Origin of the sequence: Nocardioides salarius (assembly GCF_016907435.1) — a bacterium.
GTDB classification, from domain to species: Bacteria; Actinomycetota; Actinomycetes; order Propionibacteriales; family Nocardioidaceae; genus Nocardioides; species Nocardioides salarius.
In genome coordinates this window covers 3100372-3215714 of record NZ_JAFBBZ010000001.1, presented here as the reverse complement: position 1 = coordinate 3215714, position 115343 = coordinate 3100372, and the positions used below count along the sequence as shown (strand labels likewise).

Sequence of the window (115343 nt, the reverse complement as noted above, 5' to 3'; positions counted from 1 at the left end):
CCAGCCCAGCTCCTGGGCGTCTGAGGCGCCGCGGTCGTGCACGGCGGTCGCGTCGACGACCACGCCGAGCACGCCGCGCTCGGCGGCGAGACGGGCCACGGCGACCAGGTCGTCGGCCGGGGCGGTGGCGCCGACCCCGAGGTTGGTGCCGGCGGGCAGGTCGGTGTCGCCGACGTGGGCCACGAACGCCTCGGCGACCGCGAGCGGGGCCGTCGGCGCGTCGAGGACGACGGGGGCCAGGTCGACCAGCACCCCGTCGAGCAGCACCCCCAGGTCGGTGTCGGCGTCGGCCTCGACCCACACCGAGGTGACCCCGCCCTCGAGGTCGACCAGCAGCGCCTCGTTGCCGGCCTTCTCCGGTCCGGCGGCCAGGTGGGCGCGCACGTCCCAGTCGCCGGCGCGGGCGGGCCGCCCGGCGGTGAGCAGGTCGTCGAGCAGCGAGGCGGTGCCCAGCGGGGTGACGGGGATGTCGTCGAGCGTGGTGCGCGTCAGCTTCTCCCAGACCAGCGAGTCGGGGTCCTCCTCGCGCATCCGGCGCGACTTGCGCAGCACCGCCGCCGCCGCCTGCTCCCAGTCGGCCGGTCGCCAGTCGTCGTCGGGTCCGAGCAGCTCCAGCGAGCCCTGCTCCGGCTCCAGGCCGGTGGGCTCGTCGAGTCCGCCCTCCACGGCACCTTCGGGTGAGGTCATGAGCCGAACCCTAGGAGCCCGGCGTGGCGTCGGCCACAGAGTGTGATGTTTTCCGCGCCGGCAGTCCACCGAGTGGTTGCGCCAGAGGCAGCTGGCCTCGCAGTGGTCACAGACGACATCCCAGGAGCACCGGTCATGGTCGTCCGTGACCACTCGGCTACACCAGCGTGCCCCCACCACCCGGTGAGCCACCATTTCTCCACGTACGCGCGGCGCGACCGGTCGATCCCCAGCGACAGGACCCGGGAAGGCGCCCGTCGTCGTTGCCGGGCAGCGTCAGGGCATGGACGAGGTGGTCGAGGTGCGCTTGGGCAGGACGCGGTCCAAGGAGTGGCAGCGGGTGGGCCAGGGGGTGCACCGTCGCGTCGCGAGCACGGCGCCGTACGCCGACCTGCACGCCTGGCAGCAGGTCCTCCCGTCGTCGGCCGTCTTCAGCCACCTCAGTGCCGCGCAGGTCCACGGCTGGTGGTTGCCTCCCCTTCCGGACGAGCTCCCGGTCTTCGTCGCCATGCCACGGTCTGCCCCCCGCGTTCGGCGCCCGGAGCTGGTGGTGACCCGCCACCCGGCACCTCCGACCTCGGTCACCATCGACGCTCTCCGGGTGACGTCGCCCGCTGAGACGCTGGCGTCCTGCGCCCGGGACCTCGGCGTGCTCGATCTCGTGGTCCTTCTCGACGCGGCGCTGCGAGCCGGCACGACCAGGGAGGAGATCCTCGCCGCAGCCCGGCGCCGGCGTGGCTCCCCCCGCCTCCTGCGGGCCCTCGATCTCGCAGACCCGGCGTCGGAGTCAGCGTGGGAGAGCTTGCTGCGAGTCCTGCACGTCGTGTGCGAGGTCCCTGTGGTCAGCCAGCACGAGGTGCGCGACGAGCACGGCGGGTTCGTCGCCCGCGGCGACCTCTGGGTGGTGGGCAGCCGCAGCCTGCAGGAGTACGACGGCGGCGTCCACCTCGAGGCGGGGCAGTACGCCGACGACCGACGCCGCGAGCGAAGGCTGGCTGACGTGGGCTGGCGGCGCAACGGCTACACGTCGGGCGACGTCCTGCACCGCGCCGTCAGCATCCTGCGCGCGGCGGACGAGGCGCTCGGACGTCAGCACGACCCCGAGCGGATCCGGGCCTGGCACGACCTGTTGAAGTGCTCCCTCTTCAGCGCGGCGGGCACTCGAGCGCTGGTCAAGACCTGGCGACCCGACCTCAGCTGACGCAGTGGTCACGAACGACAGTTCCGGGCCGGGCTCCCCTGTCGTTCGTGACCACTCGGACGCCACCGGCCACGTGGCGTTCGTCTGGTCGTCACCGCGGTGTGGCCGGGGGGCCCGGCGGGGGGTGGAGGGTGGCGGCGTGCGGATCCTGCTGGTGACCGAGACCTTCTTCCCGGCGAGCGACGCGACCACCACGACCGTCAAGGCGCTGGCCGACCGGTTGATCGACCGCGGCCACGAGGTGCGGTTCGTGGCGCCCGCGCCGGGGCTGCGCTGCTACCGGGGCAGCGCGGTGGTGCGGGTCAGCCCGCTGGCTCAGCCCGGCGCCCAGGTGCGCGCCGCCGTCGACGGCTTCGGTCCCGACGTCGTGGTCGCCACCAGCCCCGCCACCACCCCCGGTGGCCTGGGCCGCAAGGCGCTCAAGCACGCCCGCGCCGCGGGGGTGCGCACCGTGGTCCTGCAGCAGCAGCCGGTGCCCGACCTGGCGTGGGACTACTGGCGCACCCGGGTCGCCGACCGCGCCGACACAGTGGTGGTGACCGCGTCGTGGATGTCGGCGCGGCTGGAGTCGTTGGGCGTGCGCACGACCACCTGGCTCCCCGGCGTCGACACCGACGCGTTCACCCCGGCCCTGCGCGACGAGTGGCTGCACCGGCACTGGTCGCGGGCGTCGTCGAAGGACGGCCCGCTGGTGGTGGTCGGCTTCGTGGGCAGCCTGCACAAGCGTCACGGCGTACGACGGCTCGCGGCGCTGGCGCAGGTGCCCGGCATCCGGCCGGTCGTCATCGGCGATGGCCCGCAGCGCGAGTGGCTGCGCGGCCGGCTGCCCGGCGCCAAGCTCACCGGCACCCTGCCCACCGGCGACCTCGCGGTGGCGCTGGCCAGCACCGACCTGGTGGTCCACCCCGGCGAGGCGCAGACCTGCGCGCACGTGCTGCGCGAGGCCGCCGCCAGCGGGGTGCCGGTCGTGGCGCCGCGCGCCGGCGGTGCCCTCGAGGTGGTGCGCCACCTCGAGACGGGCCTGCTGCACGAGCCCGGCGACGCCCACGCCCTGGCCCGGGCGGTCGCGGCCGTGGCCGCCGACCCGCACCGCTCCCTGCTCGGCGCACGCGCCCGGGAGCTGGCCACGCAGCGCACCTGGGCGGTCGCCGTCGACGAGCTCGAGACGCTGCTCCGGCCCGGGGCCGGGGCCAGGACGGCGGGTTAGGGTACCCTCACCCAGCAGGGCGCAAGCCCCGAAGGGGCATTTGTCACACTCCCGGCGACCGAACGTCCGTGCGCCGAGAGGTAACGTGACCGCCGTGGCAACCTCGACTCTCGTCAGAGGAGCGCGCGCTTCGCGCTCGACGATCACCCTGAAGATCATGATGGCTGGCAGCGGAGCGCTGTTCATCCTCTACGTGCTCGCGCACATGTACGGCAACCTGAAGGCGTTCTCGGGAGAGAGCGCCTTCAACGAGTACGCCGAGCACCTGCGCGAGCTGGGCGAGCCGATGCTCCCCTACTCCGGCTTCCTGTGGCTGTTCCGCGCTGCGCTGATCATCGCGCTCGTGGTGCACGTCTACGCCGCGGTCGTGCTGTGGAAGCGCGCCCAGGCGGCCCGGCCGGTCAAGTACGAGGTGAGCAAGCGCCGCAACTCCTCCCTCTCCTCGCGCACCATGCGCTGGGGCGGGCTGACGCTGCTGCTCTTCCTGGTCTGGCACCTGCTGAACTTCACGATCGTCAAGGTCAACCCGACCGGTGGGGAGACCAACAACCCCTACCAGCTGATGGTCGACACCTTCGGCGTGTGGTGGATGACGCTGATCTACCTCGCCGCGATGGCCGCCCTCGGCCTGCACCTGCACCACGGCACCTTCAGCGCCGCCCAGACGCTCGGCTGGACCAACACCGCCGCGTCCCGCACCCGCGCCCGCACCGCCGGCTGGGTGCTCGCGGTCGTGGTCGCCGGCGGCTTCTCGCTGGTGCCCCTCTTCACGCTCTTCGGCGTCATCGACTAAGGGAGATCGACTCATGGCATCCACCGCAGACGTCAGCGGCCTGACCGTCCTCAACGGCCCTCCCGAGCAGCGCTCCGACGACGCCCACGGCTACTACACGCCGGCGCCCGAGAAGCTCGTCGACGCGAAGGCGCCCACCGGCCTGATCAAGGACCGCTGGACCACCCGCAAGATGGACAACCGGCTGGTCAACCCGGCCAACCGCCGCAAGCTCGACATCATCATCGTCGGCACCGGCCTGGCCGGCGGCGCCGCCGCGGCCACCCTCGGCGAGGCCGGCTACAACGTGAAGTCCTTCTGCTACCAGGACTCCCCGCGCCGGGCGCACTCGATCGCCGCCCAGGGCGGCATCAACGCGGCCAAGAACTACAAGGAGGACGGCGACTCCACCTACCGCCTCTTCTACGACACCGTGAAGGGCGGCGACTACCGCTCGCGGGAGTCGAACGTCTACCGCCTGGCCGAGGTCAGCGCCAACATCATCGACCAGTGCGTCGCCCAGGGCGTCCCCTTCGCCCGCGACTACGGCGGCCTGCTCGACAACCGCTCCTTCGGCGGCGTGCAGGTCTCGCGCACCTTCTACGCCCGCGGGCAGACCGGCCAGCAGCTGCTGATCGGCGCCTACCAGGCCATGGAGCGCCAGGTCGCGGCCGGCACCGTCACCCAGTACACCCGCCACGAGATGCTCGAGGTCATCGTCGTCGACGGCAAGGCGCGCGGGATCATCGCCCGCGACCTGGTCACCGGCGAGATCGAGACCCACCTGGCCGACGTGGTCGTGCTGGCCTCCGGCGGCTACGGCAACGTCTTCTACCTCTCCACCAACGCGATGGGCTCCAACGTCACCGCGTCGTGGCGCGCGCACCGCAAGGGCGCCTACATGGCCAACCCCTGCTACACGCAGATCCACCCCACGTGCATCCCGGTCTCCGGCGACCACCAGTCGAAGCTGACGCTGATGTCGGAGTCGCTGCGCAACGACGGCCGGATCTGGGTGCCGAAGAACAAGGAGGACTGCACCAAGGACCCGCGCGACATCCCCGAGGAGGACCGCGACTACTACCTGGAGCGGATCTACCCCTCGTTCGGCAACCTGGTGCCCCGCGACATCGCCTCGCGCCAGGCCAAGAACATGTGCGACGAGGGTCGCGGCGTGGGCCCGATGGTCGGCGACTTCCGTCGCGGCGTCTACCTCGACTTCGCCGACGCGATCGCCCGCCTGGGCGAGGACGCGGTGCGCGAGAAGTACGACAACCTCTTCGACATGTACGAGCGGATCACGGGTGAGAACCCCTACCAGGTCCCGATGCGGATCTACCCCGCCGTGCACTACGTCATGGGCGGCCTGTGGGTCGACTACGACCTGCAGTCCAACATCCCGGGCCTCTTCGTGACCGGCGAGGCGAACTTCTCCGACCACGGCGCCAACCGCCTCGGCGCCTCGGCGCTGATGCAGGGCCTGGCCGACGGCTACTTCGTGCTGCCGAACACCATCCGCGACTACCTCGCCGACGGCCCGTTCGAGCAGGTCGACGAGTCGCACCCGGCCGTGGTCGAGGCGCGCACCTCGGTGGAGGAGCGCATCGACAAGTTCCTCTCGATCGGCGGCTCCCGCTCGGCCGACTCCTTCCACAAGGAGCTCGGCAACATCATGTGGGAGTACTGCGGCATGGAGCGCTCCGAGGACGGTCTGCGCAAGGCCATCGACATGATCCGCGAGCTCAAGGCGGAGTTCTGGAGCAACCTGAAGGTGCTCGGCACCGCCGACTCCCTCAACCAGAGCCTCGAGAAGGCCGGTCGCGTCATCGACTTCATCGAGCTCGGTGAGCTGATGTGCATCGACGCGCTGAACCGCCGCGAGTCGTGCGGTGGCCACTTCCGCGCGGAGTCGCAGACCGAGGACGGCGAGGCGCTGCGCCACGACGAGGAGTTCGCCTACGTCGCGGCCTGGGAGTTCGGCGGCGAGGGCGGCCAGCCCGTGCTGCACAAGGAAGACCTGATCTACACCGCCATCGAGATGAAGCAGCGGAGCTACAAGTGAACCTCACTCTCAAGATCTGGCGTCAGAAGGACGCCCAGTCGTCCGGCTCGATGCAGTCGTACGCCGTCGAGGGCATCTCGGAGGACATGTCGTTCCTGGAGATGCTCGACACGCTCAACGAGCAGCTCAACGAGCGCGGCGAGGAGCCGGTCGCCTTCGACCACGACTGCCGCGAGGGCATCTGCGGGTCCTGTGACCTGATGATCAACGGCCAGGCGCACGGCCCGGAGGTCACCACGACCTGCCAGCTGCACATGCGCTCGTTCTCCGACGGCCAGACGATCACGATCGAGCCGTGGCGCGCGGGTGCGTTCCCGGTCGTCAAGGACCTGATCGTCGACCGCTCGGCCTTCGACCGGATCATCCAGTCCGGCGGCTACATCTCGGTCAACACCGGCTCGGCCCCCGAGGCCAACTCGGTGCCGGCCCCGCGTGACAAGGCCATGCGCGCCTTCAACGTCGCCACCTGCATCGGCTGCGGCGCCTGCGTCGCGGCCTGTCCCAACGGCTCGGCCTCGCTGTTCCTGGGTGCGAAGATCACCCACCTCGGCGAGCTCCCGCAGGGCCAGCCCGAGCGGATGGGCCGGGTGGCCAGCATGGTCGCCCAGCACGACGCCGAGGGCTTCGGCGGCTGCACCAACATCGGCGAGTGCACCGCCGCCTGCCCCAAGGAGATCCCGCTCGACGTGATCTCGCAGCTCAACAAGGACCTGCGCGACGCCCTGCGCGCGGGGTACTGAGCAGCAGCGCTACTCCTGACGCCCCGTCTGCCCGGCCTCGGCCGGGGAGGCGGGGCGTTCGGCGTCGCGGACCGCGCGCAGCACCCGCAGGCCCCACACGGTGAAGACGACGGCGAGCGCCACGTTGACCACGATCAGGCCGGTGTGGGCCACCCAGTAGCCGCCTGGGCGCTCCTCCCCCGCCGACCACGCGTTCCACAGGTTCCGCGCGAACATGGCCCAGCTGTAGTAGCCCCAGCCCGCGACGGCCAGCAGGAACCAGCCGTGCTTGCGCTCGAACCGCACGCTCAGCCCCTCCCGCGACCGCGAGGACGCCGCAGCAGCCCCCGCCGAGGACCTCGATGCGGATGCGCCGGGGCCGTGCTCGCGACCAGCACGGCCATCGCGTCCGGGCCGCTGGGCAGCGCCGGACCCTGCACGGGGGCGGGCTCGTCGTCTGGACGCAGCGCGCGGGCCTCGGGCGAGGTGTGCGCGAAGGCCGCGGCGTAGAGCACCACCCGGCTGAAGTAGTTGATCCACACCACCAGCACCAGCGCGATGCCGAAGGCCTGGAAGGCGGGCTGGCCCTGCGTGGCGGCGATCAGCTTGCTCGAGAGCTGCTTGAGCACCTCGAAGAGCACGGCGCCGAGCAGCGAGGCCCTGACGAGCGAGATCCGCGGGGCCCGCGGCTGCCCCAGCAGCCGGAACATGGTGAAGAACAGCAGCGCGTTGGCCATCAGGCCCAGCACCACGGTGATCAGCACGACGAGCCAGGCCAGCTCCTCGCCGAGCCCGACCCAGCCGAGGATCTCCTCGGAGAACGAGGCGACCAGCCCCGTCACCGCGACCGCCACCAGCAGCGTCAGCCCGATCACGGCCAGGGTCAGCAGGTCGCGCAGCTTGCCCATCACGAAGTTGGGGATCGCCTGCTCGGGCGGCTCGAAGACCGCGAAGAGCGCCAGGCGCAAGGCCGAGATCCAGCCCAGGCCCGAGTAGAGGACACCCAGGAAGCCGGCCACACCGGCGAGGCCGGTGAAGGTGCGGAAGTCCGCGAGCTCGAGCTGGCCCTCCGCGGTGCCGATGATGCCCGGGAAGAGGGACTGGATCGCCTCCACGAGCGTCTGGTTGGCATCGGGCCAGACCTCGGAGACCACGCCGACGACGAAGAAGGACAGCGCGAGGATCGGGAAGAACGACAGGAACGCGAAGTAGGTGATCGCGCCGGCGTGCTGGCTGGCCCGGGCCTCGCCGTAGTGCGCCTGCATCCGCACCAGGTGGTCGACGAGCGGGCGTTGCTCACGGACGTCGCTGGCCCGCTCCTTGAGGGAGGTCACGGCTCACTCCTGCCCGTGGGGGCTCTCGGCGAGCGGGAACTCACGTGTCGGCTGCCAGCCGTGGTGGTGGTCGTGGACGTAGAGGTGGAAGGCGTCGACGTCGAAGCGGCACTCGAAGCGGGCGAGGTCCTCGAAGACCTCGTCGAGCACCGGGTCGTCGAGCTCGTGGGCCACCGTCACGTGCGGGTGGTAGGGGAAGGAGAGCTCGATGTCGAGCGGGCCGCGGCGTACGGCGCCGGCCAGCTGCTCGCAGCCGGCGATGCCCTCGGCGACGGCCACGAAGACCACCGGCGAGACCGGGCGGAAGGTGCCGGTGCCGCGCAGCCGGACCACGAACGGGTCGACCACGGCCGCGGCCTGCGCCAGGTGCTGCTCGACGTCGGGCACCGCCTCGGCGTCGACCTCGGTCGGCGGGACGAGCGTGATGTGGGTCGGGATCTGGGTGGCGGTGGTGTCACCGATGGCGGTGCGGTAGTCCTGCAGCTCGCTCCCCCAGGGTTCGGGGATGGCGACGGCGACTCCGATCGTGACCACGCCTGCGACCCTAGCGGTCACGAGGTGCGGCTCGGTGCCACGAACCCGACGCGCTGGTAGACGTCGCGCAGGGTCGCCTCGGCGACCGCGCCGGCCTGCTCGGCGCCACGGCGCAGCACCTCGCTGAGGTGGGCCTGGTCGTCGAGCAGCTCGAGGGTCTTGTCGCGGAACGGCGTCACCACGTCGACCACCACCTCGGCGAGGTCCTTCTTGAGGTCGCCGTAGCCGCGGCCGGCGTACTGCTCGACGAGGTCGGCCACACCCTCGCCGGTCAGGGCCGAGTAGATGGTGAGCAGGTTGCTCACGCCCGGCTTGGCCTCGCGGTCGAAGCGGATCTCGTTGTCGGAGTCGGTGACGGCGGAGCGGATCTTCTTCGCGCTGACCGACGGCTGGTCGAGCAGGTCGATGATGCCGGCGGCCGACGAGGCCGACTTGGACATCTTGGCCGTGGGCTCCTGCAGGTCGGCGATCTTGGCGGTCGCCTTGAGGATGTAGGGCTCGGGCAGCCGGAAGGTCTTCTTGTAGCGGTGGTTGAAGCGCTGCGCGAGGTCGCGGGTCAGCTCGAGGTGCTGGCGCTGGTCCTCGCCCACCGGCACGAAGTGCGGGCGGTAGAGCAGGATGTCGGCGGCCTGGAGGACGGGGTAGGTGAACAGCCCGACGCTGGCCGCGCCCTCGCCGCCCTTGGCGGACTTGTCCTTGAACTGGGTCATCCGGCGCGCCTCGCCGAAGCCGGTCAGGCACTGCAGCACCCAGCCGAGCTGGGCGTGGGCCGGCACCTGGCTCTGCACGAAGATCGCGGAGCGCTCGGGGTCGATGCCCATGGCCAGCAGCTGGGCGGCCGCACGCAGGGTCCGCTCGCGCAGCACCTTGGGGTCCTGCTCGACGGTGATCGCGTGCAGGTCGGCGATGAAGAAGAACGGCTGGTGGTCGTGCTGCAGTCCCACCCACTGGCGCAGGGCGCCCAGGTAGTTGCCGAAGTGGAAGGAGTCGGCCGTCGGCTGGATGCCCGAGAGCACCCGCGGTCGGGCACCCGAGGGCGGTGCTGCCGGCACGGACACCTCGGGCTGGGTGGTGGCTGCCATGGCGCCATTCTCCCCGACTGCCGCCACACCCGCGGGGCCGGGGTCGACGCCCCGGGCGGCTGGTCGTGGGGGCTAGTCGGCGAGCAGGTGGGCGCGGCGCGCCAGGACCAGCACGACCAGGCCGGCGAGCGCGAGCCCGGCGCCCACGACCAGCGGGGCGCGCAGGCCGTAGCCGGCCGCGATCACCAGGCCGCCGAGCCAGGCGCCGAGGGCGTTGCCGATGTTGAGGCTGGCGTGGCTCATCGCCGCACCCAGGGTCTGCGCGTGCTCGGCGGCGTCCATCAGCCGGGCCATGAAGCCCAGCGCCAGCACCGAGCCGATGACGGTGACCAGGAAGCCGGCCAGCACCGCCCACCACCCGGTGGGGGCGAGCACGAAGTAGAGCATCAGCGCCAGCGCCAGGCCCACGGCAGCACCGCGCAGCGACTTCTCGATCGACCAGTCGACGAGCCGGCCGGCGACCACGTTGCCCACGACCATGCCGACGCCCAGGACGAGCAGGAAGACCGCGACGGCCGACTCGGGCAGGCCGCCGACGTCGGTGGTGATCGGCGCGATGTAGGAGACCAGGGCGAAGAGGCCGCCGAAGCCGATCGCGCCGGCCCCGACGGCGTACCAGAGCTGGGGGTGGCGCAGCGCGGCCAGCTCGCGCCGACCGGTGGCGCTCGCGTCACCGGGGGTGCTGGGCACGAAGGCCAGGATCAGCACGACGGTGAGCACCGAGACCAGCCCGACCGCGACGTACGCCGCGCGCCAGCCGTAGGCCTGGCCGAGCAGGGTCGCGGCGGGGACGCCCGCCAGGTTGGCGACCGGGATGCCCATCATCACCAGCGCCAGGGCGCGCCCGCGCCGCTCGGGGCTGACCATGCCGGAGGCCACCAGTGCCGAGACGCCGAAGTAGGCGCCGTGCGGCAGGCCGTCGAGGAAGCGCACGAAGGCCAGCAGGCCGTAGTGGGAGACGGCCGCGCTGAGCAGGTTGAGCACCGCGTAGGCGACCATCAGCCACACCAGCAGGGCGCGCCGGGGCAGCCGCGCCCCCAGGGCCGCCAGGGTCGGCGCCCCGACGACCACGCCGAGGGCGTAGGCGGAGATCAGGTGGCCGGCCTGCGGGATGGTGACCCCGATGCCGCCGGCGATCTGGGGCAGCAGGCCCATCGTGACGAACTCGGTGGTGCCGATGGCGAAGCCACCGGTGGCCAGGGCCACCACGGCCAGCACGAAGCGGGCGCGGGTCACCGGCTCGGCGGCCGGGGCGGCCTGGGCGAGAGCAGTCATGCGAGGGACTTCCGAGACGTGGGAGGGCGGGTCACCATGGTCCAACACCGCTATGGTTTACCGCTATTCCACGACGAGCCCCGGACCGTGGACGGTCCGGGGCTCGTGCGGGTGGTGCTGGGTCGGCTCAGAGCGAGGCGAGCGCCTCGTTGAGCGTGCTCGAGGGACGCATCACCTTGTCGGCCTTCTCGTCGACGGGCTGGTAGTAGCCGCCGACGTCGGCCGGGCTGCCCTGCACGCCGTTGAGCTCGGAGACGATGGTCTCCTCCGCGGCGGCCAGCTTCTCGGCCAGCGGCTTGAACGCGGCCGCCAGGTCGGCGTCGACGTCCTGCTTCGCCAGCTCCTGGGCCCAGTAGAGCGCCAGGTAGAAGTGCGAGCCGCGGTTGTCGATGCCACCGATCTTGCGGGTCGGGGACTTGTCCTCCTCCAGGAACGTCGCGGTCGCGGCGTCGAGGGTGTCGGCCAGGACCTGCGCGCCGCGGTTGTCGGCGTACCCGGCGAGGTGCTCGAAGGAGGCGGCCAGCGCGAAGAACTCGCCCAGGCTGTCCCAGCGCAGGTAGTTCTCCTCGATGAGCTGCTGCACGTGCTTGGGCGCCGAGCCACCGGCACCGGTCTCGAAGAGGCCGCCACCGTTCATCAGCGGGACGATCGAGAGCATCTTCGCCGACGTGCCGACCTCGAGGATCGGGAACAGGTCGGTGTTGTAGTCGCGCAGCACGTTGCCGGTCACCGAGATGGTGTCCTCGCCGCGGCGGATGCGCTCGACGGAGTACGTCGTCGCCTCGGCCGGGGCCATCACCTCGATGGTCAGCCCGTCGGTGTCGTGGTCCTGGAGGTAGGTGCGGACCTTCTCGATGAGGTTCGCGTCGTGGGCGCGGGTCTCGTCGAGCCAGAACACGGCCGGCGAGCCGCTGGCGCGGGCCCGGGTCACGGCCAGCTTGACCCAGTCACGGATCGGCTCGTCCTTGGTCTGGCAGGCACGCCAGATGTCGCCCGGCTCGACCACGTGGGAGGTGAGGACCTCGCCGGCGCCGCTGCGCACCTCGACGGTGCCCGCGGCCGGGATCTCGAAGGTCTTGTCGTGCGAGCCGTACTCCTCGGCCTTGCGGGCCATCAGGCCCACGTTGGGCACCGAGCCCATGGTCGAGGGGTCGTAGGCGCCGTTGGCCTTGCAGTCCTCGATCACCGCGGCGTAGACCCCGGCGTAGGAGGAGTCGGGGATGACCGCCAGGCAGTCGTCCTCCTGGCCGTCGGGACCCCACATGTGGCCGCCGATGCGGATCATCGCCGGCATCGAGGCGTCGATGATGACGTCGGAGGGCACGTGCAGGTTGGTGATGCCCTTGCGGTCGTCGACCATGGCCATCCGCGGGCCCTCGGCCAGGCCCTGCTCGACGGAGGCCTTGATCGCCTCGCCGTCGGCCAGCTGGTCGAGCGAGGACATCAGGGCGCCGAGGCCGTCGTTGGGCGAGATGCCCGCGGCGGCCAGCTGCTCGCCGTACTGCTCGAAGAGGGTGGGGAAGAACGCCTGCACGGCGTGGCCGAAGACGATCGGGTCGGAGACCTTCATCATCGTGGCCTTGAGGTGCACCGAGAAGAGCACGTCGTCGGCCTTGGCGCGGGCGATCTGCTCGGTCAGGAAGCGGCGCAGCGCGGCGACGCTCATGAAGGTGGAGTCGACGACCTCGCCGGCCTCGACGGGCAGGGCGTCCTTGAGCACGGTCTCGGTGCCGTCGGCGCCGACGTGCACGATCGAGAGGGTGTCGGGCGACTCGATGACCACCGACTGCTCGTTGGAGCGGAAGTCACCGCCGTCCATGGTGGCCACGGCGGTCTTGGAGTCGCTCTTCCACTCGCCCATGCGGTGGGGGTACTTCTTGGCGTAGCCCTTGACCGCGGCGGGCGCGCGGCGGTCGGAGTTGCCCTCGCGCAGGACCGGGTTGACCGCGGAGCCCTTGACCTTGTCGTACTTGGCCCGGGCGTCCTTCTCCTCGTCGCTCTGCGGGTTCTCGGGGTAGGCCGGCAGGTCGTAGCCCTTCTCCTGCAGCTCCTTGATCGCGGCCTTGAGCTGCGGGGTGGAGGCGGAGATGTTGGGCAGCTTGATGATGTTGGCCTCGGGCTTGGTGGCCAGCTCGCCGAGCTCGGCGAGGTGGTCGCCGATGCGCTGCTCCTCGGTGAGGCGCTCGGGGAACTGCGCGAGGATGCGGCCGGCCAGCGAGATGTCGCGGGTCTCGACCTCGACGCCCGCCTTCGCGGCGTACGCCTGGATGATCGGCAGGAAGGAGTAGGTCGCCAGCAGCGGCGCCTCGTCCGTGTGGGTGTAGATGATGGTGGCCATGGTGCGGGGCGACTCCTCGGCGATCGAGTGCAAGTGATTTCTTGACGTCAAGATACCTGACCGCGCGCCGCGCGATCCGTCCCCACCCTCGCAGCCGGGGGCTCACCCGGCAACGCCCCTCGGGGCGACCTCCGCGGCACTAGTCTCCTGCCCATGAGCGAGCTCGGCGCCACCCCCACCACCGCACAGAAGGCCGCGGCCGAGGCCATCGGGACGTTCGTCCTGGTGCTCCTCGGCTGCGGCTCGATCGTCTACGCCCGCGAGGTGGGCGCGATCAGCACGACCACCACCATCGCCCTGGCCTTCGGGCTGGCGATGGTGGTGATGGTCCACGCCTTCGGGCGCGTCTCCGGCGGCCACTTCAACCCGGCCACCACCCTGGCGACGGCGCTGAGCGGGCGGCTCGCCTGGCGCGAGGTGCCGGCGTACGTCGGTGCGCAGCTGGCCGGCGCCGTCGCCGGCGCCGCGGTGCTGCTGGGGCTGGCGCAGGGGTTCGCGGGCTTCGAGGCCGGCAGCGGGCTGGCCCAGAACTCGTTCGGCGACCAGGGCAGCGGGTACGCCGCCTGGGCGGCCTTCACGCTCGAGATGCTGCTGACCGCGGTCGTGGTCGGGGTGGTGCTGGCCGCCACCGACGCACGCCAGGAGCACCGCGCGCTCGCGCCGGTGGTGATCGGGCTGAGCCTGGCGGCCGGCTACTTCGTCGCGCTGCCGGCCACCGGCGCCTCGCTCAACCCGGCCCGCTCGATCGGCCCGGGCCTGCTCTCGGGGACCGACGCGGTGCTCCAGCTGTGGCTCTTCGTGCTGGCCCCGCTGCTCGGGGCGGCGGTGGCCGGGCTGGCCTACCCGATGGTCTTCGGGCACGGCGCCGAGCCGGTCGCCGGGTCGGGCGTGCCGCGGCGCGCGCCGCGGGCGGTCGAGCCGGCGCCGGAGGCGGGCCAGGCCGGTCAGGCGGGCCAGCAGGCGCCGATCATCCAGGACGGCTGGCAGTGGGACCCGGTGGCCCACCAGTGGCGCCCGCTCGACCAGGCGCCGCCCGCGCGTCGCGCCGGCGACGACGACGGGCGCACCCAGATCCGCCCCTGACCCGCTACTGCTGCAGCCCGCGGCGCAGCTCGTCGAGCGCGGAGGCGAGGTCGACGCGCGGGGTCCAGCCCCAGGCGCGCGCCCGCTCGGCGCGGACCCCTCCGGCCCAGACCGGCTCGTCGTGCCACTGCGGTGCCACGCCCAGCGCCGCGGTGACGGTCTCGTGGTAGTCGCGCAGCCGGGCCGGCTCCCCCGCCACGTTCACCGGGGTGCAGCCACCGGCGACGGGGCCCTGCCCGGGGTCGTCGGAGGCCGCGATGCGACCGGTCGCCACGTCGGCGAGCAGCGCCGCGAGGTCGTCGAGGTGCACCCAGGCGAAGGACTGGTCGGGGTTGGCCCGCCGCTTGTCCGGGTCGTCGCGCATCGCGGCGGGCCGCAGCGTGTTCCACACCGAGCTCTCCCCCGGCCCCAGGATCGCCGGCGGGCGCACCAGCACCCGCGTCAGGCCCTCGACCCGTCCCAGCGCGGCGTCGGCGTCGCGCTTGGTGACCGGGTAGTCGCCGCCGTCCTCGCCGACCAGCGCCGCCGACTCGTCGACGTCGCCGGTCTCCGGCGAGCGGTCGTAGACCGCGGCGGTCGAGACGTGCACGAACCGGTCGACCCCGGCGTCCGCGGCCGCGCGCGCCAGCAGCGGGGTGCCCTCGACGCCGATGCGGTGCTGGGTCTCGCGGTCACTGCCCATCGGGTGCACCGTGCTGACGACCGCGTCGGCCCCCGCGACCACGCTGGTGGCCACGTCGGGGTCGTGGAAGTCGCCGACGTGCTCCTCGACGCCGGGCAGCCCCGGGGCCGTGCCCGCGCGTCGTACGACGGCTCGCACGTGGGCGCCGCGCTCGACCAGGGCGGCGCAGGTCGCGGCGCCGACGAGTCCGTTGGCGCCGGTGACGACGACGGTCGGGGTGCTGGTGCTGGTCTGGCTCATGTCGTCCAGACAAGCACGCGCGGCCTCACCCGGAGGTGTCCCGCGGGGCGCCCACCCCGGTTGCGCTGCTAGCGTCGGACGCACCCAGACCATTGCTAGGAGATCCGCGTGAGCACTACCCCGTTGAAGGTGGCCGTCACCGGCGCCGCCGGTCAGATCGGCTACAGCCTGCTGTTCCGCCTCGCGAGCGGCGCGCTGACCGGTGGTCAGCCCATCGAGCTGCGCCTGCTCGAGATCACCCCCGCCCTCAAGGCCCTCGAGGGCGTCGTCATGGAGCTCGACGACTGCGCCTTCCCCGGGCTGGCCGGCGTCGAGATCGGCGACGACGCCGAGAGGATCTTCGACGGCGTCAACTTGGCCCTGCTCGTCGGCGCCCGCCCGCGCGGGCCCGGCATGGAGCGCGGCGACCTGCTCTCGGCCAACGGTGCGATCTTCACCGCCCAGGGCAAGGCCCTCAACAAGGTGGCCGCCTCCGACGTGCGCGTCGGCGTGACCGGCAACCCGGCCAACACCAACGCGCTGATCGCGATGACCAACGCCCCCGACATCCCGCAGGAGCGGTTCTCGGCGCTGACGCGTCTCGACCACAACCGCGCGATCTCGCAGCTGGCCGCCAAGACCGGCGCGCCCGTCACCGACATCACCAAGATGACGATCTGGGGCAACCACTCCGCGACCCAGTACCCCGACCTGTTCAACGCCCAGGTGGCCGGCAAGAACGCCGCCGAGACCGTCGGTGACCAGGACTGGCTCGAGAACACCTTCATCCCCACCGTCGCCAAGCGTGGCGCGGCGATCATCGAGGCCCGTGGCTCGTCCTCGGCCGCCTCCGCCGCCTCGGCCACCATCGACGCGGCCCGCGACTGGCTCTACGGCTCCGCCGAGGGCGACTGGGTCTCGATGGCGGTGCGCTCCAACGGCGAGTACGGCGTCCCCGAGGGCCTCATCTCCTCCTTCCCCGTCACCACCTCCGGTGGCGACTGGAGCATCGTCGAGGGCCTCGAGGTCAACGACTTCTCCCGCGCCAAGATCGACGCCTCGACCGCCGAGCTCGCCGAGGAGCGCGACGCGGTCACCGAGCTCGGCCTCATCTGACGCACGAGCAGTCACTTTCGCACCACCGAGCGGTCGCTCCCGCACCACTGACCAGTCAGTTCTGCACCCGCTCGTCCGTCGCCCCCGGTCTGTTGTCCACAGGCCGGGGGCGACGTCGTTCGCGGACGCGGCCGAAGGGGCAGCCTGCCGCCATGGACGTCTGCCCTCCCACCCTCCTCGAGCCCACCACCCTCGCGCGCGCCGAAGGGCTCGGCTGGACCCGGCGCCGCCTGCAGCGCGCCGTCGACGACGGCCGGGTACGACGCGTGCTGCGGGGCGTGTACGTCGACGCCGGCGTGCCCGACAGCATCGACCTCCGGACCGCCGCGGCCGGGCTGGTGCTGCCACCCACCATGGTGGTGTGCGACCGCAGCGCGGCCTGGTTGCACGGCGTCGACCACTGGGAGCCCAGCGCGCTCGACGTGCCGCCGGACCTCGAGGTGGTGGCCCGCAGCGGGACCCGCACCCGGCTCTCGGGCACACACGGGGCGTTGCGCACGCTGACCGCTGACGACGTCATGGAGCTGGTCGGCGTCGCGGTGACCACGCCGCTGCGCACGGCAGCCGACCTGGCCTGCTTGCGCGGGCGCCTGGGTGCCGCCGCCGTGCTCGACCAGTTCGCCCGGGCCCACGGGGTCACCCCTGAGGAGCTGCGCGGCATCACAGCGCGCTTCGCCGGGCGCCGGGGCGTGACCCAGCTGCGCGAGCTGGGGCCCGACGCCTGCGGCCTGCTCGAGTCACCGGGCGAGTCGTGGGTCCGCCGGCTGATGATGGACCACCAGCTGCCGAGCCCGACGCCGCAGGTCGTCGTCCAGCTGCCCGAGGGCCAGTTCCGTCTCGACCTGGCCTATCCCCGCCTGCGCATCGCCGTCGAGTACGACGGGGAGGGGCACCACTCGAGTCCCGAGGACCGTGAGCGCGACCGGCTGCGCCGCGAGGCACTGGCACGGGCGGGGTGGATCGTGGTCGTCGTACGCAAGGACCAGCTGAGCGGTCCCGGCCTCGACCAGTGGATCCGTCAGCTCCGCGCCGCCGTGGCCGAGCGTGTCGGGCCGACCACTCGCCGGCACGCGCGCGGCGAGGGGTCCCGGCGCTTCACCCGGGTGCAGAGCTGACCGGTGGACGGTGCGAATGTGACTGGTCGGTGGTGCGAAAGTGACCGCTCGGCGGTCAGAGGCCGGGCTGGTTGGGGATGGTGCGGGCGAGGAAGAGCAGGATGCCGCCGACCCCGCCGAGGAGCAGGACGTCGACCAGGCGGTGGCGTACGGCGAGCATGCCGGCGTCGCGGGCGGGCAGGACCAGGCGCATGGTCGCGGCCGCGACCATCGCGCCGGCCAGCACGCTGACCCCGACCCGCCAGTCGCCGAGGACGGCCAGGGCGATGCCGACCGCGCCGGCGGCGAGCACCCCCAGGTAGAGCAGGCCGCCGAGGGTCGAGGGGTAGCGGCGCCCCTCCTCCTCGGCGATCTCGTCGGCGATCTCGTCGACCGAGGGCACGTGCTCCTCGTCGGGGTCGACCGGCGGCTCCGGGGGTTCGGCGCCGGCCGCCGGATCGTTCACCAGGACCACGCTCAGGCCGTGGCCTTCTCGGCCATGCCCACGATGTTGGACAGCAGCATCGCGCGGGTCATCGGCCCCACCCCACCGGGGTTCGGCGAGACCCAGCCCGCGACGTCCCACACGTCGGCGGCCACGTCGCCCGCGATCTTGCCGTCGACGCGCGAGACGCCCACGTCGAGCACCGCCGCGCCCGGCTTGACCATGTCGGCGGTGATGATGCCGGGCACGCCCGCGGCGGCCACGACGATGTCGGCCTCGCGCACGTGCTTGGCCAGGTCTCGGGTGCCGGTGTGGCACAGCGTGACCGTGGCGTTCTCGGAGCGACGGGTCAGCAGCAGCCCCAGCGGGCGACCCACGGTCAGCCCACGACCGACCACGACGACCTCGGCACCGGCGATCTCGATGCCGTGGCGGCGCACGAGCTCGATGCAGCCCACCGGGGTGCAGGGCAGCGAGCCCTCGACGTTGAGCGCGAGGCGGCCCAGGCTGACCGGGTGCAGGCCGTCGACGTCCTTGTCGGGGTCGACGCGCGAGAGCAGGGCGTACTCGTCGAGACCGGTCGGCTGCTGCACCAGGAACCCGGTGCAGCCGGGGTCGGCGTTGAGCCGGTCGATCTCGGCCTCGACCTCGGCCTGCGTGGCGCTCGCCGGGAGGTCGACGCGGATGGACTCGATGCCGATCTCGGCGCAGTCCTTGTGCTTGGCCCCGACGTACCAGTGCGACCCGGGGTCGTCGCCGACCAGCACCGTGCCCAGCCCGGGCACCACGCCGCGTTCCTTGAGCGCCGCCACCCGCTCGGCGAGCTCGGCCTTGATCGCGCGCAGCGTCGCGCTTCCGTCCAGCTTCTGTGCGGTCATCGTGCTCATCCTGTCATCTGGGGCTGTCCTGGCGCCGGGCCGGCGCCACTTCCCGTACGTCGGACGTGGTGGCGGTCGGCGGGCATGTCACCGGGTCTCGACACGCGCGTCGCGGCCTCGTACCTCGGCCGCGGCGCTCGCTCGACCTTTCCACCTACGGCCCGGAGCAAGCTCCGTGCCTAGTGGAAAAAGTGCCTCGTGCCGGTGAAGTACATGGTCACGCCGGCGGCCCTGCAGGCCTCGACGGTCAGCTCGTCGCGCACCGAGCCGCCGGGCTGGACGATGGCGGTGACGCCGGCGTCGATGAGGATCTGCGGGCCGTCCTCGAAGGGGAAGAAGGCGTCGGAGGCCGCCACCGAGCCGGCGGCCCGGTCGTCGGCGCGGGTGACCGCGAGCCGGCAGGAGTCGACCCGGTTGACCTGGCCCATCCCGATGCCGACGGCGGCGCCGTCCTTGGCGAGCAGGATCGCGTTGGACTTCGCGGCCCGGCAGGCCTTCCACGCGAAGGCGAGGTCGGCGAGCACGTCGTCGCCCGCGGCCTCGCCGGTGACCAGGGTCCACGACGAGGCGTCGTCGCCGCCGGTCTCGGTGGCGGCGTCGACGGCGTCGCGCTGCTGCACGAGCAGGCCGCCGGAGACCGGGCGGGTCTCGACGCCGCCGCGCTCGAGCGGCTCGCAGACGAGGATGCGGATGTTCTTCTTGCGGGCCAGCACCTCGACGGCGCCGTCCTCGTAGGCCGGCGCGACGATGACCTCGGTGAAGACCTCGGCCACCTGCTCGGCCATCGCGACCGAGACCGGGCGGTTGGCGGCGATCACGCCGCCGAAGGCCGAGACGGGGTCGCAGGCGTGGGCGCGGCGGTGCGCCTCGGCGACGTCGCCGCCGACCGCGATGCCGCAGGGGTTGGCGTGCTTGATGACGGCCACGGCCGGCTCGTCGAAGTCGTACGCCGCGCGGCGGGCCGCGTCGGTGTCGACGTAGTTGTTGTAGGACATCTCCTTGCCGTGCAGCTGCTCGGCGCCGGCCAGCCCCGCTGGCCCGTGGCCGGTGCGGTAGATCGCGGCCGACTGGTGCGGGTTCTCGCCGTAGCGCAGCACGGCCTGGCGCTCCCAGGTCCCGCCCATCCACGCCGGCAAGCCGGCGCCGTCGCTGGTGTCGGTCAGCACGTTGCCCATCCACGACGCGACCGCCACGTCGTACGACGCGGTGTGCACGAACGCCTCGGCGGCCAGGCGCTTGCGCTCCTCGAGCGTGAAGCCGCCGGCGGCGACGGCGCCCAGCACGTCGGCGTACCGCTCGGGGCTGGTCACGATGGCGACCGAGGGGTGGTTCTTGGCGGCCGCGCGCACCATCGAGGGGCCGCCGATGTCGATCTGCTCGACGCACTCGTCGGGCGAGGCGCCCGACTCGACGGTCTGGGTGAAGGGGTAGAGGTTCGAGACGACCAGGTCGAAGGGCTCGACCTCGAGCTCGGCCAGCTGCTGCACGTGGCTCTCGAGGCGGCGGTCGGCCAGGATGCCGGCGTGCACCCGCGGGTGCAGGGTCTTGACCCGGCCGTCGAGGCACTCGGGGAAGCCGGTGAGGTCCTCGACCTTGGTGACCGGCAGGCCCAGGCCCTCGATCAGCTTGGCGGAGCCACCGGTGGAGACCAGGGTGACGCCGGCGTCGTGCAGCCCGCGGACGAGCTCCTCGAGGCCGGACTTGTCGTAGACGGAGACCAGGGCACGCCTGATCGGGACACGGTTCTCGCTCACGAGCACTCCTGCGGGCTGTGGAAACGGCGGAAGGAGGGCACCCAGGCGGACGATGCCCCGACATGTCACTCCCCGGTGGTCACCCACCTGCGCCAGTCGTGTGCCCGCAGCCTAGCGGCCCGCGGCGCCCCCGGCTCAACTCCCCGGGAGGGGGCCCAGCCGCACCCGGCGGCCCTCGACGCTGAAGCCGTCGCGCGCCATCACCCCGACCGCGTCGACCAGCATCGCCCTCTCGGCGGTCTTGATGCGCTCGTGCAGCGACGCGACGTCGTCGTCGTCCTCGACGGGCACGGCCACCTGGGCCACGATCTGGCCGGTGTCGACGCCCTCGTCGACGACGAAGAGGGTGCAGCCGGTGACCTTGACGCCGTACGCCAGCGCGTCGGCGGGCCCGCTCATGCCGGGGAACGACGGCGAGAGGGCGGGGTGGGTGTTGACGGTGCGCCCGCCGAAGCGGCCCAGGAAGGCCGGGCCGACGAGCTTCATGAACCCCGCGAGCACCACCAGGTCGGGCTCGTGGGCGGCCACCGCCTCGCTGAGCGCGGCGTCCCAGGTGGCGCGGTCGTCGTGGTCGCCGACGCGCTCGACGAAGGTCGGCACCCCGGCGCGCTCGGCCCGGGCCAGGCCCTCGATGCCGTCGCGGTCGGCGCCGACCGCGACCACCTCGGCGCCGTACGCCGGGTCGGTGCAGGCGTCGAGCAGGGCCTGCAGGTTGGTGCCGGAGCCGGAGACGAGGACGACGAGACGCGCTGGCACGGCGCCGACTCTAGTGCCGACCAGGACGGGGCTCGCGCCTACCCGGCGTCGGCGTCCCGCAGCGCGCGGCGCTGCCACAGGGTCACGGCCACGCCGCCGACGAGGCCGCCGAGCCCGAACGAGACGATCGAGTGCACCATCACCTCGCCGGCCAGGGGCGAGACGTCGCGCATCCGCCCCGGGCCCACCGCTCCCCCGGCGAGCGCCGCGAGCACCGTGAAGCCGACCCCGGCCAGGGCGCCGCCGACGCAGCCGCGCAGGGCGCCCTCGTCGAGGCGCAGCGTGGGGGTGCGGCGCATCGCGCGGGCCGCCACCACCGCGGCCACCACGGGCGGCAGCGCCACCAGGGCGGTGGTCCACACCGGCGGGGTGCCGTTGTCGGGCAGCGCCGCGAGCAGCGGGAACATCGGCAGCGGGCCGAGCACCACCGCCGAGGGCGCCACCAGCGTGCCGGCGCCGACGGTGAAGCCGGGCCCGAGCAGGTAGGAGCCGGCGAAGGCGACCGCGTTGGGGGCCAGCACCAGGCTGACCGCGGTCACCACCACGACGTCACCGGCACCCGTGTGCAGCTGCGACATCACGTTGGCGGCGGTGCCGACGTCGACGAGCAGGGCTCCCAGCAGCGCCAGCGTCGAGAGGACCAGCCAGGCCACCAGCAGCCGGCGGGCGATCCCGGCGGCGGCGACCAGCGCCGGCGGCAGGTACGACGACCAGATGGCGGCCCGCCCCGAGCCCACCGCCAGCGCGGGGAGCCCCACGAGCAGGCACAGACCGACCGACCAGGCGACCGCCCCCGTGGTGGAGGGGGCGCTCTGCGCGGTGCCGGCCACCGCCACGGTCAGGACCACCACCACGACGTAGCCCAGGGCCAGGAAGGCGCCGGCGAGCGGGACGGTCCAGTCGCGCTCGCCGTCGCTGATCGCGTCGGCGTCGGGGCCGTGCTGCGAGACGGCCTCGCCCACCCGGCGCGCGGCACGCCACAGCGCCCAGCCGGCGACCAGCGTGATGCCGAGCGGCACGGCGGTGACGGCGACGCCGTCGACCTGCACCCCCGAGCCGTGCGCCATCAACCACGACAGGGCGCCGACCCGCATGCCGTCGCTGGGGACGCCGTGGGCGCCGGCGTCGGTGAGGAACCAGCCGGTGACCCCCAGCGCGAGGCACACCAGCAGCGGCCCGAGCGCCGCCGCGAGACCGCCCAGGAAGGAGAGCAGGGCCAGCGGCCAGCGGTGCGGTGCGCCCGAGCGGGCGGCCCCGCCGGGGGCGGTGCGGGAGGCGGACGAGCCGGGCAGCAGCGAAGTCATGACCACCCCATCCTCGCGCGGTCCGCACGCCCCCCGGCGCTGCCACGCCGACTCGCTGCGCCCTGTGGCGACCCCGTATCGTCGACCCGCCATGAAGGATCCCGAGGAGTTCGACGCGTTCTACAAGGACGCCCGCGCCCGGCTGCTGCTGCAGGCCTACGCGCTGACCGGCGACCTCCCCGCCGCCCGCTCCTCGGTGCGCGACGGCTTCGTGCTCGCCTGGCACCACTGGCGCAAGGTGGCCCGCACCGGGTCGGCCGAGGCGTGGGTGCGCCCGCACGTGTGGCAGCACGCGCACCGGCGCCACACCGCCCGGGTCTGGCACCGGGAGAAGGGCCTCGACCCCGAGCTGCACGCGACCCTCGAGGCCCTGGGCCAGCTGAGCACCACCCAGCGCCGGGTGCTGGTGCTGGCACACCTGGCCAGCACCAGCATGCCCGACCTGGCTCGCGAGGTCGGGATGACCGACGAGGCCGCGGCCCGCGCGCTGCAGCACGCCACCGCCCAGTTCTCCCTGCACCGGGCCGCGCCCAGCACCCAGACCGCGCTGCTGCTGCGCCGTCTCGCGAGCGTCACCGACGAGGTGCGCTGGCCACGCGCGAGCATCGTGCGGCGCGCGGGCACGACCCGTCGTCGTACGCACACCCTCGTCGGCGCGGTCGCCGCCGTCGCGGCCGTCGGGGTCGCCGGCGCGCTGCTGACCGAGCCCGCCGGGCTGCGACCGACCCTCGACCGGGCCGCGCTCGCGGTGCCCAGCGCCCCGCCCACCTCCACGGCCCCCAGCGAGGGCGCGCTGGCCCCGGCGCCGGAGGCCGAGCCGCTGCCGGAGTCGGCGATGGTGCCGGCGGGCGCGGTCGCCGCGCAGGTGCCCGGCCAGGGCTGGAGCACCCTGGAGACCTCCGACAACACCGCCGGCGACGGCCTGCTGATGCCGTGCCGCGCCAGCCGGTACGCCGACCCGCAGGTCGTCGACGCGCTCGTGCGCGAGTTCAGCGTGGCCACGCCCCCGGGCAGCGGCCCGAAGGCGCAGCCCAAGCGGCTGGCCTGGCAGGCCACCGAGGTCTCCCGCAGCCGCAAGGCCGCCAAGGACGGGTTCCGCACCGTCGAGGGCTGGTACTCCGGCTGCACCCAGGGCCGCACCCAGCTGCTGCGCACCAGCACCGTCGAGGGCGTGGGCGACGAGGCGGTGCAGATGGTGCTGCGCGACTGGGCCGACCCGGTGCGCACCTACGTGCTCGGCGTCGCCCGGTCGGGGCGCTACGTGACGACCACGCTCACCTCGGTGCTGGGCAGCAACGTCGAGAACCCGCCCGGCAACGCCGCGCTGCTGGGCCGGGCCGTCGACGCGCTGTGCGACCTGGCCCCGGGCGGCGCCTGCACCACCGGCCCGACCCGCCTGGCGCCGCGCGACGCCGAACCCGTGGGGGCCTCCCCCCGGCTGCTGGTCGAGACCGACCTGCCGCCGGTCACCACCGTCGACCGGCCCTGGGTGGCCACCCGCGCCACCCGGCCCCGCGGCGGCAACCCCGCCGCCACGCGCTGCGACCAGACGGTCTTCACCGGCAAGGTCGGCGGGCAGCCGGTCCGCGACGCCTCGACCCGCACCTACCTGGTGCCGGGCGCCAAGCTGCCCGTCGAGTTCGGCCTCAGCGAGACCGTCGGGGCCCTCCCGCCGCGCCAGGCCGGCGGCTTCGTCGACACGGTGCGCCGCCGGATGGCCAGCTGCGAGGACCGCGAGCTCGGCTCCGAGGTGGTCTCGACCCTCTCGCGCAGCACCGGCGACACCGAGCTGCACGCGTGGCGCGTCAGCATCGAGGTCTCCGACGACACCGTGGTGCGCTACGACATGGCCGTGGGCCGGGTCGGCGGGCGCCTGATGCAGGTGGCGTTCGTGCCCACCCCGCGGGTGCAGATGGCCGACGGCGCCTTCGCCGCGCTCGCCGGGCGGGCCCTCGAGCGGCTGCGCGCCGCGCCCTGAGGCGCCGCCGGCGAATCCGCGCGACTTTCTCGGCTCCGGGTGCAACCGTGAGGGACCCCGAGGCGTACTCCTGGGTGTCAGCACCATGAGGAGAATGAGGTCGAGTCGATGGACGAACGCGAGTTCGACGACTTCTACGCCGCCTCGTACCCGCGCGTCGTGGCCCAGCTCTACGCCATGATCGGCAACCGGGACGAGGCCGAGGAGTGCGTGCAGGAGGCGTTCGTGCGCGCCTGGTCGCACCGGCGCAAGCTCGAGCGCACCGAGCATCCCGAGGCCTGGGTGCGCACCACCGCGCACCGGCTCGCGGTGAGCCGGTGGCGGCGTACGCGGCTGGCGAAGCGGGCCACGGACCGCGCGGTCGGCGCCCGCACCACGACCGCCCCGCCCAGCGAGGCGCACGTGGCGCTGGTGCGGGCCCTCGAGCGGCTGCCCGAGGCCCAGCGCCACACGCTGGTGCTGCACCACATCGCCGACCTGCCCGTCCACGAGGTGGCGCGCGAGCTGGGGGTGCCCGAGGGCACCGTGAAGGCCCGGCTCTCCCGCGGGCGCGCCGCGCTGGCGGCCCTCCTCACCGACGACGACGGACTCCAGGAGGGAGCCAGCCATGCCTGAGCACGACGACCTCTTCGCCACCTTCACCCACCAGGGGATGCCCGTGGATCCGTTGCCCGCCTCCGAGGTACGCCGCCGCGGCGACCGGCTGCGCCGCCGGCGCACCGCCCTCGTGGCGCTCGGCAGCGTCGCCGCGGTCGGCGTGCTCGTGGCCACCCCGCTGGCCCTGGTGGCCGGTGGCGCCGACTCGACGCGGCCGCTCGACCCCGCCGGGCCCGGCCCGGCCACCCGGTCGGCCTCCACCGAGGGGGTCGAGTGGCGCCCCAGCGTGCCCCCTGCGTTCCCGCTGGTCGACGAGATGCCCGAGGGCGCCGAGCGCTCCCCCGACTACGAGCAGCAGGCGCCCGGGCCCTGCGGGGGCGACGGCTTCACCGCGGCGGGCGCGCTCGACACGGAGGACGCCATCTGGACCGACGCCGAGGAGGCCTCCGAGCAGCGTGCGGTCGCGGTCTACGCCGACGACGCCGACGCGACGGCCGCGATCGACGAGGTGCGCGACCAGCTGGCCGCCTGCGCGCAGCCGACCCCGCGGGGCATCTCGATCTGGGCCGTCGAGCAGGCCTCCGACCTGGGCGAGCAGTCCTACGTCTTCGTCAACAGCTGGTACTCCGACGGCGAGCAGACCGGTGACGCCCACGTGCACCAGCTGGTGCGCGTCGGCAACGCCGTGCTCTACGACACGGCCAGCTTCGGCGGCGCCGGCGACCCGGAGGTCGTCGACCTGACCGTCGAGCAGGTGCGCGAGGACTCGGCGTACGCCGTGTCGTCGATGTGCGTCTTCGCCGCCGACCCCTGCGACGAGCCGCCGGCGAAGCCGCGGCCCGTCGAGCCGGCCTCCGTCGGCGCCGAGATCCCCACGGGCTTCGCGCTCGACGCCGGCCTCGTGGTCGACGGCGACGGCGAGGCCATCGGGCCCGCACCCGACGGCGACGGGGTCGACCTGTCGGCGATGTGCTCGACGCTGCGCGACACGTGGCCCGCCGACCCGGTCGACCGGCTCGCCTACGCCCTGGCGGGCCCGGAGACGCTGCGGGTGCGCGAGCTGGCGACGTACGCCTCGGTGGCCGCCGCCGAGCAGGTGCTCGCGGGGGTGCGCGACGCCGTCGGCGCCTGCTCCTCGGTCGGCGGCACCCGCGGCGACCGGGTGACCTGGTCGGAGCTGGCTCCCGCGGACGCGCCGGCCGACTCGGTGACGTTCGCGATGACCATGAGCGACGGGGGCCTCGGCGGCACCCTCTTCCAGCTCACGCGCGTGGGCAACGCGGTGCTGGCCACCAGCTGGGGCGCGGAGTGGTCGAGCGCCACCGTCGAGGCCGGCGTCGACGACCTCACCGACGAGACGACCCCGGTGCTCGAGGCCGTGCGGGCGGCCTTCGGCTGAGCGCCGCCACCGCCCGCAGACGGCGACAGGGGAGGATCTCCGGCACCTGGTGCCGGAGATCCTCCCCTGTCGGTCGTGCTGGGTGGTGCTGGGTGGTGCTGGGTGGTGCTGGGGCTCAGAGCCCCTTGAGGATCTCGCGCATCAGGTCGGCGGTCTCGGACGGCGTCTTGCCGACCTTCACGCCGGCCGCCTCGAGGGCGTCCTTCTTGCCCTGCGCGGTGCCCGCACCGGAGGAGACGATGGCGCCGGCGTGGCCCATGGTCTTGCCCTCGGGGGCGGTGAAGCCCGCCACGTAGCCGACGACCGGCTTGGTGACGTGCTCCTTGATGTAGGCCGCGGCCCGCTCCTCGGCGTCGCCACCGATCTCGCCGATCATCACGATCGCCTTGGTCTCGGGGTCCGCCTCGAACGCCTCGAGGGCGTCGATGTGGGTGGTGCCGATGACCGGGTCTCCGCCGATGCCGATGGCGGTCGAGAAGCCGAAGTCACGCAGCTCGAACATCATCTGGTAGGTCAGCGTGCCCGACTTGGAGACCAGGCCCACGGGGCCCTTGCCGGCGATGGTGGCCGGGGTGATGCCGGCCAGCGCCTCGCCCGGCGTGATGATGCCGGGGCAGTTCGGCCCGATCATCCGGGTCTTCTTGCCGTCGAGGTAGGCGAAGACCTCGGCGGAGTCCTGCACGGGGACGCCCTCGGTGATGACCACGAGCAGGCCGATGCCGGCGTCGATGGCCTCGATGCAGGCGTCCTTGGTGAAGGCGGGGGGCACGAACGCCACGGAGACGTCGGCGCCGGTCTCGGCCATCGCCTCGGCGACGCTGGCGAAGACGGGCAGCTCGACGTCGTTGCCGTCGGCGTCCTGGTGGGTCACCGTGGTGCCGGCCTTGCGGGCGTTGACGCCGCCCACGACCTGCGTGCCGGACTTCATCATCAGGCGGGTGTGCTTGGTGCCCTCACCGCCGGTGATGCCCTGGACGATGACCTTCGAGTCCTTGTTGAGGTAGATCGACATAGTTCTAGGTTCCTCGTCCTTCTCAGGCGTTCGCCAGCTCGGCGGCCTTGTCGGCCGCGCCGTCCATCGTCTCGACCAGCGTCACCAGCGGGTGGTTCTTCTCCCCGAGGATGCGGCGGCCCTCCTCGACGTTGTTGCCGTCGAGGCGCACGACGAGGGGCTTGGTGGCCTCGTCGCCCAGGATGTCGAGCGCGCCCACGATGCCGTCGGCGACGGCGTCGCAGGAGGTGATGCCGCCGAAGACGTTGACGAAGACGCTCTTGACCTGCGGGTCGTTGAGGATCACGTCGAGGCCGTTGGCCATCACGGTCGCGGACGCGCCGCCGCCGATGTCGAGGAAGTTGGCGGGCTTGACGCCGCCGTGCTTCTCGCCGGCGTAGGCGACCACGTCGAGGGTCGACATGACCAGGCCCGCGCCGTTGCCGATGATGCCGACCTCGCCGTCGAGCTTGACGTAGTTGAGGCCCATGGCCTTGGCCTTGGCCTCGAGCGGGTCGGCGGCCTCCTTGTCCTCGAACTCGGCGTGGTCCTCGTGACGGAACTCGGCGTTCTCGTCGAGGGAGACCTTGCCGTCGAGGGCCTCGAGCTTGTCACCGGCCAGGCGGGCCAGCGGGTTGACCTCGACGAGGGTGGCGTCCTCCTCGACGAAGGTCTTCCACAGCCCGAGCACGGTCTGCACGGCCTGGTCGGTCAGCGCCTCGGGGAAGCCGGCCTCGGCGACGATCTCGCGCGCCTTCGCCTCGTCGACGCCGGTGCCCGGGTCGATGGCGATCTGCTTGACGGCGTCGGGGTTGGTCTTGGCGACCTCCTCGATCTCCACACCGCCCTCGACGGAGGCGATGCACAGGTAGCTGCGGTTCGCGCGGTCGAGCAGGAAGGAGAAGTAGTACTCCTCCTCGATGCTCGCGGCCGGCGCGATCAGCACCCGGTGGACCGTCAGGTCCTTGATCGTCATCCCCAGGATGTTCGACGCGTGCTCGAAGGCCTCGTCGGGCGTCTTGGCGAGCTTGACGCCGCCCGCCTTGCCTCGACCGCCGGCCTTGACCTGTGCCTTGACGACGACGACACCGAGCTTCTCGGCTGCCGCCCTCGCCTCCTCGGGGGTCTGGGCGACGATGCCCTCGGTCACCGGGACGTCGTGCTTGGCGAAGAGCTTCTTCGCCTGGAACTCCATCAGGTCCACTGATCCACCAGTTCTCTAGTCATGGCTAGTCATCGATTGCACTCACCGGTGCAGTCGGACACCTGCACCCTGGTCGTCTCCGCGGCACACTAGACCTCTTGCCCCGCCCGGCACGAGGTCCGGCCCCGTCGACGTGACGGACGTCATGCACCACACCGGTCCAGACCGCTTTGCCGCGCCGGGCCGGGGCCGTGACCCTGCAGGGCCCGCCTGGTTGTCCCCAGGACGACGGATCCGGTTTCGCCCGCCGTCACCGATCCGTTACAGTTCACGACCGTTGCGCCCGATCACCCTTTCGGGTCGCAGATCCCCTCATTCCGACAGATGCGGAGCTTGCACGCATGGGTCACCACCGAGCAGAGAGCCACGACTCCGGTCGCGGCCAGGCCGGGACCCTGCTGAGCGCCGAGCCCTACGTCGGACGCCGCCGCGCCGTCCTCACCGAGCCGGTCGCGCCGGTCGAGACGACCCCCGCGACGCCGTACGTCGGCCGCCGCCGCGCCGCCTCGCCGGTCGTCGACACGGCCACGACCGACACGAGCACCATCGACACCGGCACGATCGAGCGGGTCCTCGCCGACCTCGAGCCGGTCGACCACACCACGTCCTTCGAGACCGAGCAGACGATGTCGCTGCCGCTCGCGGCGCTGCGTGCCTCCGACATCCCCTCCCCCGCGCCGGCCGGCAAGCGCCGCGCCGTGCGCACCGCCCGCCCCTCCACGCTGCGCCGCCTGCCCTCGGCTCCCGTGCTGCTCGGTGTGGCCGCGCTGGCCGTCTCCGTCGGCGGGGTGCTGAGCACCACCGGCGGCGGCGACACCGAGCTGGCCGCCGCGGCCCCGGCCAAGGTCGCCCAGGCGGGCGCGCTGAGCGGCTCGCTGGGCCAGGAGAGCGTCATCCTGGGCCGCGACTCGGTCGTGACCCGCGACTCCTCGCGCGACGCCCTCGAGGACGCCGCCGGCGGCAAGCTGGCCGCCAAGGTCGAGCAGCAGGCCGAGCAGCGCAACGCCGAGCTCTCCAACCTCGCCGCCGCCGCCGAGAAGCACGCCAAGGTGCTCGAGAAGAACCTGTGGCAGCTGCCGGTCGCGGGCTACCGCCTGACCGCACGGTTCGGGGAGACCGGCCTCTGGGCGACGTACCACACCGGCCTTGACCTTGCCGCCCCCGCCGGCACCCCCCTGGTCGCCATCGCCAACGCCACGGTGACCTCCGCCGGCTACGACGGCGCGTACGGCAACAAGACCGTGCTGACCCTCGAGGACGGCACCGAGCTCTGGTACGCCCACCAGACCTCCATCTCCGTCTCGGCCGGTGAGACCGTGACTGCCGGCGAGACGATCGGCACCGTGGGCTCGACCGGCAACGTCACCGGGCCCCACCTGCACCTCGAGGTCCGCCCTGGTGGCGGTGACCCGGTGGACCCCTACGCGGCGCTCGTCGCCCGCGGCATCACCCCCTGACCCACGCTCCCGCAGGTCGAGCAGCGAGAGCCACGCCGTAGGTCGAGCAGCGAGGGCCACGCCGTTGGTCGAGCAGCGAGGGCCGAAGGCTCGAGCGACGCCGAGACCCAGTGAGTCCCTGGCGTACGGCGAATGGTCACGGACGACATCCCACGGGCCCCCTCACCTGTCGGGAACGACCACTCCGCGCCCAACGGCGTACGACACCGCGAGTCGGCCGGTTCGAACCAGCCGACTCGGCGCACACAGCCGTTGGTCGAGCAGCGAGGGCCGAAGGCTCGAGCGACGCCGAGACCCAGTGAGTCCATGGCGTACGGCGAGTGGTCACGGACGACATCCTCCGGGCCCCCTCACGTGTCGAGAATGACCACTCCGCGCCAACGGCGTACGACACCGCGAGCCGGCCGGTTCGAACCAGCCGACTCGGCGCACACAGCCGTTGGTCGAGCAGCGAGGGCCGAAGGCTCGAGCGACGCCGAGACCCCGCAACCGCACGGCGTACGGCGAGTGGTCACGGACGACATCCCCCGGGCCCCCTCACCTGTCGAAAAAGACCGCTCCGCACCAACGGCGTACGACACCGCGAGCCGGCCGGTTCGAACCAGCCGACTCGGCGCACACAGCCGTTGGTCGAGCAGCGAGGGCCGAAGGCTCGAGCGACGCCGAGACCCCGCAACCGCACGGCGTACGGCGAGTGGTCACGGACGACATCCCCCGGGCCCCCTCACCTGTCGAAAAAGACCGCTCCGCACCAACGGCGTAGGAAACCGCGAGTCGGCCGGTTCGAACCAGCCGACTCGGCGCACACAGCCGTTGGTCGAGCAGCGAGGGCCGAAGGCTCGAGCGACGCCGAGACCCAGTGAGTCCATGGCGTACGGCGAGTGGTCACGGAGGACATCCTCCGGGCCCCCTCACGTGTCGAGAATGACCACTCCGCGCCAACGGCGTACGACACCGCGAGCCGGCCGGTTCGAACCAGCCGACTCGGCGAGCGGGTCACTCACGGGGTCTCGGCGACGCTCCTCGCTGGCGCTCGTCACTGCTCGACCAACGAGGGGTCAGAGCTTCTCGACGGGGGCGTAGCGCAGCAGGAGGCGCTTGACGCCCTCGGAGCCGAAGTCGATGGAGGCGACGGACTTGTCGCCGGCACCCTCGACGGACACGACGCTGCCCATGCCGAAGGAGTCGTGCAGCACCCGGTCGCCGGGCTCGAGGCTGGGGATCTCCTTGGCGGGCTTCTTGGCCTTGGAGGCGGCGTCGGCGCGGGCTGCGGCGGAGGAGAAGTTGCGGCGGCCGGCGGCGGTGGGTGCGCCGGTGCTGCCGCGCTGTCCCCCGCCCCACGAGCCGCTGACGTCGGGGCGCGACCAGCGGGTCTGCGCGGCCTCGGTGCGCTCCCAGTCGATCAGGTCGACCGGCAGCTCGTCGATGAAGCGCGAGGGCGGGTTGTGCGAGGGCGCGCCCCACGCCGAGCGGACCAGGGCCCGCGACAGGTGCAGCCGCTCGCGGGCGCGGGTGATGCCGACGTACGCGAGCCGGCGCTCCTCCTCGAGCTCGCTCTGGTCGCCCAGGGCGCGCGAGTGCGGGAAGACGCCGTCCTCGAGGCCGGTCAGGAAGACGACGGGGAACTCCAGGCCCTTGGCGGTGTGCAGGGTCATCAGGGTGACCACGCCGGTGCTGTCGGGGTCGTCGTCGGGGATCTGGTCGGCGTCGGCGACCAGCGCGACCCGTTCGAGGAAGTCGCCGAGACCCACGGCCACGACCCCCTCCTCGATGTCGGCCGGGTCGACCGACGGCCCGGGCTGGGGGTCCTCGGCGAACTCGCGGGCCACGGCGACGAGCTCGGCGAGGTTCTCGAGCCGGGTGGCGTCCTGCGGGTCGTCGGAGTCCTCCAGCGCGGTCAGGTAGCCCGAGCGGGCCAGCACCGACTCCAGCACCACATCGGGGCGCTCCCCCGCGTCGACCATCGACTGCAGCTCCTCGACCATGTCGACGAAGCCGCGGATCTGGGTCAGCGAACGGGTCGCCAGCCCCGGCGCGTGCTCGGCGCGACGCAGCGCCTCCCAGAACGTCAGGCCCTCCCCCTCGGCCAGGGCGTTGACGCAGGCCACGGCACGGTCGCCAATGCCGCGCTTGGGGGTGTTGAGGATGCGGCGCAGCGAGACCTGGTCGGCCGGGTTGGCCAGCATCCGCAGGTAGGCCAGGGCGTCACGCACCTCGCGGCGCTCGTAGAAGCGCACCCCGCCCACGACCTTGTAGGGCTGGCCGGTGCGCATGAACACCTCCTCCAGCACCCGCGACTGGGCGTTGGTGCGGTAGAAGACCGCCACGTCGCCCGCGCGCACACCGGCGTCGGTGAGCTTGTCGATGCGCTCGGAGATGAAGCGCGCCTCGTCGTGCTCGTCGTCGGCGACGTAGCCCACGATCCGCTCGCCCTCGCCGGCATCGGACCACAGCCGCTTGGGCTTGCGCCCGCGGTTGTTGCCGATCACGGCGTTGGCGGCGGTGAGGATCGTCTGGGTGGAGCGGTAGTTCTGCTCGAGCAGCACCGAGCTCGCGTCGGGGAAGTCCTGCTCGAAGTCGAGGATGTTGCGGATGTTGGCACCGCGGAAGGCGTAGATCGACTGGTCGGCGTCGCCGACGACCATCAGCTCGGCGGGCTCGACCCGCTCGGGAGCACCGCCACCGGCCAGCGGCTCCTCGAGCTGCTCGGCGCACAGCTGGTGGATCAGCGCGTACTGCGCGTGGTTGGTGTCCTGGTACTCGTCGACCAGCACGTGGCGGAAGCGGCGCCGGTAGGTCTCGCGCACGTCGGGGAAGGTCTGGAAGAGCCGCACCGTCGACATGATCAGGTCGTCGAAGTCGAGCGCGTTGGCCTCGCGCAGGCGGCGCTGGTAGAGCGCGTAGACCGACGCGTAGGTCTCCTCGAGCTTGTTGCGGGTCTCGGCGGCGACCTGCTCGGGGTCGCGCAGCTCGTTCTTCTGGTCAGAGACCCAGTGCAGCAGCGCGCCCGGCTGGTAGCGCTTGGGGTCGAGGTCGAGGTCGTTGCACACCAGCGACATCAGCCGCTTCTGGTCCGCGGCGTCGTAGATCGAGAAGTTCGACTTCCAGCCCAGCTTGTCGGCCTCCTTGCGCAGGATGCGCACGCAGGCGGAGTGGAAGGTCGAGACCCACATGATGCGGGCACGGCGGCCCACGAGGTCCTCGACGCGCTCCTTCATCTCGGCCGCGGCCTTGTTGGTGAAGGTGATGGCCAGCACCGAGCCGGGGTGCGCGCCGCGCTCGGAGATCAGCCAGGCGATGCGCCGGGTCAGCACCCGGGTCTTGCCCGAGCCGGCGCCGGCGACGACCAGCAGAGGGGCGCCCTCGTGCACCACGGCGGCGCGCTGGGGCTCGTTGAGCCCCTCCAGCAGCTGCTCGCGCGACGGGCCGCGGCGGGGGGTGCGGATCTCGGGTGCGGGCGCGGCGAACCCGAAGAGGTCGAGGGCGGGGTCGGAACCAGACGACGTACTCATGCTGGGTCCCACCCTACGAGCGAGCACCCCCGCCCTCGCAGTCCTCACCCGGCTCGACGAGCAGCCGCACCCCGGGGGCCAGCCGGTAGGGGCCGGTGAGCACCAGGGCACCCACCACGCGTCGCAGCCGCGAGACCTCGGCGCGCACCGTGACCTGGTGCTCGGCGTCGCCGTAGAGGACTCCGCTCAGCGCCGGTGCAGTGGTCCCCTGGGCGCCGGCGCGCGCCAGCGCGACCAGCAGGTCGGCGTGGCGCGGCGTGAGGACGGTGCGCCACCCGGCTCCCGCGCCACCGACCTCGAGCAGCGGGCGCCGTCCACGGACCAGGCGCGCCTCCAGACGGCGTACGTCGCCGCCGGGGCGCACCAGCCAGCCGTCACCGAGCCGCTCGGGCAGGCAGATGCCCAGCCCGGGCACCGCCACCGGGCGGTCGGCGCGGGGTGCCTCGATGCGGTCGCGCCCGCCCATGCCGGCGTGGTGGGCCACCCAGCCGTCTTCGTCGACCACCAGGAACGGCCCGGGCTCGCCCTGCAGGAGCGGAGCGCTGCTGCGACGCAGGCGCTCGAGGTCGTCGTGGTGACGCCGCCACAGGCGGCTCTCCCCCAGCTTCACCGCGGTCTCCACGAGCGCGCCGATGGCGGGGTGCAGGGTCAGAGCCGGGCCGCTGACGTCGACGACGCCGAGCAGCGCGCCGGTGCGCGGGTCGTGGACGGGCGCGGCCGTGCAGTACCAGGGGTGCTGCTGGGGCTCGAAGTGCTCTGCGGAGAAGAGCTGCACCGGTGCGTCCTCGGCCAGCGCCGTGCCGATCGCGTTGGTGCCGACGGCGGCCTCGGTCCACAGCGCCCCTTCGCTGAAGCCCAGCGAGTCGGCGCGCCGCCGCACTCCGGCCGCACCCTCGCGCCACAGGATCACGCCGTCGGCGTCGGTGACGACGATCAGGAAGTGCGAGGCGTCGGCGATGCTCCCGAGCACGGCACGCAGCTCGTCGACGACCAGGGCCAACCGGCTGCTGCGGCGCCGCCGCTCGACCTCGGCGAACGGCAGCGGGCTGCGAGCGTTCCGGCCGGCCGGGTCGAGGCCGGCATCGAGGACCCGCCGCCAGGACCGGGCCACCAGTGGCCGTGGCCGCTGCGGAGGGCGACCCCCGCCGATCACGGCGTCGTGGATGCGCAGCAGCTCGCGGGCCCGCACCCCGAGGTCCGTCCCCGGGGCGATCGCCTCGAAGCCCGACATGGCGTCAGCCTAGGTCGCGGACGTGACGCGCACCACAGCGCGCAGTCGGTCGCGGCCGTGCAACACGCTGCAACGGTGGCGTCACCGGACCCGGGAGGAGTGTGGTGGAGGTCACAGTCCGCCACAGCGGCGGCGGCACGGAAGGACGACGATGACGCAGACCCTGGAGCACCCCACCGGCACGCCCGGCCCGGGCCCCGCCCCGGCCGACCGGCGCGCGCGAGCCTGGTTCGCCGCGTTCGAGGACGCCCTGACCCAGCGCGACACCCACCGCGCCGCGGGCATGTTCGCGGCCACCAGCTTCTGGCGCGACCTGGTCGCGTTCACCTGGAACATCACCACCGTCGAGGACCCTGCCGGCGTCGAGGACCTGCTGGAGTCGACGGTGGCCGGCGTCGACCCGAGCCGCTTCGAGCTGGCCGAGCCCGCCGAGGAGGCAGACGGCGTGGTGACCGCCTGGTTCACCTTCGAGACCGCCGTGGGCCGGGGCCGCGGTCTCGCCCGGCTGCGTGAGGAGGACGGCCAGGACCGTGCCTGGACGTTCCTGACCGCCCTGCACGAGCTCAAGGGCCACGAGGAGCCGCGGGGCACCCGTCGCGCCATGGGAGCCGAGCACGGAGCGGACCCCGACCGCACCACCTGGCTCGAGGCTCGCCGAGCCGAGGACGAGGCGATGGGCACGACGCTGCAGCCCTACGTGCTCGTCGTCGGCGGCGGCCAGGGCGGCATCGCGCTGGGCGCGCGGCTGCGCCAGCTGGGTGTGCCGGCCCTGGTGATCGACAAGCACGAGCGCCCCGGCGACCAGTGGCGCCACCGCTACAAGTCGCTGTGCCTGCACGACCCGGTCTGGTACGACCACCTGCCCTACCTGAAGTTCCCCGACAACTGGCCGGTCTTCGCCCCCAAGGACAAGATCGGCGACTGGCTGGAGATGTACACCCGGGTGATGGAGGTGCCGTACTGGTCCTCCACCACGGCCACCTCCGCGTCGTACGACGAGCAGGCCGGCGGGTGGAGCGTCGAGATCGAGCGCGACGGCAGCCCGGTCACGCTGCGGCCCACGCACCTGGTGATGGCCACCGGCATGTCCGGCAAGCCCAACGTCCCCGTGGTCCCGGGCCAGGACGTCTTCCGCGGCGAGCAGCACCACTCCTCGGCGCACCCCGGCCCCGACGCGTACGCCGGCAAGCGGTGCGTGGTGATCGGCTCCAACAACTCGGCCTTCGACATCTGCGGCGCGCTGTGGGAGCACGGTGCCGACGTCACCATGGTGCAACGCTCCTCGACCCACATCGTCAAGAGCGCCAGCCTGATGGAGCACGGGCTGGGCGACCTCTACTCCGAGCGGGCCCTGGAGGCCGGGATGACCACGGAGAAGGCCGACCTGGTCTTCGCCTCGCTGCCCTACCGGATCATGCACGAGTTCCAGATCCCGGCCTACGAGAAGATGGCCGAGGTCGACGCCGACTTCTACGAGCGGCTCGAGAAGGCCGGCTTCCGGCACGACTGGGGCGACGACGGCTCGGGCCTGTTCATGAAGTACCTGCGCCGCGGCTCGGGCTACTACATCGACGTGGGCTCGGCCGAGCTGGTCGCCGACGGCGAGGTGAAGCTGGCGCACGGCCAGGTCGACCACCTCACCGAGGACACCGTGGTGCTCGAGGACGGCACCGAGCTGCCGGCCGACCTGGTGGTCTACGCCACCGGCTACGGCTCGATGAACGGCTGGGCCGCCGATCTGATCAGCCAGGAGGTCGCCGACCGGGTCGGCAAGGTGTGGGGGCTGGGCTCCGACACCACGAAGGACCCCGGCCCGTGGGAGGGCGAGCAGCGCAACATGTGGAAGCCCACGCAGCAGCCGCACCTGTGGTTCCACGGCGGCAACCTGCACCAGTCACGGCACTACTCGCTCTACCTGGCCCTGCAGCTCAAGGCCCGGCATGCCGGGCTCGACACCCCGACCTACCACCTGCAGGAGGTGCACCACCTCTGCTGATCGGCCCGGCACCGTCGCCCCCGGACCCGAGGTCCGGGGGCGACGGTGCGCGAGGCCGTCGCGGCGGCTACAGACCGGCGCCGTCGGCACGGCGCAGGAACTCCAGGTGCCGCTCGTACTGGTCGAGCACGTCGTCGATGAGCTGGGTCTGGGTGTAGCCCATCACGTCGTAGTCCTGGCCACCGTCGCGCAGGTGCACCTCGAGCCGGCAGTAGACCTCGTTGCCGCGCGGCGCCCAGCCGCCGTACGCCGGGATCGGCACCGTGCGCCGCTGCACCTTGTAGTGGAACGCCAGCTCGGCGCCCACGTCGGCGACCAGCTCGATCGCGCCCTCGCCGTGCTCGTCGACGACCGAGACCACCTCGGCGCCCACGCCCTGCTCGCGCAGCTCCCCGGCGACCTCCTCGAGGGCCGGCACCACCACCGAGGAGACGAACTCCTCGACGCGCTCGCCGCTCGGGAAGGTCATCACCCTGCGCATCCGGGCCTGCCAGGGCACGTGGCGACGCGGGTCGGGGGCGGTGGTGCGGCTCGACAGCGCGCCCGGCAGGGCCGAGCGCCGGCTGTCGACCATGTGGCCCTCGACGGCCAGGGCCCGGTAGAGCCCCCACATGACCACGATCATCACGAACGCGAAGGGCAGCCCGACGATGACGGTGGCGTACTGCAGGGCGTAGATGTTGCCCGCGGCCAGGATGGCCAGCGTGAGCGCGCCGGTCACGACCGCCCAGAAGACCCGCAGGCCCGAGGTGGCGTCGTCGTTGACGGTGCGCAGCCGCGAGGTCAGGTTGCCCATCACCAGGGCGCCCGAGTCGGCCGAGGTCACGTAGAAGAGCAGCCCGACGAGGATCGCCAGCGAGGCGACCACCGGGAAGGCGGGGTACTCCTGCAGCAGCGACCACAGGCCCTCCGAGGGGTCGACGGCCTCGGCCGCCGCCTCGGCGAAGTCGGTGTTGCCGCTGCGGATCTCGCCGATCGCGGCGTTGCCGAAGATCGCCACCCACATCAGGATGTAGCTGAACGGGATGATCATGGTGCCGGCCACGAACTCCTTGATGGTGCGACCGCGCGAGATCCGGGCCAGGAAGAGCCCGACGAAGGCGGCCCAGGCGATCCACCAGGCCCAGAAGAAGAGCGTCCAGAAGCTCATCCAGTCGCCGGTGTCCTCGTAGGCGAAGGTCTGCATCGTCATGTCGGGGAAGAGCCGGACGTAGTCGCCCACGTTGAGCACCAGCGCGTTGAGCAGGTACGCCGTGCGGCCGGTGACCAGCACGTAGACCGCGAGCAGGATCGCCAGCATGACGTTGAGCTGGGAGATCCGCTTGATGCCCTTCTCGATGCCGCTGACGGCCGAGACGGTGGCGATCGCGACCGCCAGCACGATCAGGGCGCTCTGGGTGGCCAGGCCCTGCGGCACGCCGAAGACCACGTCGAGGCCGACGTTGAGGCTGACCACGCCGATGCCCAGGGAGGTCGCGACACCGAAGATGGTGCCGATCACCGCGGCGGTGTCGACGGCGTGCCCGATCGGCCCGTCGACCTTCTTGCCGATCAGCGGGAACAGCGCCGAGCGCACCGCCAGCGGCAGGTGCATCCGGTAGGCGAAGTAGGCCAGGGCCATGCCCATCAGCGCGTACATGCCCCACCCGGAGATGCCGTAGTGGAACAGCGTCCACACGGTCGCCTCGCGGGCCGCGGTCACGGTGCTGCCCTCGATGGAGGGCGGGGTGAGGTACTGGGTGACCGGCTCGTAGACGGCGAAGAACATCAGGTCGGTGCCGATGCCGGCGGCGAAGAGCATCGCGGCCCACGCCCCGGTGGAGAACTCCGGCTTGGAGTGCTCGGGGCCCAGCCGCACGGAGCCGTAGCGCGACAGCCCGAGGTAGATGACGAAGACCAGCACCGCGGTGGTCAAGGCGATGTAGAACCAGCCGAACCACGTCGAGACCCAGGCCACGACGCTCTCGAGGGTGCTCAGCGCGTGGTCGGGCGTCGCGACGCACCACACGGTCACCGCGAGCGCGACGACGGCCGAGGGCACGAAGACCGGCAGGTTGATGCGGGCCGCGGGCTCGCCCGGCGGGACGGGGTCGAGCTGTCCGGCGGGGCCGGCGGTGTCGGTGCTCATCGCTGGCCCCCCATGGTCCCGGCGGGCTGGCTGCTGCCCTTGACGGTGCCGGGCGCCGCGTCGTTGCGCGGGTCGCCCTCGGGGTAGAGCGGCATGCCCGCCCCGTGCTTGTAGTAGGGCACCTCGAGCGGGGCCAGCGGCTCGTTGCCGGCGATCAGGTCGGCGGCCTTCTCGGCGAGCATCATCACCGGGGCGTAGATGTTGCCGTTGGTCACGAAGGGCATCACCGAGGCGTCGACGACGCGCAGGCCCTCGACGCCGTGCACCCGCATCGTGGCCGGGTCGACGACCGACATGTCGTCGGTGCCCATCTTGGCGGTGCACGAGGGGTGCAGCGCGGTCTCGGCGTCCTCGGCGACCCAGTCGAGGATCTCCTGGTCGGTGCTGACCGAGGGTCCGGGCGAGATCTCGCCCGCGGAGAACGCCGCGAAGGCCGGCTGCTCGAGGATGTGCCGCGCCGCGCGCACCATCTCGATCCACTCCTGGCGGTCGCGCTCGGTGGAGAGGTAGTTGAACTTCAGCGCCGGGTGCTCCATCGGGTCGCGGCTGCGGATGCGCAGGCTGCCCCGCACGTCGGAGTACATCGGCCCGATGTGCACCTGGTAGCCGTGCTCGGCGGCCGGCTGCGAGCCGTCGTACCGGATCGCGATCGGCAGGAAGTGGAACATCAGGTTGGGGTAGGCCACCTCGTCGTTGCTGCGGATGAAGCCGCCGGCCTCGAAGTGGTTGGAGGCGCCGACACCCTTGCGGCCGAAGAGCCACTCGGCGCCGATGCGCGGCTTGTGGCGGTGCTTGAGCCACGGCGCGATCGAGACGGGCTGCTTGGCGGCGTGCTGGATGTAGACCTCGAGGTGGTCCTGCATGTTCTCGCCCACCCCGGGCAGGTCGGCGAGCACGTCGATGCCCAGCGAGCGCAGGTGGTCGGCGGGGCCGATGCCGCTCAGCTGCAGCAGCTGCGGGGAGTTGATCGCGCCACCGCACAGGATCACCTCGCCGGCCTCGACGCTGCGCTTGAGCCGGCCGCCGCGCACGTAGTCGACGCCGGTGACCCGGTTGCCCTGGGTGCGCAGCCCGGTGACCATGGCCAGGGTCTGCACGTCGAGGTTCTTGCGGTTCATCACCGGGTGCAGGTAGGCCTGGCTGGCGCTCAGGCGCCGCCCGCGGTGCACGTTGCGGTCGAACTTGGCGAAGCCCTCCTGCCGGTAGCCGTTGACGTCGTCGGTCAGCGGGTGCCCGGCCTGCTGCACGGCCTCGAAGAACGCGCCGAAGAGGGGTGAGCTGGCCGGGCCGCGCTCGAGCACCAGCGGGCCGGAGCCGCCGCGCCAGGCGTCGGCGCCGGCGGTGCAGGTCTCCATCCGCTTGAAGTAGGGCAGGCAGTGGGCGTAGTCCCACTCCTGCATCCCGGCCTCGGCGGCCCAGCGCTCGTAGTCGGAGGGGTTGCCGCGCTGGAAGATCATCCCGTTGATCGACGAGGACCCGCCGAGCACCTTGCCGCGGGCGTGGTAGACCTTCCGCCCGCCCATGTGCGGCTCGGGCTCCGACTCGTACTTCCAGTCGTAGAGCCGGTTGCCGATCGGGTAGGGCAGCGCGGCCGGCATGTGGATGAACGGGTCGAGCAAGGTGTCGTTGCGGCCGGCCTCGAGCACCAGCACGCTGGTGGCGGGGTCGGCGGAGAGGCGGTTGGCCAGGGCGGAGCCCGCCGAGCCACCGCCGACGATGACGTAGTCGTACCTCTTGCTGCTCACGCCTGGTCCTCTCCGTGGTCCGGGAACCAGCCGGCGCGAGCCGGCCGGGTGTTGTGCCAGATGTGCTTGGTCTCGCGGTACTCCTCGAGCCCGGCGATGCCGAGCTCGCGCCCGGTGCCGCTCTGCTTGTAGCCGCCCCACTCGGCCTGGGCGACGTAGGGGTGGTAGTCGTTGATCCAGATGGTGCCGTGGCGCAGCCGGCCGGCGACCCGTTCGGCGCGACCGGCGTCGCTGGTCCACACCGCGCCGGCCAGGCCGTAGACGGTGTCGTTGGCGATCGAGACGGCCGCCTCCTCGCGGGCGTCGGCGTCGGCACCGGTGAAGCGCTCCACGGTCAGCACCGGCCCGAAGCTCTCCTCCTGCACGCACGACATGTCGGCGGAGCAGTCGTCGAGGATGGTGGGCAGGTAGTAGAACCCCTCCTCGTACGCCGCCCCCTCGGGCCGGGCGCCGCCGACGCGCAGCGTGGCGCCCTCGGCGAGGCCGGCCGCCACGTAGGCCTCGACCTTCTCGCGGTGGGCGGCGCTGATCAGCGGGCCGGTCTCGGCGTCGTCGTCGAAGGGCCCACCGAGGCGGATCAGCCCGGCGCGGCGCACCAGCTCGTCGACGACCCGGTCGTGGACGGTGTCCTCGACCACCAGCCGGGCGCCGGCCGAGCAGACCTGCCCGGAGTCGAGGAAGATCGCGGTGAGGGCGTTGTCGATGGCCGCGTCGAGGTCGGCGTCGGCGAAGACGATGTTGGGGTTCTTGCCGCCGAGCTCGAGCGCGACCTTCTTGACCGTCGGCGCGGCCGAGGCCATGATCCGGCGCCCGGTGACGACGCCGCCGGTGAAGGAGACCAGGTCGACCTCGGGGGCCTCGGTCAGGGTCGGCCCGACCCGGTCGCCCGCACCGAGCACCAGGTTGGCCACGCCGTCGGGCAGGCCGACGTCGCTCAGCGCCCGCACCAGCCAGATCGCGGTCGAGGGGGTCAGCTCGCTGGGCTTGAGCACGAACGTGTTGCCCGCGGCCAGGCAGGGCGCGACCTTCCACGACGTCTGCAGCAGCGGGTAGTTCCACGGCGTGATGAGCGAGCAGACGCCGATCGGCTCGTGCACGACCCGGCTGACCACGTCGGGCATGCCGGTGTCGACGACGCGTCCGGCCTCGGCCTGGGCCAGGGAGGCGAAGTGGCGGAAGACCGAGACGATGTCGTCGACGTCGATCTGCGACTCGACGAAGCGCTTGCCGGTGTCGAGCGACTCCAAACGCGCGACCTCGTCCTTGTCGGTCTCGAGCCGGTCGGCCAGGCGGTGCAGCAGCGCGGCCCGCTCGGGCGCGGGAGTACGGGGCCAGGGGCCGTTGTCGAAGGCGCTGCGGGCGGCGACGACCGCCGCGACCGCGTCCTTCTCCCCGCCCTCGGAGACGGTCACCACGTGGCGGCCGTCGGCGGGGCAGTGGATGTCGCGGGTGGCGCCGTCAGCGGCGTCGCACCAGGTTCCGTCGATGAACAGGTCGGGCACGGCACTCCTCGGGGGTTCGGCGCCTCAGGGGATCTCAGCAGTGACCTCAGGTCGAACCGATCCCACCCGTGGCACGTCGAGCCGCCGACGCCGGGGAGCGGGGGCGCCCCACAGAAGGGTCCCGAGGTCTTTGAACCTGCCGGACCCTACGAGCCCCGACCTCACCCCAACAGGTGGGGCAGGCCGCGGGGCCGACCCCTCACACGTGGGCGGAGGACCAGAAGACCGCGACGGCCACGTTGAGCACGCTGAGCCCCAGCACACCGGCCCACAGCGCCTGCGAGACCTGCTCCTTGCGCACGTTGGCCATCACCAGCCCGAGCACCGCGAGGCCGACGACGAGCTTGACCGCGATCTTGGCGTGGTCGACGTCGGCGTCGCCGGCCTCGAGCACGCCGACGAGCGCCAGGCCCGCGACGAAGGCGGTGCCGGCGCCGTCGCGCATGGCGGCGTTGACGCGCTTGGGGCCGGGGCCGGCCTGGGCCAGGGCGCCACCGATGAGGGCGGCGAAGCCCAGGACGTGCACGAACAGCAGGATCAGGCGAAGGGTGTCCACGCCGGTGATCCTAGGCGTCGCCCAGGGTGCGTGAGCGCTGGTCCTGCCCCAGCTCGCCGTAGGGGTAGTCGGCCGCGTGCAGGTCGCTGGCGCGGTCGAGCAGCGCGGTGGCGTCGTCGTCGAGCACGACGTCGATCGAGGCCAGGTTGGCGCGCAGCTGCTCGGTGGTGCGCGCGCCGAGGATCGTCGAGCTGACGCCGGGGCGCTCGCGCAGCCAGGCCAGCGCCACCTGCGACGGCGAGGCGCCCGCCTGGTCGGCCACGCGGCGTACGGCGTCGACGATGGTCCAGGTGCGCTCGGTGCCGCGGCGCTCCCACGCCTCCATGCCGCGACCGGGGTCCTCCCCCAGCCGGGTAGCGCCGGTGGGCCGCTCGTCGCGGGTGTACTTGCCGGTGAGCCAGCCGCCCGCCAGCGGCCCCCACGGCAGCATCCCCATGCCGGCGTCGAGCACGGCGGGCACGATCTCCCACTCGACCTCGCGGGCCACGAGGTTGTACTGCGGCTGCAGGGTGACCGGCTCGGCCAGGCCCAGGCGCCGCGCGGTGTGCACGGCCTTGGTCAGCTGCCACCCGGTGAAGTTGGAGAGGCCGTAGTAGCGGATGCGACCCGAGCGCACGAACCCGTCGAGGGTGCGCAGGGTCTCCTCGAGCGGCGTGAACGGGTCCCAGGCGTGGACCTGGTAGAGGTCGACCGCCTCGACCCCGAGCCGGCGCAGCGAGGCGTCGAGGGCCCGGGTCAGGTGACGCGCGGAGGATCCGCCTCCCTGCGGGTCGGCGCCCATGGGGAAGCGCGCCTTGGTGGCCAGCATGACCCGGTCGGTGACGTCGGCCGGCCGGTCGGCCAGCCAGCGGCCGATGATCTCCTCGGAGGTGCCGGCGGTGTAGACGTCGGCGGTGTCGACGAGCGTGCCGCCGGCCTCGAGGAAGACGTCGAGCTGCTCGTGGGAGCCGGCCTCGTCGGTCTCGGCGCCGAAGGTCATCGTGCCGAGGCAGAGGCGGGAGACGGCGCAGCCGCTGTGTCCGAGAGTCGTGAATCGCATGGGGCCGATCCTCCCCCACCCCTCAAAGCAGGCGACGGTCGGAGGCCCACCGGGTCAGCTCGTGGCGCGAGGAGAGCTGCAGCTTGCGCAGCACGCTCGACATGTGGGTCTCGACGGTCTTGACGGAGATGAAGAGCTCACCGGCGACCTCGCGGTAGGAGTACCCGCGCGCGATCAGGCGCATCACCTCGCGCTCGCGCTCGGTGAGCCGGTCGAGGTCCTCGTCGACCTCGGCGACCGCGAACGTGCCGGCGAAGGCGTCGAGGACGAAGCCGGCCAGGCGCGGCGAGAAGACCGCGTCGCCGTCGGCCACGCGGCGTACGGCGTCGACGAGCTCGGGGCCGGTGATGGTCTTGGTGACGTAGCCCCGGGCGCCGCCGCGGATGGTGCCGATGACGTCCTCGGCGGCGTCGCTGACCGAGAGCGCGAGGTAGCGGGTCGTGCCGGTGCGGTCGCGGCGCATCACCTCGACCCCGCCGCCGCCGGGCAGGTGCACGTCGAGGAGCACCACGTCGGGGGCGTGCTCGGCGACCGCCCGCACCGCCTCGTCGACGTCGGCGGCCTCGGCGACCACCTCGACGACACCGGCCCCGACCGCGGCGAGCTCGGCGCGCACGCCCGAGCGGAACATCGCGTGGTCGTCGACGACCACGACGCTGGTCGGGCGGGGTGTGCTCACTGGTCCTCCTGGGGCGGGCGGGCTGGGCGGGGCAGTCGCAGGCGCACCTCGGTGCCGGCGCCGAGCGCGGTGCGCACCTCGGCGGTACCGCCGTGGCGGCGCAGCCGGTCGAGGATGCTGCGGCGCACGCCGTAGCGGTCTGCCGGCACGGCCTCGAGGTCGAAGCCGCGCCCGCGGTCGCGGACGAAGACCTCGACGGCCTCGTCGTCGATTTCGGCGTAGACGTCGATGCGGGGCACCCCGGCGTGCCGCGCGGCGTTGGTCAGGGCCTCGCCGGCTGCCGCCACGACCGGGCGCAGGGCCTCCTCGAGCGGGGCGTCGCCGACCGCGACCACGTCGACGGCCACGCCGTGGGTGTCCTCGACGGCCGCGGCCGCGGCACGCAGCGCGCTGGCCACGCTGCTCTCGTCGACCGCCTCCTCGCTGTAGAGCCAGGCACGCAGGTCGCGCTCCTGGCTGCGGGCCAGCCGGGCGACGGTGGGCCCGTCGTCGGCGGAGCGCTGGATGAGCGCGAGCGTCTGCAGCACCGAGTCGTGCAGGTGGGCGGCGACGTCGGCACGCTCCTGGCTGCGCACCCGCTCCTCGCGCTCGGCGGTCAGGTCGGAGGCCAGCCGGTAGAACCACGGGCCGACGACGACGGCGATGCCCGCCACCCCGACCAGGGTGGCCAGCACCAGGTCGCCGGCGGCCGCGGCGCCGCCGTCGCGCAGGAACACCAGCCCGAGGGCGGTGACCACGAGCAGCGCACCCGCCCCGACCCGCGCGTACGACGCCCAGCCGCCCGCGCCGAAGACGACCCGCACCGGGTCGATGCGTCCGGTGGTGTCGAGCCAGCGCTCGCGCTGGGCCTCGTCGGCCTGGCGCCACAGCAGCGCGACCCCGGCCAGGCCGAGGGCCACCGGCCAGAACACCACGCCCTGCCCGAGCACGGCCTCGACCGCGAGCAGCAGCCCGAGGGCGAGCGCGCCGAGCGCGACCACCTGGCCGACGTCGCCGAGCCGGCGGGCGCGCCGGGGCCGGCGCCCGTCGCGGGTGGCGCCCTCGAGCCCGGGGGCGCTGCGCTCGAAGCCCGCGTCGGTGGGCAGCACCAGCCAGAGCCCGGCGTAGAGCACGATGCCCAGGCCGCCGGCCGCGGCGGCGAGGAGGAACCCCAGGCGCACCCAGAGCACCGGCAGGCCCAGGTGGCGGGCCAGTCCACCGGCCACACCGCCGAGCACCGGGTCGTGGGCGTCGCGGTAGGCGGTGCGCGGCTGGAGGTGGGGGCTGGTCATCAGGGCTCCATCGTCGCACCGCCCACGGGCCCGGGCCATGAGGAGGATCCCCGGGATCTCCTCGGCGAGGACCAGGGTGTTCCCCGATGGTGGCGACGCGCGGCCCGGGCCAGGCTGGAGCCATGACCACCACACCACCCGAGGCCCCCCACGGCCCGGACCCCCGCGAGGCTCCCGACGACCAGGGCCCGCGCGTCAGCGCCGCCGAGGTCCGCGACCTGTCCCGGCTGCGCCGCTCCTCGACCGACCGTCACGTCGCCGGCGTCGCCGGCGGCCTGGGCCGCCACCTCGACGTCGACCCGGTGATCCTGCGGGTCGCCTTCGTGGTGCTCGCCTTCTTCGGCGGCGCCGGCCTGCTGCTCTACGCCGCCGGGTGGCTCTTCGTGCCCCGCGACGACACCGGCGAGGCGACGATCGCCCTCGACGCCAGGAACCGCAACGTGGTGCTCGTGCTGGTCGGCGTCGTGGCCGCCCTGGCGCTGCTCGGCGACGTGGCCGGCGGCGACTGGTGGTTCCCGTGGCCGCTGGTGCTGCTCGGCCTGTTCGTCGCCTGGCTGCTCTCGCGCCGCGACGACCGCCGCGCAGCCTCCCAGGCAGCGCCCGTGGCGCCGGCCGGCCCGCTGCCCCCGGGCGCCGCCGGGCCCGCCGCTCCCCCGGTGCAGCCGCGGCCGCGCTCCCCGCGCCGCCGCGGACCACGGCTCTTCCTCTTCACCGTCGCGCTGGTGGCGCTGGCGATGGGCCTGCTCGGCACGGTCGACCTGGCCGGTGCGCCGGTCGCCGCCGCGGCCTACCCGGCGCTGGCGCTGGCCCTGGTGGGTGCGGTGCTGGTCGTCGGAGCCTTCTTCGGCCGCGCCGGCGGACTCATCCTGGTCGGGCTGCTCCTGCTGCCCGTGCTGGGCGTGGCCGCGGCCGCCGACCACTACGAGGGCGAGGACGTGCTGCGGGTGCCGACCTCGGCCGCCGCGCTCGGCGAGGGCTACCGCCTCGACGCCGGCGAGATGGTCATCGACCTGACCTCGGTGGCCGACCTCGACGAGCTCGACGGGCGCACCCTGACCCTCGAGGTCGACCTCGGACGCGTCGAGGTCCTGGTGCCCGAGGGCCTGGAGGTGCTCGCCGACGCCCGCGTCTCCGGCCCCGGGCACATCGACCTCTTCGGCGACGAGAGCGGCGGCATCGACACCGCGCTGCGACGCACCAGCCCCGACCGGGACGCCGACGCGCCCCGCCTGCTGATCGACGCCGAGGTCGGCGTCGGCGAGATCAAGATGAGGACCCCGTGAGCGAGCACGAGAACGAGACGACCGAGCAGACGATGCCAACGATGGTGGAGCCGCCCATGGAGCCGGCTGAGCAGGGCTTCTGGGCCGAGGGCCGCCACCCCGTCAACGTGGGTCAGCTGGTGATGGGCCTGGCCTTCCTCGGCCTGGCCGCGATCTGGGCCGTGCTGGCCGCCGACGCCCTCGACGGCGACGCCCTGCGCTGGCTGCTGCCGGTGCCGTGGCTGGTCGCCGGCGCGGCCGGGCTGCTGGCCACCACCCTCGGGGCCGCACGGCGCCGCGGTGCGGGCCGCTGAGCCACGCTCAGGCGTGCTGCCCGGCGGCGCGCACGCTGCTGCTCGCGCCGCCGCCCGCGTGGGCGTCGCGGGCGGCCACGACGACGTCGGGGTGATCGGTGATCAGCCCGTCGACGCCCAGGTCGAGCAGCAGCGAGGCGTAGCCGGCGAGGTCGCCGTGCGCCTCCTGGCTTCGGAAAGGCGCCGGCAGGTACGCCGCCTCCGCCCGCAGCGTCCACACGTGCACGGTCAGCCACTCGCGGTGGGCGTCGCGCACCAGGTCGGAGGCGACCATGCGACCGGCCACGTCGCGGACGACCAGGCTGTGCCGCGCGCCCACGCCGTCGGCGTACCGCTCGATGGCCGCGAGGCCGGCCGGGGAGGCCAGGTCGGCGAAGGTGCGCGGGTCGCCCAGGGCGGCCAGGTCGGCCGGTCGCCGGTCGAGCTCGCCGAGCAGCTGCACCAGCGGCACCCGCAGCAGCGGGGCCAGCGCCTGCAGCACGGTCGGCTCGAAGGACATCACAGTGACACGGGAGCGGGCGTGGTCGAGGCCGTGGCGGCGCAGGTCGGCGACCAGCGGCTCGACCAAGGACAGACCCTCGGCGGCCGACCAGGCCGGGTCCTTGAGCTCCACCATCACGCCGATGCTGCGCCCCCGGGCGGCCGACTGCTCGGCGACCATGCCCAGCACCTCGTCGAAGGTCGGCACCGGGTGCAGCCCGTCGTGGGCGGCCGAGCCGGGCCGCAGCTCGGCGAGGCGCTCACGCGCGCGCAGGCGGCGTACCTGCTCGAGGCTCAGGTCGCCGGCGAACCAGCCGGTGACCTCGGCGCCGCCCACGACCTTGGTGGTGCGCAGGTGGGCGAGCTCGGGGTGCTCGGCGACGTCGGTGGTGTGCGAGAGCTCGGGCTCGTGGCGGGCCAGGAGCACCCCGTCGCGGGTGCTGACCAGGTCGAGCTCGATGTCGTCGGCGCCCAGGTCGATGGCCGCGCGGTAGGCCGCGAGCGTGTGCTCGGGCAGGTAGCCGCTGGCGCCGCGGTGGGCGACGACGGCCGGGGTGACGGCCAGGGACGACGTACGACGGAGCGGACGGTGCTGCTGCGTGGTCACGACCTCCAGGTTGCGTGGGGGTGGGGTCGGCGCGGCGACGCGCAGGTGAACGGCGGGTGAGGCCTGGACGGCAGGATGGACACATGAGCCTCCCGACCCTCGGCGCCCTGCAGCCGCTGCCCGTCCGTGAGCACCTCGACCTGCTGGCCGCCCCCGTGGCCGCCGCGCTCGCCGGCTGGGCGCACGTCGACGAGGTCGCGGTCACCGCGATCGACCCGGCCCTGGCCGACACCGCGGCCCTCTCGGAGGCCTACGACCTCCCGATGACCACGGGCGCCAACTGCGTGGTCGTCTCGGGGAAGCGGGCCGGTGAGGAGCGGGTCGCGGCCTGCGTGGTGCGCGCCGACACCCGCGCCGACGTCAACGGCTTCGTCAAGCGCACCCTCGACGTGCGCAAGTGCTCGTTCCTGCCGATGGAGCGCGCCACCGAGGAGAGCGGCATGGAGCACGGCGGGATCACCCCCGCCGGCCTGCCCGCGGCCTGGCGGGTGCTGGTCGACGCCCGCGTCGCCGACATCGAGGTCGCCGTCCTCGGCTCCGGCCTGCGCCGCTCCAAGCTGCTCGTGCCCGGCCACCTCGTCGCCGCCCTCCCCGGCGCCGAGCAGGTCGACGACCTCGCCCTCACCCCCTAGCCCGCGGCTGTCGCGCATCGAGGGCCCCGCCGTAGGTCGAGCAGCGAGGGCGCCACCGCCGTTGGTCGAGCACGAGGGCCGAGGGCTCGAGCGACGCCGAGACCCAGTGCCCCCATGGCGTACGGCGCGTGGGTCGCTCACCGGGTCTCGGCGACGCTCCTCGCTGGCGCTCGTCACTGCTCGACCAACGGTGGCCACCGCCGTTGGTCGAGCAGCGAGGGCCGAAGGCTCGAACGACGCCGAGACCCAGTGCCCCCATGGCGTACGGCGCGTGGGTCGCTCACCGGGCCTCGGCGACGCTCCTCGCTGGCGCTCGTCACTGCTCGACCAACGGTGGCCACCGCTGCAGTGGTCACGAACGACAAGCACTGAGCCCCCTGCAGCGTCGTCTGTGACCACTCCACACGCCGCGAGCACCCGTTGGTCGAGCAGCGAGGGCCGAAGGCTCGAGCGACGCCGAGACCCAGTGACCACACGGCGTACGGCGAGCACGCCACTCACCCGGCCTCGGCGACGCTCCTCGCTGGCGCTCGTCACTGCTCGACCAACGGTGGCCACCGCTGCAGTGGTCACGAACGACAAGCACTGAGCCCCCGCCAGCGTCGTCTGTGACCACTCCACACGCCGCAAGCACCCGTTGGTCGAGCAGCGAGGGCCGAAGGCTCGAGCGACGCCGAGACCCAGTGACCACAGGGCGTACGGCGAGCACGTCGGTCACCCGGCCTCGGCGACGCTCCTCGCTGGCGCTCGTCACTGCTCGACCAACGGGGGCGATGGCAATTCGGTAAATTGCCGTCATGGCGAGCAGGGACGCACAGGGGTCGGGGCGCGAGGAGACGGTCGACGAGCAGGCGGACCGCAAGTGGAACGACCTGCTGCAGGAGCTGCGCGTGATGCAGACCGGCACCCAGCTGATCGCCGGGTTCCTGCTGACGCTGCCGTTCCAGAGCAAGTTCGACGAGCTCGACACCTACCAGCGCACCCTCTACCTGGTGATCGTGCTGGTCGCGCTGCTGACGACCGCGCTGGTGGTGACGCCGATCGCGGTGCACCGCCGGATCTCGGGGCGCCACGTCAAGCAGCGGCTGGTGCGGGTGGCCGAGCTCTTCGTGGCCGGCGTGCTCACGGGCATCGGCCTGCTGCTCGTCGGGATCAGCATGTTCGTCTTCGACGTCGTGCTGGGCCGCGCGGCCGGCATCGTGGTCGGGGTGCCCCTGCTGGTGGTGGTGCTGCTCCTGCTCGTCGGCGTGCCGGAGCGGATGCTGCGACACTCGTCCTGAGAGGGCTCCTCACCCGCAGGCCGAAATGGATTCGCGGGAGCGGCCCGTCACGCTCTACCTTCTGCTGTGCGCGCGCTGCCCTTCGACGATCCCGGGACCGCCGACCACCGCTCCCCGGGGCGCTTCTTGTGGTGGCTGGCCCGCGGCCAGTGGCACACCCTGGCGCTGGGGATGTTCTTCGGCGTCATCTGGATGAGCAGCCAGGCGGTGCTGCCGGCGCTGATCGGTCGCGCCATCGACCGCGGCGTGGCCGACCGCGACTCCTCGGCGCTGCTGATGTGGACCGGGCTGCTCTTCGTGGTCGGGCTCGTGCAGGCGGCGAGCGGGATCGTGCGGCACCGCTTCGCGGTCACCAACTGGCTGACCACCGCCTACCGCACCGTCCAGCTGGTGACCCGCCAGAGCGTCCGGCTCGGCGGCAGCCTGCCGCGCCAGGTCTCGACCGGCGAGGTCGTCGCCATCGGCACCAGCGACCTGTCGCACCTGGGCCAGGTGATGGACGTGTCGGCGCGGTTCGCGGGCGCGGTCGTGTCGTTCGTGCTGGTCGCGGTGATCCTGCTGCAGACCTCCACCACGCTCGGGCTGGTGGTGCTCCTCGGTGTGCCGACCCTGGTGCTGCTGATCGGCCCGCTGCTCGCGCCGCTGCAGCGCCGCAGCACCCACCAGCGCCACCTGATGGGCGAGCTGTCCAACACCGCCACCGACATCGTCAGCGGCCTGCGGGTGCTGCGCGGCATCGGCGGCGAGCAGGTCTTCCACGCCCGCTACGCCCGCGAGTCGCAGGCCACCCGCCGCGCCGGCGTCCAGGTCGCGCGGCTGCAGTCGCTGCTCGACGCGCTGCAGGTGCTGCTGCCCGGCGTCTTCGTCGTGGTCGTGGTCTGGCTCGGGGCCCGGTACGCCGTCGCCGGGCGCATCTCGCCGGGCGAGCTGGTCGCCTTCTACGGCTACGCCGCGTTCCTGATGATCCCGCTGCGCACCGCGACCGAGTACGCCAACAAGCTGATCCGCGGGCTGGTCTCGGCCCGCCGGGTCTGCCGGGTGCTGGCGCTGGAGCCCGAGTCGGGCCCGCCGGCGCAGGCCGCGCCCTCTCCCCCGCCGGGCTCCGACCTGGTCGACGAGCGCTCGGGGCTGCGGGTGCCCGCCGGGCGCCTGGTGGCGGTGGTCAGCGAGCAGCCCGACGAGTCGGCCGCGCTCGCCGACCGGATCGGGCTCTGCGACGCCGACCACGACGCCGGCGTACGCCTGGGCGGGGTGCCGCTGGTGGCGCTGTCGCGCGAGGAGGTACGCCGCCGCGTCGTCGTCTCGCACACCGGCTCGGTGCTGTTCTCGGGTCGGTTGGGCGAGCGCCTCGACGTGTCCGGCCACGGCGACGTCGAGCGTGCCCTGCTCACCGCGTCGGCGCAGGACGTGCTCGACGCCCTGCCCGAGCGCCTCGACACCCTCGTCGCCGAGCGCGGGCGCAGCTTCTCGGGTGGGCAGCGCCAGCGCCTCGTGCTGGCCCGCGCCCTGGCGCTCGACCCCGAGGTGCTGGTGCTGGTCGAGCCCACCAGCGCCGTCGACGCCCACACCGAGGCCCGCATCGCGCAGCGGCTGCGCCCGCACCGGGCCGGGCGCACCACGGTGGTGACCAGCTCCAGCCCCCTGGTGCTCGCCGCGGTCGACGAGGTCGCCTTCCTCGTCGACGGCCGGGTGGTGGCCACCGGCACCCACGCCGAGCTGCTCGAGCGCTCGGCCGACTACCGGCGCGTGGTGACCCGCGAGGTCGCTCCCGCGGAGGTCGGCCGATGAGCGCCACGACCCGGCTCCCGGTCGCCGACACCCCCGCGCTGCGCCGCTACGTCAAGCAGCTGGCGCGCCGCCATCCACGCATGCTCTTCGGCGCGCTCGCGCTGCACGTGCTGGCCGCGGTGGCCGCGCTGGCGGCGCCCCGGCTGCTCGGCGACCTCGTCGAGGCGGTCGAGCAGGGCACCACCACCGGGTACGTCGACCGGGTGCTGATGGTCCTGGTCGGGTTCCTGGTCGCCCAGACGGTGCTGACCCGCTACGCCCGCTACGTCAGCCAGGTGCTGGGCGAGCAGGTGCTGGCCGACCTGCGCGAGGACTTCGTCGACAACGCGCTGTCGCTGCCGGTGGGGGTCGTCGAGTCGGCCGGGTCCGGCGACCTGCTGACCCGCACCAGCCGTGACGTCGACCAGCTCGGCTGGTCGGTGCGGATGGCGCTGCCCGAGTGGACGATCGCCGTGGTCACCGCGGCGCTCACGCTCGTCGCCGCGCTGAGCATCGGCTGGTGGGTGGCGCTGCCGTGCCTGCTGGGCGTGCCGCCGCTGGTGGTCGGCCTGCGGTGGTACCTGGCGCGCGCCAAGGACGGCTACCTGCGCGAGTCGGCGACGTACTCGGCGATCAGCGCGAGCCTGACCGAGACCGTCGAGGGCGCGCGCACCGTCGAGGCGCTGGGCCTCGAGCGCGAGCAGATCACCCGTGTCGACGACGACATCCGCGACTCCTACGACGCCGAGAAGTACACGCTGCACCTGCGCACCGTGTTCTTCCCCAGCATGGAGCTGTCCTACCTGGTGCCGACGGTGGCGACGCTGCTGCTCGGCGGGTGGCTCTACACCCGCGGCGAGGTCTCCCTCGGCGACGTGACCGCCGCGACGCTCTACGTGCAGATGCTCATCGACCCGGTCGACCGGATCGTCTCGATCCTCGACGAGCTGCAGGCCGGCGCCGCGTCGCTGGCCCGGCTGCTCGGGGTCGCGCACGTGCCCGACGACCGCACCGAGGGCGAGGCCCGGCCGGTCGACGAGCAGCTCGACGTCGACCGGGTGCGGTTCTCGTACGACGGTGAGCGCGACGTGCTGCACGACGTGTCGATGTCGGTGGGGGTCGGCGAGCGGATCGCGATGGTCGGACCGTCGGGTGCGGGCAAGTCGACGCTGGGCCGGCTGATGGCCGGCATCCACCCGCCGCGCGAGGGCGCGGTCACCGTCGGCGGCGTGCCGCTGGTCGACCTGCCGCTGGGCGAGCTGCGCGGCCACGTGGCGCTGGTGACCCAGGAGCACCACGTCTTCGTCGGCACCGTCCGCGAGAACCTGGTGCTGGCCCGGCCCACCGCCGACGACGACGCGGTGCTGGCCGCGCTGGGGTCGGTGGACGCGCGGGCCTGGGTCGAGGCGCTGCCCGCCGGCCTCGACACCCTCGTCGGCTCGGGCGGGCGCGCCCTCACCGACGCCCAGGCCCAGCAGGTCGCCCTGGCGCGACTCGTCCTGGCCGACCCGCACACGCTCGTGCTCGACGAGGCGACGTCGCTCATCGACCCGCGCGCCGCCCGGCACCTCGAGCGCTCGATGGCCTCGGTGCTCGAGGGACGCACGGTCGTCGCGATCGCGCACCGCCTCTTCTCCGCCCACGACGCCGACCGGGTCGCAGTCGTCGACGGCGGCCGGATCACCGAGCTCGGCACCCACGACGAGCTGATCGCCAACGGCGGCTCCTACGCCGACCTGTGGGAGTCCTGGCACGGACGCGCCTGACGCCGAGACCCCGTGAGTCCACGGCGTACGGCGCGCGCGCCACGCACCGGGTCTCGGCGACGCTCCTCGCTGGCGCTCGTCACTGCTCGACCAACGGCCGGGGCCGCAGTGGTCACGAACGACAAGCACTGAGCCCCCGCCACCGTCGTCTGTGACCACTCCACGCCGCGACCACCCGTTGGTCGAGCAGCGAGGGCCGAAGGCTCGAGCGACGCCGAGACCCAGTAACCACCCGGCGTACGCCGAGCGGATCACTCACCCGGTCTCGGCGACGCTCCTCGCTGGCGCTCGTCGCTGCTCGACCGACGGCGGGGTCAGACGCCGGAGATGCGCACCCCGGCGTGGGTCTTGTACTTGCGGTTGATGGAGATGAGCACGGCGGTGAAGGGCTCGAGCTGGCGGGCCAGGCGCAGCTTGCCGGCGTCGATGCCGCGGCGGGAGGTGACGGACTCGGCGAGGTCCATGGCGACCTCCTTGGCCTCGACGACGTCACCGACGACGAGGACGTCCTCGTCGAGGTGGTCGTCCTCGCCCCACAGCAGCACCGCGGAGACGTTGTGGAAGGCGCCGACCACGGTGGCCTCGGGCTGCAGGCGCTGGGCCTCCTCGGCCGCGGAGCCCTCGCCGCCGTCGATGACCCGGCCGTGGGCGCCGCGCTTGTCGAAGGCGAGCGGGTTGACGCAGGAGATGACCGTCTTGCCCGCGAGCGGGAGCGACTCGACCAGCTCGGCGTGGCCGTCGTACGGCACGGCGAGCAGCACCACGTCGGCCTCGCCGATCGCGTCGGCGTTGGCGGCACCGGTCACGGAGCCGGCTCCCTCGACGCCCGCGAGCCGCTCGGTGACCTCGTCGGCGACGGGGCCGGCCTTCTCGGCGGAGCGCGACCCGAGCACCACGCTGTGACCGGCCCTCGCGAAGCGGTAGCCCAGGCCCTTGCCCTGCGGGCCGGTGCCGCCGATCACTGCGATGCGGTAGGTCGTCACGCTGGTGCTCCTCAAGCTCGGCGAAGGTCTGGGCCGCCGCGGGCGGGTCCCGCCCGGGCGCCCGGCGATCATGGCACCCTCGTGGCCCGTAACGATCGGCCCGGTCACTTGTTAAGACCGTGGAGGCAGGTCGAGCACGGGCTCGGACATGGGGAGGCACGAGGTGGCGGCAACCGGTGGCACGCGGCACCGCGACGACGTACAGGGCATGCGTGCCCTGGCCGTCGCGCTGGTCATCGCCGCGCACGCCGGGGTGCCCTTCCTCGCCGGCGGCTTCGTCGGGGTCGACGTCTTCTTCGTCATCTCCGGCTTCCTGATCACCGGCCTGCTGGTGCGCGAGGTCGAGGCCGAGGGCCGCCTGTCCCTGACGGGGTTCTGGTCGCGCCGAGCGCGCCGCATCCTGCCGGCCGCCACGCTCGTGCTCGTCGTGACGCTGCTGGCCGCGCTGGTGTGGCTGCCGCTGGTCAACGCCCGCGACCTCGTCGACGACGCCGTGTGGTCGGGCCTGTTCGCCGCCAACATCCACTTCGCCGACGAGGGCGTCTCCTACTTCGCCGAGGGCACCGGCCCCTCCCCCCTGCAGCACTACTGGTCGCTGGCCGTGGAGGAGCAGTTCTACGTCGTCTGGCCGCTGCTGCTGCTCGGGCTCGCCGCCCTGGCTCGCCGGGCCGGCCGCGGCCACCTGACGCGCCGGGCGCTGCTGGTGGTGCTGCTCGTGGTGAGCGGCGCCTCGTTCGCGTGGTCGCTGGCCGCCACCGCGGCCGACCCGGCGGCGGCGTACTTCTCCACCCCCGCCCGGGTCTGGGAGCTCGGGGTCGGCGCGGTGCTCGCGCTCGTGCTGCCGCGGCTCGCGCCCCGGGTGCCGCCCGTCGCCTCGTGGCTGCTCGCGGTCGGCGGCCTGGCAGCGGTGGTCGTCGCCGGCGTCGTCATCTCGCCCGCCACCGCCTTCCCCGGGTACGCCGCCCTGCTGCCGGTCCTCGGTGCCGCCGCCCTGGTGACCGCGGGCAGCACCACCGCGGGCCAGCCCGGCCCGGTGCGCTGGCTGCTGACCTGCCGCCCCGCCCGCACGCTGGGCGACTGGTCGTTCTCCCTCTACCTGTGGCACTGGCCGGCGCTGGTGATCACCGAGCAGCACCTGGGCCGGGCGCTCACCGTCACCGAGCGGCTCGTCGCGGTGCTCGTGGTGCTCAACCTGGCGGCGCTGACCTACCGGTTCGTCGAGACCCCCTTCCGCAGCGGCCGGGTCGCCGTGCGCCTGCCCTCGCCGCGCCCGCTGGTGCTCTACCCGGCCAGCCTGCTGCTGGTCGTGGGCGCCGCGGCCGGCTCGTGGCACTACACCGAGTGGCGCGGCGGCGAGGGCGGCGACAACCCCGCCATCGCGGTGCGCGACCGCGACCACCACGACGAGACGGTCGCGCTGGTCAAGGCCTCGGTGCGCGCCGCGCGCGAGGAGGTGGCGATCCCCAGCGACCTGACCCCCGACCTGCTCGACCTGCGCCAGAGCGTGGCCGACGTCGGCGCCTGCGACTACGAGGACGACGTACGCCGCCTGTGCGTGCGCGGCGACCCCGCCGGCGAGCGCACCGTCGTGGTGATCGGCGACTCGCACGCCCGGGCCTGGATCCCGGCGCTGGAGCGGATCACCCTCGACTCCGGCTGGCGGGCCTTCTACCTGGTCAAGCCGCAGTGCCCGGCCGGTCACGTGAGCGTGGCGCCGTTGAAGCAGGCGGTGGTCTTCACCGGTTGCGACGAGTTCCAGGACTGGGTCTCCGACCAGGTGGCCGCGCTCTCCCCCGACCTCGTCGTGGTCTCCTCGGCCCCGCCGGTCAACGGCGTGTGGGTGGAGGGCCGGCGGGTGCTGACGATCGAGAAGGTCGCGCCCGAGCTCGAGCGCGGCTACGACGAGCTCTTCGACGAGCTGCGCGCCCACGCCGAGCGGGTCGTGGTCGTCAAGGACGTGCCGAAGTCGGCGACCGACCCGGGCGAGTGCCTGACCTCGGCGACCCCCAGCCTCGGCAGCTGCATGTTCGAGCCGGTCGAGCGCGCCACGATCCTCGGCGACGTCGTGGTGAAGTCGGCGCTGCTGGCCGGCGCCGAGGTCGTCGACCCGACGCCGTGGCTGTGCTTCGAGGGCGACTGCCCGGTCGTGGTCGGCGGCACCCTGACCTACCGCGACACCGACCACCTCACCACCGAGTACGCCGCCGGGCTGGCCGGCTCGCTGGGCCGGGCCCTGAAGATGACGGGCTGAAGATGACCGGCTGACCAAGACCCGCGGGACCCTGACAGCGGCACTGCTACGGTCACGACCGACGTTGTACGCCGATCTCAGCACCGCAAGGGGACCCATGAAGCTGTCGATGCCGCTCGTCTACGCCGGCAACCCGCGAGAGACCGCCGACCAGGTCGTCGACCTGGAGAAGGCCGGGCTGGACATGATCTGGGTGGCCGAGCCCTACGGCTTCGACGCCCCCACGCTGATGGGCTACCTCGCCGCGAAGACCGAGACGGTCCAGATCGCCGCCGGCATCCTCAACGTCTACTCCCGCACCCCGGGCGCGCTGCTCCAGACGGCCGCGGGCCTCGACAACGTGTCCGGCGGCCGTGCGGTCATCGGCCTGGGCGCCTCGGGGCCGCAGGTCATCGAGGGCTTCCACGGCATGGCCTACGAGAAGCCGCTGGGCCGCACCCGCGAGGTGATCCGGCTGCTGCGCTCGGGGCTGCGCCACGAGCGCCTCGAGGCCGACGGCATCTTCACGCTCCCGCTGCCCGCCGACCAGGGCCTGGGACTGGGCAAGCCGCTCAAGCTGCTCAACAAGCCCGAGCGCTCCTCGATCCCGCTGTGGGTGGCCGCGCTCGGCAACGCCAACGTGGCGATGACCGCCGAGGTCGCCGACGGCTGGCTGCCCTTCCTCTTCTACCCCGAGAAGGCCGAGACGGTCTGGGGCGAGGCGCTGGCCAAGGGCCGCGCCAAGCGCTCCGACGAGCTGGCCCCGCTCGAGGTCAGCGCCGGCGGCATGGTCGCGATCGGCGAGGACGTCAAGGGCATGCTCGACTTCATGCGCCCGATGTACGCCCTGTACGTCGGCGGCATGGGTGCGCGCGGCAAGAACTTCTACAACGAGCTCGCCTGCCAGTACGGCTACGAGGCCGAGGCCAAGCAGATCCAGGACCTCTACCTCGACGGCAAGAAGAAGGAGGCCGAGGCGCTGGTGCCCACCGAGTGGCTCGAGGCCGGCAACCTGGTCGGGCCGGCGTCGTACGTCAAGGAGCGCATCGCCGCCTTCCGCGAGGCCGGCGTCACCAACCTGCAGGTCAACCCGGCCACCGAGGACCCCGCCGCGACCATCGCGCAGGTCAAGGAGTGGCTGGCCTGACCCCGGGCGGGGCCGGCTGCACCAGGCCGGCCTTGCGGTTCAGCCGCTCGGCGAGGTCGTCGGGGTCGAGGCTGCCGGCCAGCACCCGCGAGGTCGACCAGGCCGCGACGTCGAGGTCGACCTCGGTCGCCAGCAGCGCGAGGTCGTCGGCGTAGATCTCGGCGAGCCGGCGGACCAGGGCCCCGGTGACGGGCGGGGCGACCAGGTTGGAGCGGGAGGGGTTGGCGCTGAGGGCCGGCGCCGCCTTCTTGAACGGCGGCAGGCCCAGGAACGTCGTCATCCGTCGAGCGGCCCCGGTGAGGTCACCGACCACGTCGCGGAAGTCCATGACCAGGAACTGCTCGCGCGGCAGGTGGAGCAGCGCCTCTCGGAGCTGGGCGCCGTACAGGCCCCGCTGCACCAGGCTCCGCTTGCGCAGCTGCCCGTTGCTCACCCCGGCCGGCCCACCACGGGACACGTCGCCCATCGCGAGGGACGACTCGACCAGCTCCGCGAAGGCGGGGTGGTCGCCCGCACGGCGTCCGTAGGTCATCGACCACTGGGAGAACGCTCTCTCGATGGGGTCCCTGAGGCTCAGGATCACCCGCATCTGCGGGTCGTAGGCGGCGATGCGGCGCATGGCTCCGGGCCAGAACAGGTACGACGGTGTCGCGTCGACCCCGAACCGCTGGCGCTCCTTCTCGGCTACGGCGTGGTAGTCGCCGTGGGCGGGCCTCGACCAGTCGCGCGTCTCGTCGTCGAAGTAGTGGACCTCCTTGCTGCCACCACCGGCCACGCGTGGGTGGCGAGCCAGCAGGGAGTAGAGCGTGCTCGTCGCAGCCTTCTGCACCCCTGCGATCGTCACCGTGTAGGGAACCCGCCGCGTCGTGACCTCGTCGACCATCCTCCCATCCTCCACGGGAGCACCGGGACCAGCGCACGGGGTCGCGGCTGTTGGCGTGCCGCCCTCCACGCGCCAGGCCGTCGGTCAGGTCGCCGGCCTGCTCACACGGCGTGGTCGAGCTCGCGGGACCGCACTCTCCCCCGCCCACCGCGGCTGCGCCGGGCGACGTCAGCCGTGAGCAGGCACAGGCCGGCGCCGACCAGGAGCACGCCCGAGACCGCCTCCCACCACGGCTGGGCGTCGTAGGGCCCGACCGCGTAGGAGAACGCCGCCACGAGCGGGGCGGCGAGCACCAGCAGGACCGCGGCGGCGAGTCGTGGCCCGCGCGCCGAGATCGCCAGCCGCACCGCCACCGCAGGAGGCAGCAGCACCCACGCCGCGGCCGCGACGCCCCCGCCGACCGGGTCGACGAGATCACCGGTGAGCCCGGAGCGGAGGGTGGCGACGCCGACGGCCGCCGTGCCCAGCGCGCCCGCGAGGGTCGCGGCGGCGGTGACGGCATCCGGCCGACGCCCCACGAGGGCCCACGGCAGCAGCACGAGGGCGGCGGCGAGGACCAGCAGCGACCCACCCGCCAGCTGGGCGGCCGCCCCGACGGGCTCCCACGGCGCTCCGGGCACCACGACGTCGAAGCGGTGGTCCTGCCGCTCCAGGCACGCCGTGCTCCCGCTCTCGCCCCACCCGCAGACGTCGGCCCAGCGCTGCCACGACGCCGCCACCAGCAACGCCCCGGCGACGACGAGGAGCACCGCCGCGCCGAGCCCGCCGGCCCCCTTCCCACGTTCCACCGCTGCTCGCACTCGCCGCACCTCCCCGTCTCGTCACCCCAGTCTGCGCGCTGGCCACCCTCCCGCGGAAGAGCTCGCGTCGGACGGTGCGTCCCGACCCCGAGTCGCGCTAGCGTCGTCCCATGACCGACGACTGGGTCCCCAGCGACGAGGAGTCCGACGCCTGGCTCGAGGAGTGGGCGGCGGTGGACCGCGAGGCCGCGCGCTACCTCGCGGAGCGAGTGCCCGGCGTCGAGGACGTCCCCGACGACAGGGCCGTGTGGCTCGACGAGCTCGTCGACACCATCTCGCCGTCGGAGCTGCCAGGCGACGACGAGGTGGAGTCGCTGGCCGCGGTGATGGCCCTGCAGCACGTCGACTGGCTCGGCCTGGCCCTGGGCGTCGTACGCCGCGGCCCCGGCAGCGACCTCGACGCGGCCCAGGTGCAGGCCGACGTGGTCGCCCTCGACGAGGTGGACGGGGAGATCGAGGACCCCGACGGCCACCTCGCGGTCATGGCGGCGGCGCTGGACCACCTGGCACCGCGCTGGCGGGCCCTCGGCGTGCTCGACGACCAGGAGCGGCTGACCGAGCGCGGCGTGTGGGCGCTGCCGCGCGCCCTGCACCGCAGCTGGACCGACTGAGCGTCACAGGGTGGCGCGCTCGACCTCGTTCTTCGCCTCGTCGGCCGCGGCACGGGCCAGCTCGGCCGCCCGGGCCGCCTCGGCCTCGATGGCCTGCGGCCGGGCCACCGGGCCGATGCGCTGCGCCGGCTCGCGCACGGGTCGCGCCGGCGCCCGGCGGTCCTGGCCGACCCCGGGCTCGGGCCCGTGCTCGGGGGCGAACGCCGACGTCACGGTCCGGACCGCCTCGGTGAGCTCCCCGGGGATCACGAAGAAGCTGTTGCCGCCCTCGGCGAGCCGCGGCAGCATCTCGAGGTACTTGTAGGCCAGCACCTTGGGGTCGGCGTCGTTGGCGTGCACCGACTGGAAGACGCGCTCGAGCGCCTTCGCCTCGCCGTCCGCCTCGAGGATGGTGGCCTGCTGGCGGCCCTCGGCCTCGAGGATCAGCTTGTTGCGGGTGCCCTCCGCGGTCAGGATCAGCGCCTGCCGCTCACCCTCGGCGTGCAGGATCGCGGCGCGCTTGTCGCGCTCGGCGCGCATCTGCTTCTCCATCGCCTCCTTGATGTTGGTCGGCGGGTCGATGGCCTTGATCTCCACGCGGTTGACCCGGATGCCCCACCGGCCGGTGGCCTCGTCGAGCACCTCGCGCAGCCGGGTGTTGATGGTCTCGCGCGAGGTCAGGGTGCTCTCGAGGTCCATCGAGCCGATCAGGTTGCGCAGCGTGGTGACGGTCAGGTGGTCGATGGCCTGCAGGTAGTCGGCCACCTCGTACGCCGCCGCCCGCGGGTCGGTGATCTGGTAGTAGAGCACCGTGTCGATGGCGACCACGAGGTTGTCCTCGGTGATGACCGGCTTGGGGTCGGAGGAGTAGACGTGCTCGCGGACGTCGAGCTTGGTGTTGACCCGGTCGACGAGCGGGATGATCAGGTTGAGGCCGGGTTGCAGGGTGCGCTGGTAGCGACCGAACCTCTCGATGTTGTAGCGGCGCGCCTGCGGCACGATCCGGATCGCCGAGGCGACCACGAAGACGACCAGGGCGGCCAGGACGGCGATCGGCACGAGCAGGTCCACGGCACTCACTCCTCCAGGGGGTCGGGCTCCCGCAGCTGGTCCGGCAGCGGGTCACGCGGATGGACCACGGCGGTCGCGCCCTCGATCCCGAAGACGTCGACCCGGACGCCGGGCGGGATCACCAGGTCCTCGTCGAAGGCCCGCGCCGACCAGTCCTCGCCCGACAGGTGCACCAGGCCTCCGTCGGCGGTGACCTCGCGGGTGACCAGCGCGGAGCGTCCGACGAGGGCGTCGCTGCCCTCGCGCGAGGGCGGCGGCAGCGTCAGGTTGCGCCTGGCGATCGGCCGGACCGCAGCCAGGCCCACCCCGCCGGTGAGGGCGAAGACCAGCAGCTGCACGGGCACCGAGGCACCGAGGCCGGCGGCCACCGCGGCGACCAGCGACGCGCCCGCCAGCAGGCCGAGGAACAGCGTCAGCGTGACGAACTCCGCCGCGCCGAGCACCACCGCCGCTACCAGCCAGAGCAACCACCACATGGAACCGTCCATCCGTTCGTGATGACCCTCAAGAGTACCCCCGGGGGGATGAGAGGGCACGGGTCGGACGACTGGGCCGGTCCCGCACGCCGCGCCGGTTCAGGAGCAGGTCTGGCCCCGCGAGGGACGCTTGCGCAGGCTGGCGCACGCGATGCAGGTGGTCGCCCGCGGCAGCGCCGCCAACCGCTCGGCGCCGACCGGACGGCCGCACCGCTCGCACGGGGCCACGCGCTCCTCGAGCTGCGTCACGAGGACGCCCCCGGGTCGGCCAGCACGTCGCGCCACGAGTGCTGCGGCTCGTAGCCGAGCAGCCGGCGCGCCTTGTCGATGGAGTAGAAGGTCTCGTCGCGCCCCATCTCCCCGCGCTGCTCGACGCCGTCGTAGAAGCGCTCGCGCACCTCGTCGGTGGTCGCGGCGACCGACATGTCGGCGTTGGCGACGTTGAAGACCTCGTAGCCCAGCCCGTCGGTCCCCAGGCAGCGCTGGACCATCTGGCCCAGGTCGCGGGTGTCGATGTAGGCGAAGACGTTGCGCCGGCGCAGCGAGGGGTCCTCGAGGAAGGCCGGGAACATCTCGGCGTACTCGTGGGGCTCGATGACGTTGTTGATCCGCAGCCCGTAGACGTCGGCGCCGGTGCGGGCCTGGAACGAGCGCGCGGTCACCTCGTTGGCCACCTTCGACATCGCGTAGGAGTCCTCCGGCACGGTGGGGTGCTCCTCGTCGAGCGGCACGTAGAGGGGGCGCCGCTCGCCCTGCGCGAAGCAGATGCCGTACGTCGTCTCCGACGAGGCGAAGACCACCTTGCGCACGCCCAGCCGGGTCGCGGCCTCCAGCACGTTGTAGGTGCTCAGCACGTTGGTCGCGTACGTCGTCGCGTCGTCGGTGAGCAGGATGCGCGGCACCGCGGCGAAGTGCACCACCGCGTCGTACGCCGGCTTCTCGGGCAGGTCGAGCTCGTCGAAGGTCGCCAGCCCGGCCAGCGCCGAGTAGGTCGAGCCCGCGTCGGTCAGGTCGACCCGGAGGTCGGCCACCCCCGGGTGGTCGAGCGGCACCAGGTCGGCGTTGGTGACCTGGTGGCCCTGGTCGGCGAGGAACGGGGCGACGTGGCGGCCGGCCTTGCCGCTGCCGCCGGTGAAGAGGATGCGCATGCCCGCCAGCCAACCAGGCCCACGAAGGCCGCCCCTCCCCCGCAGGGTCTCGTCACTGCTCGACCAGCAAGCACCGTTGGTCGAGCAGTGAGGGCCGAAGGCTCGAGCGACGCCGAGACCCGGTGACCTCATGGCGTACGGCGGGTGTGGTGCTCGCTGGGTCTCGGCGTCGTTCCTCGCTGGCGCTCGTCACTGCTCGACCAACGGCGGTCGTTGGTCGAGCAACGAGGGCCGAAGGCTCGAGCGACGCCGAGACCCCGCAACCACCCGGCGTACGGCGAGCACGTCACTCACCGGGTCTCGGCGACGCTCCTCGCTGGCGCTCGTCACTGCTCGACCAGCAAGCACCGTTGGTCGAGCAGCGAGGGCCGAAGGCTCGAGTGACGCCGAGACCCCGCTACCACCCGGCGTACGGCGCGTAGGCACCTCACCCGGTCTCGGCGACGCTCCTCGCTGGCGCTCGTCACTGCTCGACCAACGGCGGTCGTTGGTCGAGCAGCAAGGGCCGAAGGCTCGAGCGACGCCGAGACCCCGCAACCACCCGGCGTACGGCACGTGGGCACCTCACCCGGTCTCGGCGACGCTCCTCGCTGGCGCTCGTCACTGCTCGACCAACGGCGGTCGTTGGTCGAGCAGCAAGGGCCGAAGGCTCGAGCGACGCCGAGACCCCGCAACCACCCGGCGTACGGCACGTGGGCACCTCACCCGGTCTCGGCGACGCTCCTCGCTGGCGCTCGTCACTGCTCGACCAACGGCGGTCGTTGTCGAGCAGCGAGGGCCGAAGGCTCGAGCGACGCCGAGACCCCGCAACCACCCGGCGTACGGCACGTGGGCACCTCACCCGGTCTCGGCGACGCTCCTCGCTGGCGCTCGTCACTGCTCGACCAACGAGGGTCGAGCACTCGACGGCTGCCCAGCTCGCGGGAGGGACAGGACCCGGCGATGTCCGCCCACCTGGTGCTCGACCCCCTGCTCGTGTGACGCACATGACGGCCCTGCGTGGCCCGGAACCGGAATGCCGTGGGCCCACACCTGTTGTAGCCACGTTCCCCGTCGCTGACCCGGAAGGTCACCTCTCGTGCCTGACTCCTCCCCCATCCCCTCCTCCTCGACCGGCCCCGACCTCGTCGAGGCGCCGAACCGGCGCCGTTGGCCGTTCGTGCTGGCCTCGCTCGTGGCGCTGGCGGTCGTCGCCGGGGTCGTGGTCGCCGCCACCGGCGGCGACGACGACTCCCCCACGGCCGGTGAGACCGTGCGCATCGGCGTCGTGGGCGCCAGCGACCCCTACTGGGCCACCTACGAGCAGGCCGCCGAGGACGAGGGCATCGACGTCGAGGTCGTCGACTTCGCCGACTACAACCAGCCCAACCCGGCCGTCTCCGAGGGCGAGCTCGACCTCAACCAGTTCCAGCACATCGTCTTCCTCGCCGACTACAACATCGCCAGCGGCGACGACCTGCAGCCCATCGGCGCCACCGCGATCTACCCCCTCGGCCTGCACTCCAAGCAGTACGACGCGGTGGAGGAGATCCCCGACGGCGCGACCGTGGCGGTGCCCAACGACGCCAGCAACCAGGCCCGCGCCCTGGTGCTGCTGCAGTCGGCCGGCCTGATCGAGCTCAAGAGCGGCGGGACGATCTTCTCCGACCTCGCCGACATCGACACCGCGGCCTCCCGCGTGGAGGTCGAGGCGCTCGACGCGGCGCTGACCGCGACCTCGCTCGACGACCTCGCCGGCGCCGTGGTCAACAACGACTTCGTGGAGCGCGCCGGCCTCGACTTCGACGACGCCCTGGCCCAGGACGACCCCGACGACGCCAAGGCGCTGCCCTACGCCAACGTCTTCGCCGCGCAGGCCGACGACCTCGACGACCCGACGTACCAGCGCCTGGTGGAGATCTACCAGGAGACCCAGGCCGTGCAGGAGGGCGTCGTCGAGGTCTCGGGCGGCACCGCCGTCATGCTCGACACCCCCGTCGACGACCTGCGGGCCATCCTGGCCGAGGTCGAGGCCGACACCCGCGACCAGCAGGGCTGACCGCAGCGTGACCGGCACGTCCAGCGCCCCGCTCATCCGCTTGTCGGACGTGAGCCGCACCTTCCCCGCCGCCTCCCGGCGCGGGGCGCCGGTGCACGCCCTCGACCACGTCGACCTCGACGTGGCCGAGGGCGAGGTGCTCGGGGTGGTGGGCTACTCCGGGGCCGGCAAGTCGACCCTGCTGCGCCTGGTCAACGCCCTCGACCGGCCCACGAGCGGCACCGTCACCGTCGCCGGCCGCGAGGTCAGCTCGTTGTCGGAGCGCGCCCTGCGCGAGGTGCGCCGCGACATCGGGATGATCTTCCAGCAGTTCAACCTCTTCTCCTCGCGCACCGTGTGGGGCAACATCGCCTACCCGCTGCAGGTCGCCGGCGTGCCCCGGGAGCAGCACCGGGCACGGATCTCCGAGCTGCTGCACTTCGTCGGCCTCGCCGACAAGGCGCACACCCACGTCGAGCAGCTCTCGGGCGGGCAGAAGCAGCGGGTGGGGATCGCTCGGGCGCTGGCGACCAACCCGCGCATCCTGCTGGCCGACGAGCCGACCAGCGCGCTGGACCCGCAGACCACCAGCGAGGTGCTGGCGCTGCTGCGCCGGGTCAACGAGGAACTCGGGCTGACCGTCGTGCTGATCACCCACGAGATGGAGGTGGTGCGCTCGCTGGCCCACCGCGTCGCGGTGATGGAGGCCGGGCGCGTCGTCGAGCTCGGCGACACCTACGACGTCTTCGCCTCCCCGCAGCACCCCGCCACCCAGCGCTTCGTCAGCACTCTGGTGGAGAAGGGCCCGCCGCCGCGGGCCCTGGAGCGGCTGCGCGAGCGGCACCCGGGGCGGATGGTCACGCTCTCCTTCCGTGACGAGCACGCCTCGCCCGCCGACGTCTTCGCCGCCTTCATCGAGCGAAGCGTGGCCTTCGAGCTCGTGCACGGCGGGGTCGAGGACGTCCGCGGCCGCACCTTCGGCCACCTGACCCTCACCCTCACCGGCGACGACGCTGCCGTGGCCGGCGCGCTCGCGCACGTCGCCACGCTGGCCGAGGTCACCGAGCCCCCCGCGCGCACCGGGAAGGAGGCGTCCTGATGGACCGCCTGATCGAGCTCGACTCCCTCTTCCTCGAGGCGGCACTGGAGACGCTCTACATCGTCGCCATCACCCTCGGCATCGGTGGCACGGGAGGACTGCTGCTCGGCACGCTGCTCTACACGACCCGCGCCGGCGGCATCACGCCCAACCGCGTGGTGCACGTCGGCCTCAACCTGGTCGTCAACTTCTTCCGGCCGATCCCCTTCGTCATCTTCATCGCCGCCGCGCAACCCCTGGCGCGCCTGGTCGTCGGCATCGGGATCGGCAACCGGGCGATCATCTTCGCCCTCTCGCTGGCAGCGACCTTCGGCATCAGCCGGATCGTCGAGCAGAACCTCGTCTCGGTCGACCCCGGCGTCATCGAGGCCTCGCGCGCGATGGGCGCCGGTCGGCTGCGCACGATCCTGACCGTGCTGCTGCCCGAGGCGCTGGGGCCGCTCGTCCTGGGCTACACCTTCGTGCTGGTCGCGATCGTCGACATGACCGCGATCGCCGGCGTGGTCGGTGGTGGCGGGCTGGGCGCCTTCGCCCTGACCTACGGCTACCGCCAGTTCGACCCGCTGGTGACCTGGGCCGCGGTGCTGGTGATCATCGCCTTCGTCCAGCTGGTCCAGTTCGGCGGCAACCGGCTGGCCCGCAGGGCGATGCGACGCTGAGCGTGCGCGCCGACCCTCAGTCGCGGGCCAGCGAGCGGGTGATGACGGCGTTGGCGGCGCGCTGGAAGCCGGCCACCACCGACTCGAGGGTCAGCCGGCGCAGCTGCGGCAGCGTGCGCTCGATCCGCTCGGCCTCGGCCGGGCTGTGCTCGCCGCTGCGGTACGGCGCCAGCAGGCCGCTGCGCAGGATGTCGGTGAGCTCCTCGGCCAGGGCGGTCATGTGCCGGGTGATCGCGTCGCCGGCGGCGCCCACGCTCTCGGGGGGCACGTCGAGGGCGAGCAGGTCGAGGCCGATCTGCAGGTTGGGCATCACCCGGTAGCGACCACCCTCGACCGGGTCGAGCAGCGCCAGGCGCTCCAGCAGCCCGAGGTCCTCCTCGCCCAGCGAGCGCCCGGCCCGGGCGTCGAGCTCGGTGCGGTCGAGCTCCTCGGGCACCTGCGAGGTCCACGAGGTCAGCATCGCCCGCTGCATCGCCAGCTCCTCGACGCCCGCCTCGGCCGGCACCGAGGCGACGTACCGCTCGATGGCCTGGAGGGTGAAGCCGTGCTCCTGCAGCGCGCGCACCAGCTCGAGCCGGGCGCGGTGCACGCTGTCGTAGTAGGCGACCCGGCCCCGGCGCAGCGGCGGGGGCAGCAGCCCGAGGCTGGCGTAGTAGCGGGTGGTGCGCACCGTGAGCCCGACGGCGGCGGCCAGCTCGTCGACCGTCAGCAGCGCGTCCGCGTCGTCCAGCTGGGTGCTCGCCGTCATGGACCTGACCCTAACGCTTGAAGTGTGACAGTTCTGCTGTCACAGTTCTGCTCGTACGGTCCGCACCCGCGGCAGGCACCACACCGGAGGCAACCCCATGGCCCAGCCCACGTCGATCTACACCGAGGAGCACGAGGACTTCCGCGCCATGGCGCGCGCCTTCATGGAGAAGGAGGTCGTGCCCCACCACGACCAGTGGGAGAAGGACGGCCAGGTCAGCCGCGAGGTGTGGCGCAGGGCCGGCGAGGCGGGGCTGCTGTGCTTCGACGTCGACGAGCAGTACGGCGGCATGGGCGTGCGCGACTTCCGCTTCAACGCCATCGTCGCGGAGGAGATCTCCAAGGTCGGCGCCAGCGGGCTGGGCTTCCCCGTGCACACCGACATCATCGTGCCCTACATCTCCTCCCTGGGCACCGAGGAGCAGAAGCAGCGCTGGCTGCCCGGCCTGGTCTCCGGCGAGCTGATCTCCGCGATCGCGATGACCGAGCCCGGCGCCGGCTCCGACCTGCAGGGCATCCGCACCAGCGCCGTCGACAAGGGCGACCACTGGGTGCTCAACGGCTCCAAGACCTTCATCAGCAACGGCATCATGAGCGACGTCGTCATCGTCGTCGCGCGCACCGACCCCGACGCCGGCCACATGGGCTTCAGCCTCCTGGTCGTCGAGGCCGGGATGGCCGGCTTCGAGCGCGGCCGCAACCTCGACAAGATGGGCCTCAAGGCCCAGGACACCGCCGAGCTGTTCTTCGACAACGTCGAGGTGCCCAAGGACAACCTGCTCGGCACCGAGGGCCACGGCTTCATCCACCTGATGGAGAACCTGCCCCAGGAGCGGGTCTCGATCGCCTGCATCGCGCTGGCCGCCTGCGAGCACGTGCTCGACCTGTCGCTGGCCTACGTCAAGGAGCGCGAAGCCTTCGGCAAGCCGATCGGCAAGTTCCAGAACACCCGCTTCACGCTCGCCGAGATGGCCACCGAGGTCTACATCGCGCGCACCTTCGTCAACGACTGCGTCACCAAGCTCAACGCCGGCGAGGTCGACGCCAGCCTGGCCTCGATGGCCAAGTGGTGGACCACCGAGCTGCAGAAGAAGCTGGTCGACCAGGGCGTGCAGCTGCACGGCGGCTACGGCTACATGATGGAGTACCCCATCGCCAAGGCCTACGTCGACAGCCGCATCCAGACGATCTACGGCGGCACCACCGAGATCCAGAAGGAGATCATCGGGCGCGCGCTGGGCATCTAATCTAGGACCGGTCCTCACCCGTCGGTCACCGGCGGTCTCTGGCACGCTGCTGCCATGAAGCGACGTTGGGTCTGGCCGCTGCTGATCGTCCTCGTCTGGGTCTTCGTGGGCGGGCCGCTGGGCTCGTTCGCCGGCCAGCTGGGCAGCGTGCAGGAGAACGACAACGCCGCCTTCCTGCCCGAGACCGCCGAGTCGACCCAGGTCCTGGAGACCCTCACGGGCTTCCAGGAGCAGGAGACCATCCCGGTCACGGTCGTCTTCGAGCGCGACGGCGGCCTCGAGGACGCCGACCAGCAGACGATCGCGGCGTACGCCGAGGAGCTGGGCCAGGTCGACGACGTCGCCGGCGTGCAGGGCCCGGTGCCCTCCGACGACGGTGAGGCCGCCCAGCTGGTCGTGCAGGTGGCCACCACCGACGGCGAGGTGATCATCGAGCGGGTCGAGGCGCTGCGGGCGGTGCTCGACGACCCGCCCGAGGGCCTCGAGGCGCTCGTCGGCGGGCCCGGCGGCATCCTCGCCGACCTGGTCAACGCCTTCGGCGCCATCGACGGCCTGCTGCTCGTGGTGGCCCTGGCGGTCGTGCTGGTGATCCTGGTGGTGGTCTACCGCACCCCGGTGCTCCCGTTCGTCGTGCTGTTCTCGGCCGTGCTCGGGCTGGGCACCGCCTCCGCGGTGATCTACGCGCTGGCCTCGGCCGACCTGCTGGCCCTCAACGGCCAGAGCCAGGGCATCCTCTTCATCCTGGCGATCGGCGCCGCCACCGACTACTCGCTGCTGCTGGTGGCCCGCTTCCGCGAGGAGCTGCGCGACCGGGAGTCGAAGTACGACGCCATGCGGGCCTCGCTTCGCGCGGTCGTCGAGCCGATCGGCGCCTCGGGGGCCACGGTGATCCTGGGCCTGCTGTGCCTGCTGCTCTCCGACCTGGCCAGCCTGCAGGGCCTCGGCCCGGTCGGCGCGCTGGGCATCGCCGCGGCGATGCTGGTCTCGCTGACCTTCCTGCCCGCGGCGCTGGTGCTCCTGGGCCGCCGCGCCTTCTGGCCGCTCGTGCCCGCCTACGGCTCGGAGCACAAGAACACCGAGGGCCTGTGGGGCGCCGTGGCCCGCCTCGTGCGCGACCGCACCGTGGCCGTCGCCGCCGTGACCACCCTGGTGCTGGCCGTCTTCGCCGGCTTCGCCTTCACCCTCGACGAGGACCCCGTCCCCCAGACCGACCTGTTCCTGACCGCCGAGGAGTCGGTCGCCGCGCAGGACGTGCTCGACGCCCACTACGAGGCCGACACCGCGAGCCCGCTGCAGATCGTGGTGCCGACCGACCGGATCGGGGCGGCCGTCGACGTGCTGCGCGCCGACGAGGGCGTCTCGCAGCAGAGCGAGGGCCCGCAGCCGGCGATCGCGCCGATCCCCGAGGCGGACGACCCGCAGCAGCCGCGCAGCGTCGACGGGGTCTCCATCCTGCTGGCCAACCTGGCCGACGGCAGCGAGACCGAGGCCGCCACCGAGACGGTCCAGCGCCTGCGCGCGGACCTGTCGGAGGTCGACGACGACATCCTGGTCGGCGGCTCCACCGCCACCCTGCTCGACACCCGCGAGACCACCAGCCGCGACCGCGCCGTGGTGATCCCCGCGATCCTGGTGGTGATCTTCGTGGTGCTGGCGCTGCTGCTGCGCTCGCTGGCCGCCGCCGGGCTGCTGATCGTGGCCAACGTGCTCTCGTTCGGCGCGACCATGGGCGTCAGCGCGCTGGTCTTCGAGCACGTCTTCGGCTTCCCCGCCAGCGACCCCTCGACCCTGCTGATCGCCTTCGTCTTCCTGGTCGCGCTGGGCATCGACTACTCGATCTTCCTGATGACGCGGGTGCGCGAGGAGTCGCTGCGCCTGGGCACCCGGCCGGGCATCCTGCGCGGGCTCTCGGTCACCGGCGGCGTGATCACCTCGGCCGGCGTGGTGCTGGCCGCGACCTTCGCGGCCCTGGGCGTGGTGCCGATCCTGTTCCTGGCCCAGATCGCCTTCATCGTCGCCTTCGGCGTGCTGCTCGACACCCTGGTGGTGCGCTCGCTGCTGGTGCCCGCGGTCTGCTACCTCGTGGGCCAGCGCACCTGGTGGCCCTCGGCGCTGGCCTCGGGCGGGCAGCACGTGGGCTGAGCCGTCCCGGCGGGTGGCCCGCCCCGCCGACGCGGCCCGGCCGTCGTTAATCTGAGGTGATGAACGCCGCGCCCACGCCCCAGCAGGTACGCCGCGCGCTCGCCCGGGCCGAGCGCGGCGCGGCTCTCGACGTGGCCGAGGCCGAGGCGCTGCTGGCCGCGACCGGCGCCGACCTCGACCGCCTGTGCGCCGCGGCCGCGCAGGTGCGTGACGCAGGGCTCGTGGCCGCGGGCCGACCCGGCGTGGTCACCTACTCGCCCAAGGTCTTCATCCCGGTCACGCGGCTGTGCCGCGACCGCTGCCACTACTGCACCTTCGTCGAGACCCCGGGGCAGGCGGCCCGCGAGGGCCGGGCGCCGTACCTGTCCCCCGACGAGATCCTCGACATCGCCCGCCAGGGCGCCGAGCTCGGCTGCCTCGAGGCGCTCTTCACCCTCGGCGACCGCCCCGAGGACCGCTGGCCCGAGGCCCAGGAGTGGCTCGACGAGCAGGGCTACGACTCCACGCTGGCCTACGTGCGCGCGATGGCGGTGCGGGTGCTGGAGGAGACCGGGCTGCTGCCGCACCTCAACCCCGGGGTGATGACCTGGGAGGAGATGAACCGCCTCAAGCCGGTCTCGCCGTCGATGGGCATGATGCTCGAGACCACCTCGCGGCGGCTCTTCGAGACCAGGGGCGAGGCCCACTACGGCTCCCCCGACAAGGACCCCGCCGTGCGGCTGCGGGTGCTCGAGGACGCCGGGCGGCTCTCGATCCCCTTCACCACCGGCCTGCTGGTCGGCATCGGCGAGACGCTGACCGAGCGCGCCGAGACGATCTTCGCGCTGCGCAAGGTGATGAAGGCCTACGGCTCCCTGCACGAGATCATCGTGCAGAACTTCCGGGCCAAGCCCGACACCGCGATGCGGCACAGCGACGACCTCGACCTCGACGAGTACTGCGCCGCGCTGGCGGTCACCCGCCTGGTCCTCGGGCCGCGCGCCCGGGTGCAGGCGCCGCCCAACCTCGTCGACGCCGAGGAGTGCCAGGCGCTGCTCGCCGCCGGCGTCGACGACTGGGGCGGCGTCTCGCCGCTGACCCCCGACCACGTCAACCCCGAGCGGCCCTGGCCCTCGGTCGAGCGGCTGCGCGAGATCAGCGGCGCCGCCGGGTTCCGGCTCGCGCCCCGGCTCACCCTGCAGCCCGAGTACGTCCGCGCCGCGCTCCACGACGGTGCGCCGTGGCTCGACCCGCGGGTGGCCGGCCACGTCGCGGCGCTCGCGGCCCCCGACGGCCTGGCCCGCGACGGCGTACGACCGGTGGGCCGGGCCTGGCAGGAGCCCGACGGCGGCTTCGAGTCCAGCGGCCGCACCGACCTGCACGAGGCCGTCGACACCGAGGGCCGCACCGACGACCGGCGCTCCGACTTCAGCGAGGTCTACGGCGACTGGGACTCGGTGCGCGACGCGGCCGCCGGCACCTCGACCTCCTCGAGCACGTCGCCGGTGGGCGCACCCGCGGTGCTGCACGCCGAGGGCCGCGAGGCGCTGGCCGCTGCCGAGGCCGACCCGGGCGGGCTCTCCGAGGAGCACGCGCTGAGGCTGATGACCGCCGAGGGCGCGCTGCTCGACGAGGTGTGCCGCCTCGCCGACGACCTGCGCCGCGAGGTGGTCGGCGACGACGTCACCTACGTCGTCAACCGCAACATCAACTTCACCAACGTCTGCTACGTCGGGTGCCGCTTCTGCGCGTTCGCCCAGCGCAGGAGCGACGCCGACGCCTACTCGCTCTCCCTCGACGAGGTCGCCGACCGCGCGGCCGAGGCGTGGGACCTCGGCGCGACCGAGGTGTGCATGCAGGGCGGCATCGACCCCGAGCTGCCGGCGACGGCGTACTTCGACCTGGCGGCGGCGGTCAAGAAGCGCGTGCCCGAGATGCACGTGCACGCCTTCTCCCCCATGGAGGTCGTCAACGGCACCGCCCGCACCGGGCTCTCCATCGAGGACTTCCTGATCAAGGCCCGCGAGGCGGGGCTCGGGTCGCTGCCCGGCACCGCCGCGGAGATCCTCGACGACGAGGTGCGCTGGGTGCTGACGAAGGGCAAGCTGCCCACCAGCACCTGGGTCGAGATCGTCTCCACCGCGCACCGCGTGGGGCTCCCGACGACCAGCACGATGATGTACGGCCACGTCGACCACCCGCGGCACTGGGTGGGCCACCTGCGGGTGCTCGCCGGCATCCAGGACCGGGCCCGCGAGGCCGGGGCCGGCGGGTTCACCGAGTTCGTGCCGCTGCCGTTCGTGCACACGTCCTCGCCGATCTACCTGGCCGGCGTCGCGCGACCCGGTCCCACCCACCGCGACAACCTCGCGGTGCACGCGATGGCGCGCATCCTGCTGCACGGGCGCATCGACAACATCCAGACCTCGTGGGTCAAGCTCGGGGTCGAGGGCACCCAGGCCATGCTCCGCGCCGGCGCCAACGACCTGGGCGGCACCCTGATGGAGGAGACCATCAGCCGGATGGCCGGCTCCGAGCACGGCTCGGCCAAGACGGTCGAGGAGCTGCGCGAGATGGGCGCCGGCATCGGCCGCCCCGTCCACGAGCGCACCACCCTCTACGGGACCCGCTGACGAGCAGTCACCTTCGCACCACCCACCAGTCAGTCCTGCACCACCGAGGCGTCAGCGCCGCACCCGGGTGGGTGCAGAACTGACGCCTCGATGGTGCGAATGTGACTGGTCGGGCGCTAACCGCGCCCGCTCGAGGAGCGGGCTCGACGCGAGACCGAGTCGATGGCGACGGCGAGCAGCAGCACCGCACCGGTGACGATGAAGCGCACCGAGGAGTCGACGTTCATCAGGTTCAACCCGCTCTGGATCGACTGCAGCACGATGATGCCGAGCAGCGCCGAGTACGCCGACCCGCGCCCGCCGAAGAGGCTGGTCCCGCCGATGACCGCTGCGGCGATGGCCGTCAGGTTGGTGTCGGTGGTGCCGCTGCTCTGCGAGACGGAGGTCAGCTGTCCGGCCAGCAGGATGCCGCCCAGTGCCGCGAACGACGAGGTCAGGGCGAAGACCGAGACGTAGACCCGGGTCACCTTGATGCCCGAGCGGCGTGCCGCCTCCTCGTTGCCGCCGGTGGCGAAGACGTGGCGTCCCCACCGGGTGCGGCGCAGCGCGAAGTCCATCACGACCACCAGGAAGGCGAAGAGCACCGGCAGGTAGCTCCACCCCCGGTCGATGCCCAGGTAGTAGGTCAGGTAGCCCAGGCCGAGGCCGAGCAACGCGGCCTTGACCGCGACGCCGACCGGGCTGCCCGGGGTCAGGCCGGCCGCCTTGCGCCGACGGATGTCGAGCAGCTTGGAGCCCACGTAGACCAGCACCACGAGCGCGACCAGCCCGTAGGCCTGGGCATCGGTCAGGAAGCGGTCCCGGGCGAACTCTCGCAACCCGGAGTCCTGCGGCAGCACGATGGTGCCCTGGTCGCCGAGCACGTAGAGCAGCGCTCCCTGGAAGGCCAGCAGGCCGGCCAGCGAGAACACGAAGCTCGGCACGCCGACCTTGACGTACAAGAACGCGTAGAGGCACCCGATGGCCAGGCCGACGCCGACGCCCGCGAGCATCGCCACGACCAGCGACAGGCCCTCGTTGACGACGAGCACCGCCATGGTCGCCGCCGCGAAGCCCGACACCGAGCCGACCGACAGGTCGATCTCGCCGAGCAGCAGCACCAGCACGATGCCGAGCGCGATCACCCCGGTGGGGGCGGCGAACTGGGTGATCGAGACCAGGTTGCGGCTCGAGAGGAACGTCGGCTCGTTGAGCTGGAACACCAGGCAGATGACGATCAGGCCGAAGACGACCGGCAGCATGCCGAGCTCGCCGCCCTTGAGGCGGGCCCAGGTGGAGTGCAGGTAGCCCTGCAGCCCCTGGTGCCGGATCAACCGTTCGTCGGCCGCGTCGGCCGCCACGACGGACCCGGTCGCGTCTTCGGTGCGCTTGTCGAGGGTCTCACTCATCGCCGGCCTCCGCGTGGGTCTGCGCGCCGGTGCGCTGGGCGCGGGCCGTCACGACGTTGTCGGAGGCGCCGGTGATCGCCGCCACCAGCTCCTCGGTCGAGACGTCCTCGGTGCGGAACTCCGCCGCGTTCCGCCCCAGGCGCAGGACGACGATGCGGTCGGCGACCGCCTGGACGTCGGCCATGTTGTGGCTGATCAGGATGACCCCGAGACCCGTCTCGCGCAGCCGTTCGACGAGGTTGAGCACCTCCGCGGTCTGGGCGACGCCCAGCGCGGCGGTGGGCTCGTCGAGCATCACCACCTGCGGCTTGCCGACCAGGGACCGCGCGATCGCGACCGTCTGGCGCTGACCGCCCGAGAGGGCGGCGATGGGGATCCGCACCGAGGGGATCTTGGCGGACAGGGTGCGCAGCAGCCGCCACGACTCCTTCTCCATCTCGATCTCGTCGAGCACCGGACCGGTGGTCCGCTCCTGGCCCAGGAACAGGTTGGCCACGACGTCGAGGTTGTCGCACAGCGCCAGGTCCTGGAAGACGGTCGCGATGCCGAGGGCCTGGGCGTCCTTGGGACCGCCCACGGTGACCTTGCGTCCGGCGAAGGTGATGTCCCCGCCGTCGGGCTGGTAGACCCCGGCGATCACCTTGACCAGCGTGGACTTGCCGGCGCCGTTGTCGCCGACCAGGGCCACCACCTCCCCGGCAGCCACCTCCAGCGAGACGTCGGTGAGAGCCTGGACGGCACCGAACCGCTTGTTGATGCCGGTGAGGGACAGGACGTGGGTGTCCCTCACCGGTCGCGTCGTCGTGGTGGTCATCAGGAGATGCCAGCCTCCTGGCAGACCTTCGCGTAGTCCCCGGTGCAGATGTCGGAGGCGTCGTAGAAGCCGTCCGCGATGACCGTGTCGGCGACGTTGTCCTGGGTCACCGCGATCGGGTCGAAGATGTAGGAGGTGACGCCGTTGTAGTCGCTCTGGGTGACCCCGGTGTCGGTGGTCTCACCCACCTCCTCGCCCGTGGCCAGCTCGACGGCCACCTCGGCCGCGGTCTCGGCCTCGATCGGGATCGGCTTGTAGATGGTCAGCGCCTGCTCACCGGCGAGGATGCGCTGGATCGCAGCGATCTCCGCGTCCTGGCCGGTGATCGGGGGCAGCGAGTCCCGCGAGACGCCGGCGCCGGTCAGGGCCGCCACGACACCGCCCGCCTGGCCGTCGTTGGCGGCGTACACGCCGTTGATCTCGGCGGGCTTGTACTTGCTGAGCTGGTCGCTGGTCCACTGCTGGGCGTTCTCGGGGCTCCAGTCGGGGTTGTCGTACTCCTCGAGGATCGTCACCCCGCTGGAGTCGATGACGCTGTGGGCACCCGCCTTGAACTGTGCGGCGTTGGGGTCGCTGGGCGCACCGTTGAGCATCAGGATGCTGCCCTGGTCGTCCATCGCCTCGATGAGCGCCTCGCCCTGCATCTGGCCGACGGTCTCGTTGTCGAAGGACATGTAGTAGTCGGCGCCGTCGATGAAGCGGTCGTAGGCGATGACCGGCACGTCCTGGCCCTGGGCCTCGGCGACCATCCCGGTCGCGCCCGCGCCGTTGACCGGGTCGAGCACCACGACGTCGGCGCCGGCGGTCAGGGCACTGGTCAGCTGCTGGGCCTGCTTCTGCTCGTCCTGGTCGGCGTTGAAGTAGTCGACCTCGCACTCGCTGCACAGCTCGGCGACCTTCGCCTCGAAGAGCGGCTTGTCGAACGCCTCGTAGCGCGTCGTCTTGGACTCGGGCAGCAGGAGCGCGATCGTGCCGCCGGCGGAGCTCGAGGAGCCGTCGTCGGAGCCGGAGGTCTGGGCGTCGTTGGCGCCGCAGGCGGACAGGCCGGCACCACCGATGACGATGGCGGTCGCGAGCGCCGCGACGCGGGGCAGGGATGTGAACACGGGAGTCTCCTCGAGCTGATGGGGCCGGACGGCCACGACGGTCTGGGACGAGTGTCAGGCGTCACACTCTTGTCGTCAAGATCTGAACGCAAATCGCCTGATCGCCTCCAGAAATCCGTCATTGCCATCACGTCGTGCCGACAACTCCTTGACCGCACGATGCGGTGTGCGTCACAGTTCGCACCATGAGCTCCGCCCCCGGGTCCACCGCAGCACTGCGCACCGCCAACCAACGCCGCGTGCTCGCAGTGCTGCGCGGACGCCCCCTGGAGCACCCCGAGGAGGGCCCGGACCGCGACGCCGACAGCTTCACCCAGGCCGAGCTGGCGAGGGCGACGGGACTCGCCCCGGCCACGATCTCCAACATCGTGCGAGACCTCGGCGCAGCAGGACTCCTGGAGTCCGACCCCGGCAGCGGGCGCCGCGGGTCGTCGGTGCGGATCGGTCCCGGCGCCGGCCACGTGCTGGGCATCGACTTCGGCCACAGCCACGTCGCCGTCACCCTGGCCGACACCATGGGCCGCCCGCTCGGCGAGACCCGCCGCAAGATGGCCGCCGGGCTCGACCACGCCAGCGCACTCGACCAGGCGCGCCGGATGGCGCTGGAGCTGGCCGACGAGCTGGGCCTGCCCCACCCGGAGGGACGGCTGCCCGGGAGCCTGCACCACGTGGGGCTCGGGCTGCCCGCCCCCGTCACCGACGACACCATCAGCTCCTCGGAGATCTTCCCGGGGTGGGAGGGCGTCGACGCCCGCCGAGCCGCCGAGCAGCACCTCGGCGTGCCGGTGTCCATCGAGAACGACGCCAACCTGGGCGCCCTGGCCGAGCACCGCCGCGGCGTGGCGCGCGGCCACCGCAGCTCGGTCTTCATCAAGATCTCCTCCGGCGCCGGCGCCGGCATCATCATCGACGGGCAGGTCTTCCGCGGCGCGCGGGGCACCGCCGGCGAGATCGGGCACCTGACGCTCGACGAGCAGGGGCCCGTCTGCCGGTGCGGCAGCCGTGGCTGCCTCGAGGCGTACACCTCGGTCGAGACCGTGCAGGCCCTCATGGCCGCGCAGCTGCCCGAGGCCACGCTCGACGACATCATCGAGGCCGCCACGTCGGGCTCCGTCGCTGCTCGTCGAGTCTTCGAGGACTCCGGGCTGCACCTGGGATGGGGCCTCGCCAGCGTCGTCAACCTGATCAACCCCGACGTGGTCGTGGTGGGTGGCGACATGGCCCGTGCCGGCGAGCTGCTGCTCGAGTCGGCCCGGCTCGGCCTGCGCCGCCACGCGCTCAGCGCCGTCGCACAGACCCCCGTGCTGGCCAGCGAACTGGGCGAGCGAGCGAGCCTGCTCGGCGCCGCGCTGCTCGCCGCGGACCGCACCGAGCTGGTCGGCGGGGGGGCCGTCACGGCCCCCGGGTCACCCCGAGGGGCCTGAGCGGCCCCGGCACGGGCGTTGCACGATGGGGCGCATGGCCGTCACCTGGACCAACGCCCTGCTCGCCGCCGGTTCCGCGCTCGCGGGGGCCCTGGCCGTCGTCGTGCTCACGCACCTGGTCGTGCGCCTCCTGGCCCGCCGCTGGCCGCCCGCCTCGCGCCTGGCGCACTCGGCGCGGCGGCCGTTCCGGGCCCTGGTCGTGCTGCTCGCACTGAGCGGCTGGGTCGCCGGGGTCCGCCCAGACCCGTCCTCCGACTGGGCGACCTGGTGGGACGCCGCGGCCCTGGCCCTGCGCGTCCTGGCGATCGGCGCGGGCGGGTGGCTGCTGACCGCCGTGCTGCTCTTCGTCGAGGACCTGACGCTGGGCCGCACCCGCACCGACGTGCGGGACAACCGGCTGGCCCGACGGGTGCGCACCCAGGTGCTGCTGGTGCGCCGGCTCACGATCGCGCTGGTGACCATCGTGACCATCGGCGCGATCCTCTTCTCCTTCCCCGCCGTGCGCACCATCGGGGCCAGCGTGCTCGCCTCGGCCGGCCTGATCTCGGTCGTCGCGGCCCTCGCGGCGCAGTCGATGCTCGCCAACGTCTTCGCGGGCATGCAGCTGGCCTTCAACGACGCCGTGAAGGTCGACGACGCCGTCATCGTCGAGGGAGAGTGGGGCACCATCGAGGAGATCACCCTGAGCTACGTCGTGGTGCGGATCTGGGACGAGCGCCGGATGATCCTGCCCTCGACGTACTTCACCACCACGCCCTTCCAGAACTGGACGCGCAAGAACTCCGAGCTGATGGGCTCGGTCGAGCTCGACCTCGACTGGCGCACCGGGGTCGACGCGCTGCGCGAGCACCTGCCCTCGGTGATGGAACGCGCCGGCGAGATGTGGGACGGCCGCGTCTCGCACGTGCAGGTCACCGACGCCGTGGGCGGCTGGGTGCGGGTGCGCGTCCTGGTCACGTCGTACGACGCTCCCACGCTCTACGACCTGCGCTGCCACGTGCGCGAGGAGCTGGTGCGCTGGGTGCGCGAGCAGCACACGGAGGCGCTGCCGGTGCGGCGGCTGCTGCTCGACGGGCAGTGAGCCGCCGCGGCGCCGAACGGGTGGGACGACCGGCCGCGCCGCGTGGCTACGGTGGAGCCATGAGCACCGGACCGAACGAACAGGACGACACCTACGGCGACTACTCCGTCGAGGAGAGCGACCAGCTGACCGGCGAGGACACCCTCGCCGACGGCGACGTGGAGGACCAGCTCGACCGCGGCTACTCGCCGCCCGAGAAGTACTCCCCCGGTCAGGGCTTCGGCAACACGCCCTACGAGGAGGCGAGCGGCGAGTCGCTCGACCAGCGGGTGGCCCAGGAGGTCCCCGAGCCCGACCCGTACGCCGAAGCGGAGGCCGAGGCCGATCGCGAGCAGGTCGCCGGCGAGGTCGGCGACGAGCGCGCCGGGCGCCTCGTGGACCCCGACGAGGGCCTCGGCGAGGACCTGGAGAAGGACCTGGTCGGCGACGACGTCGGCATCGACGGCGCGGCCGCCTCGGCCGAGGAGGCCGCGGTGCACGTCGTCCCCGACGACCCGGCCGACGCCTGACGCACGACCGCGGGTGGGCATAGGGTCCCGGGCATGAGCGAGCAGCCGTCCCGGGCCCTGCACCACCTCGACCTGTGGGTCGGCGACCTCGAGCGCGCCGTCGACGAGTGGGGCTGGCTCCTCGGCGAGCTGGGCTGGGAGATCGACCTCCCGGGCACGTCGTGGTGCCACCCCGACGGCACCTACCTCTTCGTCGAGCACTCCCCCGACCAGCACGACGCGGCGTACGACCGGATGCGGGCGGGGATCAACCACCTCGCGCTGTGCACCGACTCGCGCGCCCTGCTCGACCGGATCCGGGCGGAGTCGACCGCTCACGGGTGGCACGAGATGTACGCCGACCGCTACCCGCACGCCGGCGGCGAGCAGCACACCGCGCTCTACGTCGAGAGCTCGGAGGGCTTCGAGGTCGAGGTCGTCCTGATGGACTGAGTCCCGCCTGCGCCGGGCGGCGCGGGAGGAGAAATTGAAAGAACCGCCGGAGTCTCGGGTCTCCGGCGGTTCTGTTGAAGAATGTACAACGTCGCGGGAGCCCTCACCAGTAAAACCTGGGATTCGTGACCGCCCTCACGTCTTTTTACCCAGGGCGCGGGAGGAACGGCCCCGGACCACCGGGGTGGCCCACCCCGGGCCGCGGGCGGACTACGGTGAGCCACATGAGCACCACGCAGCCCACCCCGGGTGACGAGCCGACCCAGCCCAGCACCGAGCCGACGACCGAGCCGACCACCGGGCCTACCGGCAGGAAGGCCGGCGACGACCCGCTGCGCGGCTCGCGCACCAGCGGCCTCTACGCAGCCGTGGTCGGGCTGGGCGTGCTCCTGGTGCTGCTGATCATCTTCATCGCCCAGAACACCGACACCACGACCGTGCGGTTCCTCTCCTTCGAGGGCGAGACCCCCGTGGCGGTGGCGATGCTCATCGCCACCGCGGCCGGCATCCTGCTCACCGCGACCGCCGGCAGCCTGCGCATCATCCAGCTGCGGCGGCGTACGAAGAAGGACATCAAGAACCGCTGAGGCCCGCCCCGCTCACTCCCACTCGATGGTGCCCGGGGGCTTGCTGGTGATGTCGACCGTGACCCGGTTGACCTCCTCGACCTCGTTGGTGATGCGGGTCGAGACGGTCTCGAGGACCTCGTAGGGCAGTCGGGCCCAGTCGGCGGTCATCGCGTCCTCCGAGGTGACCGGGCGCAGCACGATGGGGTGGCCGTAGGTGCGGCCGTCGCCCTGCACGCCGACCGAGCGGACGTCGGCCAGCAGCACCACCGGCATCTGCCAGATGTCGCGGTCGAGCCCGGCGCGGGTCATCTCCTCGCGCACGATCGCGTCGGCCTGGCGCAGGATGTCGAGCCGCTCGCGGGTGACCTCGCCGATGATCCGGATGCCCAGGCCGGGGCCCGGGAACGGCTGGCGGTGCACGATCTCGGCGGGCAGGCCCAGCTGCTCGCCGACCAGGCGCACCTCGTCCTTGAAGAGCGTGCGCAGCGGCTCGACGAGCTCGAACTCGAGGTCCTCGGGCAGGCCGCCCACGTTGTGGTGGCTCTTGATGTTGGAGGTGCCGGCGCCGCCGCCCGACTCCACCACGTCGGGGTAGAGGGTGCCCTGCACCAGGAACGCGACCTTGTCGCCGCCCTCGCCGGTCACGGCGTCGGGCATCTTGTCGGCCAGCACCTCGGCCTCGGCGGCCTCGAAGGTGCGGATGAACTCGCGGCCGATGATCTTGCGCTTCTCCTCGGGGTCCGAGACCCCGGCGAGGGCGTCGAGGAACTGCTTCTCGGCGTCGACGACGCGCAGGTCGACCCCGGTGGCGGCCACGAAGTCCCGCTCGACCTGCTCGGTCTCTCCCGAGCGCATCAGCCCGTGGTCGACGTACACGCAGGTGAGCCGGTCGCCGATGGCGCGCTGCACGATGGCGGCGGCCACGGCCGAGTCGACGCCGCCGGACAGGCCGCAGATCGCCTGGCCGCGCTCGCCGATCTGGGCACGGATCGACTCGATCTGCTCCTCGACGATGTTGACCATCGTCCAGGTCTGGCGGCAGCCGGCGATGTCGACGAGGAAGTGCTCGAGGACCTGCTGGCCATGCTCGGTGTGCAGCACCTCGGGGTGCCACTGCACGCCGGCCAGGCCACGGTCGACCTGCTCGAACGCCGCGACCGGGGTCTTGGTGGTCTCAGCGAGCACCGAGAAGCCCTCGGGGGCCGCGGTGACCGCGTCGCCGTGCGACATCCACACGGTGTGCGACGACGGCACGTCGGCCAGCAGGGTGCCCGCCTCGCCGACGGTGACCGGGGTCCGGCCGTACTCGCGCGAGCCGGTGCGCGCCACGGTGCCGCCCAGGCCGGCCGCCATCAGCTGGAAGCCGTAGCACATGCCGAAGACCGGGGTGCCCGACGTGAAGATCGTGGGGTCGATGCCCGGCGCGCCCTCGGCGTAGACCGAGCTCGGGCCGCCGGAGAGGATGATCGCCTTCGGCTTGCGGGCCAGCATCTCCTCGACCGGCAGGTGGTGCGGCACGATCTCGGAGTAGACCCGTGCCTCGCGCACCCGTCGGGCGATCAGCTGCGCGTACTGCGCCCCGAAGTCGACGACCAGCACGAGGTCGTGGTCGGGGATGCCGGGGGTCACGTCGCTCATGGGGCCAGCCTATCGGCGTACCGGCCGGGGCCTCGGGTCGCCACCTGCCCCGGACTTGTCAGGGTTCTCCTGCGCTTGATGGGCGGTGCAACCCCTGACAAGCGCGGGAGTCCCCGGCCGGCCGGGGACTCCTGCAGCGCCCAGAAATAGCACCAGGGCCCGGCCGGGGAGGGAGGATGGCCGGGCCCTGATCGTCCACGCCTCTGTTGGACAGCAGCTTGGACAAACGACCCGACCTTTGGGAGGGAGCATGACTGCCGGGTCTGACCTTCACAACGAGGTCGATCTCAGGGGGTTACGTGGGTGACGGGCTTTCCCGCACCTTTTTTTCGTGGGCTAGACATCCAGCCTCAGCTGACTCCCACGATGGGCAGCCGCAGGGCGCCGGGAGCGCCCTCCGGGACCACCGGGTGCAGCGGCGCGACGGGGTCGACGCGGCGGTAGTCGGCGCCCAGCCCGGGACGCCGGTCGGCCTCGCCCTTGTTGGGCCACAGGGCCATCGCGCGCTCGGCCTGCGCGGTGATCGTCAGCGACGGGTTGACCCCCAGGTTGGCGGTGATCGCGGCGCCGTCCATCACGTGCAGGCCGGGGTGGCCGTAGACGCGCTGGTAGGGGTCGATCACGCCGCTCTCGGGCGAGTCGCCGATCGCGCAGCCACCGATGAAGTGGGCGGTCAGCGGCATGTTGAAGGGCTCGCCGATGTTGCCGCCGGCCGTGCCGCCCAGCACCCCGGCGATGCGGCGCACCGCGTCGTTGGCCGCCGGGATCCACGTCGGGTTGGGCGCGCCGTGGCCCTGGCGCGAGGTCATCCGCCAGTGCCCGGTGAGCCTGTTGCGCTTGCCGTAGGTGGTGATCGAGTTGTCGAGGCTCTGCATCACCAGCGCGATCACGGTCCGCTCCGACCAGTGCTTGAGGTCGTAGAGGTTGGCGATCTCGCGGCGCTGGGTCCACATCTCCTTCAACCACGCGCGCCAGCGCGGCCCGTCGCCGTCGCCGTCGGTGAGCACGGTCTGCATCATCGCCATCGCGTTGAAGCCCTTGCCGTAGCGCACCGGCTCGACGTGGGTGTCGGCGTCGGGGTGGAAGCTCGACGTGATCGCGACGCCGTAGGAGTAGTCGGTGGTGTCCGACTTGGGTGCGATGGCGCCCAGGATCGACTCGGAGTTGGTGCGCGAGAGGTAGCCGAGCCGGTCGGAGACGCGCGGCAGGTGGCCCTCGTCCTTCATCCGGTGCAGCAGCTTCTGGGTGCCGAGGGAGGCCGCGGCCATCACCACGTGCTCGGCGGTGAGGGTGCGGGTGGTGCGCGCGGTGGCGCGCTTGGCCTTGGTGTACTTGATGGTCACGTCGTACCCGCCGCCCTCGCGGGGGCGGATGCGGGTCACGGTGCTCAGCGGCATGACCCGCGCGCCCTGCTTCTCGGCGAGGTAGAGGTAGTTCTTGACCAGGGTGTTCTTGGCGTTGTGCCGGCAGCCCGACATGCACTCGCCGCAGTTGAGGCAGGCGTTGCGCGCGGGGCCCGCGCCGCCGAAGAAGGGGTCCTCGGCCTGCTCGCCGGGCTGCTGGCCCGGGCCGCCGAAGAAGACGCCCACCGGGGTGGGGTGGAAGGAGTCGGCCACGCCCATGTCGCCGGCGACCTTCTCCATCACGTCGTCGGCCGGGGTGCGCACCGGGTTCTCGACCACGCCGAGCATCCGCTTGGCCTGGTCGTAGTAGGGCGCCAGCTCGGACTTCCAGTCGGTGATGTGGCTCCACTGCGGGTCGTTGTAGAAGGCCGGCAGCGGCTCGTAGAGCGTGTTGGCGTAGACCAGCGAGCCGCCGCCGACGCCCGCCCCGGCCACGATCATCGTGTCGCGGACCGCGTCGATGCGCTGGATGCCGTAGCAGCCCAGGGCGGGCGCCCACAGGTAGCGGGTGAGGTCGAAGGTGCCCGAGGCGAAGTCGTCGTCCTCGAAGCGGGCGCCCGCCTCGACCACGCCCACGCGGTAGCCCTTCTCGGTCAGCCTCAGCGCACTCACCGAGCCGCCGAACCCGGAGCCGATCACCAGGACGTCGTAGTCGTGCTCGCTCATGTCAGGGCCTTCCCAGCTTCTTCATCACACGCAGCTGGGCGGTCATCACCCGTGCGTAGGTCTCGTCGGACATGCCCAGCATCGGGGCGATGCGGATCAGCCGCTGCGTGGCGACCGACTGGGTCTCGGTGTAGCGGTGGATGCCCTCGCTCCCCTGGCGCCGCCCCATCCCCGACTGGCGCATCCCGCCCATCGGCGAGTCGATGGAGGCGAAGGTGGCCGCGAAGGCCTCGTTGACGTTGACGGTGCCGCAGGCGATCTCGCGCGCGATCGCCCGGGCCCGGACGCCGTCACGGCTGTAGACCGAGCCGTTGAGGCCGTACTCCCCCGCGTTGGCCCGCGCCACCGCGTCGGCCTCGTCGTGGAAGCGGTAGAGCGAGACCACGGGCCCGAAGGTCTCCTGGCCGAAGCAGGTCATCTCGGGTGTGACGCCCTCGAGGATGGTCGGCTCGAAGACGTAGGGGCCCAGGTCGGGCCGGGCGCGCCCGCCGGTGAGCACCCGCGCGCCCTTGGCGACGGCGTCCTCGACCTGGCTGGTCACGGTGTCGAGCTGCGCCTGGCTGACCAGCGAGCCCATGTCGTTGCCCCACTGGAGGCTCGCGCCCAGGGTCATCGCCTGGGTGCGTGCCACGAAGCGCTCGACGAAGCGGTCGTAGACCTGGTCGGCGACGAAGAGCCGCTCGGCGGAGACGCAGAGCTGGCCGGCGTTGGAGAACGAGGCACGCACCGCGCCCTCGGCGGCCTTCTCGACGTCGGCGTCGCGCAGCACCAGCATCGGGTTCTTGCCACCCAGCTCGAGGGAGCAGCCGATCAGCCGCTCGGCGCAGCCGGCAGCGACCCGGCGGCCGGTGGCGGTGGAGCCGGTGAAGCAGATGTAGTCGGCCTGGCCGATCACCTGGGGGCCGACGTCGGAGCCGGGGCCGGCCACGACCTGCCACAGGTCCTTCGGGAAGCCGGCCTCCTCGAGCAGCTGCGCACCCAGCAGCGCTGAGAGCATGGTCTGGGCGTCGGGCTTGGCCACCACGGCGTTGCCGGCCATCAGCGCGGGCAGCCCGTCGCACAGTGCCATCGTGAAGGGGTAGTTCCAGGGCGAGATGATGCCCACGACGCCCTTGGGCACGCGGTTGACCTCGACCCGGGTCAGGCCGGGCACCACGCCGAGGCGACGCCGGGGGTCGAGGTGCTGGTGCGCGGTGCGGGCGTAGTAGCGCGCGGTGAGCGCGATGTGGATCGGCTCGTCGAAGGCGTGCTGACGAGCCTTGCCCGACTCCCAGACGATGAGGTCGAGGATCTCCTCCTGGCGGTCGATCACCAGGTCGTGCAGCCGCATCATGATGGCCGAGCGGTGCTCGAGGCTGGTGCGCGACCACGCCGCCTGGGCGCGCCGCGCCCGGGTGAAGGCCCCCTGCACGTCCTGCTCGCCCGACTGCGGCACGTGCGCCAGCGGCGCCCCGTTGATCGGGGTGCGCACCTCGGCGGTGCGCCCGGTGCTGCTGCGCACGCGCCGGGTCAGCGAGGCGACGTACTCCGGCTCGAGGGCGTACGACGCGGTCGGGTCGTGCTCGGGGTCGTGCGGCCCGTCGAGCGACGGGGCACCGGGCCGGTCGGGCTGCTGGGCGTTCATGTACCGAGGGTATGTGACCGCGGTCTCGCTCACTACCGATTGGTAGCGAGTGTGCTCTTTTACACAGCAAAAGAAAGTGTCAAGCGCCCCGGGACCACAGGTCCCGGGGCGCTCGATGACGCCGGAGCACTCGCCCAGAGGCTGCTCAGATGGCGAGGTCGATCTTCTCGTCGACGCCGCCACCACGCAGGGTGAGGGTGAACTTCTTGAAGCCGCTGCTCTTGACCTGCGTGCGGAAGCTGCTCTTCACACCGAGCTTGAGCACCTTGGTCTGACCCGCTACCAGCTTGATCTTGCCGTAGCCGATCTGCTTGCCCTTGGCGATGCCGCCCGACTCGGAGCCCAGCGAGATCGCCTTGCCGGTCAGGGTGCAGGGGGCCGCCCCGCACGAGACGGTGACCTTGATCTTGCTGCCCGCCGCGTTGTGCTGGGCACCGGCGGCACTGATGCTCGGCGTGGCCGGCTCGCCGCCGGCGATGGCGGTGATGGTGGTCGAGCCGCTGGCCGACCTGGTGCCGGAGGTCACGACCGCGGTGCTGGTGATCTGCTTGCTGCCGCGCTCGCCGCCCAGCGAGGACTCCAGGCACACCGCGCTGACCTCGGCCCGGGCCTTGTCGCCGCTGTCGTTGAAGAACTGGTGCGACCGGGTCTCGTAGCGCGGGTCGAAGCCGACCTGGAGCAGGCCGGGCTCGGTGGCGCTGAAGCCACCGGCCACGGCGTACGCCGACGGCCCGCAGCTGGTCTCGACGGAGCCGGAGGCGCCGTCCTCGATCATCCGGGCGACGGGGTCGACCGAGCGCAGGCCCAGCTGCGCGCTGTGCCCGTGGGCGGGAGCCGTGGCCAGGTCGAGGCACGCGACCGAGACCTTCAACCTGCTGTCCTCCTCGAGCTCCTCGGCGGTGAAGGACCACCCGGCGCCCTGGGGTGCCGAGGAGATCATCAGGCCCGACCCGGCGGTGAACTCGAACGAGGGCGCGATCGCGACCTGTCCGCTGGCGCAGGAACCGCTGGTCGCGGCGATGACGCCGTCGCCGTCGGCGCCCGTCGCGGTGCCGGTCGTGCGCGTGACTCCGCCGACCAGTGCGTGGGTGTGGCTGGAGCCGGTGGTCTGCGTGGCCAGGCAGCTCACCCGCAGCTTGCCGGTGGCGCGGGCCCCGTCGTTGACGACGCTCGCCACCCAGCCCGAGCGACCGTCGACGGTGGCGGCGTAGCTCTCGGTGGTGAAGACGTCGGTGGCGCTCGAGGCGTGCACGCTGTCGAGCTGCAGGCTGCCGTCGGTGACGACGTGCCCGGCCGGGCAGGCCAGCGAGGCGGTCGTCGCCTTGCCGGCGGGCAGCTCGACGAACTTCTCCTCCTTCACGTAGACCAGCCGGTGCCCGGAGTCGCTGGGCGCCGGGGCGGTGAAGGCGTCGACGGTGGCGGTGACGGTGCGCGGCGCGGCCGTCGCGCCGGCGGCCAGGTCGCCGAGGGTGCAGGTGAGCGTGGCGCCCGTGGCGCTGCACCCCGGCGCGCTGGTGAGCGTGAGGCCGTGGGGGACGGTGTGGGTGATGACGGGAGCGGTGGCCACCGAGCCGCCGGTGTTCTTGACCGAGAGCGTGTAGACCACGCTGTCGCCGCCGGCGGCCGTGGTCTTGTCGGCGGTGATGCTCAGCTCGAGCCGGGGCGCCGGTGCGGCCGAGGCGGGCGCGAGGAGCAGTGGCAGGCCCGCGAGGCCCAGGGTCGTGGTCACGGCCACGGTGGTGGCCAGATTTCGTGTGCGCTTCAGGCGCATGGTGGAGTCCTCCCCCTCATGCGGCGAAAACCCCTCCCCGCCGCGTCGATGTGGGTCCCACTCTCGGCCCGCGCATGCGCCGCATCGACGACTCGGGACCGTCCCTGGGGTCGACCTGGCCCGAGTGGGCCATGCTCCCTGGGGTTGCCGGTCGCACCGGTCTCGACCAGGTGTCCAGACGTCCGGGCCCCGCCCGCGGGGAGGGACCGGACCCTCCCCGCACAGGCTAGCCCGCCGGCGGCGGGGTGTAGATGGACTTGACCTCGGTGTACTGCGCCATCCCCTCGGGCCCGAACTCGCGGCCCACCCCGGAGGCCTTGAAGCCGCCGAAGGGCGCGGCGAAGTCCATCGTGTAGGTGTTGACCCCGTAGGTGCCGGTGCGCACCTGGCGGGCCACGTCGATCCCGGCCGCCAGGTCGGCGGTCCACACGGTCCCCGCGAGGCCGTAGTCGGAGTCGTTGGCGATCCGCACCGCCTCCTCGACGCCGTCGTAGGCGATCACCGAGACGACGGGCCCGAAGATCTCCTCCTGGGCGATGCGCATCCGGTTGTCGACGTCGGCGAAGACCGTCGGGCGCACGTACCAGCCGCGGTCGAGGCCCTCGGGCATCCCCGTGCCGCCGGTGACCAGGCGGGCCCCCTCGCCCCGGCCGACCTCGATGTACGACGTCACCCGCTCCTGCTGCCGGCGCGCCACCATCGGGCCGACCTCGGTGGCGGGGTCGGCCGGGTCGCCGACCGGCATCGATGCGGCGGTCTGCGCCAGGGCGTCGACCACCTCGGCGTAGCGCCCGCGCGGGGCCAGCACCCGGGTCTGGGCCACGCAGGCCTGCCCGGAGTTCATGAAGGAGGTGAAGCGCAGGCCCTCCATCGTGACGGCGAGGTCGGCGTCGTCGAGCACGATGGCCGCCGACTTGCCGCCCAGCTCGAGGGAGCAGCGCTTGAGCTGCTCGCCGCACACCGCGCCGATGGTGCGACCGGCGGCGGTGGAGCCGGTGAAGGCCACCTTGTCGATGCCCGGGTGGGCGACGAGGTGGGCGCCGGCCTCGCGGCCGCCGGCCACGATGTTCACCACGCCGGGCGGTACGCCCGCCTCGTCCAGCAGCTCGGCCAGCAGGTAGGCGTCGAGCGGCGACTCCGGGGCGGGCTTGGCGACCACCGTGCACCCCGCCAGCAGGGCCGGGACCACCTTGGAGACCAGCGTGAACTGCGGGACGTTCCACGGAGCGATCGCCGCCACCACCCCGACCGGCTCGTGGCGCACCAGCACGTCGGAGCCGAGCACGCCCGGTCGGGCGGCCTCCCACGCGAAGTCGCGCGCGATCGCGATGAACGCCTCGATCTGCATCCAGGGGGCCGGCGACTGCGCCAGGTTGGCGAACGATGTGGGCGAGCCCATCTCGATGGTGATCAGCTCGGCCATGTCGCCCAGCCGGGCGGCGTACAGGCCCGAGAGGCGTTGGACGACCTCGATCCGCTCCGCCGGGGACGTGCGCGGCCAGGGCCCCTCGTCGAAGGCCCGGCGCGCGGCCGCCACGGCGGCGTCGATGTCGGCGGGACGACCCTCGGGCACCCGCGCCACGACCTGCTCGGTGTGCGGCGAGACGACCTCGATGACGTCGCCCGTGGCGGGTCGGGTCCACCGCCCGTCGATGTAGAAGGAGTCGCGGTCGAGCGCGTCGACGCCGATCGGTCGGTGGTCCTGGGTCTGGGTCATCCGGGGCTCCTGGGCTGCTGGACTGCTGGACTGGTGGCGCGGGGTGGGGTGGGGTGTGGGGCGGTGGGTGGGCGCCGCTCAGGGCGCGAGGTCGAACCAGTCGGCGAAGCCGCTGCGGTCGTGGCGCCCGATCGCGCCGTGCTCGAAGAGGCCCCAGCCCTCGCTGGTGCGGCCCTCCTCGTGGCAGGTGCTGCGCCCGACGTAGTCGACGACGCCGAACATGGCCCTGCCGGCGTTCTCGGGGGTGGTGACGTCGTAGCTGAGCCGCTCGACGAAGCCCGCTCCCTTCCAGAGCCCGTGGCTCCAGTCGCTGTCGCCGCCGTACCCGCCGCCGAGGTGCAGCGGGGTGGGCAGCCTGGTTTCGACCTCGAGCAGCACCTCGACCCCGTCGGGGCGGGTGCAGCGGATCGTGGCGCCGGTGGCGGTGCGAGTGCCCGACGCGTAGCGCACCTGCACCAGCGGCCAGCCGAGCTGCTCGATGCGTCCGTCGGCGAAGATCCGGCTGCAGTCGTTGAAGGTGCGGTGCCCCTCGGGCGTCTCCTGCATCAGCAGCACGATCGAGAAGTCGTCGAAGCGCATCGGCACGTAGGTCCACCACATCCCGTCGAAGGGCGGGTCGGCCGGCCGCCCCGCCGGCTCGGGCTCGCCCACGGGGCGGATGCCCCACGACCGGTCGCGGGTGCCGAGCCAGGTGTCGGGAGAGACGGTGATCTCCTCGCCGTCGACGAGCATCGTGCCCTCCCACGAGCCCACCTGGGCGAAGCGCTGCGCGTCGAGGGTGACGCGGCTGCCCGAGCGCATCACGTGGGGCTGCTCCTGCACGGCGTCGAAGGAGCCCGTCCAGTGCAGGTCGAGCGCCAGCCCCTCGGTCTCCTCGAGCACCACCCGCAGGCGGCGCAGCGGCTCGGGCACCTCGATGCGGAAGGGACCGACGTGCATGTCGAGGCGGTCGTCGTCGACGGGGTCCCCGAGGTGCAGCGCGGTCTGGACGTCGCCGCGGCGCCACAGCACGAACGCGTCCTTGGTGCCGAGGTTGGGGTAGTAGCCCAGCCCCATGATCAGCAGGCGCTCGCCGCTGCGGTCGTGGGCGTTGAAGTAGCTGCGGTCGTAGAAGTTGCGGTCGCTGGTGGCGGCCCACCCCACGGGCAGCGGGGCCTGGTGCAGCGCGAACTCGTCCAGCGGTCCGACCATCTCAGGCACCCACCCTCTCCAGCGTGTCGAGCAGCAGGGGCAGGTTGTGCATCAACGACTCGATGTCGTCGGGCTCGGCGATCTCGCCGAAGTGCAGCTGCCGGAAGCCGGTGCGCATGAAGACGATGCACCACTGCAGGCCGCTGTGGACGTGGTACCAGTCGAGGTCCCCCAGCCGGACGCCGCTGGCGCGCTCGTACGTCGCCAGGACGTCGTCCTCTCGCAGGAAGCCCGGCATGCCCGGCAGGCCGAGCACCTCCACGATCGACTGGAAGACCTGGTGGGCGGTGACCAGCCAGCTGAGGTCGAGCTCGCGCGGGCCGAGCGTGGCCATCTCCCAGTCCAGCACGCCGGCGGGCTCGAAGCCGTCGTAGAGGATGTTGCCGATGCGGGCGTCGCCCCAGCACAGCACCGTGCCGGTGGTCGTCGCGGGCTCGTGGGTCTCGAGCCAGGCCAGCGCGCGCTCCGCGGTGGGCGAGGGCCCGACGTCGGCCTTCGCGAACTCGTACCAGGCACGGGTGCGGGCCAGGACGGCCCGCAGGGTGTCGGTGTCGGTGCCAGTGCCGGGGCCGGGGCCGGGGCCGGGGCCGGGGCCGGGGCCGGGGCCGGGGCCGGGGCCGGGGCCGGGGCCGGGGCCGGGATCGAGGAAGTCGAACCGCGACGCGGCGTCGGGCACGGCGTGCAGGGCCGCGACCACCTCGACCGTGCGGTCCTGCAGCCGGCGCTGCTCGTCGGCGGAGGCGTCGAAGAGCCAGTTGTCGCCGAAGGGGTAGGGCAGCACGTCGGGCGGCACCCGGCCCTCGACCCGGTCCATGAGGAAGAAGGGGCTGCCGAGGACCTCGTCGGTGGGCTCGATCCAGCGCACGGCCGGGACCGGCACGTCGGTGAGCTCGGCGACCAGGCGCATCGCCTCGTGCTGGCCCGCCAGGTCGTAGGCGGGGAAGACCGGCACGTCCTGCGGGGTGGGCGCGACGCGGGCGACGTACCCCCGCGTGCGGCGCTGACCGCCCTCGGTCCAGGTGACGTCGAGGACGACCGTCTCGGAGCTCATCCCGTTGGCGTCGACCCCGGAGCCGAGGGCCACGCCGGGGTCGGCACCGGCGGGCAGCCGGGCGGCCAGCCACCGCGCCAGCCTGGCGGCGGAGTCGCTCGCGTCGCGGCTGGACCGCTGCAGGGTCAGGTCGGCATCGGGTGCGACAGGCTGGCTCACGGGACTCCCCCGGTGTGACGTGGGTCATGCACGAGTTGACACGCGTCAGCGTGGTGGAACGTGTTCTCGTTTGTCAACGGCCCGCCGACCCCGCCGCGGTTCCCCGATTTGGGCGACGCAGCCGTCCGGGCATCGGCCTAGCGTCCTGCTCGTGGTCGCCAGGGGGCCACACGACCATTCACATCACTTCGGGAGACAACGATGCGCAAGTCCGTACAGCTGCTCGCAGCAGCGACCACCATGGCCGGCCTGACCCTGTCGGCCTTGCCGGCACAGGCCGACAGCACCATCATCCAGATCAACAAGAAGGGCTCGATCTCGTCGTCGGGCAAGATCGCCTACGTGGCCGTCTGGGTGACCTGCTCGGAGGACACCACGAGCGCCGAGCTCACCGCCACCTTGACCCAGGTCACCACCGGCGGGACGCAGACGGCGACGGCCCGGGTGGCCTCGCTCTCCGCCTTCGAGTGCACCGGCGAGGAGGAGAAGTTCTACCTCCCGGTCCGCCGCCCCACCGGTGGCTACAAGTGGTCGGAGGGCAAGGCGCGGGTGACGGACTTCCACTTCACCACCGCAGACCCCTCGGGCGTCTACTCCGACACCGCCAAGGGACGCACCGTCAAGCTGCGCTGATGCACCGGTTCCACACCGCCCGCGCGCACCTGGCACGGTGCGTGGAGGACGACGTCGCGTCGGGCTTGCTCGTCGTGACGTGCCTGGTGACCGGCGCGACCATCAGCGCGGGGTTGCTCGTGCAGCTGGTGGCCTAGGCCCCCGCCCAACGGCCTCCAGGGCAATGGACCGCCCCCGGTGACGAGCTCACCGGGGGCGGTTCAACGCGCGCCCGCGACCGCCTCGGCCAGCCCGCGCGCCGCCAGCCGGTCGGCCCGCTCGTTGCCCTCGTCGCCGGCGTGGCCCTTGACCCAGTGCCAGTGCACGTCGTGGCGCTCGCAGGCCGCGTGCAGCTGCTGCCACAGGTCGACGTTCTTGACCGGCTGCTTGGCCGAGGTGCGCCAGCCGTTGCGCATCCAGCCCGCCACCCAGGTGGTGATCCCCGAGCGCACGTAGGTGCTGTCGGTGTAGAGCTCGACGCGCACCGGTCGCTTGAGGGCCGTCAACGCCATGATCGGCGCCGTCAGCTCCATCCGGTTGTTGGTCGTGGAGCCGGCCTCGCCCCCGCAGAGCTCGAGCTCGTGGGAGCCCTGGCGCAGCAGGGCGCCCCACCCGCCGGGCCCCGGGTTGGGCACGCACGCCCCGTCGGTGTGGATGACCACGACATCGGGCACGTCCTCGCTCACGCGCGGCATCCTCCCAGAGGGAGCCGGCTACTGCGCAGGTGACACCGAGGGCACGTGGGTGACCTGGTCCCAGGTGAAGGTGTACGCCGCACCGCCGGCCGGCACGTCCAGCACCAGGTTGTCTCCCCCGGCGGCCCCGCCGGCGCCGTAGTTCTCGTCCCACGAGTCGTCGACGGCGACCTTCCACTCGTAGCTGCCCTCGGGCAGCGTGAAGGTCGCGTGCCAGCGGCCGTCGGTCGCGTCGAAGGCCAGGTGGGTGGCCGCGCAGTCGGGCTGCCAGTCGGCCGGGCAGCCGAGCTCGTCCTGCAGGCTGCCGGCGAGCGTGACGCTGTCGCGGGCCGGCTGCGGGGCGGCGGTGCGCACCGTGACCTCGTCGCTGGTCACCGGCTCGGCGCCCGGCTCGAGCAGGACCGCGCGGTAGGTGACCTCGGTGCCGAGCTCGAGCCCCTCGATGTCGTCGGTGGCCCGGTAGGCCGGCGAGGACGTGTCGGTGCCGAGCACCTCCCAGGCCCCGTCGGGCCCGACCCGGCGCTCGAAGCGCACCGACTGGGTGGGCCGCTCGGGCTGGACCTCGGCGCTGACGGTGACCGGGTCGATGCTGCTGACCGTGCCGTCGGAGCCGGAGGTGCTCAGCGTGATGGCCGGGGCGGCGACCTGGGTGCCGCGCGCCTTCGCCAGCCGGGCGTGGCCGGCGTTGTCGAGGACGGCGGCGCGGTAGTGCACCGGGGTGCCGGTCGCCAGCGCGCTGGTGTCGTGGAAGACCCGGTAGGGCGCCGAGTCGTCGGTGCCGATGCTCTGCCAGGCGCCGCCACCGACCCGGGCCTGGAAGGTCACCTCGGCGAAGGAGCGGCCGGCCACCCGTGCGCCCACCAGCATCCGGCCGCGATCGACGGCGCTGGGCCGCGGGGTGCGCAGCGTGATCGCCGGGGCCCGGCGCGAGGCCGCCAGCCGCTCGGTGGCGGCGTACACCACCGTGGACAGGGCGGGCACCCGCACGCGCACCGCGCCGGAGCCGTTGGTGCGCACCCGCTGCTCCCCCGGGCCGTAGACCTTGCGGAAGGCGCCCTTGCGGACCCAGGTGGAGACCTTCGCCGAGCGTGCGGTGCTCGCGTTGTTGAGCAGCACGACGTACTCGCGCTGCTGGTCGCGGTCGAGGCGCGAGAAGGCGGCGACGCCGGGCCCGTCCTGGCCCAGCCGCACCTGGTGGGCGCCGTCGCGCAGCGTCGGGTGGCGCTCGGTGAGCCGGTCGAGGCGGGCGATGCGGCGGTAGAGCGGGTGCGTCGGGTCGAGGCTGTCGGTGGCCGGGGTCTTCGCGTCGGTGCCGAGCTGGGTGTCGTCGGCGTACTCCGGCACCTGGCTGGCGAACATCGTCTGGCGGGCCAGCTGGTCGCCGCCGGTGCCGGTGAAGCCCTGCTCGTCGCCGTAGTAGACGACCGGGTTGCCGCGCGAGAAGAACATCAGCTCGTGGCCCAGGCGGTCGCGGCGCAGCAGCTCGGCCTCGTCGGCCCCGGGGTTGTCGGCGCCGACGAAGTGCCCGAAGCGGCCCATGTCGTGGTTGCCGAGGAAGGTGGGCAGCGCGTAGGCGTTGGAGTCGGCGTCGGTGTAGAAGTCGTCGTCGACGAAGAACCGGGCCAGGTCGGCGGCGCTGGTGCCGCGCGAGGCGAAGTCGCGCGCGGCCCACTGGAAGGGGAAGTCGAGCACCGACTGCATGCCGGCGCGGGTCGTGTAGCCGGAGGTGAAGGCCTTGGCGGCGGCGTCGGCGCCGTCGAGCGCGACCTCGCCGAACATGAAGAAGTCGGGCTTGCCGTGGCTGCGGGCGTAGTCGAGCAGGCCGGGCCCGAACGACTGCCAGAACGGGTCGTCGACGTGCTTCATCGTGTCGATGCGGAACCCGTCGATGCCGAGCTCGTCGACCCAGGTGCGGTAGATGTCGATCATCCCCTCCCGCACGGTGGGGTGCTCGGTGAAGAGGTCGTCGAGGCCGAAGAAGTCGCCGTACTGGCTGTCCTCGCCGGTGAAGGTGGTGTTGCCGCGGTTGTGGTAGAGCGTCGGGTCGTTGAGCCAGGCCGGGACCTTGAGGTCCTCCTCGCCCTCCTCGTGCACCGGGGTGTAGGGGAACGAGGTCTGGGCGTCGAGCTCGGGGAAGTCGTCGCCGCCGGCGTGGTCGCGGTCGTCGAAGGGCTCGCCGTCGGCGGTGCGGTAGGGCTCGACGTCCTTGGGCACGTACGCCGTGCGCGCACCCTGCTCGTAGCCGATGACGTCGGCGGTGTGGTTGGTGATGATGTCGAAGAAGACCTTCATGCCCCGCTCGTGGGCGGCGTCGACCAGGTCGGCCAGGTCGGCGTTGGTGCCCAGGTGGGGGTCGATGCGCGTGAAGTCGGTGATCCAGTAGCCGTGGTAGCCCGCGGAGGGTCCGTCCTCGAGCTGGACGGCCTTGTTCTCGAAGACCGGGGTCAGCCAGATGGCGTCGGTGCCCAGGCCCTCGATGTAGTCGAGCTGCTCGCGCAGGCCGACCAGGTCGCCGCCGTTGAAGAAGCCCTTGGCGGTGGGGTCGAAGCCGTGCTCGAGACGACCGCCCTCGATGCCGCCGGTGTCGTTGGTGCTCTCGCCGTTGGCGAACCGGTCGGCCATCACGAAGTAGAAGCTGTGGTCGGTCAGGCCGGTGCGCAGCGCCGGGCGGGCCACGTCGGTGGCCCGGTCGGGCCGGTCGGCGCGGACCGCCGGAGCGGTCGCAGCGCCGGCGACGGCCGGGGCGGCGGTGCTCGGCAGCGAGGCGCCGGCGGTGAGCAGGCCCAGCGCGAGCGCGCTGGTCAGGGCGGGGATCAAGCGGGTCACGGACGCCTCCCGAGAGTGGTGAAGGTCACAGAGCCTGCTCACTCTAGCCCCTGGCCGCCGGTGGGCGTCAGACCCGCACGCGGTCCCCCAGGTCGTCGCGGTGCTCGTGGTGCATCCGGTGCCGCTCGCGGGTCGCGGTCACCTGCTCGGGCTGGATCTCGGCGATGGCCAGGCCCTCCTCCTCGCCGAGCCGGGCCAGCGGGTGGCCCTCGGGGTCGTAGACGGCCGAGCCGCCGATGAAGGAGCTGGCCCCGCAGCTGCCGGTGAGCCCGGAGAGGACGACGTAGAACCCGTTGTCGAGCGCGCGGGCGGCGTAGTAGAGGTCGCGGCGGTGGGCGCCGCCGGGGAAGTACGCCGCCGAGCACAGGTAGCCGAGCGCGCCGGCGTCGCTGGCGGCCCGGGCGTGCTCGGGGAAGCAGCCGTCGTAGCAGGTGGACAGGCCCAGCTCGACGCCGTCGACGACGATGGAGGCGCCGTGGTCGCCGGCCTCGAACCACTCCCGCTCGGGCTGGTCGACGTGCTGCTTGTCGTAGGGCAGGTGGGCAGCGACCCCGTCGCCGGCCGCCCCGTCGGGCCGCACCACGAGGGTCGACAGGGTGCGCCGGGAGCCGCGGTCGAGCGCGGTGCCGACGACCACCGTCACACCGGTGCGCAGCACCTGCTCGCGCACCGGGTCGAGCCGGGGGCCGGTGAGGTCGGCGGGCCCGGGCAGGCTGCCGGCGAAGACGGCGGCGTCGTAGCCGGTCAGGAACGCCTCGGGCAGCACCAGCACCCGCACCCCCTGGTCGCCGGCCAGCGCGGCCAGGCGCGCGGTGGTGCGCAGGTTGGCGTCGAGGTCGCCCGGCACGGCCGCCGCCTGGCCGGCGGCGACGCGCAGCGCGGTGGTCGCGATGCTCACGGTGTGCTCACGGTGTGCTCACCACACAGGCCTACTCGACGACGACCTCGACGCGCTGGAACTCCTTGCAGTCGGTGTAGCCGGTGGTGGCCATCGACCGACGCAGCGCGCCGATGAGGTTCATGGTGCCGTCGGCGACCCGGGAGGGGCCGAAGAGGATCTCCTCGAAGGTGCCGACGGTCTCGAACTGCACCCGCTGGCCGCGGGGCAGCTCGGCGTGGTGCGCCTCGGTGCCCCAGTGGAAGCCGCGCCCCGGGGCGTCGCTGGCGCGGGCGAAGGGCGAGCCGACCATCACGGCGTCGGCCCCGCAGGCGATCGCCTTGGCGATGTCGCCGGACCGGCCGATCGAGCCGTCGGCGATGACGTGCACGTAGCGCCCGCCCGACTCGTCGAGGTAGTCGCGGCGCGCGGCCGCGACGTCGGCGACCGCGGAGGCCATCGGCACCGCGACGCCCAGCACGGTGCGGGTGGTGTGGGCCGCGCCGCCGCCGAAGCCGACGAGGACGCCGGCGGCGCCGGTGCGCATCAGGTGCAGGGCGGCCTGGTGGGTCGCGCAGCCACCGACGATGACGGGCACGTCGAGCTCGTAGATGAACTCCTTGAGGTTCAGCGGCTCGGCCTGGCTGGAGACGTGCTCGGCCGAGACGGTGGTGCCGCGGATGACGAACATGTCGACCCCGGCGTCGACGACGGTCTTGGCGAACTCCTTGGTGCGCTGCGGCGAGAGCGACCCGGCGACGGTCACGCCGGACTCGCGGACCTCGCGCAGGCGCTGGGTGATCAGCTCGGCCTTGACCGGCTCGAGGTAGATCTCCTGCATCCGGCGCGTCGCCTCGGTGCCGGTCAGCCCGGCGACCTCCTCGAGCAGCGGCTCGGGGTCCTCGTAGCGGGTCCACAGGCCCTCGAGGTTGAGCACGCCCAGGCCACCGTGGCGGCCGAAGGCGATCGCGGTGCTCGGCGACATCACCGAGTCCATGGGCGCGGCCATCACCGGCAGGTCGAAGCGGTAGGCGTCGATCTGCCAGTGCGTGCTGACCTCCTCCGGGTCGCGCGTGCGCCGGGAGGGCACGATCGCGACGTCGTCGAAGGAGTAGGCCCGGCGGGCCCGCTTGGCGCGGCCGATCTCGATCTCGCTCACGGGGCCAGGCTAACCGCTGGCCCGCGCCGCCGGCTCAGTGGTGGGCGTGCTCGGTGCCGGCGTGGCCCTCGGGCTCGATCTGGAAGGTGGAGTGCTCGATGGCGACGTCGAAGTGCTCGGCCACGCACTCCTGCAGCTCGCGCAGCACCTCGCCCGAGTGTCCCGACTCGAAGCAGGCCCGCTGCATGGTCACGTGGGCGGTCAGCACCGGGAGGTCGGAGGAGACCCGGGTGACGTGCAGGTCGTGCACGTCGACTACGTGGCGCACCTCGAGGATGTGGCGGCGCACGTCGGCCAGGTCGAGCCCCGGCGGCACCGACTCGAGCAGCACCCGGGTGCTGTCGCGCAGCAGCAGCAGGGTGCGCGGCAGGATCAGCAGCGCGATCAGCAGGCCCGCGACGCTGTCGGCGCGCACCCACCCGAACGCGGCGATCAGCACCGCGCTCACGATCACCGCCACCGAGCCCAGCGCGTCGTTGGCGACCTCGAGGTAGGCCGCGCGCATGTTGAGGTTCGAGCGGCGGCCCCCGGTCAGCACCGCCAGCGCGACGAGGTTGGCCACCAGGCCGACCACGCCGAAGACCAGCAGCGACGTCGACGGCACGTCGGCGGGGGTGACCAGGCGGCGTACGCCCTCGACGAGCGCGAAGCCGCCCACCGCCAGCAGCAGCGTGGCCTGGGCCAGGGCGGCGATCACCTCGGCGCGCCGCAGCCCCCAGGTGTGCCGGTCGGTGGCCGGCCGGGTCATCAGCACGCTGGCCACCAGGGCCATGCCCAGCCCGACGGTGTCGGTGAGCATGTGGGCGGTGTCGACCAGCAGCGCCAGGCTGCCGGTGACGACCGCACCGACCGCCTGGGCGACGACGACCACGCCGGTCAGCGCCAGGGCGGTGCCCAGCCGGGCGCGGTTCGCCCCCGCCCCGTGGTCGTGCCCGGCTCCCATGCCCGACTCCTCCCCCGCGATCAGCGCCCGGTGTAGTTGGGCGCCTCGACGGTCATCTGCACGCCGTGCGGGTGGCTCTCGTTGAGCGAGGCCGAGGTGATCCGCACGAACCGGCCCTTCTCCTGCAGCTCGGGCACGGTGCGCGCGCCGACGTAGAACATCGACTGGGTCAGCCCGCCGGTGAGCTGGTGGGAGACCGCGGAGAGCGGGCCGCGGTAGGCGACCTGCCCCTCGATGCCCTCGGGCACGATCTGGTCGTCGCTGGTGACCTCGGCCTGGAAGTAGCGGTCCTTGGAGTAGGACTTCTTGCCGCGGCTCGACATCGCGCCGAGCGAGCCCATGCCCCGGTAGGACTTGTACTGCTTGCCGTTGACGAAGACCAGCTCGCCCGGCGACTCCTCGCAGCCGGCCAGCAGCGAGCCGAGCATCACCGCGTCGGCGCCCGCGACGATCGCCTTCGCGATCTCGCCGGAGTACTTCATGCCGCCGTCGGCGATCAGCGGCACGCCGGCCGGCCGGGTGGCCAGCGACGCCTCGTAGACCGCGCTGACCTGGGGCACGCCCACGCCGGTGACGACGCGGGTGGTGCAGATCGAGCCGGGGCCCACCCCGACCTTGACCGCGTCGGCGCCGGCGTCGACGAAGGCCTGGGCGCCCTCGCGGGTCGCGACGTTGCCGCCGATGACCTGCACGTGGCGGGTGGCCGGGTCGCTCTTGAGCCGGGCGACCATGTCGAGCAGCAGCCGCACGTTGCCGTGGGCGGTGTCGGCGACCAGCACGTCGACGCCCGCCTCGACCAGGGTGGTGGCGCGCTGCCAGGCGTCGCCGAAGTAGCCGATCGCGGCACCGACGAGCAGCCGGCCGTGGGCGTCGTACGACGCGTGGGGGAACTGCTCGCTCTTGACGAAGTCCTTGACGGTGATCAGGCCGGCCAGGCGGCCCTGGTCGTCGACCAGCGGCAGCCGCTCGCGCTTGTGCTTGCGCAGCAGGGCGGTGGCCTCGTCGCGGGAGATGCCGACCGGGCCGGTGATCAGCGGCATCGGGGTCATCACCTCCTCGACCTTGAGCGTCGACCACTCCGCGACCGGGGTGAAGCGCAGGTCGCGGTTGGTGATGATGCCCAGCAGCCGCTGGTCGGCGTCGACGACCGGGAGGCCCGAGACGCGGTACTCGCCGCAGAGCCGGTCGAGCTCCTCGAGGGTCGCGTCGGGACCGATGACCACGGGGTTGGAGATGATGCCCGTCTGGGTCCGCTTGACCAGGTCGACCTGGTAGGCCTGGTCCTCGATCGAGAGGTTGCGGTGCAGCACGCCCATCCCGCCCTCGCGGGCCATCGCGATCGCCATCCGCGACTCGGTCACGGTGTCCATCGCTGCGCTGACCAGCGGCACCTTCAGCGAGATCTCGCGGGTCAGGCGCGAGGTCGTGTCGATGTCGGCCGGCGCCAGGTCGGAGTGACCGGGCAGCAGCAGCACGTCGTCGTAGGTGAGGCCGAGGGCGGCGAACTTCTCCGGGATCTCCACCCGTTCATCGTACGGGCGACGGCGGTGCCCGGCGCTGGCGGAGGGCGCGTCTCGCGTCACACCGGTGCCGAGCCGACCTCCAGCGGCCGCAGGCCCTGCACCGGCACCCGCACGGTCAGCTGGTCGGAGGCCAGCCGGATGCGTCCGTGCATGCCGGCCGCCAGCACCAGCGGCAGCACCGCGCGGTTGTCGGCGGTGGTGCTCAGCGCGACCTCGCGGGCGCCGAGGCTCAGCGCCAGGCGCGACGCGGCGACCAGCAGCCGGGTCCCCACGCCGCGGCGTCGCCAGGCCGGGTCGACCCGCAGCACCAGCGGCAGGCAGCCGTCCTCGAGCTCCTGGCTCGCCGGCTCGCCGGGCAGCCCGAGGCTCGCGCGGCCCACGACCACGTCGGCGACCACCGCCGAGACCACCCGGCCCTCCACGACGTACGACGGCCGCGCACCGTCGCCGAGGCGGCGACCGGCGACCGGGGCGGCCATCGCCGGGTCGGGCCGTCCGCGCCGCAGCACGTCGGTCACCAGCTCGGCGACGGCGACGCCGCGCGCCCGCTCGGTGTCGGTGAAGGGGGTGGCGCGGCGTACCTGCACGAGCACGTCGCCGACCGTCATCTCCAGCAGGTCGCCCCCCGGGCCCTGGTCGGGCTCGGTGTCGAAGAGCGCGGCCACCACCTCGGGGAAGCTCTCGGGCGAGGCCAGCACCTGCCGGGCGGCCTCGACGTAGCGGGTGGGCTGGTCGGTCAGCGCCGCGCCGGTGCACGGGGTGGAGAAGACGTGCCGCCAGCCGGCGGACTCCACCAGCACCGCCACGTCGGCCTCGCCCCAGTCGCCCGGCACGTCGACGACCACCTCGTCGGTGACCTCGTCGACGCCGGGGAAGACCTGCATGGCCCGGATGTCGGCGCCCGCCTCGGCGCAGCGCTGCGCGAGCGCGGCGAGACCTCCCGGGCGGTCCGGCGAGCTGGCCCGCACCTTCCACAGCATGGGTTCCTCCTCCGTGGGCCCGCTCCGACGGCGGGCTGTGGACTACGTTGGCCCACCGACGTTGCGGCGACGTTTCGGTCGTGGGTCGTGCGGTGACGAGCCGTCGAGCGGAGGTGGGCGATGGGCCGGGAGCGCCGCTTCGTGCTGCTGGTCGCCCTGGTGGCGGGTGGGCTGCGGCTGGTCGGGCTGTTCCGGCCGGTGCGCCCCGACGAGGCGGGCTTCACGCTCGTGGCACGCGCGTGGGCGCCGAGCGCCGACAGCGTCTACGGGCCCTACTTCGTCGACCGGCCGCCGTCGCTGGTGGCCACCTACGGCGCCGCGGACTGGCTCGCCGGGCCGCTCACGGTGCGGGTGCTGGGGGCGGTGGCCGTGACGGCGCTGGTGCTGCTGGCCGCGGTGACCGCCCGGCTGGTGGCCGGGCCGTCGGCGGCACGGTGGACCGCGGTGCTGGTGGCGGCGCTGTGCGTGACCCCGCTCATCGACGTGGTCGCCACCAAGGGCGAGCTGCTGGGCCTGCCGCTGGTGATGGGCGGCTGCCTGCTCGCGCTGCTGGCGCTGCGGCGGGCCGGGGGTCGGCGCGCGCTGCTGCTGGCCGGTGCCGCCGGCACGGTGTCGGCGACCGCGCTGGGTCTCAAGCAGAGCCTCGTGGGTGGACTGGTCTTCGGCGGGGTGCTGCTCCTGGTCGCGGCTCTCGGGCGCGAGGTGACGCTGCGCCGGGGCGCGGCCCTCGCCGGCGCGGCGCTCGCGGGGGCCACGGTGCCGGTGCTGGCCACGCTCGGCTGGGCGGTGGCTGCCGGCGTACGGCTCGAGGCGCTGGGGTACGCCGTGTGGGGCTTCCGCACCGACGCCTCGGCGGTGCTGGCCGCGCAACCCGCCTCGGCACCCACCGAGCGGGCCGCGCTGCTGGTGGTCGTGGCGGCCGGTGCCGGGATGGTCGCGGTCATCGGCGGCCTGCTGGTGCACGTGCGCGACGAGGTCGGCCGCGACGCACCCGTGACCTGGGCGGTGCTGGCGATGCTGGGCGCCGACACCGCGGCGCTGGTGGCCAGCGGCTCCTACTGGCGCGACTACCTGCTGGTGCTGGTGCCCTCGACGGCGCTGGCCGCGGCCCTGCTGGTGCGGCGGCGCTCGAAGCGCGGCGTGGCGATGCGGGCGGTCGTCGCCGCGACGGCGGTCTCGAGCGCGGTCTCGCTGGTGGTGTGGGGCGCGGTGCAGCTGCTCGGCCTGCAGGAGCTCGACGAGGCCGACACCGGCGCGGCCCTGGCCGCCTCTGCCGAGCCGGGCGACACCCTCACCGTCTTCGGCGGGCGCGCCGACCTGCAGCTGGCCAGCGGGATGGACTCGCCCTACCGCTACCTGTGGAGCCTGCCGATGCGCACCCTCGACCCCGACCTGGAGCGGCTGCAGGAGCTGCTGGCCTCACCGCGGCGACCGACGTGGTTCGTCGAGTGGGTCCACCTCGGCGCCTGGACGCCGGAGGCGGGTGCCGCGCTGCGCGAGGTCCTCGAGGAGCACTACGTCGAGGTGGGCGGTGCGTGCGGGGACCACCGGGTCTACCTGCGCCGCGACGCCGAGCGGCCGGCCCCGCAGCCCCGCTGCCACGGCTGAGCCCCGGCGCCGCGGGACGTCATACGTCTGGCACGAGCGGACGTCCTGCCCGTATGACGTCCTGGGCGGTCACCGGGACGACGACGGCCCGCCCGGGTCTCCCCGGACGGGCCGTCGTGCGGTGCGGCGCGTGCTGCGCCGCGGGGTGGATCAGTGCGTGATCAGTGCCTGATCAGTGACCGTGGCCGTGGCCGTGGCCGCCGGCGGCGGACTCGTCCTCGTCCTCGGGCTTGTCGACGATCAGCGTCTCGGTCGTCAGCAGCATGCCGGCGATCGAGGTGGCGTTGACCAGCGCGGAGCGGGTGACCTTGACCGGGTCCAGGACGCCCTGGGCGACCAGGTCGCCGTACTCCTCGGTGGCGGCGTTGTAGCCGTTGCCGACGCCCATCTCGCGGACCTTGGTGGTCACGACGTAGCCGTTGACGCCACCGTTCTCGGCGATCCAGCGCAGCGGCTCGTCGGCCGACTTGCGCACGATGCGCACGCCGACCGCCTCGTCGCCCTCGAGGCCGAGGTCCTTCTCGAGCACCGAGACGGCGTGGATCAGCGCGGAGCCACCACCGGGGACGATGCCCTCCTCGATCGCGGCGCGCGTCGCGGAGACGGCGTCCTCGATGCGGTGCTTCTTCTCCTTCAGCTCCACCTCGGTGGCGGCGCCGACCTTGATCACGCAGACACCGCCGGCGAGCTTGGCGAGGCGCTCCTGGAGCTTCTCGCGGTCCCAGTCGGAGTCGGTGTTCTCGATCTCGGCCTTGATCTGGTTGACGCGGCCCTCGACGGCGGTGGCGTCGCCGGCACCGTCGACGATGGTCGTGTTGTCCTTGGTGATCACGACGCGACGGGCCTGGCCCAGCACCTCGAGACCGACCTGGTCGAGCTTGAGGCCGACCTCGGGGGCGATGACCTGACCGCCGGTCAGGGTCGCGATGTCCTGCATCATCGCCTTGCGGCGGTCACCGAAGGCCGGGCTCTTGACCGCGACGGCGTTGAACGTGCCGCGGATCTTGTTGACCACCAGGGTCGAGAGCGCCTCGCCCTCGACGTCCTCGGCGAGGATGAAGAGCGGCTTGCCGGCGGCGATGACCTTCTCCAGCAGCGGCAGCAGGTCGGCGATCGCCGAGATCTTGCCCTGGTGCAGGAGGATGTAGGGGTCGTCGAGGACGGCCTCCATGCGCTCCGGGTCGGTCACGAAGTACTGCGACAGGTAGCCCTTGTCGAACTGCATGCCCTCGGTGAAGTCGAGCTCGGTGCCCATCGAGCTGGACTCCTCGACGGTGATGACACCGTCCTTGCCGACCTTGTCGAAGGCCTGCGAGAGCAGGTCGCCGATGACCTTGTCGCGGCTGGAGATGGTGGCCACCGAGGCCATGTCCTCCACCGAGTCGACCTCGCGGGCCGCCTCGAGCAGCGCGTCGCCGACGGCCTTGGCCGCCGCGTCCATGCCGCGCTTGAGACCCATCGGGTTCGCACCCGCGGCCACGGCGCGCAGGCCCTCGTGGACCATCGCCTGAGCCAGCACCGTCGCGGTGGTGGTGCCGTCGCCGGCGATGTCGTTGGTCTTGGTGGCGACCTCCTTGGTGAGCTGGGCACCGAGGTTCTCGAAGGGGTCGTCCAGCTCGATCTCCCGCGCGACGGTCACGCCGTCGTTGGTGATCGTGGGGGCGCCCCACTTCTTGTCGAGGACGACGTAGCGGCCCTTGGGGCCGAGGGTCACCTTGACGGCGTTGGCGAGGGCGTCGACGCCGCGCTCGAGCGCGCGGCGGGCGTTCTCGTCGAACTCCAGGATCTTGGGCATGTGGATGCTCCTAGGTCAGTGGTGTGGGAGATGAAACGGGCCCGGGCGCCATGCGACGCGGGTCGCAGGGCGACCGGTCGGCATGACGCCCGGGCCGGTGGATCAGTTGACGATCGCGAGGACGTCGCGCGCCGAGAGGATCAGCAGCTCCTCGCCGCCGTACTTGACCTCGGTGCCGCCGTACTTGCTGTAGATGACCTTGTCGCCCACGGAGATGTCCATCGGGACGCGCTCGTCGCCGTCCTCGTTGAAGCGGCCCGGGCCCACGGCCACGACCTCGCCCTCCTGGGGCTTCTCCTTGGCCGTGTCGGGGATGACGAGACCCGAGGCGGTGGTCTGCTCCGCCTCGAGCGTCTTCACGACGATGCGGTCCTCGAGGGGCTTGATGTTGATCGACACGTTGGATCGACCTCCACTTTCTTGCACACGTTGGCTGGTGGAAAACGTAAAGGGGTGCTCGCAGGCCCTGGCACGCCGTCGCGGGGGTCGCGCCGACCTGGTGAGCGCTGGCACACTCACGGGGAGAGTGCCAGTCCAAAAACTAGCACTCCCCCTCGAGGAGTGCCAGAGCGGGAGGGCGGTGACAGGATCGCCCGATGGACCTCGACGCCTTCCGGTGGCTGCTCACCGACGACGGCCAGGCGCTCCTGGCCCGCGCCGAGGAGCTCGACCCGGGCGACCCGCTACGCGCCCAGACGGCCCTGCGCCGCCACGCCGACGCCGAGCACGCGGCCGCCGCGCTGACCCAGGCCGGGCTGCGGCGTCGGGCGGTCGCCAAGTTCGGCGACCTGGCCGCGCGGCTCTACTTCACCCCCGACGGGCTCGAGCAGGCCACCCGCCTGGCCGTCGCCCGCCACCGCGCGGCGCGGCTGCGGGCCTTCGACGCCCTGAGCCTGGTCGACCTCGGCTGCGGCATCGGCGGCGACCTGCTCGCCGCGGCCGAGACCGGCATCGTCAGCGTCGGGGTCGACCTCGACCCGGTGCGGGTCGCTGTCGCCGGCGCCAACCTCGCGGCGCTCGACCTCGACGGCGTCGTCAGCGTCGTCGACGCGACCACGATCGACACCTCCCCCTTCGACGTCGCGTACGCCGACCCCGCGCGCCGCTCGGCGCGCGGTCGCAGCTTCGACGTCGACGACTGGACTCCCCCGTGGTCGTTCGTCGAGTCCCTGCTGGCCCGCGACTCCTGCGTCAAGGTCGCGCCGGGCATCCCCCACGACCTGGTGCCCGAGGGCGTCGAGGCCGAGTGGGTCAGCGACCACGGCGAGGTCAAGGAGGCCGCCCTGTGGTCGGGCCGCCTGGCCACGACCCGCCGGCGCGCCACCGTCATCGGCGACGGCGGGCTGGCCACCCTCACCGACGAGGACGACCCGGGCGCCGGCGTACGACCGGTGGGCCGCTTCCTCTACGAGCCCGACGCGGCGGTGATCCGGGCCGGCCTGGTGACCGCCGTGGCCGCGGCCTGCGACGGCGGGCTGGTCGACGAGCACATCGCCTACGTCACCACCGACGCGGACGACACGGCCACCCCCACCCCGTTCGCCCGCGGCTACGAGGTGCTCGAGGAGCTGCCCTACCGCGAGAAGGCGCTGCGCGCCGCCCTGCGCGAGCGTGGCGTGGGCCGGCTGACCATCAAGAAGCGCGGCGTCGACGTGGTGCCCGAGGAGCTGCGCAAGCGCCTGGCCCTCTCCGGCGACGCCGAGGCCACGATCGTGCTGACCCGGGTGGCCGGGGCCGGCACCGCCCTGCTGGTCCGCCCCCTCTGACCCCACCCGCGCCCCCAGGACGCGGACAGTCCCTGACGTTCCTCACCGCGACACGCCGTCGAGGTGTGTGGAACGTCAGGGACTGCCCGAGCGCCATGGGTCAGGAGGTGCCGAGCGCCGCCTTCTCCGCACCGATGGTGGTGTCGGGGCCGTGGCCGGTGTGCACCACGGTCTCCTCGGGCAGCGCGAAGAGCCGCTCGCGGATCGACGTCTTGATGACGTCCTCGTCGCTGTACGAGCGTCCGGTCGCACCGGGGCCGCCCTGGAAGAGCGTGTCGCCGGTGAAGACGACGCCCAGCGAGGGCGCGTGGAAGCAGACCGCTCCCGGGGCGTGGCCGGGGGTGTGGATGGCCTGCAGGCGGGTGCCACCGACGAGGATCTCGAACCCGTCGCCGAGGTCGACGTCCCAGAGGTGGTCGGTGTGGGTGAGCTCCCACAGCGGCCGCTCGTCGGGGTGCAGCATGATCGGTGCCACGACCCGCTCGCGCAGCTCGGGGGCGACGCGGCAGTGGTCGTCGTGGGCGTGGGTGAGCAGGATGGCGCGCACCGCCCGGTCACCGACCAGCTCCATGATCGCGTCGACGTCGTGCGGCGCGTCGATGACGACGCACTCGGTGTCGTCGCCGACCACCCAGACGTTGTTGTCGACCTCGTGGGTCTCCCCGTCGAGCGAGAAGGTCCCCGAGACGACGGCGTGGTCCACGCGGGCGGTCATCAGAGCACCACCACCGATCGCAGCACGTCGCCGTGGTGCATCTTGTCGAACGCGGCCTCCACGTCGTCGATGCCGATCTCCTCGGTGACGAACGCGTCGAGGTCGAGGCGCCCGGAGGTGTAGAGGTCGACGAGCATCGGGAAGTCGCGGCTGGGCAGGCAGTCGCCGTACCAGCTCGACTTCAGCGCCCCGCCGCGCCCGAAGACGTCGATGAGCGGCAGGTCGGGCACCTTCATGTCCGGCGTCGGCACCCCGACCAGCACCACGGTGCCGGCCAGGTCGCGGGCGTAGAACGCCTGCTTCCAGGTCTCGGGGCGACCCACGGCCTCGACCACCACGTCGGCACCCTCGGCGCCCGGGTAGGTCTCGGCGCAGATCCGCTTGATCTCCTCGACCGGGTCGACCTGCGAGGAGTCCACCGTGTGGGTGGCGCCGAGCTCGCGGGCCTTCTCGAGCTTCTTGGGGTCGATGTCGACGGCGATGACGGGGCTGGCGCCCGACAGCGCGGCACCGGCGACCGCTGCGACGCCGACACCGCCGCAGCCGATCACGGCGGCCGAGCGGCCCCGCGTGGTCTGGCCGGTGTTGATGGACGCACCGATGCCGGCCATCACGCCGCAGCCGAGCAGGCCCACCGCGGCGGGACGCGCCTCGGGGTCGACCTTGGTGCACTGGCCGGCGGCGACGAGGGTCTTCTCGGCGAAGGCGCCGATGCCCAGCGCCGGCGACAGCTCGGTGCCGGCGTCGTCACCCTCGGCCAGCGTCATCTTCTGGGTCGCGTTGTGGGTGTTGAAGCAGTACTGCGGCTCGCCGCGGTTGCAGGCGCGGCAGTCACCGCACACCGCCCGCCAGTTGAGCACCACGAAGTCGCCGGGCGCCACGCTGGTGACACCCTCACCGACCGACTCCACGACCCCCGCGGCCTCGTGGCCCAGCAGGAACGGGAACTCGTCGTTGATCCCGCCCTCGCGGTAGTGCAGGTCGGTGTGGCACACACCGCACGTCTGCACCTGCACCACTGCCTCCCCCGGGCCGGGGTCCGGGACGTTGATCGTGGTCACCTCGACGGGCGCGCCCTTGGCGCGCGCGACGACGGCCTTCACCTGCTGCATGTGCGATCTCCTCGATCGGTCCGGATGGCTACCGGACCATGCAACCCCATCCAGGAGGGCGAGGGCACCCCCGGGGAGGCGGTTCCAACCTTCCGCACCGGTGCTGCGTCTGGTGGGTGTGGGACCGAGGAGGAGACGATGCAGGCACGAGCACCGGCCCGGCAGGCCGAGAAGGTGAGCGCCGTGGAGACCGACCGCACGCCGGTCCGCGGCAGGAGCGAGCGGCGCGACGCCGAGTTCACCGAGTACCTCGCCGCGCGCCAGGCGGCACTGCTGCGCACGGCGTACCTGGTCTGCGGCGACCGGCACCAGGCCGAGGACGTGCTGCAGACCGCGCTGGCCAAGCTCTACCTGTCGTGGGACAAGGTCCGCGACCGCGGCGCCGTCGACGCCTACGTGCGCCGGATCCTCGTCAACGAGACGACGTCGGCCTGGCGGCGGCCCTGGCACCGACGTGAGCAGGCCACCGAGCGGCTCCCCGAGACGGCCGCCCACCACGACACCTACGACGACGGGGGCTCCGCCGCCCTGTGGGACGTCGTTCGCTCGCTGCCGCCCAAGGCCCGCGCGGTCGTGGTGCTGCGCTACTACGAGCAGCTCAGCGAGGCGGAGACCGCCGAGACCCTCGGGGTCTCGAAGGGCACCGTGAAGTCCCAGTCGAGCCGGGCGATGGCCCTGCTCCGCGAACGCACACCGGCACACCTGCACCCCCGGGAGGAGGAACGATGAACGAGAACAGCCAGGGCACCGAGATCGGGGCCGCACTGGAGCGCGAGGTCTCCGGCCTGCACGACACGCCCTTCACGCTCTCCGACGTGCAGGGCCGCGCCCGCGGCATCCGACGCCGCCGCCACGCCCTGGCGGCCGGCGCCGCGGCAGCGGCTGTCGCCGTCGCGGTGCCCTCGGTCCTGCTGCTGGGCGGCACGATCGACCGCACCGACGCCCCCGATCCCGCCGGCCCGTCCCGGTCGGCCACCGAGGCGGTCGAGACGACCTCGGCCCCGGCCTCCTCGGTGCTGCGGGGCAGCACCCTGACCCGGCCCGACGGGACCACGACCGAGCTCGACCTGCCCGACGAGCAGGTGATCGACTACGCCCTGCTCGGCGACGGAAGGGTCGTGGCGGTCCCCAACGGCGGGAGGGAGATCCTCGTGCTGGGCGCCGACGGAGAGGTGCAGGCGTCGTACCCCGCCGAGATCAACCACATCGTCGTCGGCGCGACCAGCGACACGGCGGCGTGGGTGGGCGAGGACGGTGCCGTGCGGGTGCTCGAGTCGGGCACCCGCGAGCCGACCGTGCTGGCCACCCCGCCGGCCGAGCGCGACGCCTACCGCTCGGTCGACGCCGTCCTCGGAAGCGGTTGCGCCGCCGGGGGGTGCGAGGTGCTGACCGGTGACGGGAACACCACCCTGCACGTGGTCAGCCGAGACGGCGTCGAGCCCTTCGACATCGACATGGCGGTGCGCGTCGACGACGTGAGCCCCGACGGCAGCCTGTGGTCCTTCTCCGAGCAGCCGGCCGACGAGTTCACCCAGTACGGCTGCGTCGGCCTGTACGACGTCGCTGCCGCGACCACCACGGCCCGGTCGTGCGTCGTGTGGGGGCTGTCGTTCTCCCCCGATGGGCGCTATGTCGAGGCCGCCTTCGCCGAGAACAACATGCTGGGCGACGTCCGGGTCCTCGACCTGTCGCTGGAGACGGTGCTGGCCTACGAGCCCGACGACGGCCAGGTGGTCAGCCGGACCGGCTGGGCCTCCCCCGACGCGCTGCTGGTCTCGGTCGCCGGCCTGCAGGACAACCAGTGGTCACTGCTCGAGGTGCCCCTGGACGGCGGCGATCCCACCACGGTCGAGGGGCCGGTCCAGGGCGGGAACCCCGAGATCGAGGCGGAGTTCCGGATGTCCCGGTGACGGGACCGGGACTGCGGATCAGCGCCAGCGGAACGAGGCCAGCACCGACTCGACGCGCTGGGTGCGGATCTCGATCCCCACCGCCAGCAATTCAGGCTGCAGACCAGCGTCTCGAGGACGAAGCACGGGTGCCGCCCCCGCTGCTTCACCTGCACCTCGTCAGCGCCATCGCCAGGTCGCGAGCATCGACTCCAGCCGCTGGCGGTGCAGGGACGCCGGGCCCGTGGTCCGCAGCTCGAAGTGGATCGTGGCGGCCGGGTCGAGGACGACCGACTTCAGGATCGTCACGTGCTTGCCCCCGCCCTTGCCCTCGATCAGCGGCATCTCCACCCCGTCGACCTCGCGAGCCTCCCCCAACCGCATCGGGAAGGGGTTGTCGGCCTTCGCGTTGTCCAGGGTCAGCTCGACCAGCAGGTCGAGGTCCGGGTCGTCGGTCAGCGTCGGGACCTCCAGCAGCGTCAGCCCACCGGTGCCGTCCAGCAGGTAGGCGCCTCCTGCCCCCGTGTCGGCCGCCTCAGTGACCCAGTCGTCGTCAGGCACCCGCACAGCTGCTGAGGGCAGGGTGAGCCTGGCGCCGGTCGCCGGAGGCGCCGCCGGAGCCGACGACTCGGGCTCCGTCGGCGTGCTCGAGGTCGGGGGCGCCGTCGGAGGTGTCGCACCACCGGCAGCCGACCCGTCGTCATCCCCGGAGCACCCGGCCACGACGAGTGCCGTGCACAGCAGGAGCGGGGAGAGATGATGCTTCTTCACGTGGTCTCCGATTCTGGTGTTCCGGCCGGGTGGTTCCTCGCGTCCCGCACGTCAGCGCCACTGCCACGAGGCGACCACGGCGTCGACGCGCTCACGGTGCAGCGCGGCGGACCCGGAGGTGCGGATCTCCAGCGTCAGGTACGCCGGCTGCGGCTCGAGCACCCCAGTCTCGAGGCGGACCATGTGCTCGCGCCCACCGCTGCCCTCGAGGACCGCGACGGACACCCCGTCGAGATCACGCTCCGGCCCCAGCCGCACAGCGAAGGACTCGTCGCGGTTGGCGTCTGCCAACGAGAGGTCCAACAGCTCGTCGAGGTCGGGGTAGTTGGTGATGGTGGGCACCTCGTTGATGAACAGCTTGCCCGAGAGGCCGGGCGCGTAGCCCCCTCCCGAGCCCTTCGCCGCCGACTTGGCCGTCCACGTCTGGTCGGGCAGCCGCAGCTGCGCCGACGGGAACCTCAGGCGAGCACCCGTCGCCTCGGACGCGGCCAGGGACGCGTCGTCGACCTCCGCCGGAGCTCTCGACCCCGGCGACGCTGCCGGGGACGTGGCGTCGTCGGCGACGGGGGCCTCGCCGCCCGCACTGCAGCTACCTACCGCGAGCACCGAGCACAGCAGGGGGGCGACGATCACGTGCTTCTTCACATGGTCTCCGAGACTCGGGCGGGCAACGGGCGGCTCCTCGCATCCCTGCTACCCGGAGCGAGCGCCGTTGACACCTCGCCGACGCCCGTGCGGCAGGAGGGCCCGTCGTGCCGGACGCGCCGGGGCGGACATGCCGCCACAGCTCAGGTTTTACCCTGAGCACGCCGGGGCACAACAGGTGTGCACACACACGGACCGTCGACACACCCGGAGTCTCAGCATGTACTTCGCAGGACTTTCAGCGGCCATGCAGTACGTGGCCGTCGAACAGACGACCATCGACCGGGTCATCTCCTTCCTGCGTGAGAACAGCGAGGGCGAGTGGGCGCGCCGGTTCGCCTCCGACGCGCCGATCGCCATGCCCTCGCTCGGGCGCGGAGACCGGGCCCAGGAGCTGGGGTTGCACCACGCCCGGGCCCAGCAGGTGATGGCCGAGACCGTGCAGGGCATCGTCCGCGACCTCGAGGCCTTCGCCGAGAGCGTCCACGAGGCCGCCCGCCTCATCAGGCGCGCCGATGAGGACTCGGCCGAGACCATGGTGGCCACGCAGCGGGTCGTCGAGATGCTCGACGAGGCCTCACTCACCTCGCAGAGCGACACGGCCTACGACCGGGCTCGCAACGAGCAGGGAGGCGACGCCTGATGGGCCAGCAGGAGGAGCGCCTGCGGCGCACCGTGTCGGGCGCCCACTTCCCCGACCTGGCCGTGTCCGCCGAGGGGTGGAGACAGGGCGCCGACAGGCTGCGGGAGGTGCAGAGCGTCCTCCAGATGGCGACGGAGGACGTGCGCGCCGGCTTCGGCGAGTCCTCCGAGGTCAGCGAGGCCGCCGTCACCGCCTTCACCAAGGTGGCCGAGAAGGCCGCGAAGCGCAGCGAGCAGATGCGTGCGGCCGCACAGGCGATCGAGACGTCGAACTCGGCACTGATGGCCGCCGCCCACGAGCAGCGCCTCCTCGACGCCAGCGCGCCCACCCAGCCACAGCCGCCCGAGCGGACCCCCGGCATGCCGGAGACCCCCGACACGCTGCGCGCCGAGCAGCGCTACGGCCGTGACCTGGGCGCCTACAACGCCGCGATGGCCGACCGCGAGACGCGCGCCAAGCAGCGCGCCGACCAGGTCGACACGACGTACGCCGAGTCGGCCGAGGTGATGCGCCGCATCCACGGCGAGCCCGACGAGCGGGTCATGCGTGACGCCGCCGGCTCCGGCGCGGGTGCTGGAGGCGGGCGTGGCGCGGGCGGGGCCGCACCGACCGGCGGCAGCGTCGCAGCGGGCCACCCCGGGGGCAGCGCACACGTCCACCCGACCGGCACCCAACCGGCACCGACCGGCGACACCATCGACACCGGTGGCTCCGACCACGGGGACACCGGCTCGGGCGACCCGGAGCAGCCGAACACCGACGCGATCGCGCCCGACGGCGGCGACAACCCGTTCGAGCAGCCCACGGGCCCCGGCACGACCAGCGGCACGACCAGCGGCACCGGCGGCACCGGCGGGCTGACCGCAGGCATCGGCGGCGGCATCGCCGGCAGCGCCGTGATGGGTGGGGCGGCGCTCCTCGGCGGCCGCCTCGCCGGCGGAGCCTCCGTGGCGCCGGTGGGCGGCGCGGCTGCCGGGTCCACGGCCGGTCGCCCCGCAGCCGCACGCGCCATCGGCACGGGACGCACCTCGGGCGGAGCCACCCTCGGCCGCAGCGCCGGTGCGGTCGGGACGTCGACCACTGCCGGTCGCGGAGCTGCGACGGGAGCCACGGGCACCCGGGCGACCGGCGGCGCCCGAGGCACCTCCGGACAGGCTGGCGCACGCGCCGCCGGCTCGGCCGGTGGCGCCGGTGGCCGTGGCGCGGTCGGCGGGGCGGGTGGCACCGGCCGTGGTCGCAAGCGCGACGCCGACCGGCCCGACCAGGCCTTCTTCGCCACCGAGGACGACTGGACCGACGACGAGGGCCACGCCCCGGTCCTCGACTGAGGACGGGGCGCCAGGTCAGCCGGCGAGCACCGAGGAGACCGGCAGGCTCGAGTCGGCCGGCAGGTCCAGCGACGACGGCGTACGGCCACGGGCGACCATCTCCGCGCCCAGCGCGGCCACCATCGCGCCGTTGTCGGTGCACAGGCCCGGGCGCGGCACCCGCACCCGGATGCCGAGCCGCTCGGCGCGCTCCTCGGCGAGGTGACGCAGCCGGGAGTTGGCCGCGACGCCACCGCCGATGAGCAGGTGGTCGATGCCCTCGCTCGAGGCGGCGTCGAGCGCCTTGCGCACCAGCACCTCGCAGACCGCCTCCTGGAACGACGCCGCGACGTCCGCGACCGGCACCGGCTCACCGGCGCGCTCGCGCGCCTCGACCCACCGGGCCACGGCCGTCTTGAGGCCCGAGAACGAGAAGTCGAAGCGGTGCCGCTCGAGGTCGCGGCGCGCCGTCAGCCCCCGCGGGAAGTCGATGGCCACGCTGTCGCCCTCGCGTGCCATCCGGTCGATGTGCGGCCCGCCCGGGAACGGCAGCCCGAGCAGCCGGGCCACCTTGTCGAAGGCCTCCCCCGCAGCGTCGTCGATCGTCTCGCCCATCGGGTCGACCCCGACGGTCACGTCCTCGACGCGCAGCAGGCTGGAGTGTCCCCCGCTGACCAGCATCGCCAGGCAGGGCTCGGGCAGCGGGCCGTGCTCGAGCTGGTCGACGGCGACGTGGGAGGCCAGGTGGTTGACGCCGTAGAGCGGCTTACCCAGGCCCAGCGCCAGCGCCTTGGCGGAGGCGACGCCGACGAGCAGGGCGCCGGCCAGGCCGGGCCCGTTGGTGACCGCGATCGCGTCGACGTCGTGCAGCGAGATGCCCGCCGTCTCGCAGGCCCGCTCGATCGTGGGCACCATCGCCTCGAGGTGCGCCCGGCTGGCCACCTCGGGCACCACGCCGCCGAAGCGGGCGTGCTCGTCGACGCTGCTCGCGACCGCGTCGGCCAGCAGCGTGTGGCCGCGCACGATCCCGACCCCGGTCTCGTCGCAGGACGTCTCGATCCCCAGCACCAGCGGTTCGCTCACGCGGCTCATCGTCGCACGCGAGCCCACCGGCCCCGCGCCCAGATCGTCACCGGGCCCCGGGCATG

Annotated in this window: 98 protein-coding genes and 1 riboswitch (1 of these 99 running past the window's edge); of the genes, 41 read left to right on the top strand and 57 right to left on the bottom strand. The window is 72.9% G+C overall.

What is annotated here, in order from left to right; translation table 11 throughout:
• A protein-coding gene (locus tag JOE61_RS15475) for a methylmalonyl-CoA mutase family protein (protein ID WP_193667052.1) crosses the window boundary here: on the bottom strand, positions 1-687 show its 5' end (the start). It extends 1068 nt beyond the left edge of the window; the window shows 687 of its 1755 coding nt (coding positions 1-687); it begins with the start codon at positions 685-687; its stop codon lies beyond the left edge, outside the window.
• 283 nt (positions 688-970) lie between these two features.
• Here JOE61_RS15475 and JOE61_RS15470 point away from each other — a divergent pair, with 283 nt between their 5' ends.
• From JOE61_RS15470 to JOE61_RS15450, 5 genes are all read left to right on the top strand, one after another.
• Positions 971-1888: a hypothetical protein gene (locus JOE61_RS15470; RefSeq protein WP_193667051.1), complete on the top strand. Its 918-nt coding sequence runs from the start codon at positions 971-973 to the stop codon at positions 1886-1888.
• A gap of 139 nt (positions 1889-2027) precedes the next feature.
• Positions 2028-3095: a glycosyltransferase gene (locus JOE61_RS15465; RefSeq protein ID WP_193667050.1), complete on the top strand. Its 1068-nt coding sequence runs from the start codon at positions 2028-2030 to the stop codon at positions 3093-3095.
• A gap of 85 nt (positions 3096-3180) precedes the next feature.
• Positions 3181-3888: a succinate dehydrogenase cytochrome b subunit gene (locus tag JOE61_RS15460; protein ID WP_307823047.1), complete on the top strand. Its 708-nt coding sequence runs from the start codon at positions 3181-3183 to the stop codon at positions 3886-3888.
• 13 nt (positions 3889-3901) lie between these two features.
• Positions 3902-5929, top strand: coding sequence for a fumarate reductase/succinate dehydrogenase flavoprotein subunit (locus JOE61_RS15455; protein ID WP_193667048.1), 2028 nt, complete (start codon positions 3902-3904; stop codon positions 5927-5929).
• Positions 5926-6669 carry a succinate dehydrogenase/fumarate reductase iron-sulfur subunit gene (locus JOE61_RS15450; RefSeq protein WP_193667047.1) on the top strand — a complete coding sequence of 248 codons (744 nt, stop codon included), beginning with the start codon at positions 5926-5928 and terminating at the stop codon, positions 6667-6669. The genes JOE61_RS15455 and JOE61_RS15450 overlap by 4 nt, the downstream gene beginning before the upstream one ends.
• A 9-nt stretch (positions 6670-6678) precedes the next feature.
• On the opposite strand, the gene JOE61_RS15445 is transcribed toward JOE61_RS15450, so the two are convergent.
• The 6 genes from JOE61_RS15445 to JOE61_RS15420 form a co-directional block, all read right to left on the bottom strand.
• Positions 6679-6954 carry an SCO4848 family membrane protein gene (locus JOE61_RS15445; RefSeq protein WP_193667046.1) on the bottom strand — a complete coding sequence of 92 codons (276 nt, stop codon included), beginning with the start codon at positions 6952-6954 and terminating at the stop codon, positions 6679-6681.
• A gap of 2 nt (positions 6955-6956) precedes the next feature.
• Positions 6957-7982: a YihY/virulence factor BrkB family protein gene (locus tag JOE61_RS15440; protein ID WP_193667045.1), complete on the bottom strand. Its 1026-nt coding sequence runs from the start codon at positions 7980-7982 to the stop codon at positions 6957-6959.
• A 3-nt stretch (positions 7983-7985) separates the two neighbouring features.
• Positions 7986-8516 (bottom strand): 2'-5' RNA ligase family protein, encoded by a 531-nt coding sequence (locus JOE61_RS15435; RefSeq protein WP_193667044.1) that lies wholly within the window; start codon positions 8514-8516, stop codon positions 7986-7988.
• Positions 8517-8533: 17 nt separating this feature from the next.
• Positions 8534-9598, bottom strand: a complete 1065-nt coding sequence (gene trpS / locus JOE61_RS15430; protein WP_193667043.1) for a tryptophan--tRNA ligase — start codon at positions 9596-9598, stop codon at positions 8534-8536.
• Between the two features lie 72 nt (positions 9599-9670).
• Positions 9671-10873 carry an MFS transporter gene (locus JOE61_RS15425; protein ID WP_193667042.1) on the bottom strand — a complete coding sequence of 401 codons (1203 nt, stop codon included), beginning with the start codon at positions 10871-10873 and terminating at the stop codon, positions 9671-9673.
• Positions 10874-11000: 127 nt separating this feature from the next.
• A complete protein-coding gene (locus tag JOE61_RS15420; protein ID WP_193667282.1) occupies positions 11001-13211 on the bottom strand; it encodes an NADP-dependent isocitrate dehydrogenase in 2211 nt (736 codons plus the stop codon).
• A gap of 153 nt (positions 13212-13364) precedes the next feature.
• On the opposite strand from JOE61_RS15420, the gene JOE61_RS15415 reads away from it, so the two are divergent.
• Complete coding sequence (locus JOE61_RS15415) at positions 13365-14294, top strand: aquaporin (protein WP_193667041.1); 930 nt, start codon at positions 13365-13367, stop codon at positions 14292-14294.
• Positions 14295-14298: 4 nt separating this feature from the next.
• On the opposite strand, the gene JOE61_RS15410 is transcribed toward JOE61_RS15415, so the two are convergent.
• Positions 14299-15216 (bottom strand): NAD-dependent epimerase/dehydratase family protein, encoded by a 918-nt coding sequence (locus JOE61_RS15410; RefSeq protein ID WP_193667040.1) that lies wholly within the window; start codon positions 15214-15216, stop codon positions 14299-14301.
• A gap of 108 nt (positions 15217-15324) precedes the next feature.
• Here JOE61_RS15410 and JOE61_RS15405 point away from each other — a divergent pair, with 108 nt between their 5' ends.
• Together JOE61_RS15405 and JOE61_RS15400 are read left to right on the top strand one after the other, a co-directional pair.
• Positions 15325-16311, top strand: a complete 987-nt coding sequence (locus JOE61_RS15405; RefSeq protein WP_193667039.1) for a malate dehydrogenase — start codon at positions 15325-15327, stop codon at positions 16309-16311.
• 152 nt (positions 16312-16463) lie between these two features.
• Positions 16464-17426, top strand: a complete 963-nt coding sequence (locus JOE61_RS15400) for a type IV toxin-antitoxin system AbiEi family antitoxin (protein ID WP_193667038.1) — start codon at positions 16464-16466, stop codon at positions 17424-17426.
• A gap of 55 nt (positions 17427-17481) precedes the next feature.
• On the opposite strand, the gene JOE61_RS22585 is transcribed toward JOE61_RS15400, so the two are convergent.
• The 5 genes from JOE61_RS22585 to JOE61_RS15375 all read right to left on the bottom strand — a co-directional run bounded on the left by JOE61_RS22585 (position 17482) and on the right by JOE61_RS15375 (position 22542).
• A complete protein-coding gene (locus JOE61_RS22585) occupies positions 17482-17871 on the bottom strand; it encodes a DUF3017 domain-containing protein (RefSeq protein WP_307823046.1) in 390 nt (129 codons plus the stop codon).
• Positions 17872-17882: 11 nt separating this feature from the next.
• Positions 17883-18728 (bottom strand): bifunctional methylenetetrahydrofolate dehydrogenase/methenyltetrahydrofolate cyclohydrolase, encoded by an 846-nt coding sequence (locus tag JOE61_RS15390; RefSeq protein ID WP_193667037.1) that lies wholly within the window; start codon positions 18726-18728, stop codon positions 17883-17885.
• 179 nt (positions 18729-18907) lie between these two features.
• Positions 18908-20482, bottom strand: coding sequence for a bifunctional phosphoribosylaminoimidazolecarboxamide formyltransferase/IMP cyclohydrolase (gene purH / locus JOE61_RS15385; RefSeq protein WP_204797257.1), 1575 nt, complete (start codon positions 20480-20482; stop codon positions 18908-18910).
• A 32-nt stretch (positions 20483-20514) separates the two neighbouring features.
• Positions 20515-20589: riboswitch (ZMP/ZTP riboswitch) on the bottom strand.
• Positions 20590-20617: 28 nt separating this feature from the next.
• Positions 20618-21238, bottom strand: coding sequence for a phosphoribosylglycinamide formyltransferase (gene purN, locus JOE61_RS15380; protein ID WP_193667035.1), 621 nt, complete (start codon positions 21236-21238; stop codon positions 20618-20620).
• 38 nt (positions 21239-21276) lie between these two features.
• Positions 21277-22542, bottom strand: a complete 1266-nt coding sequence (locus tag JOE61_RS15375; RefSeq protein ID WP_193667034.1) for a cell division protein PerM — start codon at positions 22540-22542, stop codon at positions 21277-21279.
• A 91-nt stretch (positions 22543-22633) separates the two neighbouring features.
• On the opposite strand from JOE61_RS15375, the gene JOE61_RS15370 reads away from it, so the two are divergent.
• The 3 genes from JOE61_RS15370 to JOE61_RS15360 all read left to right on the top strand — a co-directional run bounded on the left by JOE61_RS15370 (position 22634) and on the right by JOE61_RS15360 (position 26516).
• Positions 22634-24520, top strand: a complete 1887-nt coding sequence (locus JOE61_RS15370; protein ID WP_193667033.1) for a SigE family RNA polymerase sigma factor — start codon at positions 22634-22636, stop codon at positions 24518-24520.
• 108 nt (positions 24521-24628) lie between these two features.
• Positions 24629-25135, top strand: a complete 507-nt coding sequence (locus JOE61_RS15365; RefSeq protein WP_193667032.1) for an RNA polymerase sigma factor — start codon at positions 24629-24631, stop codon at positions 25133-25135.
• Positions 25128-26516: a hypothetical protein gene (locus JOE61_RS15360; protein WP_193667031.1), complete on the top strand. Its 1389-nt coding sequence runs from the start codon at positions 25128-25130 to the stop codon at positions 26514-26516. The genes JOE61_RS15365 and JOE61_RS15360 overlap by 8 nt, the downstream gene beginning before the upstream one ends.
• Before the next feature lie 115 nt (positions 26517-26631).
• On the opposite strand, the gene sucD is transcribed toward JOE61_RS15360, so the two are convergent.
• Together sucD and sucC are read right to left on the bottom strand one after the other, a co-directional pair.
• The gene (sucD, locus tag JOE61_RS15355; protein ID WP_193667030.1) at positions 26632-27528 is read right to left on the bottom strand and encodes a succinate--CoA ligase subunit alpha; all 897 of its coding nucleotides are present in this window, start codon (positions 27526-27528) and stop codon (positions 26632-26634) included.
• Positions 27529-27550: 22 nt separating this feature from the next.
• Complete coding sequence (gene sucC / locus JOE61_RS15350) at positions 27551-28711, bottom strand: ADP-forming succinate--CoA ligase subunit beta (protein ID WP_193667029.1); 1161 nt, start codon at positions 28709-28711, stop codon at positions 27551-27553.
• Positions 28712-29052: 341 nt separating this feature from the next.
• On the opposite strand from sucC, the gene JOE61_RS15345 reads away from it, so the two are divergent.
• Complete coding sequence (locus JOE61_RS15345; RefSeq protein WP_204797256.1) at positions 29053-30168, top strand: M23 family metallopeptidase; 1116 nt, start codon at positions 29053-29055, stop codon at positions 30166-30168.
• Between the two features lie 1058 nt (positions 30169-31226).
• Here the strand turns inward: JOE61_RS15345 and pcrA are convergent.
• Positions 31227-33680 carry a DNA helicase PcrA gene (pcrA, locus tag JOE61_RS15340; RefSeq protein ID WP_193667028.1) on the bottom strand — a complete coding sequence of 818 codons (2454 nt, stop codon included), beginning with the start codon at positions 33678-33680 and terminating at the stop codon, positions 31227-31229.
• Positions 33681-33693: 13 nt separating this feature from the next.
• The gene (locus tag JOE61_RS15335; RefSeq protein ID WP_193667027.1) at positions 33694-34911 is read right to left on the bottom strand and encodes a GAF domain-containing protein; all 1218 of its coding nucleotides are present in this window, start codon (positions 34909-34911) and stop codon (positions 33694-33696) included.
• Between the two features lie 151 nt (positions 34912-35062).
• Between JOE61_RS15335 and JOE61_RS15330 the strand changes: the two genes are divergently transcribed.
• Positions 35063-36907 carry a flavin-containing monooxygenase gene (locus tag JOE61_RS15330; RefSeq protein ID WP_193667026.1) on the top strand — a complete coding sequence of 615 codons (1845 nt, stop codon included), beginning with the start codon at positions 35063-35065 and terminating at the stop codon, positions 36905-36907.
• A 67-nt stretch (positions 36908-36974) separates the two neighbouring features.
• Here the strand turns inward: JOE61_RS15330 and betT are convergent, their stop codons facing one another.
• The 7 genes from betT to JOE61_RS15295 all read right to left on the bottom strand — a co-directional run bounded on the left by betT (position 36975) and on the right by JOE61_RS15295 (position 45827).
• A complete protein-coding gene (gene betT / locus JOE61_RS15325) occupies positions 36975-39035 on the bottom strand; it encodes a choline BCCT transporter BetT (protein WP_193667025.1) in 2061 nt (686 codons plus the stop codon).
• Entirely contained in the window at positions 39032-40780 is a 1749-nt protein-coding gene (gene betA / locus JOE61_RS15320; protein ID WP_193667024.1) for a choline dehydrogenase, read from the bottom strand. The genes betT and betA overlap by 4 nt, the downstream gene beginning before the upstream one ends.
• Positions 40777-42282, bottom strand: a complete 1506-nt coding sequence (locus tag JOE61_RS15315) for an aldehyde dehydrogenase family protein (RefSeq protein WP_193667023.1) — start codon at positions 42280-42282, stop codon at positions 40777-40779. Before JOE61_RS15315 ends, betA begins: the two co-directional genes overlap by 4 nt.
• Positions 42283-42481: 199 nt before the next feature.
• Positions 42482-42838 (bottom strand): hypothetical protein, encoded by a 357-nt coding sequence (locus tag JOE61_RS15310; RefSeq protein WP_193667022.1) that lies wholly within the window; start codon positions 42836-42838, stop codon positions 42482-42484.
• Between the two features lie 10 nt (positions 42839-42848).
• A complete protein-coding gene (locus tag JOE61_RS15305; protein WP_193667021.1) occupies positions 42849-43877 on the bottom strand; it encodes an aldo/keto reductase in 1029 nt (342 codons plus the stop codon).
• 22 nt (positions 43878-43899) lie between these two features.
• Positions 43900-44556, bottom strand: coding sequence for a LuxR C-terminal-related transcriptional regulator (locus tag JOE61_RS15300; protein ID WP_193667020.1), 657 nt, complete (start codon positions 44554-44556; stop codon positions 43900-43902).
• Positions 44553-45827: an ATP-binding protein gene (locus JOE61_RS15295; protein WP_193667019.1), complete on the bottom strand. Its 1275-nt coding sequence runs from the start codon at positions 45825-45827 to the stop codon at positions 44553-44555. Before JOE61_RS15295 ends, JOE61_RS15300 begins: the two co-directional genes overlap by 4 nt.
• Positions 45828-45949: 122 nt before the next feature.
• On the opposite strand from JOE61_RS15295, the gene JOE61_RS15290 reads away from it, so the two are divergent.
• Together JOE61_RS15290 and JOE61_RS15285 are read left to right on the top strand one after the other, a co-directional pair.
• Complete coding sequence (locus tag JOE61_RS15290; protein WP_193667018.1) at positions 45950-47110, top strand: PspC domain-containing protein; 1161 nt, start codon at positions 45950-45952, stop codon at positions 47108-47110.
• Positions 47107-47403 carry a hypothetical protein gene (locus JOE61_RS15285; RefSeq protein ID WP_193667017.1) on the top strand — a complete coding sequence of 99 codons (297 nt, stop codon included), beginning with the start codon at positions 47107-47109 and terminating at the stop codon, positions 47401-47403. The genes JOE61_RS15290 and JOE61_RS15285 overlap by 4 nt, the downstream gene beginning before the upstream one ends.
• A 7-nt stretch (positions 47404-47410) precedes the next feature.
• Here the strand turns inward: JOE61_RS15285 and JOE61_RS15280 are convergent, their stop codons facing one another.
• Complete coding sequence (locus JOE61_RS15280; protein ID WP_193667016.1) at positions 47411-48490, bottom strand: glycerophosphodiester phosphodiesterase family protein; 1080 nt, start codon at positions 48488-48490, stop codon at positions 47411-47413.
• Between the two features lie 56 nt (positions 48491-48546).
• Here JOE61_RS15280 and JOE61_RS15275 point away from each other — a divergent pair, with 56 nt between their 5' ends.
• From JOE61_RS15275 to JOE61_RS15260, 4 genes are all read left to right on the top strand, one after another.
• Complete coding sequence (locus JOE61_RS15275; RefSeq protein ID WP_204797255.1) at positions 48547-49122, top strand: YbaK/EbsC family protein; 576 nt, start codon at positions 48547-48549, stop codon at positions 49120-49122.
• A 797-nt stretch (positions 49123-49919) separates the two neighbouring features.
• Positions 49920-50402 carry a DUF6328 family protein gene (locus JOE61_RS15270; RefSeq protein ID WP_193667014.1) on the top strand — a complete coding sequence of 161 codons (483 nt, stop codon included), beginning with the start codon at positions 49920-49922 and terminating at the stop codon, positions 50400-50402.
• Positions 50403-50468: 66 nt separating this feature from the next.
• Complete coding sequence (locus JOE61_RS15265; protein ID WP_193667013.1) at positions 50469-52190, top strand: ABC transporter ATP-binding protein; 1722 nt, start codon at positions 50469-50471, stop codon at positions 52188-52190.
• A complete protein-coding gene (locus JOE61_RS15260; RefSeq protein ID WP_193667012.1) occupies positions 52187-53935 on the top strand; it encodes an ABC transporter ATP-binding protein in 1749 nt (582 codons plus the stop codon). Before JOE61_RS15265 ends, JOE61_RS15260 begins: the two co-directional genes overlap by 4 nt.
• A 314-nt stretch (positions 53936-54249) precedes the next feature.
• On the opposite strand, the gene npdG is transcribed toward JOE61_RS15260, so the two are convergent.
• Positions 54250-54918: an NADPH-dependent F420 reductase gene (npdG, locus tag JOE61_RS15255; RefSeq protein ID WP_193667011.1), complete on the bottom strand. Its 669-nt coding sequence runs from the start codon at positions 54916-54918 to the stop codon at positions 54250-54252.
• Between the two features lie 208 nt (positions 54919-55126).
• On the opposite strand from npdG, the gene JOE61_RS15250 reads away from it, so the two are divergent.
• On the top strand, positions 55127-57169 hold the full coding sequence (locus JOE61_RS15250; protein ID WP_194624579.1) for an acyltransferase family protein: 2043 nt from the start codon (positions 55127-55129) through the stop codon (positions 57167-57169).
• A 97-nt stretch (positions 57170-57266) separates the two neighbouring features.
• Complete coding sequence (locus JOE61_RS15245) at positions 57267-58295, top strand: LLM class F420-dependent oxidoreductase (protein WP_193667009.1); 1029 nt, start codon at positions 57267-57269, stop codon at positions 58293-58295.
• Here JOE61_RS15245 and JOE61_RS15240 read toward each other — a convergent pair.
• Both JOE61_RS15240 and JOE61_RS15235 read right to left on the bottom strand, forming a co-directional pair.
• On the bottom strand, positions 58276-59178 hold the full coding sequence (locus JOE61_RS15240; RefSeq protein ID WP_193667008.1) for a sulfotransferase family protein: 903 nt from the start codon (positions 59176-59178) through the stop codon (positions 58276-58278). The two genes, JOE61_RS15245 and JOE61_RS15240, sit on opposite strands and share 20 nt — an antisense overlap.
• Positions 59179-59279: 101 nt before the next feature.
• Entirely contained in the window at positions 59280-59966 is a 687-nt protein-coding gene (locus JOE61_RS15235; protein ID WP_193667007.1) for a hypothetical protein, read from the bottom strand.
• Between the two features lie 122 nt (positions 59967-60088).
• Here JOE61_RS15235 and JOE61_RS15230 point away from each other — a divergent pair, with 122 nt between their 5' ends.
• Entirely contained in the window at positions 60089-60589 is a 501-nt protein-coding gene (locus JOE61_RS15230; protein ID WP_193667006.1) for a hypothetical protein, read from the top strand.
• Between the two features lie 3 nt (positions 60590-60592).
• Here the strand turns inward: JOE61_RS15230 and JOE61_RS15225 are convergent, their stop codons facing one another.
• The 4 genes from JOE61_RS15225 to JOE61_RS21805 form a co-directional block, all read right to left on the bottom strand.
• Complete coding sequence (locus JOE61_RS15225; protein ID WP_193667005.1) at positions 60593-61639, bottom strand: SPFH domain-containing protein; 1047 nt, start codon at positions 61637-61639, stop codon at positions 60593-60595.
• A gap of 5 nt (positions 61640-61644) precedes the next feature.
• Positions 61645-62127: an NfeD family protein gene (locus JOE61_RS15220; RefSeq protein ID WP_227491137.1), complete on the bottom strand. Its 483-nt coding sequence runs from the start codon at positions 62125-62127 to the stop codon at positions 61645-61647.
• Positions 62128-62214: 87 nt separating this feature from the next.
• Positions 62215-62364 carry a TraR/DksA C4-type zinc finger protein gene (locus JOE61_RS21810; RefSeq protein WP_307823045.1) on the bottom strand — a complete coding sequence of 50 codons (150 nt, stop codon included), beginning with the start codon at positions 62362-62364 and terminating at the stop codon, positions 62215-62217.
• A complete protein-coding gene (locus tag JOE61_RS21805) occupies positions 62361-63263 on the bottom strand; it encodes an NAD-dependent epimerase/dehydratase family protein (RefSeq protein WP_193667003.1) in 903 nt (300 codons plus the stop codon). The genes JOE61_RS21810 and JOE61_RS21805 overlap by 4 nt, the downstream gene beginning before the upstream one ends.
• A gap of 1078 nt (positions 63264-64341) precedes the next feature.
• Here JOE61_RS21805 and JOE61_RS15210 point away from each other — a divergent pair.
• The 3 genes from JOE61_RS15210 to JOE61_RS15200 are packed head-to-tail and all read left to right on the top strand — an operon-like array spanning position 64342 to position 67038.
• Positions 64342-65301: a MetQ/NlpA family ABC transporter substrate-binding protein gene (locus JOE61_RS15210; RefSeq protein WP_307823043.1), complete on the top strand. Its 960-nt coding sequence runs from the start codon at positions 64342-64344 to the stop codon at positions 65299-65301.
• A gap of 49 nt (positions 65302-65350) precedes the next feature.
• Positions 65351-66379: a methionine ABC transporter ATP-binding protein gene (locus JOE61_RS15205; RefSeq protein ID WP_307823042.1), complete on the top strand. Its 1029-nt coding sequence runs from the start codon at positions 65351-65353 to the stop codon at positions 66377-66379.
• Positions 66379-67038, top strand: coding sequence for a methionine ABC transporter permease (locus JOE61_RS15200; protein ID WP_193667002.1), 660 nt, complete (start codon positions 66379-66381; stop codon positions 67036-67038). Before JOE61_RS15205 ends, JOE61_RS15200 begins: the two co-directional genes overlap by 1 nt.
• A gap of 16 nt (positions 67039-67054) precedes the next feature.
• Here the strand turns inward: JOE61_RS15200 and JOE61_RS15195 are convergent, their stop codons facing one another.
• Positions 67055-67786 (bottom strand): MerR family transcriptional regulator, encoded by a 732-nt coding sequence (locus tag JOE61_RS15195; RefSeq protein WP_204797254.1) that lies wholly within the window; start codon positions 67784-67786, stop codon positions 67055-67057.
• 97 nt (positions 67787-67883) lie between these two features.
• On the opposite strand from JOE61_RS15195, the gene JOE61_RS15190 reads away from it, so the two are divergent.
• The 3 genes from JOE61_RS15190 to JOE61_RS15180 are packed head-to-tail and all read left to right on the top strand — an operon-like array spanning position 67884 to position 73786.
• The gene (locus JOE61_RS15190; protein WP_193667001.1) at positions 67884-69032 is read left to right on the top strand and encodes an acyl-CoA dehydrogenase family protein; all 1149 of its coding nucleotides are present in this window, start codon (positions 67884-67886) and stop codon (positions 69030-69032) included.
• Positions 69033-69086: 54 nt separating this feature from the next.
• The gene (locus JOE61_RS15185; RefSeq protein WP_193667000.1) at positions 69087-71174 is read left to right on the top strand and encodes an MMPL family transporter; all 2088 of its coding nucleotides are present in this window, start codon (positions 69087-69089) and stop codon (positions 71172-71174) included.
• A gap of 59 nt (positions 71175-71233) precedes the next feature.
• A complete protein-coding gene (locus JOE61_RS15180) occupies positions 71234-73786 on the top strand; it encodes a bifunctional FO biosynthesis protein CofGH (protein ID WP_193666999.1) in 2553 nt (850 codons plus the stop codon).
• A 116-nt stretch (positions 73787-73902) separates the two neighbouring features.
• Here the strand turns inward: JOE61_RS15180 and JOE61_RS15175 are convergent, their stop codons facing one another.
• The 3 genes from JOE61_RS15175 to JOE61_RS15165 are packed head-to-tail and all read right to left on the bottom strand — an operon-like array spanning position 73903 to position 77094.
• Positions 73903-75174, bottom strand: coding sequence for a sugar ABC transporter permease (locus JOE61_RS15175; RefSeq protein WP_193666998.1), 1272 nt, complete (start codon positions 75172-75174; stop codon positions 73903-73905).
• On the bottom strand, positions 75167-75988 hold the full coding sequence (locus tag JOE61_RS15170) for an ATP-binding cassette domain-containing protein (RefSeq protein WP_193666997.1): 822 nt from the start codon (positions 75986-75988) through the stop codon (positions 75167-75169). The genes JOE61_RS15175 and JOE61_RS15170 overlap by 8 nt, the downstream gene beginning before the upstream one ends.
• Positions 75988-77094: a substrate-binding domain-containing protein gene (locus JOE61_RS15165; protein ID WP_193666996.1), complete on the bottom strand. Its 1107-nt coding sequence runs from the start codon at positions 77092-77094 to the stop codon at positions 75988-75990. Before JOE61_RS15165 ends, JOE61_RS15170 begins: the two co-directional genes overlap by 1 nt.
• Positions 77095-77279: 185 nt before the next feature.
• On the opposite strand from JOE61_RS15165, the gene JOE61_RS15160 reads away from it, so the two are divergent.
• The 5 genes from JOE61_RS15160 (at position 77280) to JOE61_RS15140 (ending at position 81127) form a co-directional block, all read left to right on the top strand.
• Positions 77280-78518, top strand: a complete 1239-nt coding sequence (locus JOE61_RS15160; protein WP_193666995.1) for an ROK family transcriptional regulator — start codon at positions 77280-77282, stop codon at positions 78516-78518.
• Between the two features lie 34 nt (positions 78519-78552).
• Complete coding sequence (locus JOE61_RS15155; RefSeq protein WP_193666994.1) at positions 78553-79599, top strand: mechanosensitive ion channel family protein; 1047 nt, start codon at positions 78553-78555, stop codon at positions 79597-79599.
• A 59-nt stretch (positions 79600-79658) separates the two neighbouring features.
• Positions 79659-80108 (top strand): DUF5709 domain-containing protein, encoded by a 450-nt coding sequence (locus JOE61_RS15150; protein ID WP_193666993.1) that lies wholly within the window; start codon positions 79659-79661, stop codon positions 80106-80108.
• A 33-nt stretch (positions 80109-80141) separates the two neighbouring features.
• Positions 80142-80540, top strand: coding sequence for a VOC family protein (locus JOE61_RS15145; protein WP_193666992.1), 399 nt, complete (start codon positions 80142-80144; stop codon positions 80538-80540).
• 224 nt (positions 80541-80764) lie between these two features.
• On the top strand, positions 80765-81127 hold the full coding sequence (locus JOE61_RS15140) for a LapA family protein (protein WP_193666991.1): 363 nt from the start codon (positions 80765-80767) through the stop codon (positions 81125-81127).
• Between the two features lie 12 nt (positions 81128-81139).
• Here JOE61_RS15140 and guaA read toward each other — a convergent pair whose 3' ends face one another.
• From guaA to JOE61_RS15105, 7 genes are all read right to left on the bottom strand, one after another.
• Positions 81140-82747 (bottom strand): glutamine-hydrolyzing GMP synthase, encoded by a 1608-nt coding sequence (gene guaA, locus JOE61_RS15135; protein ID WP_193666990.1) that lies wholly within the window; start codon positions 82745-82747, stop codon positions 81140-81142.
• A 350-nt stretch (positions 82748-83097) separates the two neighbouring features.
• Positions 83098-84816 (bottom strand): GMC family oxidoreductase, encoded by a 1719-nt coding sequence (locus JOE61_RS15130; protein WP_193666989.1) that lies wholly within the window; start codon positions 84814-84816, stop codon positions 83098-83100.
• Position 84817: 1 nt separating this feature from the next.
• Positions 84818-86440: a succinic semialdehyde dehydrogenase gene (locus JOE61_RS15125; protein ID WP_193666988.1), complete on the bottom strand. Its 1623-nt coding sequence runs from the start codon at positions 86438-86440 to the stop codon at positions 84818-84820.
• Positions 86441-86585: 145 nt separating this feature from the next.
• Complete coding sequence (locus JOE61_RS15120) at positions 86586-88211, bottom strand: DUF11 domain-containing protein (protein WP_193666987.1); 1626 nt, start codon at positions 88209-88211, stop codon at positions 86586-86588.
• A gap of 226 nt (positions 88212-88437) precedes the next feature.
• Positions 88438-89928, bottom strand: a complete 1491-nt coding sequence (locus tag JOE61_RS15115) for an aldehyde dehydrogenase (protein ID WP_193666986.1) — start codon at positions 89926-89928, stop codon at positions 88438-88440.
• Between the two features lie 78 nt (positions 89929-90006).
• Positions 90007-91119 (bottom strand): Rv3169 family protein, encoded by a 1113-nt coding sequence (locus JOE61_RS15110; protein ID WP_193666985.1) that lies wholly within the window; start codon positions 91117-91119, stop codon positions 90007-90009.
• A 1-nt stretch (position 91120) separates the two neighbouring features.
• Positions 91121-92329, bottom strand: a complete 1209-nt coding sequence (locus JOE61_RS15105; RefSeq protein ID WP_204797253.1) for a phosphotransferase family protein — start codon at positions 92327-92329, stop codon at positions 91121-91123.
• Between the two features lie 201 nt (positions 92330-92530).
• On the opposite strand from JOE61_RS15105, the gene JOE61_RS15100 reads away from it, so the two are divergent.
• Together JOE61_RS15100 and JOE61_RS15095 are read left to right on the top strand one after the other, a co-directional pair.
• Positions 92531-92962 (top strand): hypothetical protein, encoded by a 432-nt coding sequence (locus JOE61_RS15100; protein WP_193666984.1) that lies wholly within the window; start codon positions 92531-92533, stop codon positions 92960-92962.
• A complete protein-coding gene (locus JOE61_RS15095; protein WP_193666983.1) occupies positions 92962-93099 on the top strand; it encodes a hypothetical protein in 138 nt (45 codons plus the stop codon). The genes JOE61_RS15100 and JOE61_RS15095 overlap by 1 nt, the downstream gene beginning before the upstream one ends.
• A 63-nt stretch (positions 93100-93162) precedes the next feature.
• Here JOE61_RS15095 and rnhA read toward each other — a convergent pair whose 3' ends face one another.
• The 7 genes from rnhA to JOE61_RS15060 all read right to left on the bottom strand — a co-directional run bounded on the left by rnhA (position 93163) and on the right by JOE61_RS15060 (position 101944).
• Positions 93163-93627, bottom strand: a complete 465-nt coding sequence (gene rnhA, locus JOE61_RS15090; protein ID WP_302709024.1) for a ribonuclease HI — start codon at positions 93625-93627, stop codon at positions 93163-93165.
• A 27-nt stretch (positions 93628-93654) separates the two neighbouring features.
• Positions 93655-96462 carry an alpha-amylase family glycosyl hydrolase gene (locus JOE61_RS15085; protein WP_307823041.1) on the bottom strand — a complete coding sequence of 936 codons (2808 nt, stop codon included), beginning with the start codon at positions 96460-96462 and terminating at the stop codon, positions 93655-93657.
• Between the two features lie 67 nt (positions 96463-96529).
• Positions 96530-97360, bottom strand: a complete 831-nt coding sequence (locus JOE61_RS15080; protein WP_307823040.1) for a carbon-nitrogen hydrolase family protein — start codon at positions 97358-97360, stop codon at positions 96530-96532.
• A 31-nt stretch (positions 97361-97391) separates the two neighbouring features.
• Positions 97392-98498, bottom strand: a complete 1107-nt coding sequence (locus JOE61_RS15075; protein ID WP_193666982.1) for a GuaB3 family IMP dehydrogenase-related protein — start codon at positions 98496-98498, stop codon at positions 97392-97394.
• Positions 98499-98532: 34 nt separating this feature from the next.
• Positions 98533-99441, bottom strand: coding sequence for a cation diffusion facilitator family transporter (locus JOE61_RS15070; protein ID WP_193666981.1), 909 nt, complete (start codon positions 99439-99441; stop codon positions 98533-98535).
• Positions 99442-99461: 20 nt separating this feature from the next.
• On the bottom strand, positions 99462-100964 hold the full coding sequence (gene guaB, locus JOE61_RS15065) for an IMP dehydrogenase (protein WP_193666980.1): 1503 nt from the start codon (positions 100962-100964) through the stop codon (positions 99462-99464).
• Between the two features lie 56 nt (positions 100965-101020).
• The gene (locus tag JOE61_RS15060; protein WP_193666979.1) at positions 101021-101944 is read right to left on the bottom strand and encodes a GNAT family N-acetyltransferase; all 924 of its coding nucleotides are present in this window, start codon (positions 101942-101944) and stop codon (positions 101021-101023) included.
• Between the two features lie 120 nt (positions 101945-102064).
• Between JOE61_RS15060 and JOE61_RS15055 the strand changes: the two genes are divergently transcribed.
• Positions 102065-103552, top strand: a complete 1488-nt coding sequence (locus JOE61_RS15055; protein WP_193666978.1) for a hypothetical protein — start codon at positions 102065-102067, stop codon at positions 103550-103552.
• A gap of 172 nt (positions 103553-103724) precedes the next feature.
• Here the strand turns inward: JOE61_RS15055 and groL are convergent, their stop codons facing one another.
• A complete protein-coding gene (gene groL, locus JOE61_RS15050) occupies positions 103725-105347 on the bottom strand; it encodes a chaperonin GroEL (protein ID WP_193666977.1) in 1623 nt (540 codons plus the stop codon).
• A gap of 102 nt (positions 105348-105449) precedes the next feature.
• Positions 105450-105746: a co-chaperone GroES gene (gene groES / locus JOE61_RS15045; RefSeq protein WP_179614115.1), complete on the bottom strand. Its 297-nt coding sequence runs from the start codon at positions 105744-105746 to the stop codon at positions 105450-105452.
• A 197-nt stretch (positions 105747-105943) separates the two neighbouring features.
• On the opposite strand from groES, the gene JOE61_RS15040 reads away from it, so the two are divergent.
• Positions 105944-107113: a class I SAM-dependent methyltransferase gene (locus JOE61_RS15040; protein WP_193666976.1), complete on the top strand. Its 1170-nt coding sequence runs from the start codon at positions 105944-105946 to the stop codon at positions 107111-107113.
• A 100-nt stretch (positions 107114-107213) separates the two neighbouring features.
• On the opposite strand, the gene JOE61_RS15035 is transcribed toward JOE61_RS15040, so the two are convergent.
• Positions 107214-107828 carry an MBL fold metallo-hydrolase gene (locus tag JOE61_RS15035; RefSeq protein ID WP_193666975.1) on the bottom strand — a complete coding sequence of 205 codons (615 nt, stop codon included), beginning with the start codon at positions 107826-107828 and terminating at the stop codon, positions 107214-107216.
• A complete protein-coding gene (locus JOE61_RS15030) occupies positions 107828-108940 on the bottom strand; it encodes an S-(hydroxymethyl)mycothiol dehydrogenase (RefSeq protein ID WP_204797252.1) in 1113 nt (370 codons plus the stop codon). Before JOE61_RS15030 ends, JOE61_RS15035 begins: the two co-directional genes overlap by 1 nt.
• A gap of 138 nt (positions 108941-109078) precedes the next feature.
• Here JOE61_RS15030 and JOE61_RS15025 point away from each other — a divergent pair, with 138 nt between their 5' ends.
• Positions 109079-109669, top strand: coding sequence for a SigE family RNA polymerase sigma factor (locus JOE61_RS15025; RefSeq protein WP_193666973.1), 591 nt, complete (start codon positions 109079-109081; stop codon positions 109667-109669).
• Entirely contained in the window at positions 109666-110850 is a 1185-nt protein-coding gene (locus JOE61_RS15020) for a WD40 repeat domain-containing protein (RefSeq protein WP_193666972.1), read from the top strand. Before JOE61_RS15025 ends, JOE61_RS15020 begins: the two co-directional genes overlap by 4 nt.
• Before the next feature lie 159 nt (positions 110851-111009).
• On the opposite strand, the gene JOE61_RS15015 is transcribed toward JOE61_RS15020, so the two are convergent.
• Together JOE61_RS15015 and JOE61_RS15010 are read right to left on the bottom strand one after the other, a co-directional pair.
• Positions 111010-111390 carry a hypothetical protein gene (locus JOE61_RS15015; protein WP_193666971.1) on the bottom strand — a complete coding sequence of 127 codons (381 nt, stop codon included), beginning with the start codon at positions 111388-111390 and terminating at the stop codon, positions 111010-111012.
• 261 nt (positions 111391-111651) lie between these two features.
• The gene (locus JOE61_RS15010) at positions 111652-112233 is read right to left on the bottom strand and encodes a hypothetical protein (RefSeq protein ID WP_193666970.1); all 582 of its coding nucleotides are present in this window, start codon (positions 112231-112233) and stop codon (positions 111652-111654) included.
• A gap of 259 nt (positions 112234-112492) precedes the next feature.
• Between JOE61_RS15010 and JOE61_RS15005 the strand changes: the two genes are divergently transcribed.
• Both JOE61_RS15005 and JOE61_RS15000 read left to right on the top strand, forming a co-directional pair.
• Positions 112493-112888, top strand: coding sequence for a hypothetical protein (locus JOE61_RS15005; protein WP_193666969.1), 396 nt, complete (start codon positions 112493-112495; stop codon positions 112886-112888).
• On the top strand, positions 112888-114216 hold the full coding sequence (locus tag JOE61_RS15000; protein ID WP_193666968.1) for a hypothetical protein: 1329 nt from the start codon (positions 112888-112890) through the stop codon (positions 114214-114216). Before JOE61_RS15005 ends, JOE61_RS15000 begins: the two co-directional genes overlap by 1 nt.
• A 15-nt stretch (positions 114217-114231) precedes the next feature.
• Here JOE61_RS15000 and tsaD read toward each other — a convergent pair whose 3' ends face one another.
• Positions 114232-115278, bottom strand: a complete 1047-nt coding sequence (gene tsaD / locus JOE61_RS14995) for a tRNA (adenosine(37)-N6)-threonylcarbamoyltransferase complex transferase subunit TsaD (RefSeq protein WP_372440081.1) — start codon at positions 115276-115278, stop codon at positions 114232-114234.
• Positions 115279-115343 lie beyond the last annotated feature (65 nt).

Bases quoted from the DNA above. Each gene is read 5' to 3' on its own strand.
- JOE61_RS15400 (WP_193667038.1), top strand. From the start codon at position 16,464: ATGGACGTCTGCCCTCCCACCCTCCTCGAGCCCACCACCCTCGCGCGC.
- JOE61_RS15290 (WP_193667018.1), top strand. From the start codon at position 45,950: ATGACCACCACACCACCCGAGGCCCCCCACGGCCCGGACCCCCGCGAG.
- guaA (WP_193666990.1), bottom strand. From the start codon at position 82,747: ATGAGCGACGTGACCCCCGGCATCCCCGACCACGACCTCGTGCTGGTC.
- groL (WP_193666977.1), bottom strand. From the start codon at position 105,347: ATGCCCAAGATCCTGGAGTTCGACGAGAACGCCCGCCGCGCGCTCGAG.
- JOE61_RS15365 (WP_193667032.1), top strand. From the start codon at position 24,629: ATGGACGAACGCGAGTTCGACGACTTCTACGCCGCCTCGTACCCGCGC.
- JOE61_RS15145 (WP_193666992.1), top strand. From the start codon at position 80,142: ATGAGCGAGCAGCCGTCCCGGGCCCTGCACCACCTCGACCTGTGGGTC.
- JOE61_RS15390 (WP_193667037.1), bottom strand. From the start codon at position 18,728: ATGACCGCACAGAAGCTGGACGGAAGCGCGACGCTGCGCGCGATCAAG.
- JOE61_RS15175 (WP_193666998.1), bottom strand. From the start codon at position 75,174: ATGAGTGAGACCCTCGACAAGCGCACCGAAGACGCGACCGGGTCCGTC.
- JOE61_RS15415 (WP_193667041.1), top strand. From the start codon at position 13,365: ATGAGCGAGCTCGGCGCCACCCCCACCACCGCACAGAAGGCCGCGGCC.
- betT (WP_193667025.1), bottom strand. From the start codon at position 39,035: ATGAGCACCGACACCGCCGGCCCCGCCGGACAGCTCGACCCCGTCCCG.
- JOE61_RS15455 (WP_193667048.1), top strand. From the start codon at position 3,902: ATGGCATCCACCGCAGACGTCAGCGGCCTGACCGTCCTCAACGGCCCT.
- JOE61_RS15160 (WP_193666995.1), top strand. From the start codon at position 77,280: ATGAGCTCCGCCCCCGGGTCCACCGCAGCACTGCGCACCGCCAACCAA.
- JOE61_RS15410 (WP_193667040.1), bottom strand. From the start codon at position 15,216: ATGAGCCAGACCAGCACCAGCACCCCGACCGTCGTCGTCACCGGCGCC.
- pcrA (WP_193667028.1), bottom strand. From the start codon at position 33,680: ATGAGTACGTCGTCTGGTTCCGACCCCGCCCTCGACCTCTTCGGGTTC.
- JOE61_RS15115 (WP_193666986.1), bottom strand. From the start codon at position 89,928: ATGACCCAGACCCAGGACCACCGACCGATCGGCGTCGACGCGCTCGAC.
- JOE61_RS15130 (WP_193666989.1), bottom strand. From the start codon at position 84,816: ATGAGCGAGCACGACTACGACGTCCTGGTGATCGGCTCCGGGTTCGGC.
- JOE61_RS15035 (WP_193666975.1), bottom strand. From the start codon at position 107,828: ATGACCGCCCGCGTGGACCACGCCGTCGTCTCGGGGACCTTCTCGCTC.
- JOE61_RS15170 (WP_193666997.1), bottom strand. From the start codon at position 75,988: ATGACCACCACGACGACGCGACCGGTGAGGGACACCCACGTCCTGTCC.
- JOE61_RS15470 (WP_193667051.1), top strand. From the start codon at position 971: ATGGACGAGGTGGTCGAGGTGCGCTTGGGCAGGACGCGGTCCAAGGAG.
- JOE61_RS15270 (WP_193667014.1), top strand. From the start codon at position 49,920: ATGGCGAGCAGGGACGCACAGGGGTCGGGGCGCGAGGAGACGGTCGAC.
- trpS (WP_193667043.1), bottom strand. From the start codon at position 9,598: ATGGCAGCCACCACCCAGCCCGAGGTGTCCGTGCCGGCAGCACCGCCC.
- JOE61_RS15360 (WP_193667031.1), top strand. From the start codon at position 25,128: ATGCCTGAGCACGACGACCTCTTCGCCACCTTCACCCACCAGGGGATG.
- JOE61_RS15330 (WP_193667026.1), top strand. From the start codon at position 35,063: ATGACGCAGACCCTGGAGCACCCCACCGGCACGCCCGGCCCGGGCCCC.
- JOE61_RS15190 (WP_193667001.1), top strand. From the start codon at position 67,884: ATGGCCCAGCCCACGTCGATCTACACCGAGGAGCACGAGGACTTCCGC.
- JOE61_RS15370 (WP_193667033.1), top strand. From the start codon at position 22,634: ATGAAGGATCCCGAGGAGTTCGACGCGTTCTACAAGGACGCCCGCGCC.
- JOE61_RS15295 (WP_193667019.1), bottom strand. From the start codon at position 45,827: ATGACCAGCCCCCACCTCCAGCCGCGCACCGCCTACCGCGACGCCCAC.
- JOE61_RS15125 (WP_193666988.1), bottom strand. From the start codon at position 86,440: ATGAACGCCCAGCAGCCCGACCGGCCCGGTGCCCCGTCGCTCGACGGG.
- JOE61_RS15055 (WP_193666978.1), top strand. From the start codon at position 102,065: ATGGGCCGGGAGCGCCGCTTCGTGCTGCTGGTCGCCCTGGTGGCGGGT.
- JOE61_RS15095 (WP_193666983.1), top strand. From the start codon at position 92,962: ATGCACCGGTTCCACACCGCCCGCGCGCACCTGGCACGGTGCGTGGAG.
- JOE61_RS21805 (WP_193667003.1), bottom strand. From the start codon at position 63,263: ATGCGCATCCTCTTCACCGGCGGCAGCGGCAAGGCCGGCCGCCACGTC.
- sucD (WP_193667030.1), bottom strand. From the start codon at position 27,528: ATGTCGATCTACCTCAACAAGGACTCGAAGGTCATCGTCCAGGGCATC.
- JOE61_RS15180 (WP_193666999.1), top strand. From the start codon at position 71,234: ATGAACGCCGCGCCCACGCCCCAGCAGGTACGCCGCGCGCTCGCCCGG.
- JOE61_RS15025 (WP_193666973.1), top strand. From the start codon at position 109,079: ATGCAGGCACGAGCACCGGCCCGGCAGGCCGAGAAGGTGAGCGCCGTG.
- JOE61_RS15185 (WP_193667000.1), top strand. From the start codon at position 69,087: ATGAAGCGACGTTGGGTCTGGCCGCTGCTGATCGTCCTCGTCTGGGTC.
- JOE61_RS15020 (WP_193666972.1), top strand. From the start codon at position 109,666: ATGAACGAGAACAGCCAGGGCACCGAGATCGGGGCCGCACTGGAGCGC.
- JOE61_RS15245 (WP_193667009.1), top strand. From the start codon at position 57,267: ATGAAGCTGTCGATGCCGCTCGTCTACGCCGGCAACCCGCGAGAGACC.
- JOE61_RS15200 (WP_193667002.1), top strand. From the start codon at position 66,379: ATGGACCGCCTGATCGAGCTCGACTCCCTCTTCCTCGAGGCGGCACTG.
- JOE61_RS15240 (WP_193667008.1), bottom strand. From the start codon at position 59,178: ATGGTCGACGAGGTCACGACGCGGCGGGTTCCCTACACGGTGACGATC.
- JOE61_RS15060 (WP_193666979.1), bottom strand. From the start codon at position 101,944: ATGCTGTGGAAGGTGCGGGCCAGCTCGCCGGACCGCCCGGGAGGTCTC.
- JOE61_RS15375 (WP_193667034.1), bottom strand. From the start codon at position 22,542: ATGACTTCGCTGCTGCCCGGCTCGTCCGCCTCCCGCACCGCCCCCGGC.
- JOE61_RS15155 (WP_193666994.1), top strand. From the start codon at position 78,553: ATGGCCGTCACCTGGACCAACGCCCTGCTCGCCGCCGGTTCCGCGCTC.
- JOE61_RS15120 (WP_193666987.1), bottom strand. From the start codon at position 88,211: ATGCGCCTGAAGCGCACACGAAATCTGGCCACCACCGTGGCCGTGACC.
- JOE61_RS15195 (WP_204797254.1), bottom strand. From the start codon at position 67,786: ATGACGGCGAGCACCCAGCTGGACGACGCGGACGCGCTGCTGACGGTC.
- JOE61_RS15040 (WP_193666976.1), top strand. From the start codon at position 105,944: ATGGACCTCGACGCCTTCCGGTGGCTGCTCACCGACGACGGCCAGGCG.
- JOE61_RS15345 (WP_204797256.1), top strand. From the start codon at position 29,053: ATGGGTCACCACCGAGCAGAGAGCCACGACTCCGGTCGCGGCCAGGCC.
- JOE61_RS15000 (WP_193666968.1), top strand. From the start codon at position 112,888: ATGGGCCAGCAGGAGGAGCGCCTGCGGCGCACCGTGTCGGGCGCCCAC.
- JOE61_RS15030 (WP_204797252.1), bottom strand. From the start codon at position 108,940: ATGCAGCAGGTGAAGGCCGTCGTCGCGCGCGCCAAGGGCGCGCCCGTC.
- JOE61_RS15070 (WP_193666981.1), bottom strand. From the start codon at position 99,441: ATGGGAGCCGGGCACGACCACGGGGCGGGGGCGAACCGCGCCCGGCTG.
- JOE61_RS15220 (WP_227491137.1), bottom strand. From the start codon at position 62,127: ATGGACGGTTCCATGTGGTGGTTGCTCTGGCTGGTAGCGGCGGTGGTG.
- JOE61_RS15420 (WP_193667282.1), bottom strand. From the start codon at position 13,211: ATGGCCACCATCATCTACACCCACACGGACGAGGCGCCGCTGCTGGCG.
- JOE61_RS15335 (WP_193667027.1), bottom strand. From the start codon at position 34,911: ATGTCGGGCTTCGAGGCGATCGCCCCGGGGACGGACCTCGGGGTGCGG.
- JOE61_RS15230 (WP_193667006.1), top strand. From the start codon at position 60,089: ATGACCGACGACTGGGTCCCCAGCGACGAGGAGTCCGACGCCTGGCTC.
- JOE61_RS15150 (WP_193666993.1), top strand. From the start codon at position 79,659: ATGAGCACCGGACCGAACGAACAGGACGACACCTACGGCGACTACTCC.
- JOE61_RS15005 (WP_193666969.1), top strand. From the start codon at position 112,493: ATGCAGTACGTGGCCGTCGAACAGACGACCATCGACCGGGTCATCTCC.
- JOE61_RS15100 (WP_193666984.1), top strand. From the start codon at position 92,531: ATGCGCAAGTCCGTACAGCTGCTCGCAGCAGCGACCACCATGGCCGGC.
- JOE61_RS15250 (WP_194624579.1), top strand. From the start codon at position 55,127: ATGCGTGCCCTGGCCGTCGCGCTGGTCATCGCCGCGCACGCCGGGGTG.
- JOE61_RS15110 (WP_193666985.1), bottom strand. From the start codon at position 91,119: ATGGTCGGACCGCTGGACGAGTTCGCGCTGCACCAGGCCCCGCTGCCC.
- JOE61_RS15425 (WP_193667042.1), bottom strand. From the start codon at position 10,873: ATGACTGCTCTCGCCCAGGCCGCCCCGGCCGCCGAGCCGGTGACCCGC.
- JOE61_RS15305 (WP_193667021.1), bottom strand. From the start codon at position 43,877: ATGCGATTCACGACTCTCGGACACAGCGGCTGCGCCGTCTCCCGCCTC.
- JOE61_RS15140 (WP_193666991.1), top strand. From the start codon at position 80,765: ATGAGCACCACGCAGCCCACCCCGGGTGACGAGCCGACCCAGCCCAGC.
- JOE61_RS15260 (WP_193667012.1), top strand. From the start codon at position 52,187: ATGAGCGCCACGACCCGGCTCCCGGTCGCCGACACCCCCGCGCTGCGC.